Source organism: Kitasatospora sp. NPDC001540, from assembly GCF_042894345.1.
GTDB classification, from domain to species: domain Bacteria; phylum Actinomycetota; class Actinomycetes; order Streptomycetales; family Streptomycetaceae; genus Kitasatospora; species Kitasatospora phosalacinea_C.
Genome location: NZ_JBIAVO010000025.1, coordinates 1 through 110910, shown reverse-complemented (window position 1 = coordinate 110910; position 110910 = coordinate 1). Strand labels below are relative to the sequence as shown.

Sequence of the window (110910 nt, the reverse complement as noted above, 5' to 3'; positions counted from 1 at the left end):
GGGCGAGCGGCCGGGTTCGCGTGCGCGGTGGCTGGCGCGGATCGCCTTCGTGGGGCAGGACGCGCCGGTGCACCGGGCGTTGACGGTCGGGGAGCACCTGGTGCTCGGCCGCCGGACGAACCGCCGCTGGGACGACGGGTGGGCCCGGCGGCGGGTGGCCGACCTGGGGCTGGACCCGGGGCAGCGGGCGGGGCGCCTCTCCGGCGGGCAGCGGGCGCAGCTCGCGCTGACCCTGGCGCTGGCGAAGCGGCCGGACCTGCTGGTGCTGGACGAGCCGGTGGCGGCGCTGGACCCGCTGGCCCGGCGCGAGTTCCTGGACCAGTTGGCGGCGGCCCGGGCCGAGCACGGCCCGAGCGTGCTGCTGTCCTCGCACCTGATCGGCGACCTGGCCCGGGACTGCGACCACCTGATCGTGCTGGGCCGCGGCCGGGTGCGGGCCGCCGGTCCGCTGGCCGAGCTGCTGACCGGCCCGGACGGGCGGGTCCGCGACCTGGAGGAGGTCGTCCTGGAGCACCTCCAGCAGGAGCGCGACGAGCGGGCGGAGGGGCGGTCGTGAGCTGGTTGACCTGGCGCCAGTACCGGGCGCAGGCGTGGTGCGCGCTGGCCCTGCTGGCGGTTGTCGCGGTGCTGTACGGCGTGACCGGGCCCCGGCTGGCGGGCCGGTACGACGCGAGCGGCCTGCCGGACTGCGCGCGGACGGGGGCGGGCTGCGAGCGGGCGCAGGCGGCGTTCGCGGCGGCGGTGGGCGCGGACGGCCTGCTGACCGGGCTGTTCTACCTGGGGCTGGTGCTGCTGCTGGCACTGCCCGCCGGGGTCGGGATGTTCGCGGGGGTGCCGCTGGTGGCCCGCGACCTGGAGTCGGGGGCGTTCCGGCTGACGTGGACGCAGGGGGTGTCCCGGACGCGCTGGCTGCTGGTGCGCCTGGCGCTGGTCGGTTCGGCGGTGGCGGTGCTGGCGGGGCTGCTGTCGCTGGCGGTGTCCTGGTGGGCGGCGCCGCTGGACCGGGCCGAGGCGCTGCCGGGTGCCGGTGACGCGGGGCTGCCGGGGCGGTTCGGGCCGCTGGTGTTCGCGGCGCGCGGCGCGGCCCCGGTGGGCTGGGCGCTGTTCGGGTTCGCGGCGGGGGTGGCAGCGGGGCTGCTGCTGCGCCGTCAGATGGCGGCGACGGCGGTGGTGCTGGGGGTGCTGGCGGCGGCGCAGGTGCTGGTGCCGCTGCTGGCGCGCCCGCACCTGGCGGCGCCGGTCCGGGCGGAGGCCCCGCTGGTGCTGGAGGAGGGGCGGGGCGTGGTCCGGATCGACGGCGACCGGCTGTACGCGTCGACGCCGGTGTCGCTGCCGGGGGCGTGGGTGCTGTCGGTGGAGTCGGTGGACCCGGCCGGGCGGACCTTCACCGGGCCGGTGCCGGGGGTGTGCCGCCCGGAGGCGGGGTCGATCGGGCGGTGCCTGGAGACGATCAACGGGCTGGGACTGACGCAGCGCGTCGAGTACCAGCCGGCCCGCCGCTACTGGCCGTTCCAGTGGGCCGAGGCGGGGGCGCTGGCGCTGCTGTCGGGTGCGCTGGCGGCGGGCTCGGCGGTGCGGCTGCGGCGCGGCGTCACGGCCTGACGGCGCCCGGCCCGGTGGCTCAGCGCCCGCTCCAGCCGAACCAGGTGAAGTGGTTGAGCGGCCAGACGACGGCGGTGGTCGGTCCGACCAGGTCGGAGACGGGGACGGCCCCGCCGTCCGGTCCGTCGCGGTGGTAGCGGGAGTCGGCGGAGTCGCTGCGGTGGTCGCCCTCGACCCAGACGTGGTCGGCGGGGACGGTGACCGGGCCGAAGTCGATGCCCGCGCAGGAGTCGTCGCCGGGGTGCAGGTAGGGCTCGGCGACGGCCCGGCCGTCGACGGTGAGGGTGCTGCCCTGGCAGGCGACGGTCTGGCCGCCGGTGGCGATGACCCGCTTGACCAGGTAGTCGTCCCCGGGCGGCAGCAGGCCGACGGTGCTGAGGCCGGAGTGGACGGCGCGGGTGAGGACGTTGCCGCTGTCGGGGGCGGGCGGCAGCCAGCCGCCCGGGTCCTTGAACACCACGGGCTCGCCGGGCTCGGGCGTCCAACCGGTGAGGGTGGCGAACTTGTTGACGGCGACCCGGTCGCCGACCTGCAGGGTGTTCTCCATCGAGCCGGACGGGATGGAGAACATCTGGAACAGGCAGGTCTTGATCAGCACGGCGACGACCAGGCCGATCGCGATCATCACGGGCAGTTCCACGTACCAGGGCCGCCGCCTGCGCGGACGCTGCTCCTGGCTGGGTTCCTCGGCCACCGCCACCGACACCGACACCGCCTCCTTGGCAAGGACTGCACGCTAACCCGTGCCGGGGGCAGCGCGAAATCGGGTTCTTACCCGGAGCAGACAACCCCGGTGGGCGGGCCCTCAGGCCTCCTTGGCGATGGCCTCGTGGTGGCGGATGACTTCGGCGATGATGAAGTTGAGGAACTTCTCGGCGAAGACCGGGTCGAGGTTGGCGCTGAGGGCGAGTGCGCGCAGGCGGTCGATCTGGCGGCGCTCGCGGGCCGGGTCGGCGGGGGGCAGCTGGTGCTCGGCCTTGAGGCGGCCCACCTGCTGGGTGGCCTTGAAGCGCTCGGCGAGCATGTGCACGACGGCGGCGTCGATGTTGTCGATGGACTCGCGCAGGCGGGTCAGCTCGGCCAGCACGGCGTCGTCGATCCCCGCCGGGGAGGGGGTGGGCTGGTCCGTCATGTGGGGTGGCTCCGATGCGGGATTACGGGTGGTCGCTCGGGCGTGGCGAACGGCCAATCTAACAGGGCGGGCAGGCCGCGTTCGCCCTGATGACCGGCCTGTTCCGGCATGTGGGACGGCCGGTGGGACGGGTGCCGGAACGGCCGGCGGGCCGGGTGCGGACGGCGTGCGGGCAGGTGTCCGGACGGGCGCCCGGGGCGGAGTCCGGCGCTCCGCGCGGCGTTCGCCCACCGGGGTGCGGTGCGGGCCGTAGGCTGGGCGGGCCGCGGCCGGAAGTCCGGCCGCCGGTACAGCAGTTCGTCCGCTGTCCGTTCTCATGTGGAGGTACCTGATCGTGGCGACGACCCGCACCGCGCACACCGAGTGGGAGGGCAACCTGCTCGACGGCAAGGGCCTGGTGACCCTCGACTCCTCGGGCGTCGGCGAGTTCCCGGTGTCCTGGCCCTCCCGGGCCGAGGCCGCGAACGGCAGGACCAGCCCGGAGGAGCTGATCGCGGCCGCGCACTCGTCCTGCTTCTCGATGGCGCTCTCGCACGGCCTGACCGGCGCCGGCACCCCGCCCACCAAGCTGGAGACCAAGGCGGACGTGACCTTCCAGCCGGGCACCGGCATCACCGGCATCCACCTGACCGTGGTCGGCACCGTCCCGGGCCTGGACGAGGCGGGCTTCGTGAAGGCCGCCGAGGACGCGAAGGCGAACTGCCCGGTCAGCCAGGCGCTGTCCGGCACCACCATCACGCTCTCCGCCAGCCTGGCCTGACGACCCGTCCGGCCTGACGACCCGCCCGGCCGTCAACTTCCCGCCCGTCCGGTCCTCCGGCCGTCAACTCCCCGACCGCTCACGCTCCGTCACGGCGCGTGAGCGGCGGCGCACTCCCCCGGCGCCCGCCCTCCCGGCGGCCGCCGGGGGCTTCGCGGTGGGTGCCCGACTTCCGGGACGCGGTGTCCGGTTCCGGTCGGCTTCGCACAGAACGTAACGGGCATTTCGGGATCTTCCTCACCAATCACTCTGGCGGCGGTCGCGGACAGTTACACCGGCGGCCTATGATCGGCGGGCGTGGCCCGAGGCCGCCGTCCGTTCCCCTGCCACCGGCCGGGGCCGCCGGGCGGGCGCGGGCCGCCTGGCCGGTCGCCGCCCGCACGGAGCCTCCGGCGCGACCAGTGGCAGCAGCGGACGGGAGCGTGCCGTGCCGGGCCGGAACGTCGGGGCCGACGCACACCATCGGGGTGGGTGGTCCGAAACGCCGCGCCCGGGAGCCGGAACCGACCGGTCCGCTCCGTGCGCCGCCTGCGGCGTCCCGCCGGACACCGAGGCCGAGCGGCTGGCCGCCGCCCTGCGGGCCAGCGAGTCGCGGTTCCGGGCCGCGTTCTCCGACGCCGGGATCGGCATGGCGCTGATCGACCGCGACGACCTGGTGATCGAGGGCAACCCGGTGTTCGCCGCGATGCTGGGCCGCGAGGTGGCCGAGCTCCCGGGCATGCACATCCACCAGATCATCGACCCGGAGGAGCCGTCCCGCAGCCGCTACCGCGCGCTGGTGCGCGGCGAGCGCGACCGGATGCGGGCCGAGAAGCGGCTCAAGCACCGCGGCGGCCGGGAGGTCTGGGGCCGGGTCACCGTCTCGCTGATCCGCGACGGCGCGGGCGAGCCGTACTACACGCTGGTCATGGTCGAGGACGTCACCGAGCGGCGGCAGCTCGGCGACCGGCTCGCCTACCAGGCGCTGCACGACCCGCTGACCCGGCTGCCGAACCGGACGCTGTTCTACGAGCGGCTGGAGGCCGCGTTCAAGCCGGACGGGTCGGACGGCCCGGCCGCGGCGGGCGGCGAGCGCCGGATCGGACTGTGCTACGTCGACCTGGACGGCTTCGCGGCCGTCAACGAGACGCTCGGCCACCACGTCGGCGACCAGCTGCTGGTGGCCGTCGCGGCCCGGCTGGAGCACGGGTTCGCCCGGGAGGGGCGGCAGTTGGTGGCCCGGCTGGGCGGCGACGAGTTCGCCGTGCTGGTGACCGGCAGCACCGGGCCCCAGCAGCTGACCAGGCTGGCCGCCGCCCTGATGGCCGCCCTGGAGCAGCCCTTCGAGGTGGCCGGGCACCGGCTGACCGTCACCGCCTCGGTCGGCGTGGTGGAGCGCCCGGTGCGCGGCTCCACCCCCACCGACCTGGTCCGCGACGCCGACTCCACGCTGTACTGGTCGAAGTCCGACGGCCGCGCCCGCTGGACGCTGTACGACCGCGACCGGGGCGCCGACCAGCTGACCCGGCACGAGCTGGCCACCGCGCTGCGCCCGGCCGTGGAGCGCGGCGAGTTCACCGTCGAGTACCAGCCGCTGGTGGGCCTGGCCGACGGCGCGGTGCGCGGCGCGGAGGCGCTGGTGCGCTGGAACCATCCCCGGTACGGGCTGCTGCCGCCGGGCCGGTTCATCCCGCTCGCCGAGGAGTCCGGGGCGATCGTGCCGCTGGGCAAATGGGTGCTGGAGGAGTCCTGCCGCCAGGCCCGGCAGTGGCTGGATGGGTTCCCGGAGCAGCCGGTGCTGGTGAGCGTCAACCTGGCACCCCGCCAGATCTGGGACTCCGACGTGGTCGCCGACGTCGCCGAGGTGCTGGAGCGCACCGGGCTGCCCGCCCGGCTGCTCCAGCTGGAGATCACCGAGAGCGCACTGCTGGGGCCCAGCGGCCGCCCGCTGCAGGCCCTGCAGGCGCTCGCCGACACGGGCGTGCGGATCGCCATCGACGACTTCGGCACCGGCTACTCCAACCTCGCCTACCTGTCCCGGCTGCCGGTGCACGCGCTCAAGCTGGACGCCACCTTCATCGAGGCGTTCCGCGAGTCCGCGCCCGGCGCGGACGGCCGGCGGCGGGCCGCCGACGAGCAGATCGTCGGCGCGATGGTGCAGTTGGCGCACGCCCTGGGCCTGACCGTCACCGCCGAGGGCATCGAGAACGCCGCCCAGGCCGAGCGGCTGCGCCAGACCGGCTGCGACACCGCGCAGGGCTGGTACTACGCCCGCCCTGGCGGTCCCGAGCTGATCGCCGGGATACTGCGTGACCGACCGCGGCGGTAGCGGCGCGGATTTCCGGTGCGGAGGGGCGGGGCGATGGAACGCGTGGACGCGGTGCTCGACGGGGCGCGCGTGGTGTCCGGGACGCCGATGTCGGGGGGCCTGTACAACGCGGCCCGGCTGCTCGAACTGACCGACGGGCGGCGCCTGGTGCTCAAGTGCGCGCCGCCGCCCGGCACGCCCGGGCTGGCGCACGAGCGCGGGCTGCTGGGCACCGAGCGGCTGTTCCACGCGCTGGCCGCGGACGCCGGGCTGGCCGTCCCGCAGGTGCTGCACCACGACCCGGACGGGGACGCCGACACCCGCGAGTGGCTGCTGCTCAGCTACGTGGAGGGCACCACCTGGGACAGCCTGCGCGAGCGGCTCTCCGCCGCCGACCGGGCCGGGCTGCGCCGCACCCTGGGCGCCTGGGCCGCCGGGGTGGCCCGGGCCACCGGGGAGCGCTACGGCTACCCGCAGCCCGGGCCGGGCCTGTCCGCCGACAGCTGGCCGGCCGCGTTCGCCGCGATGTTCGGCGCGCTGCTCGCCGACGCCGACCGCTACGGCGTCGAACTGCCCGCCCCCGTCGAGGAGTTGCTGGCCCTGCCGGAGCGCTTCGGCCCGGCCCTGGCCGAGGTCCGCCGCCCCGCCCTGGTGCACTTCGACGCCTGGGAGGGCAACCTGCTGCTCACCCCCGGCGCGGGCGGCGGCTGGGAGCTGACCGGCGTGATCGACGGCGAGCGGGCGTTCTTCGGCGACCCCCTGGCCGAACTGGTCGGCCTGGACCCGCTGGGCGCCGCCGAGCTGGACGACGACTTCCTCGCCGGCTACCACTCGGTCGACCCGGCCTTCGCGGTGGACGACGCCGGGCGGGCCCGGCTCGCGCTGTACCGGATCTACCTGGCACTGATCATGCGCGTCGAAGCCGTGCCCCGGGCGTACACCGGCGACTTCGCGGACTGGGTGCGGAGCTGGTCCGCGGAGCGGGTGACCGAGCAGTTGGCGGTGCTGGCGGCCCTCAGCCGGTGAGCCCGTATGCCTCGGCGATCATCCCGTAGGACGCCAGCCGGTTCTCGTGCCCGTGGATGTGCGAGGTGACCATCAGCTCGTCCGCCCCGGTGCGCCGCCGCAGCGCCTCCAGGCCCTCGGCGACCTCCGCCGGGGTGCCGAGCACCACGTTCGCCAGCCAGGAGTCGAGGAAGTCCTCCTCGGCGGGGGTGTAGGGGTGCGCGGCGGCCTCCTCCGGCGTCGGGATCGGCCCCGGCCGGCCCTGCCGCAGCCGCAGCATGCCCAGGCCCGCCGACCGGGCCAGCCACAGCGCCCGCTCCCGGCTCTCCGCGGCGACCGCGCTGACCCCGATCAGGGCGTACGGCTCCTCCAGCACCTCGGACGGGGTGAAGCCCTCCCGGTACAGGTCGAGGGCGGGGACGGTGTTGGCCGCGCTGAAGTGGTGCGCGAAGGCGAACGGGTGGCCGAGGCGGGCGGCGAGCTGGGCGCTGAACCCGGAGGAGCCGAGCAGCCACAGCGGCGGGCGGGAGGCCGAGCGCGGCACCGCCTCCAGCCGGGCGTACGGGTGGCCGGGCGGGAAGTCGCCGTCCAGGAAGTGCCGCAGTTCGGCGAGCTGGCGCGGGAAGTCCTCCGCGCCGTCGGCCAGGCCGCGGCGCAGCGCCCGGGCGGTGGCCTGGTCGGTGCCGGGGGCGCGGCCGAGGCCGAGGTCGATCCGGCCGGGGTGCAGGGCCTCCAGCAGGCCGAACTGCTCGGCGATCGCCAGCGGGGCGTGGTTGGGCAGCATCACGCCGCCGGAGCCCAGGCGCAGCGTGCTGGTGTGCGCGCCGAGGTGGGCGAGCAGGACGGCGGGGACCGAGGAGGCGACGCCGGGCATGCCGTGGTGCTCGGCGACCCAGAAGCGGTGGTAGCCCCAGCCCTCGGCGGCCCGGGCCAGTTCGGTGGTCGCGGCGAGCGCCTCGCCCGCGGTGTGGCCGGAGCCGACGGTGGCGAGGTCCAGGATGGACAGCGGGGCGGGGGCGCGGCCCGCGGCCCGGCCGCGGATCCGGTCGGCGGTGGGGGCCGGGGCGGGTCCGGCGGCGCTCTCGGGGGCGGTCGGCTCCGGTGCGGTGCTCATGCGGTGCGTCCTCCTGGTGCCCCGGCCGGGTGCCCGGGCGTTCGTCGGAGCACAACCCGCCCGCCGCCCGGCCTGTTCCCGCCCGCGGGGGCGCCCGGTGGCCGCGGTGCGCCGTCCCGGTGCGCCGCGACGCGCCAGGTCGGTGCGCCGCGACGCGCCGGGGCGGCGCTGACGGCCCGCCAACAGGCCACGCTGCGTGGCGACTTCACGCCACAGCGAGAAGTCGCCAGGTCCGGGGCTCGAAGCGGGCTGCCGGATGGGGCAGGCTGGTACCGGCGCGGAACACGTACCGGCTCCGCGCACCAGCGACAGATCGGCGGGCTGGACCAGCGCCGTTCGATCCTCACGAGCCCCCGGAGCGGCACCCCGCCCCGGGGGCTCTCGCGTGCCCGGGCGCGTGTGCGGTATGCCACACGGGGGTGCTTCATGCCATGAAATTTGCCCGCGCTAGCGTTGTCCCCCGTTGCAGCTGCTCCCCCCGGGCGTGCTGGAGGGAGAGAGACCGTGGACCTGAACGCCTTCGTCGGACCGGCCTGGTACTGCGCACTGGCACTGGTCGCCGTCCTCGGCGACGCCTTCCTGCCGTTCCTGCCCAGCGGAACGCTGGTGATCCTGGCCGTGCTGAAGACCGGGCAGGTCGGCGGCTCGCCGCTGCTGCTGGGCGCCGGGGTGGCCGTCGCGTCCTTCCTGGGCGACCTGCTGCTGCTCAACCTGGCCCGGCGCGGCGCCCCCGCGGTGCACCGGGGGCTGGCCCGCCGGCCGCGGCTGGCGGAGAGCGTGGAGCGGGTGCAGCGGGCGCTGACCGGCCGCACCACCAGCCGGGCCGCCGCGGCGATCGTGATCATCGCGCGCTTCGTCCCGGCCGGGCGGACGGTGCTGGACGTGGCGGTCGGCCACTCCACCGCCCACCGGCCGTGGACCTTCCTGCGCTGGTCGGCGGTGGCCGGGGTGGTGTGGGCGGCGTACATCGTCACCCTGGGCTGGCTCAACCAGCACTGGTTCGACACCGCGTGGCTGAGCTTCGCGATCTCCTGCCTGGCCGCGACCGTGATCAGTTCGGCCGTGGTGCAGCTCGTCCGGCGGCGGCGCCGCCTGGCGGTGCTGGTCGAGGGCGAGCCGTCGGCCGCCCTGCCCGCGACCTCGGCGTTCCCTGTCTCAGGACGGTAATAAGGCGGTCGGCCCGGGAGCCGGACGAAGCTTTGCCGCGTGATGACCCGATGAGGGTGGGCGGCGTTGGACCGGCCATCCCGGCCATGCCATCCTTGGGTGGCGTTACCGTCAAATTGTCCGATTTTGCCAGAAGTTGACCCCGGAGCCGCGTGTCGGCCTCCGGTTTTCTTCTGCACGGGCCCATGGGGCAGGGGAGACGATCATGAGCACCATCTCGCGCAGGACAGTGCTGACCGCCACGGCGGCCACGGCGGCCCTCGGGGCCGTCTCCGCCTGCTCCAGCGGCGGCGGTGCCACCACCACCCGCCCCGGCTCCGACGGCGGCCCCGCGACCGGCACCCCCGGGGCGAGCCAGTCCCCGGTCAAGGGCACCCCGATCGGCGACGGCTCCACCGCCGACACCGGCGCCCAGCCCCACCAGCCCACCGCAGAGAAGCTCAAGCCCGGCGAGGCCCCGCCCCAGTTCGTGGTCTTCTCCTGGGACGGCGCGGGCGCCACCGACGACGGCCAGTTCGCCCGCTTCCTCAAGATCGCCGAGGAGCACCGGGCGAGCATGACCTTCTTCCTCTCCGGCATCTACACCCTGCCGAAGGAGAAGTCCTCCCTCTACCACCCGCCGCAGCACCCGGTCGGCGCCTCGGACATCCCCTTCCTGTCCGACAACGCGGTGCGCAACACCGTCAAGCTGATCAGTCAGGCCTGGCTGGCCGGCCACGAGATCGGCACCCACTTCAACGGGCACTTCTGCTCCTCCCGCGCCGACCACAACGGCGTCAACAAGTGGAGCCCGGAGGACTGGGAGAGCGAGATCCAGCAGGCGGTGTCCTTCGTCACCCAGTGGCGCACCAACACCGGCTTCACCGACGTCGACCCGCTCCCCTTCGACTACAGGAAGGAGCTGATCGGCGGCCGCACCCCCTGCCTGGAGGGCCAGAAGGCGCTGCTGCCGACCGCCGCCAAGCTCGGCTGGAAGTACGACGCCAGCTCGCCCGGCGGCCTGCAGATGTGGCCGCAGAAGGTCCAGGACGGCAAGATCTGGGACTTCCCGCTGCAGGGCATCCCGTTCCCCGGCCACAACTTCCAGGTGCTGTCGATGGACTACAACATCCTGGCCAACCAGTCCGGCGGCTCCACCAAGGGCGACCCGGGCAAGTACGGCCAGTGGCGCGACCAGGCCCGCGACGCGTACCTGGCGGGCTTCAACCGGGCCTACACCACCAACCGGGCGCCGTTCTTCGTCGGCAACCACTTCGAGCAGTGGAACGGCGGCATCTACATGGACGCCGTCGAGGAGACCATCAAGCAGATCGCCGACAAGCCGGACGTCCGCCTGGTCTCCTTCAAGCAGCTGGTGGCCTGGCTGGAGGCCCAGGACCAGTCCACCCTGCGCAAGCTGCGCACCCTCAACGTCGGCCAGGCCCCGGCGGGCGGCTGGCAGGCGTTCCTGGGCGGCTAACGCACGCGCAGGAGCTCCGCCGCCAGGTGCTCGGACCAGATGATCGAGTAGTGGTTGGTGTCCGGCACCAGCGCGGCGGGGACGGTGACCCGCGCCGCCGCCAGCCGCTCGGGGTCGTAGAGGGCCCGGGGCTCGTCCAGCAGGCCGCGCTGCGCGTAGAGCAGCCGGGCGGGGACGGTCAGCCGGTGGACCGCCCCGGCGGCCTCCGGGTCGAGCAGGACCTGGGCGCCGTCGGTGGTGATCGCCTCGTGGACGCAGGAGGAGACCAGCGCGGGGGCCTCGCCGACCAGGTCGCGCTGGGTGTAGGCGTCGAGTTCGGCGGTCCACGGGTCGAACGCCGGGTGGGCCCGCCAGAACTCCCGGTACGCCTCGCGGCTGGCGAAGGTCATCGAGAGCCGGGCCAGCGCCGGGCCGAGGACGGCGGCGAGGGCGTCCCGCTCGTCGACGCCGGGCGGCAGCGGGAAGGTGACGGCGCCGTCGACCAGGGTCAGGTCGGCGACCAGGGCCGGGTGCCGGGTCGCGGTGAGGGCGCCCACCCAGGCGCCCATCGAGTGGCCGACCAGCCGGACCGGGCCCGCGTCCAGGGCGGTGACCAGTGCGGCGACGTCCTCGGCGTGCCGGGCCAGGCCCCACGGGCCGGGCAGGTCGCGGCTGGCGGCCCGGCCTCGCAGGTCGGGGGCGTACAGCGCGGCGCGGCCGTCGAGCAGCCGGGCCAGCCCGGCCCAGGCGAGGGCGTTCGCGGTGATGCCGTGCACGGCGACCAGCACGGGCGCGTCGGGCACGGTCGCGGGCCAGTGCAGGACGGCGAGGTCGCCGCCCTCGACGGGGACGGTCAGGGCTTCGGGCCGGGGGTCGGTCATGCGGCGCCTTCCGGGAGGGCGGCGGCGGGGGCCGCGGCGGTGGGGGTGCGGCCGGTGCGCAGCCGGGCGGGGAGTTCGGCGAGGCCGCCGGGCAGCAGGGAGACGACGGCGACGAAGAGGGTACCGAGCAGGAAGAGCGGCTGGGAGAGCGGGACCCGCAGGACGGCGGGGAGGTCGGCGACGGCGGCGGAGTTGGCGAGGTCGCCGAGGCGGTGCGCGGCCCAGGTGTAGAGGACGCCGCCGAGCAGCGGGCCCCAGCGGGTGCCGGAGCCGCCGAGGACGACCATCACCAGCAGGGCGAGCGTGGCGTCCGAGCTCGCGGCCTGCGGGGTGGCGCCGCCGGTGAGCAGCAGGTAGACCACGCCGCCCGCCCCGGCCAGCGCGCCGGAGACGGTGAAGGCGAGGAGCTTGAAGCCGTAGGGGCGCAGGCCCAGGACCTCGACCCGGCGCTCGTTCTCGCGGATGCCGGCCCAGACGCGGCCGGTGGGCGAGGAGGTGGTCCAGTGCACGACGGCGAGGGTCAGCACGAGGTAGGCCAGGGCGATCCAGTACAGGTTGGCGGTGTTCTGGATGCCGAGGAGCGCGTCGGGCAGGCGCGGGGCGGGGGCGGAGCGGCCCTCCTCGCCGCCGGTGTACCCGCCGGGGTTGCGCTGCACCAGGATCGCCCCGGCCTGGGCGAAGGCGAGGGTGACCATGGAGAAGCCGATGCCGGTCACCCGCAGCGCGACCGCGCCCAGGGCCAGCGCCAGGGCGACCGAGCAGGCGGTGCCGAACAGGGCGGCGGGCAGGAAGTCGAGGTCGAGCTCCAGCATGGCCAGGTCGGTGGCGTACAGGCCGGTGGCGAAGTACAGGGCGTGGCCGAAGGAGAGCAGTCCGGTGCGGCCCAGCAGCAGGTCGTAGCCGGTGGCGAGGCCGCCGTAGAGCAGGCACAGGGCGATCAGTTGCAGGCTGCCGGGGCTGCCGAGCGGGCCGTCGAGCAGGCCGGGCAGCGGCAGGGCGCTGTACGGCGCGGCGGCCAGGACCAGCAGCAGGGCCAGCGGCCACCAGCGCTTGAGGTGGGCGGTCACGCGAGTCTCCCGGTGAGTCCTCGGGGCTTGACGAGCAGCAGGACGGCGAGCAGGACGACCACCGAGAGGTCTCCGAGTCCGGCGGCCGTGTAGTAGTTGGCGAACTGCTGGACGAGTCCGACGCCGACCGAGGCGACCGCGGCGCCGGTGACCGAGCCCATGCCGCCCATCACGACCACCACGAAGGCGAAGATCAGCAGGCCGGTGCCCTGGGAGGGGTTGACCGAGCCGAAGTACAGCCCGGCCAGCGCCCCGCCGAGCGAGGCGGCGGCGCCGCCGATGGCGAAGACCAGGGTGAAGGCCCGGCGGACGTCGATGCCCAGCGCGGTGACCATCGCCCGGTCCTCGACCCCGGCCCGGACGATCAGGCCGTAGCGGGTGCGGGCCAGGAACAGCCGCAGGGCGACCAGGACGGCCAGTGCGGCGGCCATCAGCACGAAGCGGTTGACCGGGACGGTCGCCCCCAGCAGGCCGACGGTGCCGGACAGCGCGGCGGGCTGCGGGAAGGGGCGGGCGTCGGAGCCCCAGACGCCCATCAGCAGGGCGGGCAGGGCCAGCCCGACGCCGACGGTGGCCAGGATCTGGTCGCGGGGGCGGGCGTACAGCGGGCGGATCAGGGCGAGTTCGAGCAGCACCGAGGCCGCGGTGCCCACCACCGTGCCGAAGCCGACCGCGAGCCAGAAGCCCATGGCCCCGTCGGTGGCGCCCCACCAGGCCGCGTACGCGCCGATCGAGAGCAGCGCGCCGTGGGCGAAGTTGAGGACGTCCATCAGGCCGAAGATCAGTGACAGGCCGGAGGCGACCAGGAAGTACAGCGCCCCCAGCCCCAGTCCGGTGCAGGCGAGCAGGACGACGGTGCTCAACGTGAACTCCCCTCCGGGGAAACGGTCCTGGGCTGGTGGCTGCCGACGCCGAGCAGGCGGCGGGCGGCGTCCTCGTCGGCCAGCAGCGCGCGGGCGTCGCCCTGGTGGGCGGTGCGCCCGTCGGCGAGGACGGCGCAGCGCCCGGCGATCCGGCGCACCAGGGCGAGGTTCTGCTCGACCAGCAGGACGGGGACGGACTCGGCGGCCCGGGCCAGCACGTCGGCGACCTCGGTGACGATCTTCGGGGCCAGGCCCTTGGTCGGCTCGTCGGCGATGACCAGCCGGTTGTGGTTGAGCAGGGTGCGGGCGATGGCGACCATCTGCTGCTGCCCGCCCGAGAGCGTCCCGGCGGCCTGTTGGTGGCGCTGCTTCAGCTCGGGGAACAGCTCGAAGACCAGGTCGTAGGCGGGCTGCGGGTCGCGTTCGGCCAGGCGCAGGTTCTCCGCGACGCTCAGGTGCGCGAAGACGCCGCGGTCCTCGGGGGCGTAGCCGATGCCGCGCCGGACCACCCGGTGGGTGGGCAGGCCGGTGATGTCGGCGCCGTCGAAGGTGATCGTGCCGCTGCGCGGGACGAGGCCCATCACCGCCTTGACGGTGGTGGTCTTGCCCGCGCCGTTGCGCCCCAGCAGGGCGGTGACGCCGGTGGCGGCGACGTCCAGCTCCACCCCGTGCAGGATGTGCAGGCCGTCGATCACCACCCGCAGGTCACGGACCGTCAGCAGGCTCACAGCGCCTCCCCCAGGTAGGCCCCCTGCACGGTGGCGTCGGCCATCACCGCGTCCGGGGAGTCGAGTGCGAGCAGGGTGCCGTGGTGCATCACGGCGAGCCGGTCGGCCAGGCCGAGGAGGACGTCCATGTGGTGCTCGACCATCAGCACGGTGCGGCCCTGCTCCTGGTGGACCGAGCGGATCAGCTCCACCAGCGCGGGCACCTCCTCGGCGCTGACCCCGGCCATCGGCTCGTCCAGCAGGATCAGCCGCGGGTCGCCCACCAGCAGCACCGCCAGCTCCAGCTTCCGCTTGCCGCCGTGCGACAGCGAGGCGGCCGGGTCGTCGGCCCGGTCGGCCAGGCCGGTGCGCTCCAGCGTCTGCTCCACCTGCTGCCGGTAGCGGCCCGCGCGGCGCCAGATCCGGTACGAGGCGCCCGGCCCGGCCGCCGCCTGCGCGGCCAGCCGGACGTGCTCGGCGACGGTGAGGCCCGGCCACAGCGAGGAGGTCTGGAAGGTCCGGCCCAGGCCCCGCCGGGCCCGGGCGGGCACCGACAGCGCGGTGATGTCCGCCCCGTCCAGGTACAACGCGCCCTGCGAGGCGGGGTGGATGCCGGAGACCAGGTTGAACAGGGAGGTCTTGCCCGCCCCGTTCGGGCCGATGAACGCCACGAACTCGCCCTCGGCCACCTCGAAACTCACGTCCTGCACGATCGGGACGCCGCGCACGGACCAGCCGAGCCCGTCCAGCCGCAGGACCGGGGCGGAGCCGCCCATGCCGCTCAGCCCGCCATCTTCACGACCGGCGGGGCGACCTGCTCCGCGGTCAGGGTCTTCTCGGCGGTGGGCCTGGCCGCGGCGCCGGTGCCGACCAGCTTGACCTGGAACATCGGCTGCAGCAGCGCGTGGTCCTCGGCCCGGACGGTCAACCTGCCCTTGACGCCGTCGAAGCTCCAGCCCTCCAGCGCCTTCACCAGCGCGTCGGTGTCGGCGTCGGAGCCCTTGTTGGCCTCCAGCGCGTGCACCACCATCTGCGCGGCCGTGAAGCCGTCCGGGGTGAACAGGTCCGGCGTGGAACCGGCCTTGGTGACCGCCTCGGTCATCGCCAGTTCGGCGTCGGTGCCGCCCGCCGCGCCCGCGAAGTAGTGGTTCAGGAAGTCGATCTTCTCGGCGGCGGGGCCGAACAGCGGGTACGAGGCGGCCACGTCCAGGCCGGTGACCACCTTGGTCGCGGAGAACACGTCCTGCTGGGTGAGCGAGGTCCACAGCGCCGAGGCGGTGTCGCCCGCCCACGCCACGTACAGCAGGTCCGGCTTCGCGGCCTTCGCCTGGGTCGCGAACGGCGTCAGGTCGGTGGCCGACGGCGGCGCCAGCACCGCGTCCACGGTGGCGCCCTCCCCGCCCAGCACCTCCTTGACCGCGGCCACGTTGGCCTGCCCGAACGCGTTGTCCTGGGCCAGCACCGTGACCTTGCGGCCCTTGGCGTCGCCGATGAACGACGCCGCCGCCCTGGTGTCCTGGTAGGACTGGCGGCCCGAGCGGAAGGTGTACCTGTTCAGGCCGGTGACCTTGTCGGCCGCCGCCGGGCCGGAGATGAACAGCACCTTGTTCTGCGCCGCGATCGGCCCGACCTGCAGCGCCACCCCGGACGCGGTCGAGCCCGCCAGGATCCGCACGTTCTTGCCGATCAGGTCCTTGGCCGCGGAGACCGCCTTCGCCGGGTCCCCCGCGTCGTCCTGCTCGGTGACCTCCACCGGGTGCCCGTCCACCGCGCCGGTGCCCTTGGTGGCGTACGCCAGGCCCGCCTTGAAGCCCTCCAGGTACTGCTTGCCGTACGCGGCCAGCGGGCCGGTCCTCGAGTACACCAGGCCGACCTTCACCGGGCTCCTGTCGCCGGCGTCGGTGGAGCCCCCGGCGGTGCCCGCCTTCGCGCAGCCCGCGGCGAGCAGCACGCAGGCCGCCAGCGCGGCGAGCTTCCGGACGGGGCGTCTGGGGATAACGTCCGTGACTGACATGGTGGGGGCTCCTGACGTACCGGTGCTGGTGGGATGCCGGAACCGTAGGGGCGCGCCCCCGGGGACGACATGTGACGGGCCCACGCATCGGGCGCCCGCACTGTGTGCCCCACCGCCATGTCGCGGCGCCCGACCGCTCGGTGTGTGCGGCGGGCACATGGCCCGGGCGCGCCCCATGGCGGCGCCCGCCATGGAAAGCCGCGGGGCCCGCGGGAAGGGTGGTGCGGCAGTCAGCCCCTCCCCTCGGACAAAGGCGGCCCCCTTGGACAAGGTCCTGGACTCCCCGGCCCGTGCGGTCGCGGACATTCCCGACGGCGCTCTGCTCGCGGTCGGCGGTTTCGGCCTGTGCGGCATCCCGTCCACCCTGATCGGCGCCCTGGTCGACGCGGGCACCACCGGCCTGCGGGTGGTCTCCAACAACTGCGGCGTGGACGACGGGGGGCTGGGCCTGCTGCTGCGGGCCGGCCGGATCGCCCGGATGACCTCCAGCTACGTCGGCGAGAACAAGGAGTTCGCCCGCCAGTACCTCGGCGGCGAGCTGGAGGTCGAGCTCACCCCGCAGGGCACCCTGGCCGAGCGGCTGCGGGCGGGCGGCGCGGGCATCCCCGCCTTCTACACGCCCGCCGGGGTCGGGACGCAGGTCGAGGAGGGCGGGCTGCCCTGGCGCTACGCCCCCGGCGGCGGGGCCGTGGCGGTGGCCTCCCCGCCCAAGGAGGTCCGCGAGTTCGGCGGGCGCCGCCACCTGCTGGAGGAGGCGATCGTCGCGGACTTCGCCCTGGTGCGCGCCGCCGTCGCCGACCGGCACGGCAACTGCGCCTTCCACGCCGCCGCCCGCAACTTCAACCCGCTGTGCGCCGCCGCGGGGAGGGTCACCCTCGTCGAGGCGGACCGGATCGTCGAGGCGGGCGAGCTCCCGCCGGACGCCGTCCACCTGCCCGGCATCCACGTCGACCGGGTGGTGGCCGCCGACCCCGCCGACCGCCGGATCGAGCGGCGCACCGTCAGCCGTCCCGCCCTGGAGGAGTCCTGATGACCGCCGCCCTCGACCCCCGCGAGGCGCTCGCCGCGCGGGCCGCCCGCGAACTGCGCGACGGCCAGTACGTCAACCTCGGCATCGGCCTGCCCACCCTGGTCCCCGGCCACCTGCCGCCCGGCGTGCACGTCGTCCTGCACTCCGAGAACGGCATCCTGGGCACCGGCCCCTACCCCGCCGAGCAGGACGTCGACCCCGACCTGGTCAACGCGGGCAAGGAGACCGTCACCGTGCTGCCCGGCGCCGCGTTCTTCGACTCGGCGGCCTCCTTCGGCATGGTCCGCTCCGGCCGGATCGACGTCTCGGTGCTCGGCGCGATGCAGGTCTCCGCCCGCGGCGACCTGGCCAACTGGATGATCCCCGGCAGGACGGTCAAGGGCATGGGCGGCGCGATGGACCTCGTCCACGGCGCCCGCCGCCTGATCGTCGTCATGGAGCACACCGCCAAGGACGGCACCCCCAAGATCGTCGACGAGCTGACCCTGCCCGCCACCGGCCGGGCCGTCGTCCACCGGATCGTCACCGACCTGGCCACCCTGGACGTCACCCCCAAGGGCCTGCGCCTGGTCTCCCTCGCCGAGGGCGCCACCCTGGAGCGGGTGCGCGCCGCCACCGAACCCCCGGTGCTGGCCGACTGAACGCCGAGGGGCCCGGGAGCGGTGCGCCCCCGGGCCCCTCGGCCGTGCGGTCAGCCCTTGAGGTTCGGGATCCGCCAGTCGATCGGCTTCTGGCCGAAGCCCTCCAGCGCCGCGTTGATCTGCGAGAACGGCTCGCTGCCGAGGAAGAGCTTCGCGGACAGCGGCGAGGGGTGCGCGCCCTGCACCACCACGTGCCGCGAGGTGTCGATCAGCGGGAGCTTCTTCTTCGCGTAGCCGCCCCAGAGCACGAACACGCAGGGCTCCTCGCGGGCGCTGACCGCCTTGATCACCGCGTCGGTGAACTTCTCCCAGCCCTTGTTCTTGTGCGAGTTGGCCTCGTGCGCCCGCACCGTGAGCACCGCGTTGAGCAGCAGCACGCCCTGCTCGGCCCACGGCATCAGGTACCCGTTGTCGGGCGGCAGGAAGGCGCCGGTCTCCGGGTCCTTGAACAGGCCGAGGTCGGTGCTGAGCTCCTTGTAGATGTTGCGCAGCGACGGCGGGGTCCTCACGCCGGGCAGCACGGAGAAGCTCATGCCGTGCGCCTGGCCGTTGTCGTGGTACGGGTCCTGACCGAGGATCAGCACCTTGACGTCCTGGTACGGCGTCGCCTCCAGCGCCGCGAACTCCTGCCCGGCGGGCGGGAACACCTCGTGCTCGGCGCGCTCGGCGGCCAGGAACGCGTTCAGCTGCGCGTAGTAGGGCTTGCCGGTCTCCTCGGCGAGCACCGCCTGCCAGGACGCGGGCAGTTCCGGCGCGCCGCTCGTGGACGCCTCGGCCAGCTCCGTCACGTTGTACCTCCCACCGGCCGCGCCGCACGGCGACCGCTCTCGTTCGTACCTACCGTTGCGCGGACCCGTCCCCGGGCCCGCTGCGGTGAACGCTACACAGTCGCGCCGACAGTCCGCTCGGCCCGTCGCGCCGCGCGCACCCGCAGGGCCTCCCAGCCGTTCAGGCCGACCAGGACGGCCGCCAGCAGGGCCAGCACCGCCAGCGCGGGCAGCCGGTGCAGCGGGGTCAGCAGCAGCAGGGCCAGCAGGACCAGGACGACGGCCGCGGCGGCCAGCCGGGTCGGCGAGAGCAGGCCGAACATCATCCGGCGGGTGTAGGCGAAGGTCACCAGGTACAGCGCGCTGCCGCCGTACAGCAGCCCGAGGGTGCCGCCGCCGAGCGACTGCCCGGGCCGGGCCACCGTCTCGGCGAAGCCCACCGCGACGGTGATCACCCCGGCGATCAGCGCCAGGTGCCCGTACGAGAAGACCTGCCGCATCAGGTCGCGGCGCGAGGCGGCGGTCTCCATCGCGTGCCGCATCGCGTCGGAGGCGTACCCGAAGTACTGCCACCACAGCGCGCAGGAGATCACGAACGCCGTTGCCACCGAGGCGAGTTGGCCCGGGTGCAGCGGCGCGGCCGCCACCGGGGCGCCGATCCCGACGATCGACTCGCCGAGCGCCACCAGCAGGAACAGGCCGAAGCGCTCGGGCAGGTGGCCCGGGTGGTACTCGACCTTGGCCAGGTGGCGCCGGAACACCAGCGGAGCCGCCAGGTCGGTGACCGCGGCGACGGCCCACAGCAGTTCGCGCCCCGGCCCGTCGAGCAGCCCGCCGACCAGCAGCAGCGGTCCGGAGACGAACGCGGCCACCCCGTACGGGCCGAACCAGATCCGCCGGATCCGTCCGGCCAGCAGGGCCACCAGCACCAGCCGGGCCGCCCAGTACGCGGCGCCGAACAGCACCCCGCGGGAGCCGTACGCGCCGGGCAGCGCCAGCGCGGTGAACAGGCCGCAGAGGCCGACCGCGAAGATGCCGATCCGGTCGCGCGGGTTGTCCACGTCCCGGATGTTGGCCTGCACGGTGGTGCCGACCCAGCACCAGTACACCGGAACGAACGCGACCAGGGCGCGCCCGCAGCCCGCCCAGTCGTGGTGGTGGTGCAGCAGCGCCGACACCTGCGTCACCGCGAACACGAACACCAGGTCGAAGTAGAGCTCGGCCCAGGTGACGCGCTTCTCCTCCATCGCCAACTCCCCCGAACGGCACGCCCCTTGACGCCCCGCCCGGGCCGCCCCGGCGCCACTGCGGCACCGGCCGGGCGCGCGACCGGCCCAGGCTACCGGCCCCGCCCGCCCCGCGCCGCCCGGACGTGCGCGCAGGGTCCCTGCCCGGCCGTCCCCCCGGACCGCTATCTTTGCCCTGGCGCTCCGTGCACCCACCGCGGGAACGGACCCGCCGGGCCCCTGGGGAGCGGGCGCCGACCGTGGAAGCAGGGAGGGGCGCGCAGTCCGCGCCCACGGGGGAAGGGGAACCACCATGCTCGAGGCATCCACCGACGGCGGTGGCGGCGGCACGACCGCCGCCGCCGGCATCGTGGGCACCGCCGTCGGCGCCGCCGTGTTCGCGGCCACCCAGGCGCTGGCCAGTCAGGTCGGCGCGGGCGCGGTCAAGGTCGAGATCGAGAGCCTGCAGACCTTCAAGTCCCGGGTGGACGGCATCCTCAGCACGCTCAACAGCTCGCCCGCCGCCCAGGGCACGATCTCCCAGCAGCAGTTGACGCCCGGCCAGCTCGGCCAGAACTTCGGCCAGGCCGGCGACCTGATGAGCGCCTACAGCACCGTGCACGCCAACCTGGAGCAGCTCTCCCGGACGCTGTCCCTCCAGATCGAGGCGATGAGCGCCAGCATCGACATGGCCGCCCGCGGCTACGACAACGCCGACGCCGAACAGCAGCAGCAGTTCCACTCGATCCTCAACCAGGCGGGCGCCCAGGCGAACCGCCCGCCGGCCGGCGGGTACGGGGCCTCCGGCGGGTACGGCGCCGGAGGCGCCCAGGCCCCGCAGGCCCCGCTCACCGGCACCCAGCAGGGCTCGTACTGACCGCTGGTCGGACCGTCCACACCTCAGGGGGAAGAAACGCGATGGAACTCGAAGAGAAGAGGCTGGTCCGCCTCCAGCCGGGCGAGATCGGCCACGCCAGCCACGAGGAACTGCTGGCCATGGTGCAGGACGCGAACCCGTTCGCGGTGTCCTCCGTCGGGCAGCAACTGTCCGACGCCGCCGCGCAGTTGGACCAGATCAGCGAGGAGCTGCACGCCCACATCAGCGGCCTCGACTGGGAGGGCACCGCGGCCGACAGCTTCAAGGCCTGGGGCGGCCAGGTCTCCCGCTCCACCATGGACCTGGCCTCGTACTCGCGCACCGCGGGCACCTACATGACCTCCGCGGCCGACACCCTCAGCACCGTCAAGTACGGCCTGCCGCCGGTCCCGCACGAGGACATCGAGACGGTGCGCCGCTACCGGGCCCAGGACAACACCGCCGCGACCGTCGGCGGCGCCGTGGTCGGCAGCGTCCTGATGCCGGGCGTCGGCACCGTCGTGGGCGGCTTCGTCGGCAGCAAGGTCGCCGGGATGTTCGACTCCGACTGGGTCAGCGAGGACCAGGCCCGCGCCGCGTCCGACCGCATCTTCGAGGCGCACCAGGAGGCCATCGCGCAGATGGAGCGCCTCAGCCAGTCGTACGAGCACGCCACCACGCAGCTCAACTCGGCTCAGGTGCCGGTGTTCCCGGCTCCGCCGGGAGGATGGCAGAGCGACGAACTGCAGGACGTGCCGATCGGCGGCGGTGGCGGCACCGGTGGCGGTGGCGGGTACACCGGCGGTGGTGGCGGTGGCGGGTACACCGGCGGGGGCGGCGGCACCGGCGGCGGAGGTGGTGGCGGCGGTTCGACGTACCGGCCGCCGTCCTGGTCGCCGCCGACCACCGGTCCGGTGCCGACCCCGACGCCGACCCCGGGTCCGCACCCGACCCCGCCCTGGACCTCGCCGCCGACCACCGGCCCGGTGCCCACGCCCCCGCCGCTGCAGATCGCCCACACCGACCCGCCGGTCGTCACCCCGCCCCTCGGCGGCGGTGGCGGTGGCGGCGGGTACACCGGTGGCGGTGGCGGCCTGGGCGGCTCGGGTGGCGGCGGCTACGGCGGTGGCGGCTACGTGGGCGGCGGCGGGATCCCCGGCGGCCTGGGCGGCGTCGGCGGGAGCACCCTCGGCGGCGGGGCCGGCGGCGGTGGCCGCACCGGCAGCGGCGGCTCGGCCGGCACCTCCGGAACGGGCGCCCGTCCCGGCGGCGGCACCTCCTCCGCCTCCGCGGGCGCTGCGGGCGCCGCGGGCCAGAGCGGCCGCGCGGGCGCGGGCGGCGCGGGCGGCGGCATGCACGGCGGCGGCGGCGGCGCGGGCGGTGCACGCGGCGGTGCGGGCGGCTCGCGCGGCAGCGGGATGGTCAGCCGCGCGGGCGGCACCGTCGGCGGCAGCCGCGGCGCGGGCGGGCGCGGCGAGTTCACCCCGGGCGGCACCGGTCTGCGCGGCCGGGCCGAGCGGGGCGCGGACGGCCGGGCCGGGGGCGCGTTCGGCGGCGGCCAGGGCGGCGGCAGCGCCAACCGCAAGGGCAAGGCCCAGGGCAACCGCCCGGACTACCTGACCGAGGACGAGAACACCTGGACGTCCGGGATGGGCCCGGTCAACCCGAACGTGATCGAGTAGCGACCGGTTTCGACGGCCCGGTCGCGGGGGCTGCGGCTCCCGCGACCGGGCCGAACCGTGCGGCGGGGCGCTCCCGGTGCACACGACGGAGCACGAGGGAGAGTGTGATGCGGCGAACGGACAGGGCAGGACGGGGGCGGCGGTTCGCCGCAGCGGCGGCGGTCGGCGCCGTCCTGTGGGGGTGGTCGGCCGGTCCCGCGTCGGCGGCGGACTCGATCCGCGCCCAGGAGTGGCACCTGGACGCCATGCACGCCGACGAGATGTGGCGGACCAGCACCGGCAAGGGCGTCGTCGTGGCCGTGATCGACACCGGCGTGCAGGGCGACGCCCCCGACCTGGCCGGCCAGCTCGTCCCGGGCACCGACCTCAGCGGCCTGTCCGGCGGGGTGCTCTCCGACCCGGTGGGTCACGGCACCCACATGGCCAGCGACATCGCCGGTACCGGGAAGGGCCTGAACGGCCAGGGCGCGTACGGTCTGGCCCCCGGCGCGAAGATCCTCCCCGTCAAGCTCAACGACACGGCCGGCGGCACCGTCCAGAACGACGACCGGTACGTGGACCAGCTGTCCCAGGGGATCGGCTACGCGGCCGACCACGGCGCCAAGGTCATCAACATCTCCGGCGGCATCGGCGGACTCAGCGCCGCCAACCGCAGCAAGCTCCAGGCCGCCGTCGACCACGCCAACTCCCGCGGCGCGCTCGTGGTCGCCGCCACCGGCAACGAGGGCGACGCCGGGAAGCCCGTCGACTATCCGGCCGCCCTGCCCGGCGTTGTCGGCGTGGCCGGCGCCGACCGCGACGGGAAGGCGTGGGCGAAGTCCCAGACCGGTCCGCAGGTGGCGCTGGCCGCCCCGGCCGTGGAGATCTACGGCGCGTGCACCGGCGCGTCCGGCTACTGCAAGGGTGACGGCACCTCCGACTCCGCCGCCTTCGTCTCCGCCTCCGCCGCGCTGATCTGGTCCGCGCACCCCGACTGGACCGCGAACCAGGTGCTGCGGGTGCTGATCAACACCGCGAGCGGCCAGGGCCAGCGCAGCGACTTCCTCGGCTACGGCGTCATCCGCCCCCGGATCGCCCTGACCACCCCCGGCGACCCGGGCCCGGCGGACGTCAGCCCGCTGCCCGCCGCGGCCGGCAGCGGCGGCGGGGCCGCCTCGCCCGCGCCGTCGAACGGTGCGGGGGCCCGGCCGAGCGGGGCCGCGAGCGGCGGCGCCGGGGCGCCCCCGGCGGCGTCCGCGGCGCCCTCTGCGGCGCCGGTGGCCGAGGGGAAGGGGTCGTCCGGGTCGGGCAAGCTCCCGCTGATCGTCGGCGGCGCCGTGGCGGGCGTCCTGGTGCTGGTGCTCGTGGTGGTGCTGGTCGTCCGGCGCAACCGCTCCGCGGGCTCCGGCCCCGGCCCGCTGCCGCCCGTCGCGCCCTACGGCGCCCCGCCGCAGCAGCCGTACGGCCAGCAGCCGCCCGCCGCACCGCCCGTCGCGCCCGGGTACGGCCAGCAGCCGCCCGCACCGCAGCCCTACGGCGCCCCGCCCGCGCCCCCGGCGTACGGGCAGCAGCAGCCCGCGCCGCCCGCCTACGGGCAGCAGCCGCCCTCGGGCGGGAACCCGTACGCGGGCTGACGGCGGGCCGGTGCGGACGGCGGGCGGCGCGGGGTGTCCCGGGCCGCCCGCCGTCGGCGTCCGCGGGACGTCGGCGGCTGTCCACGGGCGCGGACGCCCCTGTGGCCGACCGGCCCGGACGACTAGGCTGATCGGCGTTGGGGCAGCCTGTGGCGCCCGACCGGCCAGCGGTGTCCGGTCGGAGCGATCACGCAGATCGTTCGACCTGTGCAAGACCAAGGAGACACCCACGTGGCAGACCGCAAGCCCATCGAGACCTGGCTGACCGACATGGACGGAGTCCTCATCCACGAGGGCGTGCCGATCCCAGGGGCCGATGCCTTCATCAAGCGGCTGCGTGACTCCGGGAAGCCCTTCCTGGTGCTCACCAACAACTCGATCTACACCCAGCGCGACCTGCACGCCCGCCTCTCCCGGATGGGCCTGGACGTGCCCGCCGAGCACATCTGGACGTCCGCGCTGGCGACCGCGAAGTTCCTGGACGACCAGCGCCCGGGCGGCACCGCGTACGTGATCGGCGAGGCCGGTCTGACCACCGCGATGCACGACATCGGCTACGTGCTGACCGACTCCGCCCCGGACTTCGTCGTGCTGGGCGAGACCCGCACGTACTCCTTCGAGGCGATGACCAAGGCCGTCCGCCTGATCAACGACGGCGCCCGGTTCATCGCCACCAACCCGGACGAGACCGGCCCGTCCGCCGAGGGCGCGCTGCCCGCGACCGGTGCGGTGGCCGCGCTGATCACCAAGGCGACCGGCGTGGAGCCGTACTTCGTCGGCAAGCCGAACCCGCTGATGATGCGCGCGGGCCTGAACGCGATCGGCGCGCACTCGGAGAACAGCGCGATGATCGGCGACCGGATGGACACCGACATCGTCTCCGGCATGGAGGCGGGCATGTCGACCTTCCTGGTGCTGACCGGTCTGACCCAGGCGTCCGAGGTCGACCGCTTCCCGTACCGGCCGACCCAGGTGGTCAACTCGATCGCCGACCTGGTCGAACTGGTCTGACCCCGCTCCCCGCAGGCCCCCGGCGCGCACCGCGCCGGGGGCCTGCGTCATGCCAGGTCGCGGGCGTCCGTGCCGGGCAGCCAGTCGCGGTCGGGGCGGTACTCCAGCCAGCGGCGGTCGCGGCCGCGGTCGGCGAAGGCCCGCAGCAGGGCGGGGACAGCGGGGTGCGGGCGTTCGCGGTGCCAGACCAGCGACCAGGCGTACAGCGGGACGGGGTCGACGAGCGGGCGGACGGCCAGCCCGGGCGGGACGGCGAGCGGGAGTTCGGCGGGCAGCAGGGTGCAGCCGTCGGGGACGGCGCGGACCCGGTCGAGCAGGTGGGCCAGGCCGAGGTTGGCCTCGCCGGGCAGCAGCGGGACGCCGAAGCGCTCGCCGAACCGGGCCAGGTAGTCCAGCCGGGCGGGGTCGGCGGGCAGCACCAGCCGCAGCGCGGCCAGGTCGGCGGGGCGCAGCCGCTCGGCGCGGGCCAGCGGGTGGTCGGCGGGGAGCACCGCGTCGAGCGGCTCCAGTCGGACCAGGCGGTGCGTCAACTCCCGTTCGACGCCCGGCTGGTGGCGGCCGAAACCGGCGGCGCCCTCGCCCCGGGCGAGGGTGGCGGCGACGGCGGCGAAGTCCCGGGCCGGGCCGACCTCGACGCTCAGCCCGGGTGACGCGGCGAGCGCTTCGCGCACGGTGCGCAGCGGCTCGTACAGGTGGCCCCAGACGTCCAGCCGGGCGGGTGCGGCCTGCTGCCGGACGGCGGCGACGGCGGCCTGCCCGGCGGCCAGGGCGGCCCGCGCCGGGGCCAGCAACTGTCGTCCCGCTTCGGTCAGTTGCACGGATGCGGGGCCGCGTTCCAGCAGCCGGACGCCCAACTCCCGCTCCAGGGCGGCGATCCGCTTCGAGGCGGCCTGCTGGGTGATCGCCAACCGCTCGGCGGCGCGCCCGAAGTGGCGCTGCTCGGCCACGGTGACGAAGGCACGCAACTGCCGCAGGTCGGGGTCGTCCATCGGGCCATCATCGCCGACAACCGCCGGTTGTCGTGCGGCCGTTCCGGTTGTTGGACCCCCTCCCGGCCCGGGCCGTTGACTGGGTGCGTCACCGAACGACCGGTACGAGCAGAGGAGTCACCGATGAAGGCCCTGGTCCCGGCCCGCGGCACGGTCGAGTTCGCCGAGGTCCCGCAGCCCGAACCGCGCCCCGACGAGGCGCTGGTGAAGGTCGACGCGTTCTCGGTGAACCGCGGCGAGACCTTCCTGCTGGAGGATCCGCCACCCGGCTGGCGGCCCGGCAAGGACGTCGCCGGGCTGGTCGTGCAGGCCGCCGCGGACGGCACCGGTCCGGCGGTCGGGCAGCGGGTGGTGGCGCACCCGCCGGGCGCGGGCTGGGCCGAGTACGCGGCGGTGCGCACGGACGCGCTGGCGGTGCTGCCCGAGCGGCTGGACGCGCCCACCGCCGCCGCGCTGCCGCTGGCGGGCCTGACCGCGCTGCGGCTGCTGCGCCGGGCGGGCGCGGTGACCGGGCGGCGGCTGCTGCTGACCGGTGCCTCCGGCGGCGTCGGCCACTACCTGACCGAGCTGGCCGTCGCCGCCGGGGCACGGCTGACGGCCGTCACCGCGAACGCCGAACGCGGCGAGCGGCTGCGGGAGCTGGGCGCCGAGGTGGTGCACGCGGTGGCGGACGCGCCCGGCCCGTACGACCTGGTGCTGGAGTCCACCGGTGGCGCCGAACTCCCGCTGGCGCTGGGCCGGTTGGCGCCGCGCGGTCGGCTGATCTGGTTCGGCCAGGCCTCCCGCGAGCCGGTCCGGCTGGACTTCTTCGCCCTGCTGCACGGCCCGGTCTCGGCCACCGTCGAGCACTTCAGCTACGCGGACGTCGACCACCCGGACGGCCCGGACCTGCAGACCCTGGTCCGGCTGACCGCCGAGGGCCGGCTGCACCCCGAGCTCGGCCTGGTCGACGACTGGCGGCGCACCGCCGACGCGGTCGCCGCCCTGCGCGGTCGGCGCGTCCGCGGCAACACCGTCCTGACCCTCGACTGACCTTTCCCAGAAGGAGATCCGCCATGAGCACCGACCCCCGCACCGTCGTCGCCGACTACGTGGCCGCCGTGGCCCGCGGCGACGCGGACGCCATCCACCAGGCCTTCACCGAGGACGTCGTCTGGACCTACCCGGGCGACCTGCCGCTGAGCGGCGAGTGGCGCGGCCGGGAGGCCGTCGTCAAGGGCTTCCTCGGCTCGATCGGCGGCCTGGTCGCCCCGGGCACCGCCATCGAGGTCGCCCTGGTCGACGAGCCGGTCGTGCAGGGCGACCGGGTGGTCGCCGAGTGGACCTCGCGCTGCACCACCGTGCGCGGCGCGCTCTACGAGAACCGCAACCTGGGCGTCTTCACCGTCCGCGACGGCCGGATCGCCGCCGTCCGCGAGTACACCGACACCCACCGCGCGGCGACCGTCCTGTTCGCGAACGGCGAGTGACCGTCCGGCCCCGGGCCGTCGCCCGCGGTCCGGGGCGCCTCAACGCGGCCTTAAGCCGCCCGTAACTACCCTGACGTACCGTCAGATCGGCCCCTCGGGCTGGCTAGCGTCCCGGTCACACCCTCTCCGCACGACGCAAGGGAGCCCCCGATGGCCTCCGTCCGCCGCACCACCGCCGCCCGGTGGGCCGCCTGGGCCGCCGCCGCGCTGCTGGCCGCCGCCGCCCTGCTCGGCACCCCGGCCGCCCGGGCCGCCGACCCGGGCCCGGGTCCCGCTCCCGCCCTCTCCGCCTCCGTCTCCGCGTCGCCCTCGCTCTCGCCCAGCCCCTCCCCCACCCACCGGCAGCTCGCCCGGACCGGCGGCGACCGGACGGCCGACGGGGCCCTGCTGTCCCTGGGGTCGGTGCTGCTGCTGACCGGCGCGGCGTTCGCGGCGCTGTGTCGGCGCCGCCCCCGCAACGGCCGCTGATCCCACCGTCCGGGGGGCCGGGGTGGTTGAGTTGAGGGCATGAGCAGCACGCCCCCCGCCCCGTTCCGCGTCGGCCTGATCGGCTACGGCCTGGCAGGTTCCGCCTTCCACGCCCCGCTGATCGCCACCACTCCCGGCCTGCAGTTGGACGCGGTGGTCACCGCCAACCCCGACCGCCGCGCCCAGTTGCACCGCGACCACCCGGGCGTCCGCGCCCTCGACACCCCCGAGCAGCTGTTCGAGGACGCCGACCGGTTCGACCTGGTGGTGATCGCCTCCCCCAACCGCACCCACGTCCCGCTGGCCCGCACCGCCCTGCTGGCGGGCCTGGCCACCGTGGTCGACAAGCCGCTCGCCGCGACCAGCGCCGAGGCCCGCGACCTGTGCGAGTTCGCCGAGAAGTCGGGTCTGCTGCTGTCGGTGTTCCAGAACCGCCGCTGGGACGGCGACTTCCTGACCGCCCGCCGCCTGGTCGAGGAGGGCCGGCTCGGCCGGGTGCACCGCTTCGAGTCCCGGTTCGAGCGCTTCCGCCCCAAGCCCAAGCCGGGCTGGCGCGAGCTCGCCGACCCGGCCGAGGTCGGCGGCACCCTGTACGACCTGGGCAGCCACCTGGTCGACCAGGCGCTGACCCTGTTCGGCCCGGTCGAGACGGTGTACGCGGAGATCGACGTGCGCCGCGACGGCGCGGTGGTCGACGACGACGCCTTCCTCGCCCTCACCCACACCGGCGGCGTCCGCTCCCAGCTGTGGACCAGCGCCCTCGCCCCGCTCGCCGGGCCGCGCCTGCGGGTCCTCGGCGACAGCGCGGGCTACGTCAAGTTCGGCACGGACCCGCAGGAGGCCGCCCTCCGGGCCGGGCGCCGCCCCGGCGGGGCGGACGGCCGCTGGGGCGACGACGACCCCGCCGCGTACGGGCTGCTCGGCAGCGACGGCGACGCCGAGCCCGTCACCACCGACCCCGGCGACTACCCGGCCTACTACGCGGGCATCGCCGCCTCGCTCGCCGACCGCACCCCGCCCCCCGTCGACCCGCGCGACGCGGTCGCCACCCTCGCCGTCCTGGAGGCCGCCCGCGCCTCCGCGGCGACGGCCTCCGTGGTCCGCCTCCCCTGACCCGCCGCCGGGGCGGGCCACCGCCGTCCCGCCCCGGCGCCCGGACGGGAACTCCCCTCCCCTGCCCCGCCGTTGACGTGCCCGCCCCTCAGGCGGTGGGCCAGGCCGCCAGGTAGGCGTCGATCTCGCCGGTCAGCCGGCGCTTGCCCGCCGCGTCCAGGAAGGACGCCTCGACGGCGTTGCGGGCGAGCGCCGCGATCCCGGCCTCGTCCAGGCCGAGCAGCTTCGCGGCGACGGCGTACTCGGTGTTCAGGTCGGTGCCGAACATCGGCGGGTCGTCGCTGTTGACGGTGACGACCAGCCCGGCGTCGACCATCTGCCGGATCGGGTGGTCCTCGATCCGCTCGACCACCCGGGTCGCCAGGTTGGAGGTCGGGCAGACCTCCAACGGGATCCGGTGCTCGCCGAGGTGGTCGACCAGGGCCGGGTCCTTGACCGACTGGGTGCCGTGCCCGATCCGCTCCGCGCCCAGCACCCGGATCGCGTCCCACACCGTCTCGGGGCCGGTCGACTCGCCCGCGTGCGGCACGCTGTGCAGCCCGGCCGCCCGGGCCCGGTCGAAGTACGGCTTGAACTGCGGCCGCGGCACGCCGATCTCGGGGCCGCCGAGCCCGAAGGAGACCAGCCCGTCGGGCGCCAGGTCGAGGGCGAGCCGGGCGGTCTCCTCGGCGGAGGCGAGCCCGGCCTCGCCGGGGATGTCGAAGCACCAGCGCAGCACGATGCCGAGGTCCTTCTCGGCGGACAGCCGGGCGTCCTCGATCGCCTCCATGAAGGCGACGTCGGGGATGCCGCGGCTGACCGACGAGTACGGGGTGACGGTCAGCTCGGCGTAGCGGATGTTCTGCCGGGCCATGTCCTGCGCGACGCCGTACGTCAGCGCGCGGACGTCCTCGGCGTCCCGGATCAGGTCGACGACGCTCAGGTACACCTCGATGAAGTGCGCGAAGTCGGTGAAGGTGAAGTACTCGGCGAGCGCCTGCGGGTCCACCGGGACCTTGCTGCGCCCGGCGTGCCGCGCCGCCAGCTCGGCCACCACCCGCGGCGAGGCCGAACCCACGTGGTGCACGTGCAGTTCCGCCTTCGGCATTCCGGCGATGAACGCCTCGATCCCCTGGACACCCTCGGCCACGGCACGCTCCCGTCTACTCTCACCCGGACCCGGACAGACCTCGCATGCTAGCCTGCGGGCCGCCGCCGGGCCGTCACCACTTGGCGGCCAGCTTCGCCATCGCCGCGCGCGCGTCGTCCTTGCCGGAGGCGGCGTTGAAGTTCGGGTCGATGTCCATGTACACCTTCACCACGACGGTGCCCTTGCGCGCCATGAGGTAGATGAAGTCCCGCGGCTTGGTCCGGCCCTGATCGGTGGTGTAGACGGCCTTGCCCTCCTCGGCGTACACCTCGTCGGCCCCGGGCACCGCGGGCGCCGTGCCCGCGTGCACGCCGCTGTACTGGGTGCCGGGCCCGCCGCTCCCGTCGGTGTCCTGGTAGTTCGGGCAGCGCTTGTCGTTGTCCCGGATCTCCTGGATCTCCCGGTGCGCCTCGTCGGCGGCGGTGAACTGGTCGGCTTCCGTGTTCGCGTAGGTCGCGTCGCTCTCGTGGTCCTGCCGTACGGGGCGCGAGGTCGTGGCGAGCAGGCCCTTGACCTGGTTCCCGTCCGGCGCGAACACGCAGGACTGGCTCATCGCGTAGTTGTTCCGGCTGGTGTCGTCGTCGCCGTCGCTGACGCTGTAGTTGTCCCACTCGTCCACGGTCAGCGCCAGCTTGTCCGTCCTGGCCTGCGCCGCCTTGTCCCCGGCGGCCGGGGCGCTGCTCGGCTTGCCGCTGCTCGTCGGCCTGGCCTTGGCCTTGCCGGTCGCGCTCGCGCTCGCGCTCGGCGCGGCCGCCGCGGGCGACGAGGCGCCGGCGGCCGCCTGGTCGGAGGACCCGTCGTCGTTGCAGGCGGTCAGCACCAGCGCGGTGGCCGCCAGGGCCGCGACCCGCAGCCCGAGCTTTCGCGTACGCACCGTCATGTCCGTCAACTCCCCCATGCAGAACAGGCGCTCGACCCCCCTGGCCGCGCCGATCGGTCGCTCACCCTAGCCCACGGCACCGAGCGGTCGGACACGCACCGCCCGCCCGGGCGGCGGGCCGGGCCGGTGCGCCGTCAGCCGCCGAGGGCGGTGCTGACGGTGTGGATGAGCAGTCCGGCCAGGGCGCCGACCACGGTGCCGTTGATCCGGATGAACTGCAGGTCACGGCCCACGTTGGCCTCGATCTTGCGGGAGGCGTCGGCGGCGTCCCACCCGGCCACGGTCTCGGAGATCAGCGAGGTGATCTCCTCCCGGTAGGTGGAGACCACGTACTCGGCGGCGTCCAGCAGCCAGCCGTCAGTTTTTGCCTGAAGTTTGCCGTCGGTGGCGAGTCGGCGACCGAGCGTGCGCAGCGCCCCGGTGAGGCGGCGGCGTAGCTCGCTGTCCTCGTCCTCGGCGGCGTTCAGGACGAGGGTGCGGACGGCCGCCCAGGAGGAGGCGATCAGCTCCTGCACCTCGGGGCGGGCCAGCAGGTCGGCCTTGGCGCGTTCGACCCGGGCGATGGTCGCGGGGTCGTGCTGGAGCTCCTGGGCGAAGTCGGCGAGGAAGTTGTCGAGGGCGCCGCGGGCGGGGTGGACCGGGTCGTCGCGGACGTCGCCGACGAAGCGCAGCAGCTCCTTGTAGACGCGCTCGCCGACCTGCTGGTCGAGGAACTTGGGCGTCCAGCCGGGGGTCTTGGCGGTGACCCGGGCGACCACCTCGCCGTGGTGCTCGACCAGCCAGTCGTGGGCGCGCACCGCGACCAGGTCGACCAGGCCCTTGTGCCCGCCGTCGGCGACGACCTTGCCCAGCAGCCGTCCGGCGGGTTCGGCGACCGAGGTGGCGGCGGCCCGCCGGGTGACCGCCTCGGCCACCACGGCCTGCACGTCGTCGTCGCGGAGCACCGCGAGCAGTCCGCGCAGCGCGGCGGCGGCCTCCCGGGTGACGCGTTCGGCGCTGCCGGGCGCGGACAGCCACTCGCCGAGTCGCCGGGCCGCGCCGATCTTGCCGAGCCGGGCCCGGACGACCGGCGCGGAGAGGAAGTTGTCGCCGACAAAGTCGCCGAGCGAGCGGCCGAAGGCGTCCTTCTTGGTCGGGATGATCGCGGTGTGCGGGATCGGCAGCCCGAACGGGCGGCGGAACAGCGCGGTGACGGCGAACCAGTCGGCGAGCGCGCCGACCATGCCGGCCTCGGCGGCGGCCGCGACGTACCCGGCCCAGGCGCCCGCGCCGGACGCCTCGGCCCAGGTGGCGAGCGCGAACACCAGCGTGGCCAGGCCGAGCAGGCCGGTCGCGATGGTCTTCATCCGCCGTACGCCGCGCCGCTTCTCCTCGTCGGCAGCGGTGAACCTGACTCCGGGGGCCGTCTCGTCCGCGCTCACCCCGCCAGCCTGGCACACGGACCGCGCGAAACGGCCGCCACCCCGCGAAATCCGCGCCCCCCGTGCCTCGCCCCGCGACTGCCGCGACCCCTCAGCCGCCCCCGCCCAGCACGATCCGCCGCACGCCCGCCCAGCGGGCCGGGTCGGTGACCCGGCGGCCGTCGAGCAGCACCCGGACGCCGGGGAAGTCGACCGCGCCGAGGTCCCGGTACTCGGGGTGGTCGGCCTGGACGACCAGCGCGGCGGCGGGCTTGCCCTCGTCCGGCGGCAGGCCGAGCGCGGCCAGTTCCTCCGGCTCGTACAGCGGGTCGCTGACGCCGACCTCGGCCCCGGCCGCCCGCAGCGCCGCGACCAGCGGGAAGACGCCGGAGTACGCGCTCTCCTTGACCCCGCCCCGGTAGGACGCGCCGAGCACGGTCACGGCGACGCCCTCCAGCGGGCCGAGCGCGCCCTCCAGCAGGCCGACCGCGTACGCCGGGACCTGCTCGTTGGCCTCGCGGGCGGTGCGCACCACGGTGGCGCCGGGGTCGTTCCACAGGTACAGCCGGGGGTAGACCGGGATGCAGTGGCCGCCGACCGCGATGCCGGGGCGGTGCAGGTGGCTGTAGGGCTGCGAGTTGCAGGCGTCGATGACCTCGGCGAGGTCGACGCCGACCCGGTCCGCGTACCGGGCGAACTGGTTGACCAGCGCGATGTTGACGTCCCGGTAGGTGGTCTCGGCGAGCTTGGCGAACTCGGCGGCCTCGGCGCTGGACAGCGCCCAGACGCCGTTGCCGCGCGGCAGGTCGGGGCGCGGGTCGAAGTCGAGGACGGCCCGGTAGAAGTCGACGCCGCGCCGGGTGGAGTCCTCGTCGACGCCGCCGACCAGCTTGGGGTAGCGCCGCAGGTCGGCGAAGACCCGCCCGGTGCGGACGCGTTCGGGGCTGAACACCAGCGCGAAGTCCCGCCCGGCGGCCAGGCCGGAGCCCGCCTCCAGCCGCCGGGCGAAGCGGCCGCGGACGGTGCCGACCGGCAGGGTGGTCTCGTAGCTGACCAGGGTGCCGGGGCGCAGTCCGGCGGCGACGGCGTCGGTGGCGGCGTCCAGCAGCGCGAAGTCGGGGCTGCCGTCGGGGTCGGTGACGAGCGGGACGACGATCACCACGGCGTCGGCCCCGGCGGTCGCGGCGGTGGTGTCGGTGGTGGCGCGCAGCCGTCCGGCGGCGACGGCCCCGGCGAGGCGTTCGGCGAGGTGGGCCTCGCGCGGGAAGGGCGGCCGTCCGGCGGTGACGGCGGCGACCACGGCGGGGGCGACGTCGGCGCCGGTGACCCGGTGGCCCTTGGCGGCGTACTGGACGGCCAGCGGCAGGCCGATCTTGCCGAGGCCCACCACGCAGACGTCCAGGGCGTCCTGCTGTTCGAGGGTGCTCACCGGGCCGCCCCCCGCAGCGCCGCGGCCAGGCCGTCCCGCCGGGCCCGGCGCAGCGCGCGCTTGGCGGCCCACCGGGCGCGGCGCAGCGGGGCGGGGACGAGGCGACGCCAACCGTCCGGGCCGGGGGCCGGGCCGAGCTCGAACAGGGCGTCGGGCAGGCCGTGGCGCCGGTCGCGGAACATCGGGTAGTGGGCGTAGAGCTTGGAGCCGCGGCGGACGGGGGCGGCTTCGCCGTGGTCCCGCTCCCAGGCGATCAGGTCGCACAGGGCGTGCAGCTCGCCGCGCCGGGCGAGGGCCAGGCGCAGCCGGGCGGGGACGGGCAGGGTGCGGAACACGGCGGGCGAGCAGTGCCGTTCGGTGAACCGGCCGATCTCCTGGACGATCCGCCGCTGCATGGCGGGCGGCTCGTCCAGGAAGGGCGCCTGGAGCAGCTGCGGGACGTCCCAGCTGAAGTAGCGGGCGCGGACGGCGTCCCGGGCGGGGCCGGGCAGGGTGGACCGGTCGAGCACCTCGTGGGCGGCGGTGAAGCCGCGCAGCCGGTCCATCGGCCCGGCCCGGTGGGTGACGTTGGAGCGGTCCCGGCGCAGCACCAGGTGGTAGTAGTCGTAGTCGGCGAGGACGGAGACCTTGCGGGCGTGCAGCAGCGCGCCGAGGGTGAAGGGCTGGTCGGAGTGGATGACCAGGTCCTCGCGGCGGCGCAGCCCGTGCCGGACGACCAGGTCGCGGCGGAACAGCTTGGTGTCGCCGAGCGCCCAGGCGAGCGCGGAGTCGGTGAAGCCGACGCGTTCGGCGGTCCGGTCGAAGATGCCCTGCGGGACGATCCGGCCGTGCTCGCCGACCTGCTTGGGGATCAGCACGTCGGACTCCCAGCGGTCGGCGGCCTCGACCATCCGCTCCAGCGCCTCGGGGCCGAGCCAGTCGTCGGCCCCGAGGTACAGCAGGTAGCGGCCGCGGGCGAGTTCGGTGCCGCGGTTGGTGGGCCGGGCGGGGCCGCCGGACGCGGGCTGCCGCTCGGTGCAGAACAGGCCGGGGTGGGCGGCGGCGTAGCGGGCGAGCTCCTCGGTGCTGCCGTCGGTGGAGCCGTCGTCGACGGCGACGACCTCCATCCGCCGCGGTCCGATGCTCTGGCCCACCAGCGAGTCCAGGCAGGCGGTCAGGTAGGGCATGGTGTCGTGGACGGCGATCACCACGCTGACGTCCGGTCCTTGCTCGGTCACGAGGTGTCAACTCCCGTACCGGCCGTCTGGTCACCTCCGCCACTCGAACGAGTGAGGGCGGGCCGCCCGGGGCACGGGCGGCGGCTCAGGGCGCGGGCACGGCGGCGGCGGGGCCGCCCGCGTAGATCCGGGCGATCACGTCCTCGATGGCGGGCTCCCGCACCGACAGGTCGACCAGGGGGTAGCGCTCGGCGACGGCGGCGACGATCGGCGCGGCGCTCTGCCGGGCCGGGAAGGCCAGCCACTGGCGGGGGCCCTCGGTGCGGGCGACCCGGACGCCGGGCAGGTCGATCGGCGGGCGCGCCTCGGCGAGGTCGACGACCAGGGTGCGTTCGCTGCCGCCGATCTCGTGCAGCCGCTCCAGCGGGCCGTCCAGGACGAGGCGGCCGTGGTCGATCACCATGACCCGGCCGCACAGCTGCTCGATGTCGGTGAGGTCGTGGGTGGTGAGCAGCACGGTGGTGCGGCGCTCCCGGTTGGTCTCGCGGAGGAACGCGCGGACCTTGGCCTTGCTGACGGTGTCGAGCCCGATGGTGGGCTCGTCCAGGTACAGCACGCTGGGGTCGTGCAGCAGGGCGGCGGCCAGGTCGCCGCGCATCCGCTGGCCGAGCGAGAGCTGGCGCACGGGGGTGTCCAACAGCGCGGCCAGGTCGAGGAGTTCGACGCAGCGGTCGAGGTTGGCCCGGTACCTGGCGTCGGGGATCCGGTAGATCCGCCGGGCCAGTTCGTAGCTGTCGCGCAGCGGCAGGTCCCACCACAGGGTGGTGCGCTGGCCGAACACCACGCCGATCCGGCGGGCGAGTTCGGCCCGCCGGGCGGCCGGGTCGACCCCGGCCACCCGCAGCCGTCCGCCGCTGGGCACCAGGATGCCGGTGAGCATCTTGACGGTGGTGGACTTCCCGGCGCCGTTGGGCCCGATGTAGCCGACGCACTCGCCCTCCGCGACGGTGAAGCTCAGCCCGTCGACGGCCCGCACCTCGCGCTTCGCACGGCGCCAACGCCCTTCCCTGGTCCGGACGGTGAAGCTCCGCCGGACGTCCTCGACCTCGATCACGGCCATGGTTCCCCTTCCCTCAGCTTCCGGTGGAGCGGTAGGCGCGCAGCCCGGCCCGCCAGGCGAGTCCGGCGGCCAGCACGCACAGCGCGGCGGCCAGCGGCGAGGCGAACCGGAAGGCGGCGGGCAGCCCGAGCGGATCGGTGCGGCCCAGTACGTGCAGCGCGGGCAGCCAGTTGACGAACGCCAGCGGCACGCCGAAGACCGTCCCGGCGACGAGCTCCTTGGCGAACACGGTCGGCGGGTACTGCAGGACGGTCGCGCCGCCGTAGGTGACGGCGTTCTGCAGTTCGGCGGCCTCGCCCCACCAGAACTGCACGCAGGAGCAGCCGACGAACAGCGCGCAGAAGATGACGGTGCCGCACAGCAGCAGGGCGGGCACCATCAGCACCCGGTCCCAGGTCCAGTGCACGTCCAGGGCGGTGAGCGACCAGCCGAGCACCGCGAAGGCCTGGAGCAGCCGGCCGAGGCGGCGCAGCGAGAAGCGTTCGGCGGCGAGCTGGGCCAGGGCGGGGGCGGGCCGGATCAGCATGGTGTCCAGGCTGCCGGAGCGCACCCGCTCCCCCAGCCCGCCGACCGATCCGACCAGGACGTTGGCGGCGCCCAGCGCGATCGAGGAGGTGGCGTACAGGAAGCCGGTCTCGGCGAGCGTCCACCCGGCCAGCTGCCGGGTGTGGGCGAACATCAGCAGCAGCACCGCGAAGTCGAGGAAGGTGATGAGCGTGTTGGCGGCCAACGAGAGCGCGAACGAGGCCCGGTAGGCCATCGTGGAGCGGATCCACATCCCGGTGATCAGCCACCAGGAGCGCACCGCCCAGCCCGCGCGCGCCGCCGCTCCGCGGCCGGGTCCGGCCGGTTCAGCCACCCTGGATCACCACCCGGCGCACCGCGAGCGCCTGTCCGACCCGGCCGAGCGCCAGCAGGGCGGCGCCCCAGGCCAGTTGGAACCCGTACAGGCCGAGCAGGGCGGTGCCGGTGCGGCGCCGCAGCAGCACGTCGGTGGGCAGCTGCACCATCGCCGAGAAGGGCAGCGCCCGGGCCAGTTCGCCCAGCGCGCCGGGGAAGAGGGCCAGCGGGAGGAGCATTCCGGAGAAGAACATCGACACCACGGTCATCACGGCCCGCACCCCCTCGGACTCGTGCAGCCAGAAGCCGGTGAGCGTGGCCAGGAAGCGCAGCCCGAAGCTGACCAGCACCGCCAGCGCCACCGAGAGCAGGAACTCGGCCCACACCAGCGGGTCGTCCGGCAGCACCAGGTCGAACAGCGCCGCGCCCGCCAGCATCGGCAGCGCGCCCCTGGTCAGCAGCTGGTACCCGGCCCGGCCCAGGTCGGTGGCCAGCCACCAGCCCTGGAAGTCCACCGGCCGGTACAGGTCGACGGCGATGTCCCCGCTGCGGAAGCGCGCCTGCAGGTCGTCCTGGAAGCCGCCGCCCCACACCGCGACGGTCACCAGCAGCCCCTGGCTGATCCAGATGTACGTGACCGCCTGCGCGGCGTCGTAGCCGCCGAGGCCCGGTCTGGCCCGCCACAGGGCGAGCATGGTGGAGGCCAGGATCACCCCGAACACGGTGTTGGTGACCGACCCGGCCACCGTCGCGGCCCGGTAGGTCGAGTACCGCCGGAAGGCCCTGCGGGCGACCGATAAGTAGACCCCGTCGAACATACTTGTCCCCTTGTCGACAATCACCCGCACGCGGACGCGACCCACCAAGCTATGCCCGCCCCCCGGCCGCCCGCATCCGGTTTTCGACGACGCCCGCGGCACGGCGGAGAGCGCCCGCGGCACGACAGAGGGCGCCCGCGGCACGGCGGAGGGCGCCCGCGGCGTGAACCAGCCCCGCCGCGGGCGCCCTCCGCTCCTCCTCCGGGTGCTACAGGTACAGCCCCGTCGAGCCCTCCAGGTCGCCGAACCGGCCCGCCGCCACCGCGTGCAGGTCGCGTTCGCGCAGCAGCACGTAGGTGGCGCCGCGGACCTCGACCTCCAGCTTGTCCTCCGGGTCGTACAGCACCCGGTCGCCCGGCTCGACCGAGCGGACGCTCTGGCCGACGGCCACCGCCTCGGCCCACGCGCAGCGCCGCGACAGCTCGGCGGTGGCCGGGATCAGGATGCCGCCGGTGGAGCGCCGCTCGCCCTCGCCGGTCTCGGTCCGCACCAGCACCCGGTCGTGCAGCATCCGGATCGGCAGCTTCTCCCCGAGCCGGTCGTGCCGCCCGTGCGGGGCGTCCTCACCGGCTGCGGCCGTGTTCTGGGTGTCGTTCTCGCTCACGCCCCGACCGTACCGGACCGGCACGCGGCGGCGGGGCCCCGGGCAGGTGCCCGCGGCCCCGCCGCCGTGCGCCGTCAGCCCTTGCGCCGCCGCCGCGCCGAGGCGATCAGCAGCACCACGCCGACGCCGACCAGCGCGGCCGGCACGACCCGCTCGGTCCGCAGCCGGCCCTCCTCGTCCACGAACTTCGCCCTGACCTGCTCGACGGCCCCGCTCGCGGCGACGTACGCCTGCCCGGCCTTCTGCTCGACCGAGGCGCGGACCTTGGCCTTGGCCTGGGCGGCGACGGTGGCCGGGTGGACGCGCATGGCGAGCTCGTCGAGGGTCGCGGCGAGCCGGTCCCTGGTCCCGGCGATGTCCGCCTCGATCTGGGCCGTCGTGCGCGGTGCCGACGTGTCCTTGCTCGCTGCCACTGGGGCCACCCCATCTCTGTTACCGCTAGGTACTTCTTCTCCACCGACAGTCTGTCAGCTCACCGCCGCACGCGCGCAGCGCCACCCACCAACGGGGGTAGGTTGGCCCGCAGCACGACCACCCGTCCCCTCCCGAGGAGAGCCCCGATCGTGAGCGAGCGCCTGCAGCCCGGCGACACCGCCCCCGCCTTCACCCTGTCCGACGCCGACGGCCGGCAGGTGTCGCTGGCCGACCACCTCGGCCGCAAGGTGATCGTCTACTTCTACCCGGCGGCGCTGACCCCCGGCTGCACCAAGCAGGCGTGCGACTTCACCGACAACCTGGAGGTGTTCGCGGGCGCGGGCTACGACGTGATCGGCATCTCGCCGGACAAGCCGGAGAAGCTCGGGAAGTTCCGCGAGACCGAGAACCTGAGGGTGACCCTGCTGTCCGACCCGGAGCACCGGGTGCTGGAGGCGTACGGCGCGTACGGCGAGAAGGTGAACTACGGCCGCACCTACCAGGGCGTGATCCGCTCGACGGTCGTGGTGGACGAGCGGGGCACGGTGGAGCGGGCGCTCTACAACGTCCGGGCCACCGGTCACGTCGCCAAGCTGCTGAAGGACCTGAAGGTCGGCCAGTAGGCGCCGGGAGCGCGAAGGAGCGGTGGCGGCCGACCCCCCGACCGGGTCGACCGCCACCGCCGTTCATGGGCCCGGGACCGGCCTCAGCAGGCCCCGAGGTCCGTCCAGACGCCCCAGGCGCCGCTCAGCGAGGGGTCCTCGCCCGCGGTCCACCACTTGTTCTGGTAGTAGTGGCCCTTCCAGGACACCTTGGTGGTGGTGGCGTACGTGGTGCTCGCGCTCCAGCTCGGGGCGCCCGTGCAGGCACCGGCGGTGACCGACGCGGACGGCGAGGCCGACTGCGAGGCGGAGGCCGAGGCCGACGGGGACGCCGACCGGGAGGGGGAGGCCGAGACGCTGGCCGAGGCCGACGGCGACGCGGACTGCGAGGCCGAGGCGGAGGCGGAGGCCGACGCGGACGGCGAGGCGGTGCCCGCGGTGGTGCCGCGGGTGTAGTCGCCGGTGATGCCGTACAGCGTGCCGCCGACGTTCACCGTCCAGTTGGCGGGGGTGGAGACCGGCAGGTAGTAGACGAAGGCGACGTCCACCGAGGCACCGGGCGCCAGCGTCTGCCAGGTCGGCAGCTTCAGCGAGACCCGGTTGTAGGTGCCCTTCAGACCTCCGACGTTGCTGCCGGTGTGGTCGGCCCGGATCACCTTGGAGCCGAAGCCGGACTGGTCGGCGGCGTTGGCGGGCGCGGAGACCGAGTAGTCGAACTGGAACTCGGTGCCGCCCGGCAGGGTGACCGTCGAGTTGTTGACGATGTGGATCTTCGGGTTGATCGGGTAGTTGTTGTCGCCCAGCGCGAAGTCGGTGAAGGAGACGTCGATCGGCAGGGTCTGCTGCGGCAGCGCGATGGTGGAGCGGGTCGCGCCGTACGCCGGGGCCGACTTGAACTTGTCGTACAGCAGCGAGGTCAGGGTGCTGCCCTGGACGTACTCGCCCTTGCCGCCGTTGGCGGTGGCGTCCCACTTGTAGTCGCCGGCCAGCTCCCAGATCATCGCGCCGCCGACGCCCTGGTTGACCACGTAGTCGGCCTTGGCGCCGATCGACTGGTCGTCCTCGGTCGACAGGAAGACCTTCTTGTCCGCGTTCCACAGCCACGGCGCGACCAGCGCCGAGCTGTAGTTGCGGGCGTAGCTGCCCTTGAGCGCGGTGTCGCTGACGCCGTACTTGGACAGGTAGTCCGGCAGGACGCCCGCTTCCAGGTTCTTGGCGTGCCACATCGGGTTGGAGCCGGCGGGCGACTCCTTGCCGTTGTCGTCCAGGTCGTGCCAGATGTTGTCGATGCCGACGGCGCCGTCACCACAGGTGGTCAGGCCGGAGCCGGCCGGACAGGTGGTGGTGGAGGAGGTGCCCCACAGGCCGTTGGTGCCGCCCTGGACGTTCTGGAAGCCGCGGGTGTAGTACGGCACGCCGAGGTTGATCCGGCCGGCCGGCATCGCGCCGCGGAAGTAGTGCACGGCCCAGTCGGTGTTCAGGTAGCCGATGCCGCCGTACTGCGAGGTGCCGTACACGTTGGCGGCCGCCAGCTCGGCGTCCTTGCCGTCGTCGTACAGCGCGGCGTTCGGGCCGACGTACTTGTTCCAGGCGCCGTGCAGGTCGTACGACATGATGTTGACGTAGTCCAGGTACTGGGTGACCTGGAAGGTCTCCATGCCGCGCAGCAGGTAGCCCGAGGAGGGGGCGGCGACCGACAGCAGGTAGTACTTGCCGTCGGCGGCGGAGGCCCGGTCGAGCTTCTCGCGCACGGTCTTCAGCAGCGCGGCGTAACCCTTCATCAGGGAGGCGCGCTTGGCGTTGGAGAGGGAGTAGTCGAGCGGGTTGCCCGCGTCCTTCATCGAGGTCGGGTACTCGTAGTCGAGGTCGACGCCGTTGAAGCCGTACTTCTTGATGAAGGCGACGGCCGAGTCCGCGAAGGTGTTGATGCCGGCCTGGTTGACCGACCCGTCCGCGTTGACGGTCATCGAGTAGAAGCCGCCGGAGTTGACCCGCTTGCCCGAGTCGTCGAAGTAGCCGCCGGTCTCGGCCCAACCGCCCACCGAGACCATGGTCTTGACGTTCGGGTACTGCTTCTTGAACTTGCTGAGCAGGTTGAAGTGGCCCTTGTACGAGTACGCCGGGTCCATCTCCGCGCCCGCCACGCCGGGGAAGGTCATCCCGGTGGAGGCGTTGTTCGGGCCGTCCGTGCCGACCGACAGCGTGTTGTCGGACGCCACGTGCGCGAACGCGTAGTTGAGGTGGGTGACCTTGTCCCAGGGGATGTTGTTCACCAGGTAGGCGGGCGTGCCGTCCTTGCCGGTGCGCCAGCTGGTGAAGTAGCCGATGACGCGCCGCTGGTGGTCGGCGCCCATCTGCTCGCGGCCGCTGGTGTCGTAGACGTTGCAGTACGGGACGTCGACGCCGGGCGTGGTGTACATGCCGTCGGGGCGGCACGCCTGGTTGTCGACGGCGGCGGCGGACGGGGCCACGCCGAGCGTGCTCATCAGCAGGCCCGCCAGCCCCGCGGCCGCGGCGGCGCCGAACGCCACCTTGCGGCCCTTGAGGTGGCGGCCCGCAGCGGTGGGACGCTGCTCCGCCTTGTTTCGGATCAACACTCGGTCCTCCTGGAGAGAGTGTCGGGCGCCCGGCCGTGGGAAGCCGCGCGCCTGTGGGGGAAGTTCCGCCGAACCTAAAAGGTCTGGACCACCCGCGTCAACAGGTCTGTACCAACTTGATATGAAGGGCCGAACCGTCCGCACCCGGACGATCCGGCCCTCCCTAGGGCGAGTTGACGCTACTTCATGCTTCCGGTCATCGCGTTGACGAGGGTTCCGGACGGGTCGTCGGCCTCCAGCGAGTAGGCGAAGATCCCGCCGAGGCCCTTGGCGGTGGCGTACGAGCCGCGCGCCGCGATCGCCTGCGGGGTGTCACCGGTCCACAGGTTGGTGCCGTCGTAGATCCACGAGCTCTGCGTGGTCGGGTCCCAGTGCACCGGGGAACCGGTGCTCTTGCCCGCCGCCACCAGCTCCTTCCAGAACGCCACGCCCGCGGTCTGGCTGGTGCCCTGCGCCGCCGCCGGGCCGGTCGCGCTCTGGTACAGGCCGTAGTTCGACCCGGCCGGCACGCCGGTCCACCCGCGGAAGTAGAACGGCACGCCCAGCACCAGCTTCTTCGCCGGGAAGCCGCCCTTGATCCCGTACGCCGGGGCGCCGTTCAGGTAGGCGTTGACCGCGTTGTCCACGGTGTACTTCTGGGTGCCCGGGGCGACCGGGTTGCTCGGGTCGTTCGGGCTGTCGTACAGCGGGTCCTGCAGGTTGGTCGGGCCGGTCGCGTCCCAGGCGCCGTGCATGTCGTAGGACATCACGTTGCCGTAGTCCAGGTACTTGCCGATCTGGTCGGTCTGCAGCAGCGCGATCTTGTCCTGGCCGGACGGCAGCGCCGCGGTCAGCAGGTACTTCTTGCCGACGGTCTGCCCGTACGCGTCCAGCTGGTTGCGGAACTCGGCCAGCAGCGCGGTGAAGTTGGCGGTGTCGGCGGCCGAGTAGTGGTTGCCGGTGTGGCCGCCCGCGGAGGCCGGGTACTCCCAGTCGATGTCGATGCCGTCGAAGATGCCCATCGCCGCGGCGGTGCCGCCGGTGGCGTCGCCCTGGATCGAGGGCAGGTTGCCCTTGATGAACATGTCGATGCAGGAGGAGACCAGCTTCTTGCGCGAGGCGTCGGTGGCCGCCGCGTCGGAGAAGTACTTGGAGTACGTCCAGCCGCCCAGCGACATGGTGATCTTCATGTTCGGGTACTTCGCCTTGAGCTCGCGCAGCTGGTTGAAGTTGCCCTTCAGCGGCTGGGTCCAGGCGTCGGTGGTACCGTCCACCGCGATGTCCGCGGTGTAGCCCTTCTGGTAGTCCGCGAACGCGTCGCCCGCGCCGTCACCGGCGCTCGGGTTGTTGTCGTTGGTGTCCGCGGCCTTGATGGTCTCGAAGCAGCTCAGCGTGGACGGGTTGATGTTGGCGAACGCGTAGGTCATCGTGTTCAGCCCGCCCGCCGCGCCGGTGGCGGCCATCGTCGACGGGTAGTACTTGTTCCCGTAGATGCCCCACTGCGCGAAGTACGCCGACTTCAGCGCCCCGCCCGGGGCCGCCCCGGTGGTCACGGTCACCGGCGCGGTGAACCCGCTGCTGTGGCCGTCCTTGTCGTAGCCCTGCACGGTGAAGCTGTACGAGGTGTTCGGCAGCAGCGAGGAGACGGTCACCGTGGTGCCCATCGAGGTCGCGGTCTGGTTCGTGGTGCCGCCGGTGAAGATCCGGTAGACCGCGCTGTTGCCGTTCTGCGCGTTGTCGGTCGAGGCGTTCCACTTCAGCGTCACCGAGGTGCCCGACACGCTCGCGGTCAGCCCGGTCGGCGTGGTCACCACCCCGTCCCCGCCCGGCGTCCCGCTCTGCGAGGCGCTCGCCGAGGGCGAGGTGGACGAGGACGGACTGGCCGACGCGCTCGCCGAGGCACTCGCACTGGCGCTCGCGCTCCCGCTCGGGCTCGAACTCCCGCTCGCCGAGGGGCTGCTGGAGCCCGACCCGCCCGGGCCGGTCAGGACCAGGTCGTCCGCGTAGTAGGTGCCCTGGCCGTACCAGCCGTGGGTGTAGACCGTCACCGAGGTGGTCGAGGCGCCGGTGGTGAAGGTGGTGCTGCGGCTGGCCCAGTCGGCGCTGGAGCCCCAGGCGCTGGTGTCGGTGGTGCCCGTCCCGGTGACGCCCAGGTAGGCGTAGTTGCCCTTCAGCCAGCCGCTCAGGCTGTACGTGGTGTTCGGGCTGACCGCGACGGTCTGCGAGCACTGGGCGGTGTCCGAGGCGGAGGCCGCCGCCTGCAGCGCCCTGGTGCCGCCGTGCGGGGCGGTGGAGGTGATCGAGCCGAGCCCGGCCGAGCAGTTCCAGCCGCTCAGCGTGCCGCTCTCGAAGTCGCCGTTGGCGAGCAGGTTGACGGTGGCGGCCGAGGAGGCGCCGCCGATCGCGGTGACCAGTCCGGCGGCACCGGCCACCAGAGCGGTCGCGGTCGCCAGCGCGGTGCCGGCCTTCAGCGGACGCCGCCCGGTGCGGGCGGCGGAGCGCGCGGCTGTGGCGCGTTCGGGCATGGGTCGCTCCAATGCTCGCGCCCGGGGTGGGGGGCCGGGCGCCGTGGGGGAGGAAGACGTGCCCGGGCCCGGCCGTTGCGCACCGCCCGGGACCCGGTTTTCCGCGGATCGGCGCGAACGTACGTGGTCTGGACCACACCGGTCAATAGGTCTGTACCAATTCTTGAACAAGCCAGGACACCCCGAACCGCCGCCCGAAAGGGTGGTGCACGCCCGTGCAACGGGCCAGTAGCATGGCGGAAGTCACGCATCGGCGGTCTTGGCGGAATTGGCAGACGCCCGGGTTTTAGGTGCCCGTGAGAGAGATCTCGTGAGGGTTCGAGTCCCTCAGGCCGCACCGGCGTTCAGGACGCGAAGAGGCCCGCCCCGGCTCCCCGGGGCGGGCCTCTTCGCGCATGCGTGGCTTCCTCAGCCGAGCAGTTCGGCGACGACCGGCGCGAGCGAGCGGAACGCCTGCCCGCGGTGGCTGATCGCGTTCTTCTCCTCGGCGCTCAGTTCGGCGCACGTGCGGCTCTCGCCGAGCGGCTGCAGGACGGGGTCGTAGCCGAAGCCGTTCGTCCCGGCCGGCTCGGTGCGCAGGGTGCCGTGCAGGCGGCCCTCGACCACCCGCTCGGTGCCGTCCGGCAGGGCGAGCGCGGCGGCGCAGGCGAAGGAGGCGGCCCGGTGCTCGGGGGCGATGTCGCCGAGCTGGGCCAGCAGCAGGTCCAGGTTGGCCTTGTCGTCGCCGTGCCGCCCGGCCCAGCGCGCGGAGAAGATCCCGGGCGCCCCGCCCAGCACGTCCACGCACAGCCCGGAGTCGTCCGCGACGGCCGGCAGCCCGGTCGCCCGCGCCAGCGCGTGCGCCTTAAGCAGCGCGTTCTCGGCGAAGGTGACCCCGGTCTCCGGCACGTCGGGCACCTCGGGGAAGGCGTCCGCGCCGACCAGTTCGACGTCCAGTCCGGCCGCGCCGAGGATGTCGCGCAGCTCGGCGACCTTGTGCTGGTTGCGGGTGGCGAGAACGAGTCGCTTGGTCATGGGCCCCAGCCTAGTGCCGCCGGTGCCGCGCCGGGCCTCAGCCGGTGCACACCTTGCTGACCCGCCCCGCCGCGCTGACCAGCGGCCCGAGATCGGGGGCCTGGTTGGCGTCGACGGCCTTCTGCACGTTGTCGACCTGGTTCTGCAGGTCGGTGACCGCCTTGGAGAGGTCCGCGTCGCCGGAGTTGCGCCCGAGCTTGTCCAGGTCGCCCTTGAGGTTCTGCAGCGCCTGCCCGGTGGCGTTCGGGTCCTGGTCGACGTTGTTGACCGCCTCGCCGAGCTGGGTGACGTGCGTGCTGATCTGCACCGCGGTGTTGGCGCAGCTGAGCGCCTTCTCCGCGGCGGAGCAGCTGACCGCGCTCAGCGGCAGCACCAGGGCCAGGGCGGCGACGGCGAGCGCGGTGGTGCGGTTGATGCTCAGCGGCTGCTGCATCGGCGAGTCCTCCAGGAGGGTGAGCGGGCTCACCCCGAACGTTAAGGCCCGGCCCGCGCGCCTGTACAGCACCCGTCGGCCCGTCCACCCTCCCTGACGGCCGTTCAGCCCACCGCGGTTCCCTACAGCTCCAGGGCCTTGCGCTGGATCTCGTCGAGCTCGGCGCAGCCCAGGCTGCCCAGGTCGAGCAGCTGGTCGAGCAGTGCGCGGTCGAAGGGGGCGCCCTCGGCGGTGCCCTGGACCTCCACGAAACGGCCGTCGGAGGTGCAGACGACGTTCATGTCGGTCTCGGCCCGGACGTCCTCCTCGTAGCGGAGGTCGAGCATCGGCACGCCGTCGATGATGCCGACGCTGACCGCGCTCACGCCGCCGGTGATCGGCTGGCCCTTGGCCCGCAGCAGCTTCTTCTCGCGCGCCCAGGAGACCGCGTCGACCAGGGCCACGTACGCGCCGGTGATCGCCGCGGTGCGGGTGCCGCCGTCGGCCTGGAGGACGTCGCAGTCCAGCACGATGGTGTTCTCGGCGAGCGCCCGGTGGTCGATCACGGCGCGCAGCGAGCGGCCGATCAGCCGGCTGATCTCGTGGGTGCGGCCGCCGATCTTGCCGCGGACGGACTCGCGGTCGCCGCGGGTGTTGGTGGCCCGGGGCAGCATGGCGTACTCGGCGGTGACCCAGCCCTCGCCGCTGCCCTTGCGCCAGCGCGGGACGCCCTCGGTGACGCTGGCGGTGCACAGCACCTTGGTGTCGCCGTAGGAGACCAGGACGGAGCCTTCGGCGTGCTTGCTCCAGTTCCGTTCGATGGTGACGGGGCGGAGCTGGTCGGGGGTGCGGCCGTCGATGCGAGACATGCCCCCGAGCGTATCGGGTCCCCGTCCGGCCCCCGGCGGGGGCGCACGCGCGACGGCCCGCCGGCCGGTGGTCTCCGGCGGGCGGGCCGTGCGGGTGGAGCGGCCTGCGGGGGGCTCAGCTCACATCATGTCCTCGATCTCGGCGGCGATCGGGTCGGCGTCGGTACCGATGACGACCTGGATGGCCGTGCCCATCTTCACCACACCGTGGGCGCCGGCCGCCTTGAGCGCGGCCTCGTCGACCTTGGAGGCGTCGAGGACCTCGGTGCGCAGCCGGGTGATGCAGCCCTCGACCTCGTCGATGTTCTCGATTCCGCCGAGACCGGCGACGATCTTCTCAGCCTTGCTGGCCATGGTCTTTCTCCCTCTGTCTCGGCGCTTCGGCGGTCGGTCGCCGGGTGCCGTACTGCGTGTGCGGTGGTGCCGGCCGGAGGTGACCCGGAATCAGTTTGCCGCGTCTTCCGACGGCGCGACCAGCATCACCCGGTTTCGACCGATATGCCACGTTAGTCCACTTTCGGGCTATCTCCGCGCGCGGCCGCCTCCGCGGCCGCCGGAGGATGGCGATCATCGGGCTCTCGAACCCGCGGACCGCCACTGCCTTGAAAATGGTCTACACCAATCCTAGGTGTACTCGGGACAACGCAGGACGGTCCGCCGGTGTTCCTGGCCCCACGCACGGATGATCCCCCCGGGGAACGGGAACGGCAGCGGAGGGCCGACGATGAGTTCACCAGGCGCCACGGCGCACCAGTCCACGTGGTGGCACACCTTCTACGGCGGCCTGCAGAAGATGGGCCGCAGCCTCCAGCTGCCGGTCGCCGTCCTGCCCGCCGCGGGCCTGCTGACCCGACTCGGCCAGGACGACATCTTCGGCAAGGACGGCCTCGGCTGGGACAAGGTCGCCAGGGCGATCGGCGCGGCCGGCGGCGCACTGCTCAACCCCGCGCTCGGCCTGCCGCTGCTGTTCTGCATCGGCGTGGCGATCGGCATGGCCAAGAAGGCGGACGGCTCGACGGCTCTCGCCGCGGTGGCCGGCTTCCTGGTCTACTACGCCGTCCTGCACGCGTTCCCGAAGGACTGCCCGGCCGGCTCGACGCTGGACGCCACGATCTGCGTGAACTACACGGACAAGACCGTGGTGGAGGCCGCCTACCAGAACCCCGGCGTGCTCGGCGGCATCCTGATGGGCCTCTTCTCGGCCTGGCTGTGGGTGCGCTACCACCGGGTCAGGCTGGTCGACTGGCTCGGCTTCTTCAACGGCCGCCGCCTGGTCCCGATGATCACCGCCCTGGTCGGCCTGCTGTTCGGCTCGCTGATGGTGTGGATCTGGCAGCCGATCGGCTCCGGACTGGAGGACTTCTCCAAGTGGCTCTCCGACCTGGGCGCCGCCGGCTCCGGCATCTTCGGCGTCGCCAACCGCGCCCTGCTGCTGATCGGCATGCACCAGCTGCTGAACACCTTCGTCTGGTTCCAGTTCGGCTCCTACACCAACCCGGAGACCGGCAAGTCCGGCACCGGTGACATCGGCCGTTTCCTGGCGGGCGACCCCTCGGCCGGCCAGTTCCTCTCCGGCTTCTTCCCGATCATGATGTTCGCGCTGCCCGCCGCCGCGATGGCCATCGCCGCCTGCGCCAAGCCGCACCGCCGCAAGGAGATCTACGGCCTGATGTTCTCGGTCGCGCTGACCTCTTTCGTCACCGGCGTCACCGAGCCGATCGAGTACTCCTTCGCCTACGTGGCACCGCTGCTGTACGGCATCCACGCACTGCTCACCGGCGTCTCGATGGCGGTCACCTGGGGGCTCGGCGTCCACGACGGCTTCAGCTTCTCGGCCGGATTGATCGACTACCTGCTCAACTGGAACCTGGCCACGAAACCGTGGCTGATCATCCCGATCGGCCTGTGCTTCGCGGTGGCCTACTACGTGGTCTTCCGGTTCGTCATCGTCAAGTTCGACCTCAAGACCCCGGGCCGCGAGGACGACGACGAGGTCGAGGACGTGACCAAGGCCTGACCCCAGGTCGGCGAGCGCGGCACCCCCGGCGGGAAGCATTCCCGCCGGGGGCGCGCTTTTGTTTCCGGTCGATCCAAAAGGAGTGGGATCCCGGTCAATTGATCCGTCGTCAACCCGGCCCAGGTTTCGATTCCGCAGCGCTTGTCCCCCGCGAACCTTAAGAGGGTTCCGGAGCCCGTTCGGCCCGTGCTAGAAAGCTGAACGAGGCCTTAAGTGGTCTAGACCAGAATCGCGCTGCCGTGAGGAACCACCGCTATGAGTACGACCGCGCAGAACTCCCGGCCCGCGGCGGCACCCGGCGGACGGGAGCTGCGCTCCCGGGTCTTCGCGTCCCTCCAGAAGATCGGCCGCAGCCTCCAGCTCCCGATCGCCGTGCTGCCCGCCGCGGGCATCCTGCTGCGGCTCGGCAAGGAGGACGTCTTCGGCGACCAGGGCCTGGGCTGGACCAGGGTCGCCGAGGTGTTCTCCGCCTCCGGCCACGCCGTCTTCGACTGGATGCCGCTGCTGTTCTGCGTCGGCATCGCCATCGGCTACGCCAGGAAGGCCGACGGCTCCACCGCGCTCGCCGCCCTGGTCGGCTTCCTCACCTACCACCAGGTCCTGACCGCCTTCCCGAAGACCGGCTACCAGGAGCTGCCCGGCCGGGACGTCGCGGCCACCTACCAGGACCCGGGGGTGCTCGGCGGCGTGGTGGTCGGCCTGCTCTCCGCGGTCCTGTGGCAGCGGCTGCACCGCACCCGGCTGGTCGACTGGCTCGGCTTCTTCAACGGGCGGCGGCTGGTCCCGATCGTGATGGCCTTCGTCGGCACCGCCCTCGGCGTCTTCTTCGGCCTGTGCTGGGGCCCGATCGGCAGCGTGGTCGACCGCTTCAGCAGTTGGACGATCGGCCTCGGCGCGCTCGGCTCCGGCCTGTTCGGGCTGATCAACCGGGCCCTGCTGCCGTTCGGCCTGCACCAGTTCGCCAACACCTTCTTCTGGCAGCAGGCCGGGACGTACCGGGTCGGCGGCCAGGAGTTCCACGGCGACCAGACCCGGTTCTTCCAGCACGACCTCGCGGCCGGCCAGTTCATGTCCGGCTTCTTCCCGATCATGATGTTCGGCCTGCCCGCCGCCGCCCTCGCCATCGCCCACTGCGCGCGCCCGGAGCGCCGCCGCGCCGTCCTGGGCATGATGTTCTCGCTCGCCCTGACCTCCTTCGCCACCGGCATCACCGAGCCGATCGAGTTCGCCTTCCTGTTCATCGCCCCCGTCCTGTACGCCCTGCACGCCGTGCTCACCGGCCTGTCCATGGCCGTCACCTGGGCGCTGGGCGTGCACCACGGCTTCACCTTCTCCGCGGGCGTCATCGACTACGTCCTGAACTGGAACCTGGCCACGAAACCCTGGCTGATCATCCCGATCGGGCTGTGCTTCGCGGCGGTCTACTACACGCTCTTCCGCTTCGTCATCGTCAGGTTCGACCTCAGGACCCCGGGTCGCGAGGAGGACGACGGCTTCGAGGACGGGTAGGCCGGGCAGGGCCTAGATCCAGCCCAGCCGGGCCGCGTGCACGCCCGCCTGGAAGCGCGACTGGGCGCCCAGCGCCGTGGTCAGGTCGGCGACCAGGCGGCGCACCGTGCGGTCGGAGATCTCCAGCTTGCGGCCGATCGCCTGGTCGGTGAGCCCGGCCGCGAGCAGCCGCAGCACCTCGCGGTGGCGGTCGTCGGGGGTGGTGCGGCCGAGCAGCTCCGGCGGGATCCAGCTGGCCGCCCAGAAGTGCTCGAACAGTTCGCGGACCACGCCGACCACCGCCGGATCGCGGACCACCACCGCCGCGCTGCCCGGCGGCTCCCCCGGCGCGGGCAGCACCGCCAGGCCCGCGTCGACCACGATCAGCCACAGCGGCAGGGTGTGCGCGACCCGGATGTGCGCACCGGCGGCGGTCAGCGCCTGGACGTGGGCCAGCACCGCGCCCTGGTGCAGCGCGGCGGCGGGGTAGATGGTGCGCAGGGTGACCCCGTGGGCCAGCGCGATCCGCTCGCGGGCGAGCTTCCCGGCCAGGCCGCTCTCGGACTGGTCCTGGCCGGGGCGCAGCGAGAGCGCCTCGGTGCGGGCGGCGCGGGCGGCGTCCTCCAGCAGGGCGGCGACCCGGTCGGCGCCGCGGACGAGTTCGTGGGCGGTGCCGGTCTGCAGCGGCAGGTAGCGGGCGTGCAGGTGCTCGACCCGCTCGCGGGTGCGGCGGGCCTCGCCGAGCAGTTCGGTGAAGCGGCGGTCGGAGTCGGCGAGCAGGCGGCGCACGGCGGTGTCGATCGAGACGGCGGTGACCCCGCTGCCGGTGGCGGAGGTCTGCCGGAGCAGGCCGAGGCCGCGCAGTTCGCCCAGTGCCTGCTCGAACTCCCCTTCCGCGCAGCCGAGTTCCTCGCGCAGGGAGTCCAGCGGCAGGCCGGGGTCGGCGAGCAGGCGGGCGTACAGGGCGGTGCTGGTCTCCACCCTCCGGGAGCCTAGGGCCGCGGCCGGGGGACGGACCGTGGTTTTCAGCATGCGAGACGGCGGACGGGGGGCCGGGGCGGGTAGCGGCGGCGGGTGCCCGGCATCCGAGACGGGCGCTCCGGTGGCGGCCATGGCCTGATCCGGCGCGGCCGGGGGCCTTCGCCGAGCGGCCGGGGGTCTCCAGGATGGGCGGCATGGCGATTCCCGAGTCTTCCGTGATCTGGTTCGACGGCGCGCTGGTGCCCTGGCAGGAGGCCCGCGTCCACGTGCTGACGCACGCGCTGCACTACGGCACCGGGGTGCTGGAGGGCACCCGGGTGTTCGAGACCGCGGACGGGCCCGCGGTGTTCCGGCTGGACGAGCACCTGGCCCGGCTGGAGCGCAGCGCCCGGATGCTGCGCATCGAACTCCCGTACAGCCAGGAGGAGTTGGCGGAAGCGACGGTGGCGCTGGTGGCGGCCAACGGCCACCGCTCGTGCTACCTGCGGCACCTGGCGTTCCTGGGCTACGGCTCGATGGGGCTGGACATGCGCCACTCCCCCACCAGCGTGTCGATCGCCTCCTGGGAGTGGCCGGCCTACCTGGAGGCGGGGCGCGGGCTGCGGCTGATGACCAGCAGTTGGCGGCGCACCGACCCCAACTCCGTCCCCCCGGCGGCGAAGGCCACCGGCCCGTACCTCAACTCGGCGCTGGCCCGGCGGGAGGCGACCGACGCGGGCTTCGACGAGGCGCTGCTGCTGGCGCCGGACGGCACGGTCAGCGAGTGCAGTTCGGAGAACGTGTTCGCGGTCCGCGGCGGCGTGCTGCGCACCACCCCGGCCAGCGCGGGCGCCCTGGAGGGCATCACCCAGGACACCCTGCTGACGCTGGCCCGGGAGCTGGGCGTGGAGGTCCGGGTGGAGAGCCTGCTGCGGTCGGACCTGTACGCGGCCGACGAGCTGTTCATCTCCGGGACGGCGGCCGGGGTGGTCCCGGTGGCCTCCCTGGACAACCGGGAACTACCGTCCGCCGAGGGCGAGTTGACCAAGAAGCTGGCCGAGGCCTACCGGGCCGCGGTCAGTGGCGCGGACGCCCGCCACCGGCACTGGCTGACGCCGGTTCACAGCTCGTAGACGGCCCCGGCCCGGGCGAGTTCGACCGGCCCGGCGAAGGCCGCGGCGGCGTCCGCGCGGTTGCGCTCGGCGTCGGTCCACGGCGGGATGTGGGTGAGGACCAGCCGGGCGGCCCCGGCCCCGGTGGCGTGCTCCCCGGCCTGGGTGCCGTTGAGATGGATGGAGTCGAAGGTCTCCTTGCCGTCCGTGTAGGCCGCCTCGCACAGGAACAGGTCGGTGCCGCGGGCGAGTTCGACCAACGCGGGGCAGACGCCGGTGTCCCCGGAGTAGACCAGGCTGCGGCCGCCCGCCTCGATCCGGAAGCCGTACGCCTCGCAGTCCAGGTGGTTGACCCGGGCGGCGGTGACGGTGAACGGGCCGAGCTCCAGCCGGGCGCCGTCGCTGAGGTCGCGGAAGTCGAAGACCTCGGTCATGCCGGGCTTCTCCGGCATGTCGTAGGCCCGGGCCAGGCGCTCGGCGGTGCCGCCGGGCCCGTGCACGGGCAGCGGGTCGGGGCAGCCCTCGACCCGGTAGTTGCGGGCCACCCAGTAGGCGCACAGGTCGACGCAGTGGTCGGCGTGCAGGTGGCTGATCAGGACGGCGTCCACCTCGTACAGACCGGTGTACTTCTGCAGCGCGCCGAGCGCGCCGTTGCCGAGGTCGAGGACCAGGCGGTAGCCGTCGTGCTCCACCAGGTAGCTGGAGCACGGGGAGTCCACGGACGGGAAGCTCCCCGAGCACCCCACCACGGTCAGTTTCATGCCGAGCCCTTCCCGCCCCGTCGGGCCATCGTCCGCGGCCGTCCGCACCGCCGGGCGGGCGGGGCGGGGTTCTTCGACTCCGTCGGTGCTTTGACTGTCGAGGGTAAGGGCCGGGCGGCACTTTGCCCCCTCTCCCGTGCCGGGCTGTGGGCGGAATCACCAGGACGGGGCGGGGGCGTTCGAACGCGCTACGAACGGCGGCCGGGGCGGGTCAGCGCCCAGGCGCGGATGGTCTCCGGGTACCAGCGGGGGTGGCCCGCGGCGTCCACCAGGTCGGGTTCGGGCAGCAGCCCGTGGCGCTTGTAGTTGCGCACGGTCTCGGTCTGCACGTTGATGTGCAGGCCGATCTCGACGTAGGACCAGAGCTCTCGGCCGGGCATCGCGCCCACCTCCAGGACGGCGAACCAGTGGTGCGCCGCCAGCCTGGCGGGACGGTCCGCGGCGGCCGGGGCGCGACCGGCGCGGTGGCGGTTCCGTGACGAACCGGTCACCCGGAACGGACAAATACCGCACTGTCACAGCGGAACGACGATCGGACGAGCGGACGGCGCGGCCCCGGGAAGGGGTGCCGCGCCGTGGGTGCCGCCGTGCTGCCGCCGCCCGCTCAGGCCCAGAGCTGGCCCTGCAGCGCCTCGACCGCCGCCTCGGTGGTCTCGGCGGTGTAGATGCCGGTGGACAGGTACTTCCAGCCGCCGTCGGCGACCACGAACACCACGTCCGCCCGCTCCCCGGCCTTGGCGGCCTTGCGGGCCACGCCGATCGCGGCGTGCGCGACCGCGCCGGTGGAGACGCCCGCGAAGATGCCCTCCAGCTGCAGCAGTTCGCGGGTGCGGGTGACGGCGTCGGCCGAGCCGACCGAGAAGCGGGTGGTGAGCACCTCGGCGTCGTACAGCTCGGGGACGAAGCCCTCGTCCAGGTTGCGCAGGCCGTAGACCAGGTCGTCGTAGCGGGGCTCGGCGGCCACGATCTGCACGCCCGGGACCTTCTCGCGCAGGTAGCGGCCGATGCCCATCAGGGTGCCGGTGGTGCCCAGGCCCGCCACGAAGTGGGTGACGGTGGGCAGGTCGGCGAGGATCTCCGGGCCGGTGGTGGCGTAGTGCGCGCCGGCGTTGTCCGGGTTGCCGTACTGGTAGAGCATCACCCAGTCGGGGTGCTCGGCGGCGATCTCCTTGGCGATCCGGACCGCGGTGTTGGAGCCGCCCGCGGCGGGCGAGGGGATGATCTCCGCGCCCCACATCCGGAGCAGCTCGCGGCGCTCCTCGCTGGTGTTCTCCGGCATCACGCAGACCATCCGGTAGCCCTTGAGCTTGGCCGCCATGGCGAGCGAGATGCCGGTGTTGCCGCTGGTGGGCTCCAGGACGGTGCAGCCGGGGGTGAGCCGCCCCTCCGCCTCGGCGCGCTCGATCATGCGCAGCGCCGGGCGGTCCTTGATCGAGCCGGTCGGGTTGCGGTCCTCCAGCTTGGCCCAGAGCGTGACCCGGCCGTCCTCGTTCCCGGGGACGCCGGCCGAGAGCCTCGGCAACCGCACCAGGGGCGTGTTGCCGATGGCCTCGATCGGGCTGTCGTAGCGCATTACTTCATACCGCCGGCCACGGCCGGGAGGATGGTGACGCTGTCGCCGTCGGAGAGGGCGGTGGAGACGCCGTCCAGGAAGCGGACGTCCTCGTCGTTCAGGTAGACGTTGACGAAGCGGCGCAGCTCGCCGCCGTCCAGCAGCCGGGCGGCGATGCCGGGGTGGCGGGAGTCGAGGTCGGTGAAGAGCTCCCCGAGGTCGGCGCCGTTGCCGTCGACGGCCTTGGCGCCGTCGGTGTAGGTACGGAGGATGGTCGGGATGCGGACCTCGATGGCCATGGCTGCGCTCCTGTGGAGTGGGTTCGGGCTGCCGGGCCGGGCGGGGCGCGGCAGGGGGAAGGGCCCCGGGGCGGCGGGGCGGGAGGTCTGGTGCGGCGGGCGGCTCTGCCGGTCGGCGGTCAGCGCGCGGCGGTGCCGGGACAGATCGCGCTGGCGAGCCGGCACAGGTCGACGTGCAGGCGCGCCACGAGGCGGATGCCTGGGGCCTGATTGCTCACATCGACGGAACGCATGGACTCATCGTATAGATTCCCGACCCCGCTTTGACATGCGTGTCTCGGCATCCGGTCCACGGCGTTCCGAGGCATGAGAAAACGGGCCGATCCGCCGCGCGGGACGCAGGTCGGACCGGCCCGTCGCCGGGCGGGCTGGGGTCAGGCGGCGTAGGCCTCGACCACCTCGACGTCTTCCTCCGTGATCACACCGTCCACGATGCGGAACGAGCGGAACTGGTAGGGGTCCTCCTCGCCGGTGCCCTCGGCGGTGGAGACCAGCACGTAGTGGGCGAACGGCTCGGAGGCGTAGCTCACGTCGGTGCGGGAGGGGTAGGCCTCGGTGGCGGTGTGCGAGTGGTAGATCACCACCGGCTCCTCGTCACGGTCGTCCATCTCGCGGTAGAGCTTCAGCAGGTCGCCGGAGTCGAACTCGTAGAAGGTGGGCGAGCGGGCCGCGTTGAGCATCGGGACGAACCGCTCGGGACGCCCGGTGCCGGCCGGTCCGGCGATCACGCCGCACGCTTCGTCCGGGTGGTCGGCGCGGGCGTGGGCGACGATCCGGTCGCGCAGTTCTCGGGTGATGGTCAGCATGCGGCCAGGATAGCGAGGCGTCAGCGGCCGTCCTCGGGGCGGCTGTCGACGGGTGCGAGGGCCGGGTCGCGGCGGCGCAGCACCGCGTAGCCGACCACCAGGAACAGCGCCCAGGCGGGGAAGACGTACAGCGAGATCCGGGTGTCGGGGTCGACGCCGATCAGGACGGCGACCAGGGCGAGGAAGGCCAGCGCGAGGACGCGGCTCCAGTTGCCGCCGGGGGCGCGGAAGCTGGGGGCGGGCAGCCGCCCGGACGTCCAGGCGGCGCGGTAGCGGATCTGGCTGGCCAGGATGGCGCCCCAGGTCCACAGGCCGCAGACGGTGGCGACCGAGGTGATGTACTGGAAGGCCCGTTCCGGGACGCAGTAGTTGAGCACCACGCCGACGCCCATCAGCAGGCAGGAGACGGTGATCGCGGCGGCGGGGGTGCGGCGGGCGTTGAGCCGGGTGAGCCGCCCGGGGGCCTGTCCGCGCAGGGCCAGGTCGCGCAGCATCCGGCCCGTGGAGTACATCCCGGAGTTGCAGGAGGAGAGCGCGGCGGTGAGCACCACGAAGTTGACGATCCCGGCCGCCGCCGGGATGCCGACCTTGCCGAACGCGGCGACGAAGGGGCTGACGCCGGGCTGGAACTCGCTCCACGGCACCAGCGACAGGATGACCACCAGCGCGCCGAGGTAGAACAGCGCGATCCGCAGCGGCAGGGTGTTGATGGCCCGCGGCAGGGTCTTCTCCGGGTCCTCGCTCTCCCCGGCGGTGACGCCGACCAGCTCCACGCCCACGTAGGCGAACATGACGATCTGCAGGGTCATCACGGTGGCGCCGACGCCCTTGGGGAAGAAGCCGCCGTCCTGCCACAGGTTGGTGATCGAGGCGGTGTCCCCGGCGTCCGAGAAGCCGAGGGTGAGCACGCCGACACCGATCAGGATCATCCCGAGGATCGCGGTGACCTTGACCATGGAGAACCAGAACTCGATCTCGCCGAACAGCTTCACCGAGATCAGGTTGGCCGCGTACAGCAGCACCAGGAAGACCAGCGCGGTGGTCCACTGCGGGATGCCGGGCGCCCAGAAGCGGACGTAGACGGCGGCGGCGGTGGTCTCGGCCATGCCGGTGACCACCCAGAACAGCCAGTACGTCCAGCCGGTGACGAACCCGGCGAACGGGCCGAGGAACTCGCGGGCGTACTCGGCGAAGCTGCCGGACACCGGGCGGTAGGTGAGCAGTTCGCCGAGCGCCCGCATGATCACGAAGATCACCACGCCGGCCACCGCGTAGCTGAGGATCAGACTGGGGCCGGCCTTGGAGATGGCGGTGCCCGCGCCGAGGAACAGGCCGGTGCCGATCGCGCCGCCGATCGCGATCATCTGGATCTGCCGGCTACCCAGACCGCGCTGGTAGCCCTCCTCCTCGGGGACGGGCTCGACCGTCCCGTCCGTCACCTGCTGCGTCATCCGCCACCTCGCCTCCCGGTCCGCGCCGGCCGGTCGGCCGACGGGCCCCGTCTTCCCGGGGAGGCAGCAGTGAACCACGCGAAGGGCCCGGAACGCCTCATATCTGAGCGTCACCTGAGGAATCGGACAATACGAGGGAAACGGCTGGTCGGACCGGGTCAGCCCGCCATCGCCTCCAGCAGGCTCTCCTGCATCGCACCCAGCCACAGGTAGGCCATCACCAGCGGCTTGCGCGGGTCGGAGTCGGGCAGCCGGTACAGGCCCTCCTCGTCCTCCTCGGTGACCTCCAGCCGGCTGCCCAGGGCCAGCCGCAGGTCGTTCAGCGCGCCCAGCCAGTGCGGGAAGTCGCCGGGCCCCACCTCGAGCACCCCGCCCTCCCCGCCCAGCCCGTCCAGCTCGCGGACCACCAGCAGCGCGTCCTCGCGCTTGCGGGCCCGCAGGTCCAGCTCGGTGTAGCGGCGGAACTCGGACGCCATCTCGGCCGTCCGCGGGTCCTCCGGGGCGCCCGGCCCGCCGTACGCGTCGGGGAACAGCCGCAGCAGCGCCGGGTCCTCGGGGGCCTCGCTCGGGCCCTCGGCGAACAGCGCGGCCAGCGGGTCGTCGCTCCCCCCGCCGGGCGGCGGCCCGATCAGCTCCAGCATCTGCACTTCCAGCGAGCGCAGGATGGACGCCTCGAACTCGTCCAGCGCGATCGCCGCGCCGCCGTCGCCCGCACTCTCGAACAAACCGGCCATGTGTCTGGAATCAGTCCCTCGTGGATGGTGGGTGACGGTCCGTCAGTCGTGCTGCAGGGTGGCCCACAGGCCGTAGCCGTGCATCGCCTGCACGTCGCGCTCCATCTCCTCGCGGGTGCCACTGGAGACCACGGCCCGACCCTTCTGGTGCACGTCCATCATCAGCCGGTGCGCCTTGTCCTTCGGGTAGCCGAAGTAGCTCTGGAACACGTACTGGACGTAACTCATCAGGTTGACCGGGTCGTTGTGGACGATGGTCACCCACGGCGTGTCCGGCTCCGTGACCGGAACCCCCTCCACCTCGGGGCGCTCGATCTCCACCGGCGCGACACTCACAGTCCGTCTCTCCTCGTCGACCTCGGCTTCCCCCCGTCCCATGCTTCCATCCGAGGGACGCAGGAGCGAATCAGGGTGCCCGGCGCGGCACGACCCGGGACCCCGCGAGAGAAATCGTCAAACTGACGCTAAGTGGTAGTAGCATCATTCCCATGGACGCCATCACCGCGCACCGCAGCTCCGCGCTGCTCACCGACCGCTACGAGCTCACCATGCTGCAGGCCGCGCTGCGCAGCGGCGCCGCCCACCGCCGCTCGGTCTTCGAGGTCTTCACCCGCCGCCTGCCCGACGGCCGCCGCTACGGCGTGCTGGCCGGGACCGGCCGGGTGCTGGACGCCATCGAGGACTTCCGCTTCACCGCGCCGCAACTCGACTGGCTGGCCGACCAGCAGGTGGTGGACGACGACACCCTGCGCTTCCTCGCCGACTACCGCTTCACCGGCAGCGTGCACGGCTACCCCGAGGGCGAGGCGTACTTCCCCGGCTCGCCGCTGCTCACCGTCGAGGGCAGCTTCGCCGAGGCGGTGATCCTGGAGACGGTGATCCTGTCGATCCTCAACCACGACTCGGCGATCGCCGCCGCCGCCTCCCGGATGACCGCCGCCGCGGGCGGGCGCCCGGTGATCGAGATGGGCGCCCGGCGGACCCACGAGCGGTCCGCGGTGGCCGCCGCCCGGGCCGCCTACCTGGCGGGCTTCGCCGCCACCTCCGACCTGGAGGCCGGGTTCGCCCACGGCATCCCCACCACCGGCACCGCCGCGCACGCCTTCACCCTGCTGCACGACAGCGAGCGGGACGCCTTCACCGCGCAGGTCGACTCGATGGGCCGCGGCACCACCCTGCTGGTGGACACCTACGACCTCGCCGAGGCCGTCCGCACCGCCGTCGAGGTGGCCGGCCCGCAGCTGGGCGCCGTCCGGATCGACTCCGGCGACCTGACCCTGCTCGCCCACCGGGTGCGCCGCCAGCTCGACGAGCTCGGCGCCACCGACACCAGGATCATCGTCACCTCCGACCTGGACGAGTACGCCATCGCCGCGCTCGCCGCCGCCCCGGTCGACGGCTACGGCGTCGGCACCAGCCTGGTCACCGGCAGCGGCCACCCGACCTGCGCGATGGTCTACAAGCTGGTCGCCCGCGAGTCGGCGCCCGGCGGCGAGCTCGTCCCGGTCGCCAAGCGCTCGGCCGGCGGCAAGACCAGCGTCGGCGGCCGCAAGTGGGCCGCCCGCCGCCCCGACCGGGACGGCGTCGCCGAGGCCGAGGTGGTCGGCACCGGCCCCGTCCCCGCCGAGCTGGAGCCGCACCTGCTGCACGTCCCGCTGATCACCGACGGCGAGGTGGTCGGCCGCGAACCGCTGGACGCCGCCCGCGAGCGCCACCGCCGGGCCCTCGCCGCCCTGCCGCTGTCGGCCACCCAACTCTCCCGCGGCGAGCCGGTGATCACCACCGAGCGGTACGCCGGCTGAGCCCGCCCCGGGCCGGAGCCCCGGCCCGGCTCCGCCCGCCGGACTTCCGCGCCCGCCCGGCACTGCCTAGAGTGCCAACCGCCGTACCGTCCGGGCCCGCCCGGGCTCCCCGACACCACCGCGGCCGGGACCCCGGTCCCGGCCCGCACCCATCCGAACGAGCCCACGAGAGAAGAGCCAGCCATGCACCGGGCCCTGATCGTCGTCGACGTGCAGAACGACTTCTGCGAGGGCGGCAGCCTTCCCGTCGCCGGCGGGGCCGAGGTCGCGGCCGCGATCACCGACCTGATCGCCGAATCCGCCCCCGGCTACGCCCACATCGTCGCCACCCGCGACCACCACATCGACCCCGGACCGCACTTCGCCGCCGAGCCCGACTACGTCCACTCCTGGCCCGCGCACTGCGTGGCCGGCACCGAGGGCGTGGGCTTCCACCCCAACTTCGCCCCCTCGGTGACCTCCGGCGCGGTCGAGGCGGTCTTCTCCAAGGGCGCGCACGCCGCCGCCTACAGCGGCTTCGAGGGCTTCGACGAGCACGGCGGCACCCTCACCGACTGGCTGAACGAGCGCGGCGTCACCGACGTCGACGTGGTCGGCATCGCCACCGACCACTGCGTCCGCGCCACCGCCCTGGACGCCGCCCGCGAGGGCTTCGCCACCCGCGTCCTGCTCGACCTCACGGCCGGCGTCGCTCCCGCCACCACCGCCACCGCGCTGGACGAACTGCGCGCCGCGGGCGTGGAGTTGACCGGAACGCCGATCGTCCGCAGCTGACGCCCGGCCAATTCGCCCTGCATCACCGGTCGGTGACCACCAGCTCCACCACGTCCTCCCCGCCGATCCCGTACGCCTCGGCCAACTCGCCGCCGAACGCCTCCCGTTCGGCGGCGAGCCGGGTGGAGGAGACGTACACCACCCGCACGCCCAGGTACTCCATCCGGTGCTGGCCGCCGCGCACCCAGGCCGCCTCGCCCTCGCTGACGCAGCGCAGCCCGGAGTCGACCTCCACCGCCACCGCCGCCTCCGGCCAGTACAGGTCCGGCACCGCGACGTAGGTGCCGCCGCGCATCCGCAGCTCCGGGCCGCACAGCGGCACCGGCAGGCCCAGCTCCACCGCGAGCCCGACCAGCTCGCCGAACGCGGCCTCCCGGCGCGCCGCCAGCAGCTCGTCCACCGCCGCCCGCACCCGGGGCTCCGCGAGCAGCCGCGCCTCGGCCAGCTCGGCCAGCAGTTGCTCCGCCGTGCAGCCGCCCCCGCGGCCGCCGGCCAGCGCCTCGCGCAGCAGCGCCCGCAGCAGGCCCGGACCGATCCGGCCGGACTCGAACGCGCCCCGCTCGCTCCACTCGCGGATCGCGTCCGCCACCGCCAGGGCCACCGGGGCGACCGCCAGCCCGTGCACCGACCTGGCCTCCAGCTCCCGCCCGGTGCGCCGGATCCGCACCTGCCCGGCGTCCCGCAGGCGGCGCTGCCGGGGCACCAGCACCTCCACCCCGAGCACGGCCGGCAGCCGCGGCACCGACACGAACCCGTACAGCGCCAGCGCAGCCGCCCCGGTGATCACCGCCCCCTCGCGGGCACCGTCCCCGGCCGGACCGTTCTGCGCCGCGTACAGCAGCGCGGCCCACATCCGCTGCTCGGGCGTCGGCGCGCCCTCCTGCAGCAGGTAGACCCGCGGCAGCAGCCGCTGCCAGGGCCCGCCGCTGCGGCAGTGCTCGCTCACCATGCGGGCGGGCACGCCGCGGGCGCGGAGCTGGCTGGCGGTCACCACGTTCTGCTGGCGCCGGGCGAGTTCTTCGAGGGACGCGGGCTGTTGCGGAATCCGGTAGCTCATGCCCTCCACGTTCCCCCGCACCGCTGACACCCGGCACCCGACCTGACGACCTGTTACGCAACCGTCGTCAAACCGGGACTGCTCCGCACTAAAGTCCCCATACCCTCACCCATTCGGCGTATCGGACGTTCACTCCGGTGCCGTAATAGATCGGACTTGTTTTCTAGTATCCGATTTTCATCGGATCGACACAGCATTGCGATCCCCTCGAGTCCGCAGTGCCGACCTGGGCGATCTGACCGCACGTGAACGATTCCACACCCAACGTCACCGACCCCGGCGTCGTCCACCGCCTCGAATTGCCTACCATCGGGCACATGCCCCGCGACGAGACATCAGCCCAGCGCGCCGCCCGACTACGCCTCGGCCGCCTGCCCGGCTACGTCCGCCAACCGGATCCCGCCCGGCGCGGCGGGGAGGACGGACGTACGTACAAGAAGGGCTGGGAAGTGCGTTTCACGGCGCGCAGCGAAGCGGAGATAACCGAGATCCGCGAACTCGTGGCCGCCGCCGGCTTCGCCCCCGCCCGGCCCTTCTTCAAGGGCCACCAGCTCATCCAGCCGGTCTACGGCATCGCCGCGGTGCAGGCGTACCTGGCCGCCCGCGAGAGCCTCGAAGCCACCGAGGCGACCACCGGCGCCGACACCCGCACCGACCCGCGCACCGCCGGCATCCCCGAGCAGACCCGCCGCGAACCCGACAGCGTCGCGGCTGCCGTCCGGGCGGCCGAGAGCGCGGCGGCCCGGGCGGCGGCGGAGGCCCGGGCGGCGGCGGAGGCGGGCCGGACCGAACGGGCCGGACGGGCCGGACGGGCCGACCGAACGGGGCAGGCGGCGCGCGAGCGCTGAGCACGGGCACCGAGCGGCGCACACGGGGAGCGGGTACGGGGGCCCGCACCGCGAAGCGCTGGACGGCCCGCCGACGGCCCGGGCGCGCCGGAGCCGCCCCACGAGGCCCCTCCGGCCCCGGGAGAGCCGCAGAAGCCCGCCCAGGGGCCCACCGGCCCCGTCGGCGGGCTTTCTGACGCGGCGTCAGTTCGCCGGACGCCCCTCCGTCGCGGTCAGGTCGCCCCGGCCGGAGCGTGGTCGATGTGCACGGTCGCGGCGAGCAGCCGGGGGACGGCCCGGATCAGGGCCCGTTCGGCGGCCTCCGCGACCTGGTGGCCGGCCACCACCGTCAGCGTGCCGTCGACCACCACGTCCGCCTCGGCCCGCAGCGCGTGGCCGATCCAGCGCATCCGCACCGCGCCGACCCCGCGCACCCCGTCCACCGCCGCGAGTTCGCGTTCCGCGGCGTCCAGCAGGGCCGGGTCGACGGCGTCCATCAGCCGTCGGCCCACCTCGCGCACCGTGCCGCGCAGCACGCCCAGGATCGCCACCGTGATCAGCAGCCCCACCACCGGGTCCGCGTACCGCCAGCCCAGCGCGCTGCCCCCGGCGCCGAGCAGCACCGCCAGCGAGGTCAGCCCGTCGGTGCGGGCGTGCAGGCCGTCCGCGACCAGGGCCGCGGAGCCGATCCGGCGGCCGGTGGCGATCCGGTAGCGGGCCACCCACTCGTTGCCGACGCACCCCGCGAGGGCCGCGGCGGCCACCGCCCACAGGTGCCCCACCGGCTGCGGGTCCAGCAGCCGCCGCGCCGCCGTCCACCCCGCCACCAGCGAGGACGCCGCCACCGCCAGCACCACCGCGACGCCCGCCAGGTCCTCGGCGCGCCCGTACCCGTACGTGTAGCTGCGGTTCGCCGCCCGCCGCCCCAGCAGGAACGCCACGGCCAGCGGGACGGCGGTCAGCGCGTCCGCGACGTTGTGCACGGTGTCGCCGAGCAGCGCCACCGAGCCCGACAGCGCCGCGATCACCGCCTGCGCGGCGGCCGTCGCGCCCAGCACCAGCAGCGAGACCCAGAGCGTGCGCAGGCCCTCGGCCGAGGACTCCATCGCCGCGTCGACCCGGTCGGCGGCGTCGTGCGAGTGCGGGCGCACCAGGTGCGCCAGGCGGTGCCGCAGGCCCGGACGGCCGTGGCCGTGGCCGTGGTGGCCGTGATCGTGGTGGCCGTGGCCGTGGTGGCCGTGATCGTGGTGGCCGTGGCCGTGGTGGCCGTGATCGTGATCGTGGCCGTCGTCCGATGTGTGATGGTGGTCATGCCCGTGACGCGGGATTCGCCCGTGAAGGTGAGTCCCGTCGCTGCTCCAGCGTTCACCCATGGGGCTTACAGTGGCACACCGGCTCCCCTGCAGCCACTGTCGATGTACCACCCCTGACCAGGTGCGATGCTCTCGCAGCTGCGCCCGGCGGGCGGCATTTGCTGACGCTCCGTCACACAACGGCCCGAATCCGCTCCGGCTCCGGGCATCTCAGCAGACTTGTCACCCACAGCACCCGCCCGAGGGCCTAGAGTGAGCGCTGACGCTCCCCGTCCGGCCCAGATCGAGAGGCAGCTGATGTGACTGACCGTCATGTCCCGGCCGCAGACTCGGCATTCGCTGATCGGTCCGCCGAACTTCCGTACGTGTCCGTCGAGTTCGCCGCCTTCTGCGAGCTCCACGAGCCCAGGTACCAGAGCTACGCCCGGGTCTGGTTCCCGGAACCGGGCGCCGCCCACCGGGTGGTCCGGCTCGCCCTGCACGCGATCGCCTCGGTGTGGCCGACCGTCCTGGAGAGCCCGAACCCGACCGCCGAGGCCTGGCAGATCCTCCGCGACACCGTCACCGAGCAGTACGGGATCGCCGAACCCAGCGGCCTGCGCCCCGACGTGGACGGCGACGAGGACCTGGCGATCCTGCACTACGTGGTCGGCCTGGCCACGCCCGAGATCGCGGACGTGGTGGGCGGCGACACCGCCAGCATCACCAGCCAGCTCCGCCAGACCCACCGCAGGCGCGCCACCGACTGGTGACCCCGCAGCCCCGCTCCCCCGCCCCCGGCAGGCGCGCGGCGCGAGGTTCGCGCCCCCGGGTCGCCTCGGCCGCCGACGGTGCGCTCCGGGTGCGGAACGCGGCCACCGGGCCGCTCGCCGCCCCTCCCCCGCCCGGACCGGTCGCACCCGAAGGGCCGGTGATCGAGATCACCCCCGGCGCCCTACCCCCGCACACCCGGCAGGCGAAGGATGAGGGCGGCCGATCACCGTCGGCCCGACCGCCCAGAACGGAGACCCGAATGCCGCTCGCCCACGCCGCCGCCATGTTCCGCCACCAGGCGGACTCCTGCGCCGAGTTGGGCTCACCGCTGTCCGCCGCCCTGCTGCGCCGGGCCGCCGAGGACCTCGCCGCGGGCGGACCGTGCGCGGAGGCGATCGCCGGGCACGAGGACGCCCCCGGCCCGGACGCCGTCGCCCTGCGCCTGCTCGGCGCCGTCCACGCCCTGGTGCTGTCCGACCTGGCTCCCGACCTCGCCGCGCACTACCCCAGCGTCGGCGGACACTTCGACCCCGCCGACCCGGACGCCCCCTGGCCCGCCTTCCGCGCCGCCGTCGCCGCCCACCTGCCGTTCGTCCGCGAGTGGCTCACCCGCCCGCCGCAGACCAACGAGGTCGGCCGGGCCAACCTGCTGCTCACCGGCCTCGCCTGGGCCCAGCAGCAGCGAGCCGCCCCGCCCCTCCCGGTGCGGCTGCACGAACTCGGCTCCAGCGCGGGCCTCAACCTCCTCGCCGACCGGTTCCGCTGCACCTCCCCGGGCTTCTCGTACGGCCCGCCGGACTCCCCCGTCGTCCTCGCCGACGCCTGGCAGGGCGAGCCGCCCGCCTGGCTGCCCGGCGCCCCGCTCCAACGGGTGACGGAGCGCCGCGGCTGCGACCCCGCCCCGATCGACCCGCGCTCCGCCGACGGCGCCCTGGCCCTGCGCGCCTACCTGTGGGCGGACCAACTCCCGCGCGTGCAGCGGCTGAACGGCGCCCTCGCCCTCGCCGCCGAGACCCCCGCCCCGGTCGAACGGCTCGGCGCGGCCGCCTTCCTGCGCGACGTGGAGACCGCCGAGGGCGCGCTCACCGTGGTCTGGCACTCGATCATGCGGCAGTACGTCCCAGCCGAGGAATGGCGTTCCGTGGAGGACGAGTTGGCCCGGCTCGCGGCCGCCTCGACCCCCGCCGCCCCGTTCCTCCACCTCGCCTTCGAACCCCGCCGGGTCGGCACCGCCCACCGCTTCCTGCTCACCGCCCGACTCGGCACCGGTCCGCAGCAGACGCTCGCCGAGGCCAAGCCGCACGGCCTGCCCGCCCGCACCCTGGAGCAGGACGACCCCGCCCTCCTGCCCATCCTTTGACCTGTCGTCAACCCACCTGGTACGGAAGCCCGGTGACGTCGTAGCGGTGGTGCACCGGGTCGTGGATCAGGTAGCGGGCGAAGGACTCCACGGTGAACCGGGCACCGTCGCTGCGGTCCCCGGTGCGCTGCCGGTCGGCCACCGCCACCGACTCGAAGGAACGCGCCAACTGCTCCCCCGCCGCCGCCAGTTCGACGGCGACCACGGCCGGGTCCTGCTCGTGGTAGCGCTCCTCGACGGCGGTGGCGTCCTGGTCCCAGTTCGCGAACAGCGGGCCGTCCTCGTCCAGCATCAACCGCAGCCGCACGTCGAACAGCCGGAACACGTCCCGGACGTGGCAGGCGTACTCGAGCGGCGACCACACCCCCGGCTCCGGCCGCTCGCGCAGCGCCGCCCCGTCGCCGCCCAGCAGGGCGACCCAGAACTCCGCGTTCGCACGCACCATGTCCGGCACCGCTTCGAAGGCGACCGCAGGGGTGTCCAGGCCGCAGTCGGCACAGGGACGCTCGAGGACCCAGGTCCAGTCCTTGGTGTCAGGAGTGATCATGGCCCCAGCATGGCCGACCCCGTACCCGCCCCACCAGCAGCGAGAACGCCAGCCGCCGTCGACATCCCGCCACCCCGCCCCTCACTCCCCCAGCGCGGCGGCCAACCGCCCGGCCAACTCGTCCATCCGCTCCACCGGCACCGCCCGCTCCCCCGCCCCCAGCAACCCGAACACCCGCGGCCCCCGCCACTCCACCGGCCACTCCTCCCCCCGCGGCACCACGTGGAAGTGCACGTGCGCGAACCCCTCCGCCTCCCCGAACTGCGCTACGTACGCCTTCCGGCACCCCGTCACCACCGCCAACGCCCGCGCCAACCGCACCTGCCACACCCCCAGCGAAGCCGCCTCGGCGTCACTCAGCTCCGCCATCGACTCCAGGTGCCGCCGGGGCAGCAGCACCAGCCACCCCGGCAACGCACAATCCACCGCGTGCACCACCCGCCAGTGCTCGTCCACCGCGATCCGCTGGTACGCCGGCAACCGCTCGAACTCGCCCTCCCGGGCGCACGCGTAACACTCCCCACCCGTCATCCCCCCACCCTACGGCCGCCCTCAGCCCTGCCCCACCCCGTTCACCGCACACACCGAGGACGTCGGCACCAACCCCGGCAACAACCCGTCCAACAACCGCGAACACACCTCCCGCTGCCGCTCGTCCTGCACCCCCTCGGCCACCGCCACCCCCGACACCCCCACCACACCCGCCACCACCACGACCAACCCCGCCACCGCACACTTCCACCGCACCACAGCAACCACCTCCGGGCATCGGACGACCACACTTCCGCCATCTCCTACCCCACCACCCCCGCCCCGCCCGAACACCCTCCCCCATCCGCAGCGTGTCCCTCACACCAACGGCCCCCCGCAGAGCAACCGGGCCCCCGCCCGGCCACCCCACGAGGGGCCGTCCACCACCAAACCTCAGCCCTGGTACGGATTCCCCCCAGCCGGCGGCTGCTGCACCGGATACCCCGGCTGCCCACCCTGCTGCTGCGGCGGGTACCCCGGCTGCTGCCCCTGCGGATACCCGTACCCCGCCACCTGCTGCGGCTGCTGATACCCATACCCGGGCGCCCCGGGCCCACCCGGCCCACCGGGACCACCCGGGCCACCACCGCCGTTGCCGTTCTTGGAGCGACGCACCAGAACGACGATCACCACGGCCACGATCACGGCGATGACGCCGCCACCGATCGCGATCAGCATCCCGGTGTTGCCCTTGCTGTCCGAGTCACCACTCGCCTGCGGAGCGGCCGAGCTACCGCCGTTCGACGGCGTCTTGGCCCCACCCGTCGCAGGCTTCGAGGCCCCTGCGGACGGCGCGCCCGAAGGCCCGTCGATGTTGGTCCAGTCCGGCTCCGCCCGGTTGAGCAGCGGGTTCTCCTTCGGCCCGTTGTCCACCGCGGGATTCGCGGCCAGTGCGCCCGACGGAGACACAATGCCGTACCCGTACTTGTCGTTGGGGAACGGGCCCTGATCCTTCTGCTGGTAAGCACTACTGGTCATCCTATTGATGACCTGGCCCGCAGAGAGGCTTGGATACTTCGAGCGAACGAGCGCAGCAATCGCCGAGACAAAAGATGAAGAATCAGAGGTCCCGGAGGGGTTACCATACCCCCCGCCGGGAGCAGCATGGTGGATTTTATCGCCCGGAGCAGCCAACGTAATCTGCGGACCCGTGGAAGAATTCTTCCAGATGCCTCCAGTTTCCGTGACGGCCGAAACCGCTACCACCCCAGGAAATCCTGCGGGATAGGAGACCACAGGGATGCCATCATTACCAGCTCCGGCAACAAGGACAATGTCCTTCTGGATCGCATAATTAATCGCATCCCTATATTCCCCCTGCTTCTCCCCGGGTCCCGCAAAGGACATATTGATCACTTTTGCATTATGATCAGCCGCATACCGGATCGCCTTGGCAAGGCTGTGATAGTCCACCCCCTTCCCCGTTCCGATACTCAGCCCGGCGTCAATGTCAATCTTTATCGGAAGGATTTTCGCCTTGGGCGCAAGACCCATCACACCTGCACCGTCACCGTGCCCATGCGCGGCAATGTTGGAAGCCATGCCGGTTCCATGCCCCTGGCTGTCAGTGCGTCCATCGCCACCTGAATTGGTGAGGTCAAGGCCAGGAAGTACCTGTCCAGACAAGTCCGGGTGACTGGCATCGACGCCGGTATCAATAACTGCGACGATCACTCCCTCGCCCTGGCTGATAGGCCAGACCTTGGTGGCCATGTCGTAGTTCTTCAACACCCACTGCTGATCGCGGTCCTGGTCCGCAGCAGCAGGCCCGGCACTCACGCCCCACAACAGGGCTCCCGCAGCAAGCGCGGCCAGACCGCGCACGGATCGGCTGGTCGTCAAGCCTCGTCACCCCTCGTTGAGCGGCCGCCCCGCAGACCCTCGGATCTGCAGGGCGGCCAGGTCATGTCCGACTGTTCTACTGACCGAACGTCACTCGACCACGTTCGGGTTGGCCCTCTCGCCGGAGGCCCAGGTCTCCTCGTCCTCCACCAGGTAGTCCGGGCGGTCCGATGTGCCCTTCTTGGCCCGCTTGCTGCCCTGCCCATGACCGGCCATGCCGCCGTGCCCGGCCGCACCGCCCTGGCCCGCGCCACCGGCCTGACCGGCGCCACCTGCGGCCCCCTGGCCGAAGCGGCTCCGGCCGATACCGGAACCACCCTGCGAGAAGGACCGCCCACCGGCACCGCCCTGCGCGGCTTCGCCGACGACACCGCCGGCCTTGCCGGTCAGACCGCCACCGGAACGCCCCTTGAGGCCTCCGCCACCGGCACCACCCGCACCGGCACCACCGCCCATACCGCCGCCCATGCCACCAGCGCGGCCGGCGGCACCACCGGACGCAGCGCTGCCCGTACCGGAACCGCCGCCGTTCAGACCACCGGCGCCGAACGTCCCGGCCTTGGAAACGCTGTTGCCGCTGAACCCGGCACGGCTACCGCCAAGACCGGTGCCGCCCACCAGGGTTCCCCCACCCTGGCCGATCAGGCCGCCGGTAGTGCCGCCACCGCCCAGCCCGCCGCCGCTGCCACCAGCAACCGGCCCGTGCACGCCGCCAGTGGTGCCACCGACCGTTGTAGTACCGCCACGGACGCCGCCCTGGATACCGTCGATCCCGGTGCCCGGCCCCTTCGGCTGGGGAAGCGCGTTGGCCGTCCCGCCAGAGATACCCGCATCGGTCGGACGCACCACAGTGGGCTGGATCTTCGGAGTTTGAGGCGCTCGAGTGCTCGACGTACCTTTGAGTGAAGTCTGCGAACCCGAGGAACCAGTCGTTCGACTGCTTCCTTGGAAGGTTCCTGCGCTGATCCCAGCGATTGCCGCAATGAATCCCGCAGCGCCATCGCTCGGCGGCGTCAGTTGCTTCGCTGCATTGGGATCGTCATCAACACCCCTAATTCTCCCCAGAGAAGTACTGGCGACGTTGTACTTGGCCGCCAACACCTGCATCACACCGACAGCCTCTTGCTTGCGCGTCTCGGCGATGCTGTGCTGAGTGTCCTCATTGTCGACTCCGACCGATTCCTTGGCAACGTCGCTGACGCTATCGCCGACCTTGTCCCAGAACCCGGGTTCCTCGGGCATGTCGGCCTTGGCCTGGTCGATCGACGACGACAACTCCTGCAGCACAGTGGCGGTGTAGTGCGTGGTCTCGGCCACTACGCCAACATTTTTTGCCAGCTCAGTCATGTGTTGGTGGAAAGCATCACTGGTGCTCCCCTGCCAGGTACTGGTGGCGTCAACGGTGGCAGTCGTCAGCGCTGCCTGAATTCGGGTCAACGTCTCGTGCGCCCGCCGCCAGGGATCGGCTGCCGCCATGACAGCGCCGGAGTCCAGCGAATGCACCATGGAGATCAACTCACCGTGGCTGTGGGCCGAGAAGTCGGTGTACGCGCCGCCGTCGCCGCCTTGGTCCAGCGTCCTCACTGTGCAGTCCCCCGTCCTTCGTCCGTTGCCTCGGCCTTCCTCAACGTCACCACTGCGGCCTCGCCGTGGTCGTCGGCTGACTCTGCGGTGCGGTGGCAGTTGTCTGCTGCGCGTTCAACTCGGACTGGCTCCAGGTGGTAGCCCACCCGTCTTGTGCCAGCGTCATACGCTGGCTGGTGTCCTGCTCGTGTTGCTCGTAGTTCGCCGCGGTGTGATCTGCGTTCTGCTGCGCCACATCGATAGTTTCCTGGATCTGGTCCAGAAGGGTGCTCAGCCGAGCACGCACCATGTTGTACGACGCACTCAACTCCTGTGCCTCACTGAAGCTCCCGAAAGCCCCCGAGCCGACACCACTCGCCCCGTACACCGTGGACTTGCCCGCACCGCTCTCGAACTCGCTCAGCAGCCCGCGCACCTGGGCAGCGAACGCCCGCAGGTTGTCGACCTCCACCTGGAAGCCGTTGCCGCTCGTAGTCATGTGTCTCGTACCTCCCCCGTACCTGCTGCCCCGCGCGACTCCTGCTCGACCGCCTGGGGCCTGTAAGAAAGTTGGCTCCAATCTCTATGTCTAACACATGGAACGGACTGTCAACATGCCCCCTGGTGGGTGCGGGTGGGATCAGGGGGCGGGAGCCGTGGCGGCGAGGGCCTGGCGGCAGAGGGCGTCGGCGCGGCGGGTGGTTTCGGGGAGGCGGTAGGAGGGGGTGAGGGCGAGGGTGACGGCGGTGGCTTCGTCGAGGCCGATGCGGTGGCCGATGGAGAGGAAGACGGGTTTGACGCCCTGCCGGGTGCGCAGGGCGCGGCCGACGGGGGTGGGGCCGTCGAGGAGGGGGGACCAGGCGCCGCGGTGGTCGGCGGGGGGCTGGTGGGTGAAGGTGAAGGGGTTCTTGGCGATGCCGAGGGTGGGGAGGCCGGTGTGGACGCCGAGGTGGCTGGCGAGGCCGAGGCGGCGGGGGTGGGCGAGGCCGTAGCCGTCGCAGACGACGAGGTCGGGGGTGCGGGTGAGGCGGGACAGGGCGTCGAGGACGGCGGGGAGTTCGCGGAAGGCGAGGAGGCCGGGGAGGTAGGGGAAGGCGACCCGGCCGACGGCGGTGGCCTGTTCGACGACGTCGAGGGTGGCGTAGTCGAGCAGGACGGCCGCGGCGGCGACGACGTCGCGCTCGTCGTCGTAGGCGACGTCGACCCCGGCGATCAACGTGCCGGGGCGGCGCGGGGGTTCGGGACCCTCGGGGACGACCAGGGGACGCAGGCGTTCCTGTTCGGCACGGGCGGCCTCGGCCGTGGTGGGCCAGTCGGCGGGGACGGTCATGGCGGCTCCCGATGGTCAGGGACAGGAACAGGAACGGGAAGGAACAGGCGGAGGACGGTGGTGCCCGTGGCGCTCCGCGACTGTCCGTACGCACGCACGTTAGCGGGCGGTCGCACGCGCCGGGTGCGGCAGTGCGACCGCCGGGAGTGAGTCCGTGCGCCCCCCGTGCCCCGGAGTAGGGCAACTCCCGGCGGTTAGGCTGTACTTACCGTTCTGCACCGCTGCCTGCTCCCCGCTCCCCCGTTCCCTGCTCCCCGTTCCCCGCTCCCTGTTCCCCGTTCCGCGCGAAGGGTCGACCGCCATGCCGCGCCCCGTTGTTCCGTCCCGTGCCGTTGCCGCGTCCCGGGCTTCCGCGTTGGTGTCCGGAAGTCGTTTCAGTGTCGTGCAGTTGGTCGTCGGCACGCTGGTCGCGGCGGTCGCCGCGGTGGCGCTGCTGGCCGTGTCCGGGGAGTCGGGGGTGTGGCGGATCGCGGTGCTGGTCGGCTTCGCCGTCGCGCTCGGCACGCTGTCCGCCGTCCTGCTGTCCCCCGTAGCGGCCCGCCGCCTGCCGCCGCGGGCGGTCACCACCGCACCGCGGGAGAGGGCGCACCCCGCACCGCCCGCCGTCCGGGAGCGGGTGTACGCGCACCAGGGGCGCTGAGGCCGGGCGCCCGCCGACGCGAAGACACGCGAAGACTCCCGGGCCCGCGGCAGGTCAACGGCTGCCGCGCGCCCGGGGCCCAGGGGGGTGGAGGAGGGGTCAGGCGGTGGAGACCACCACGGTCTTGGCCGCCTTGTCGTGGATGCACTGGCGGTAGGGCTTGTCGAAGACGCCGAACAGGCCGTCGACGATCCACCAGAGGCCGCCGCAGCAGATCAGCGCGGGGAAGATGAAGACCGCGGCGCGGGTCCACGCGGCGGAGGGGGTGGGGGAAGAGCCGTCGGCGAGCATGGCGACCCGGACCTTCATCAGCTTCTTGCCGAGGGTCTGCCCGTCCCGACTGAGCATCAGGCCGTCATACACCAGGTAGATCGCGCCGCCGAGCCAGAAGGAGCCGGCCCAGCCGTTCCGCTCGTTGAAGTGGAGGAACGGGAGCAGCACCACGATGGCGATCACCTGCACCAACAGGTAGTCGACCAGCCGGGCGAGGATCCGCGCCCCCCAGCCGCCGAGCGGGGGCATCCCGGGGACGGGGCCGGGCCCGGGCGCACCGTAGGGCGAGTCGTACGGGTCACCGGGACCGACCGGACCGCCGGGGCCGCCCGGGCCGCCGTCGGGACCGCCCGGACCCCCGGGCGGGGGCCCGTAGCCGGGGGGCGGGGTGTCGTAGGGGGAGCCCGAACCGGCCGGGGCGCCGTACTGGCCGCCGTAGCCGGGCGGGGTGTCGTACGGACTGCCCGGCGACGGGGGCTGCTTGTCGAAGGAAGGCCGTCCGCCCTCCTCCGGCTCGGTTCCGGAGGGGTCGCTGGTGCTCATGGCACGAGTAGAACACCGCGAATACTACGATGTTGGGATATTTGATCCGTTTCCGTCCGTTTCGCCGCCGCACCCCAAGCCCCACGCCCAGGCCGCGCCGCTGCCGGGACCGTCCCGGACGTCAGCCCCGCTCCGCCCGCACCGCCCTGGTCCGCGCCGCCCGGTCGTGCCAGCCGCGCCGGGCCGGACGGTCCAGCAGCGCGGCGAGCGGGCCGAGCAGGACGGCGGTGCCCAGCCCGCGCACCAGCCAGCGCAGCAGCGAGCGGCCGAAGCCGGGCGCGCCCGTCCCGCCCGCGGCGACCACCCTGACCCGGGCCAGCCGCTTGCCGAAGGTCTGGCCGGTCCGGGCGATCGGCAGCACCTGGTACAGCAGTCCGAACACCAGCAGCACCCCGAGCAGTACGCCCACCCGGCCCAGCACCGTCCCGTCCAGCAGCCACACCTGGCGCTGACGCCCCGTCATGCTGGCGGCCAGCGCGGCCTGGTCGATCTTCTCCTGGACGTGCGCCCGCACCGTCCCGGCCAGCGGCACCGCGACGGCCGCGCCGACCACCGCCGTGACCGCACCGTCCACCAGCCACGCGAGCGCCCGCGCCCCCACTCCCGCGGGTACGGGCGCCGGGGCCCCGGTGCGCCGCTTCTTGGCGGCGGCAGCGGCACCGCCCGCAGCCGCCGGAACGGCCCCCGCGGCGGCGCCGGGTTCCCCGTCCCGGCGCGACGGGCGGATCCGCTCGCTGGTGACGTGCGCCGTCCGCGGCTCCCGCCCGGGCCGCTCCGTCTCGACCGAGGCCGGAACCGGGGCCGTGGCCGGAACCGGAGCCGGAGCCGAGACCTGCTCCGGTACGGAGGCGCCACCGGCACCACCGCCGGGCTCCGGGTCGACGCCCCAGGACACCCAGCGCGGCGCCCCGCCCGTCTCCATCAGTCCGCGCTGCGCCCGCGGGTCGGCCCGCCACCCCGAACCGGAGTCGGCCGACCGCGGCTCCGGCAACGGCTCGGCCGACGGCTGCCCGGGCTCCACCGACTGCACCGACGGCGCCGACTCCACCGGCTCCGCGGACGGCACCGGTTCGAACAGCGCCCCGGGCGGGGCCGTCAGCCCCACCGAACCGTCGCCGCCGACCCCCTCCCCGGCAGCGGCCCCGTGCCAGGGCGTCCCCCCGAGCGGCTGCGCGGCCCGTGGCACCGCCACCACGCCGACGACGGGCTCCGGCTCCTCGACGGCGACCGCGGGCCCGGCCAGTTCCAGCGGCCGGGCGGCGGCCTCCACCTCCCGGGCCGGCCGCCCGCCCCGCCCGTCCCCGGCACCGTCCCGGCCGCCGTCCCGCCCCCTCCGCGGCGCGACGACGGCGCCGACCGGTACGCCCGCTCCCCCGCTGCGCAGGTGCAGCGCGGCCGCGGTGGCCCAGGACTCGGCCGCGACCGGTTGCAGCCCGCTCCCGGCGACCGCCCAGGGGGCCGCCTCCACGGGGCGCAGCGGCTCCATCTCGCTGCGGGGCCGGACCTCCAGCGCCCCGGGCCCGGAGCCCGCAACCCCGCCCGTCGCCGAGTCGGCCACCACCCCGCCCGCTCCCGCCTCGGGACGGCCCCCCTCGGGACGGCCCACCTCGGGACGGCCCACCTCGGGACGGCCCACCTCGGAACGACCCTCCCCAGGGCGCCCCTCCTCAGGACGCCCCGCCCCAGGGTCGACCGGCATGGTGAAGACCGCCTGTGCCCCGGTCTCGTCCAGGTAGATCGGCCCGGTCTCGACCACCGACCCCGCCGACCCCGCAGACGCCCCCGCCCCGGGCCCGGCCGCCGTCGCCGGGTTCGCGGGGGCGGGGCCGGGCGGGAGGTCGTACGGGGGTGCGGTGAGGTAGCGGGCGACGAAGCGCGGCGGGTCGAGCGGTTCGCCGGGGCCGGGGGCGGGGCGGCTGGTGCCGGGGACCCAGGCGTGGCCGGCCCAGTAGCGGATGAAGCCGGGCACCGAGGGGTCGGGGTAGTAGCCGGGGGCTCCGGCGTCCCCGGCCAGGGTCGCGCCGAGCATCGAGCCTGCGGTGGAGGGCCGGTCCGTCATGGCGTCGCGTCTTCCTTCGTACCGGCACCGCGGCGTGCGGGTGTGCGGACGTGCATGGGGGGAGCCGCGGGCGGAGAGTCGCCGGGCAGTCACAAAGGGTAGTACCTCGAACGACCTCGTCCCCCGGGTTCACCGGAACTCGTGAAACGAACGGAGACACGTGGTACGGCAGGTGCGCCCGGGACGGCCGGGACCGTTCCGGGGCGGTGGCGGAGCAGCGGTCGGGCGGCTCCGGGTTCCGGTGTTCCCGTCCGGAACAACCGGGGCGGGGCGGAAAAGGTTCTGCCGGGTGCGGCCGGAAAAAAGTTCGCGGGAACTCGCGCAACCCGTGTAAGAGTCCGCGGCGAGCGCGCTCTCGACCGGTGCGGGGCCGAAGTGCGGCCCGCGTGGCGGAGAGGGTGAGGACGATGGCCGGACAGTCGACCGGAGTGGTGGAGCAGGAGCTGGAGCTGGAGCTGGTGCTGTCGCCGGAGCGCAGCGTCCCGGTGGCGGCCCGGTTGTCGTACGGGAGCCACGACCCGTTCGCGGTGTACGTGACCTTCCACCTGGACAGCGGGACGCCGGTGACCTGGGTGTTCGCCCGCGAGCTGCTGGTGGAGGGGACGTTCCGGCCGTGTGGTCAGGGCGACGTGCGGATCTGGCCGACCCGGTCGGGGCGGCGCAGCGTGCTGTGCATGGCGCTGAGCTCGCCCGCGGGGGACGCGCTGCTGGAGGCGCCGCTGCCGACGGTGGCGGCCTGGCTGGAGCGGGCGCACCGGCTGGTGCCGCCGGGGGCGGAGCTGGAGGCGATGGACCTGGACGGTTCGCTGGCGGAGCTGCTGGCGTGAGGGGGCGCGCACGGCCCTCCCGCGCGCGGGTGCGGGCGCAGGCCGGCCCGACCCGCCCGCCCGGCCGTCCGCCGGAACGCCCGCCCTCGGGGCGCCCGGGCCGACCGGAGGGAACGGGCCGCTCCGGAGAAGGAGCGGGTCGGCCCCGAGGAACGCAGCAACCGGTTCAGCGGGCCGCGGGGGCCTTCTGGCTGTCGGGGCTGCCGGGGCGGCCGAACCCGTCCGAGTCGGCGCGCGGGGCGGGGACGCGGACCAGCGGGGCGCCGCCCGCGAGCCGCCGGGAGCGGACCCGGAGCGCGGCGACGGCGAGGAAGCACAGGCCCATCAGCGGGTAGACGCCCGCCGGGAACTGCTTGAGGATCGACAGGTGGAGGTCGAGGTCGCCCTTGTGCGGGACGGCCCACATCGCGAAGGACAGGAAGCCGGCCAGCGTCAGGCCGAAGATGGCCCGCCAGCGCAGGTGCCGGACGGTGGTGGGGCGGGAGCGCTCGTGCGCGGCCTCGGCGGCGAGCAGGACGAGCACGGGCACGCACCACACCCAGTGGTGGGTCCAGCTGATCGGGGAGACCAGCACCGCCGTGACCAGCGCGGTGCACACGCTCCAGGCGTCGGCGCGCGGCGACCAGCGGGCGCTGCGGTGCGTCCAGACGGCGACGGAGAGCCCGGCGACGGCGACCAGCGCGCCGAGCACGGTGGCGACGGCGCCGGGGTTCTCGATCTGCAGGTACCGGGCGACCAGGCCGCGCAGCGACTGGTTGTCGACGATGACGGTGCTGCCGACCCGGCTGGAGTCGAACATGTACTTCGTCCAGAAGCCGCGGGTGGCGTCCGGGAGGACGAGCGCGCCGATCAGGAAGGTGCCGACGAAGGTGGCGCCGGCCACGAACGCGGCGCGGACCCGGCCGGTGATCAGCAGGTAGACGGCGAACAGGCCGGGGGTGAGCTTGATCCCGGCGGCGAGGCCGATGGCGACGCCCTTGCTGCGGACGGCGTCGGGGCGGGTGAGGTCCCAGAGGATCAGGCAGGCCAGCGCGAGGTTGATCTGGCCGTAGCGCAGGGTGGTGAAGACCGGCTCCAGCCAGACCCCCAGTCCGGTGACCAGCAGGACGCCGATCGGACGCAGGTCGCGGCGCGGCCAGCCGACCAGTTTGAAGGAGAGGTGGGCGAGGGTGGCGAGCAGCAGCAGGTTCCCGGCGGTGACGGCGAGGCGCAGGAACGGGACGCCGAACCAGGTGGTCGGCACGAACAGCATCGCGGCGAACGGCGGGTAGGTCGCGGGCAGGTTCCACCGGGTGACCCGCAGCGCGTACAGGTCGTGGCCGTCGGCGACGGCGGCGCCCTCGGCCCGGTAGACCATCATGTCGACCATCGAGGTGTGGACGAAGTGCCGCACGACCGCGTAGACCAGCAGGGAGAGCAGCGAGAGCGCGGCGGCGGCCAGCAGCGGGCGCCGGGGGGCGGCGCGCAGGGCCGCGGTGACGGCCCCGGCCTGTCGGACGGGGGCGGTGAGGACGCGCTGCCAGGCCCGGGCGGGCGGGCGGGCGGGGTCGCCCGGGTGCGTGCCCCGTTCCGTTTGCACCGTGGTCACTGTGTTGCTCCGTCCGCCGTCGACCTGCGCTGGGCCAGCAGCCGACACTACCCGAACGGTCGGCGGGCGCCACCGGTCGCGGTCGCCCCGGGCTCCCCTCCTGGGGCTGCCGCCCGACCGCTGGGGAGAGCGGCCGGACGGGCGGGCCCGGCCCGGGGCGACCGCGGGTTCGGGTCGGCCGACGGGAACGGCGCAGGCCGCGGCCGATCGGTCGGCGGTCGGCGGTGCGGTTCCCGGCGGCGGTGCCGGTGCGGCCGGTGGTGCGGCGGGCCGCGCGGTGGCGTTGGTCACGCGCGGCCCCGCACCGTCCGGTCCGGGCCGACCCGGCCCGTTCGCGCACCGGTTCCGGGGTCGCGGACCCCGGTGCTGGCTGACGCTATCCGGGCCGGCGGGCCCGTCCGCCCGCGCCCGGGCGGGATGAGGCAGCGTTGAACACGGCCTAGGACGTATTTAAGGGAGGGGGGAGAGGAGTGACACCGAGCTGTCGCCCCCGCGGTAACAGCTCCTGTGTCGGCACGGATCGCCCCGGCCCCCGGCCCTCGCTCCCCGGCCCTCAGTCCTTGCGGATCAGTCGGCCGGTGCGGCGGCGCTGCTGCCGCGGCAGTTCCACTTCGGTGCGGGTGTTGATCCGCAGCGAGATCTCGGCGCCGCCGAGGACGGCGGAGCGGCCGAGGGTGACGTCGCCGCCGGTGCCCCGGGCGAGCTTGCGGGCGATGTCCAGGCCGAGGCCGGTGGAGCCCTCGCCGCCGTGCCCGGCGCCGCGGCGGATGGTCGGGGCCGGGTCGGCGAAGCCCGGTCCGCCGTCGCCGACCAGGACGGTCACCGCGTCCTCGCCGATCAGCAGGTCGACGGAGAAGGGGGTGCCGACGGCGGTGTGCCGGAAGACGTTGCCGAGCAGCGCGTCGACCGCGGCGGCCAGGTCGCCGCGCTGCACCGGGACGGGCGCGGGCGCCTCGTCCCCGGCCAGCCGCCAGGGACGCCCCTCGTCCTCGGCGAGCGCGGACCAGAAGCCGACCCGGTCCCGGACCACCTCGACGGCGTCGCAGCCCAGGGCCACCGCCGGGGCGTCCTCGGGCTGGCGGCGGGCGGAGCGGATGATCTGGTCGACCTCGCGCTCCAGTTGGGCGACGGCGTGCCGGGTGGCGTCGGCGGCGTCGCCCCCGCCGAGCGCCGCGGCGTTGAGCCGGAGCACGGTGAGCGGGGTGCGCAGCCGGTGCGACAGGTCGGCGGCGAGCTCGCGTTCGGCGGCGAGCAGGTGGACGACCCGGTCGGCCATGGCGTTGAACGCGTAGGCGGCCTCCCGGAGCTCCTCGGGCGCGCCCGCCGCCTCGCGTCCCTCGACCGGGACCCGGACGGAGAGGTTGCCGGAGCCGAGCGAGCGGGCGGCGGTGGCGAGGCGGCGGGCGGAGCGGATGATCCGGGTGCCCATCCGGTCGGCGACCGCGACGGACACCGCGACCAGGGCGAGCGCGACGCCGGAGAGCACCAGCCAGGCGGTGCCGACGCCGCGCGTCAGGTCGGAGTTCGGGACGAACACCTCGACCATGGCGATGCCGCCGCCGTCCACGGCGACCGGCTGCAGCAGCGCGTACCCGCCGTCGACCCGGACGGTCCCGGCCCGGACGGTGCGGGTCCAGCCCTGGTTGGCGCTGCCGGGCAGCTGGTCGTTCTCGGTGCGGGCGGTGCCGACCGTGACGCCGCCGGGCAGGTGGACGGCCAGCCGCTCGCGGGCCCCGGCGTCGGTGGAGGCCATCGCCCGGGAGACGGCGTCCTGGTCGGTGGTGATGGCGAGGGCCGGTCCGAGCGCGGAGGCCTGCCGCTCGGCGGCGGTGAAGGCCCGGTCGCGGGCGGTCTGCTGGACCATCAGGCCGAGCGGGATGAGGAAGGCGAGCGCGACCATGACGGTGCCGGCGATGGCGGCCTTGACCATCGCCCAGCGCAGCGAGCGGAGGACGCGCTTCACGTCGTGCACCCCGCCGGTCCGGAGGGTGCCTCCAACCGGACGCCGACGCCGCGCACGGTGTGCAGGTAGCGCGGCCTGGAGGCGGTCTCGCCGAGCTTGCGGCGCAGCCAGGACAGGTGGACGTCGATGGTCTGGTCGCCGCCGTAGGTCTGCCGCCACACCTCGGCCAGGATCTCCTTGCGCGGGACGACCACGCCCGGGCGGGCGGCGAGGAAGGCCAGCAGGTCGAACTCGCGGCGGGTGAGGTCCAGCCGCTGTCCGTCGAGCAGGGCCTCGCGGCGCTGCGGGTCGATGGCGAGGCCGCCGACCCGGAGGATCTGGGGTGCCGCCAGGGCGCCGCCGCCCAGTCTGCGCAGGACGGCGGCCATCCGGGCCGTGAGGTGTTCTCCGGAGAACGGTTTCACCAGGTAGTCGTCGGCGCCGTCGTTCAGCAGCCGGACGATCTCCGCCTCGTCGTCCCGCGCGGTCGAGATGATCACCGGGACGTTGGTCAGCCCGCGGATCATCTTGAGCGCCTCGCTGCCGTCCAGATCCGGCAGGCCCAGGTCGAGGACCACCAGGTCGCAGCCGACCTGGGCGACTTCGCGCAGGGCCTCCAGGGCGGTGCCGACGGAGCGCACGGCGTGGCCGGTGTCGGCCAGATGGCGGATCAGGGCGGAACGCACAAAGGGGTCGTCCTCGACCACAAGCACTGTTGCCATGGGCCTGCACGGTACGGCATGGCGGCCAAGTGGTCTGTACCTCGGGGGGTTCGGCGCCCCCGGGAGCGGGCAGGCCCTTGAGCTTCCCTGAAGGCTCGGCCCCCTTTTTCCGCAAGGTTCCTGCGGATGACCCGGCCCACTGACCCGCCCGTGACCTTCGTACGGCAGGATGGGCCCGCGATGCGGAGCGGACTGGTTCAACTGGGCGCCTGGACGGCAGCCACCGGAGCGGCGGTGGCGTTGTCCTGGCTCGGCGTGCACGCGGTGCTCGTCGACACGGTGTTCGAGCAACCGGTGGCGGTCCAACTGCCCTCGGTGGCTTCCACGAGACCGGCGGAGACGACTCCGCCCGCGGCCTCCCCCTACGATCCGCCGCCGTCCGCGGCGGCCCCGTCCCCGTCCCCGACGCCGGACCCGGGCCCGACGCCGGGGGCGACCACGGCCTCGCGACCGACCGCGGCGGCCCGCAAGAGCTCCGGCCCGCCCAGCACGGTGCACAGCTACCCGGTGCTGGGCGGCCGGGTGGCGCTCGACCAGCGGCCCACCGAGGCCCGACTGGTGTCGGCGGTGCCGGAGCCGGGCTGGTCGATGCAGGTCTGGCACGGCGAGCAGTGGCTGCGGGTCGACTTCTCCAAGGACGACCGGGTCTCCTCGGTCTCGGTGAGCTGGAACGGCACCGAGCCCGTGGTGCAGACGTACGTCATCGGCAACTGACCCTCACCTGGAGCCGCCCCGTGCCCCCGCAGCCCGACGCCATCGACGCGCTGGACGGAAAGCTGATCCGGCTGCTCGCCGAGGAGCCGCGGATCGGCGTGCTGGAGTGCTCGCGCCGCCTGCAGGTGGCGCGCGGCACGGTGCAGGCCCGGCTGGACCGGCTGCAGGCGCGCGGGGTGATCGGCGGGTTCGGCCCGCAGGTGGACCCGGCGGCGCTGGGCTACCCGGTGACGGCGTTCGCCACCCTGGAGATCTCGCAGGGGCAGGGCGCGGACGTCCGGGCGCACCTGGCGGCGGTGCCGGAGGTGCTGGAGCTGCACACCATCACCGGCCACGGGGACATGCTGGTGCGGATCGTGGCCCGGTCGAACGCGGACCTGCAGCGGGTGATCGACCGGGTGGTGGGGTTCGACGGGATCGTCCGGGCGTCCACCGCGATCGCGCTGGAGAACCCGGTGCCGTACCGGGTGCTGCCGCTGGTGGAGCAGGCGGCGGGCGGCGGCGGGGCGGCCTGACCCCCCGTAACCTCGCCCGTTCCAGGGCGAGCCTCCCCTTGCCCGCGGTTTTTTGGCATATGCCTTTTGCTCGTGCACGCAAAGATCGCAGCCATGAGCATATGGACCGCACTCCCTGAGTGCCCACCGGCCGTCCCGACGTCAGCACCGCCGCACCGCAGGGCCGTTCGCCCACGAGGGGCCGAGCGATGAGCCGGGTCACCGAGCCGCAGACCACCCTGATCGTCTCGGCGCAACGGGCCCTGCGGCTGCTGGAGGCCGCCGCCCGGTACCCCTCGGGCGCCACCGCCAAGCAGCTCGCCCGGGACACCGGACTGGCCCTGGGCACCACCTACCACCTTCTGCGCACCCTGGTGCACGACCGCTACCTGGAGCGTTTCGAGGGCCTGTACCGCACCGGCCCCGCGGTCTCCGGCCTGAGCCGGGCGGAGAGCCCGGCGGCCGGCCGCTCCCGGCTCGACGGGCTGCTCGGCCGGATCGCCCACCAGCTGTCCGCGGCCGTGCACTTCGCCCGCTACAAGGACGGCGAGGTCGACCTGCTCGCCGCCGCGGCCGCCCCCGGCGCCCCCACCGTCGACCCGCGGCACTTCCGGGCCGGGGCGCACGCCCACGCGGCCGGCAAGACGCTGCTGGCCCTGATGTCCGCCGAGGAACGGCGCTCCCACCTGACCCGCTACCCGATGATCCCGTTCACCCCGTACACCCTGCGCGAACCCGCCCACCTGCCGCTGCTGCCCCGGCACGGACCGCAGCGGGCCGCACCGATCACCCAGTACCAGGAGTACGCGCTGGGCACGGCCGGGGCGGCGGTCCCGATCGTGCTGGGCAGCGGGCTCGCCGCGGTCGCGGTGTCGCTGCCGATGTCCCAGGCCCACCGGTTACCGGAGATCGCCGCCCGACTGCGCACCCGGGTCGGTGACGACCTGGTGACGGCCGCGTTCGGGTTGTAGGGCCGGACGCACTCTCCCGGGGGAGGACCACGGACGAGGGCCGGGCGCACGGGGGTGCGACGCCCGGTCCGCTCAGCAGTGCGGGACGGCGCCGCCGCCGTTCAGCGCCTGGAGCGCGGCGACCGAGTCGGCCAGGGTGTCCACCGGGATCAACTGCAGGCCCTCGGGGGTGTTGACCTTGCCCTGCGCGCACTCGCTGCGCGGCAGCAGGAACACCGTGGCGCCCGCCTCGCGCGCCGCCTGGGTCTTCAGCGGGATGCCGCCGACCTGGCCGACCTGCCCGTCCGCGTCGATCGTGCCGGTGCCCGCCACGTTCCGCCCGCCGGTCAGCTCGCCGCCCCTGCCGTCCCCGGCGATCTTGTCGATGATGCCCAGCGCGAGCATCTGGCCGCCGCTCGGGCCGCCGATGTCGCCGAGGTCGACCTGCACCTTGACCTGGTCCGGCGAGAGGTGCAGGTAGTTCAGCGCGGCCAGGGTCGCGCTGTCCTGGGACTGCGTCATCTGCTGCAGCGTCACCTGGTTGGCCTTCTCCGGGTCGCTCTGCGGGAAGACCTCCTCGGTCGGCACCACCGCGCGCTTCGGGTCGCCCCAGGACGCCAGCGCGTCCCACAGGCTGTTGCGCTGCTCCGGCGGCGTCGCGTCGACGGTGACCACCCGCAGCTGCCCGCTGGTCTGCCGCACCGGCGTCCCGCTGATCGTCAGCACCTGGGCGCCCTTGTACGCGCCCAGGGCGTCGGCGGTGGCGCCGGGCGACTCCAGGGTGTAGGGCAGCGGCACGAACGCGGCCACCGCGAACAGCGCGAGCACCGGCAGCGCGCACAGCCCGAGGGCGCGGGCGCGCCGGGAGGTCAGGACCGAGGACGGGTTCTGGGTAGCCACCCCCGCATCCAAACACACCGCGGCACCCGCCACGGACGGCCGCGCGGATCGTCCGGTGCGACCGGGCTCAGCGCAGCGCGTCGGCGACCTCGGTGGCCGCCTCGATCACCCGCGGGCCGACCCGCTCCGGGACGAGGCCGTTGAGCATCACCACGCCGACGCTGCCCTCGATGCCGCTGAGGCCGATCAGCGCGGCGGCCGCGCCGCTGGCCCCGGACTGCTCCTCGGCCCGGGTGATCACGCAGCCCTGCTCGGGGCGGCGCTGGCCGGGGAAGCTGCGGGCCTCCAGGATGGCCCGGCCGGCCGCGCTCTCGGAGAGCGGGTGGCGCAGGCCGGTGCGGTAGGCGACGTGGAAGTCCGTCCAGGTCGGTTCGACCACGGCGACGGCCAGCGCCTCGTTGCCGTCGACCAGGGTGAGGTGGGCGGTGGCGCCCAGGTCCTCGGCGAGCGAGCGCAGCGCGGGCAGCGCGGCCTCGCGCAGCAGCGGGTGGACGCGGTGGGCGAGCCGGAGCACGCCGAGGCCGACCCGGGCCCGGCCGCCGATGTCCCGCCGGACCAGGCCGTGCTGTTCCAGGGTGGCGAGCAGGCGGTAGACCACCGTGCGGTTGACGGCCAGCCGGGCGGCCAGCTCGGTCACCGTGAGCCCGCGCTCGGAGTCGGCGAGCAGTTTCAGTACCCGGACACCTCTGTCCAGCGTCTGGGAAGTCTCAGCAGTCACGGGGCGCCAGGTCCTTTCCGCGGCAAGTCCGACCCTACGACACAACTGCCGCGGGCCGCACCGGAATTGGTCGCGCGCAGGAAGGGTGTCCGGCGCGGGAGTCCGGCCTCGGCGACATCGACAGGGCGCAGGCTCCGCGGCACTCGTCCGGGCCGACGGGTGGGGCCCGGGTGAGTGTGGGGAGACGCTAATGAACGGAGGAGGTCCCGTGGAAGTGGTTGTCCAAAATTCGGGCAGTATCGATGGAAAGTCGTGATGAAAAATCGGATAAGGCGCGCATAACTCGCGCCGCAAGCGCTCAAGCGTCCGATATCTGGGCGCGGCCCCGCCCGGCCGGTCCGCGCCGCCCTCCCGTCAGCCCTGGTTGGCCCACTCGCGGATCCGGGCGATCCGCGCCTTCAGCTGGTTGGCGGTGGCCTGCGCGGTGAGCGGGCCGCCGCACTGGCGGCGCAGTTCGTTGTGGATGCTGCCGTGCGGCTGGTCGGTGCGGTGGTGCCAGGCGGCGACCAGCGCGTTGAGCTCCTTGCGCAGTTCGCGCAGCTCCTGGTGGGTGACCACCGGGCGCTCCTCGGCGGGGAGTTCCAGCAGGTCGGCCTCCTCGGCGGGCTTGGCCTTGGAGCGCTGGATCTGCCGGTGCTGGCGCTTCTGCAGCAGCATCTGCACCTGGTCGGGTTCGAGCAGGCCCGGGATGCCGAGGTAGTCCTCCTCCTCCTCGCTGCCGGGGTGCGCCTGCATGCCGAACTCCATGGCGTTGTACAGCACCCGGTCGAAGACCGCGTCGCTGCCCAGCGCCTCGTAGGAGAACTCCTCGGTGCCGGTGTCCGCCCCGTCGTTGGCCTTCTCGGCCTCGGCGAGCAGCCGGTCCTCCTCGTCGAAGAGGCCCTCGCCCTCCTTCTTCGGCCGGTCCAGGACGTGGTCGCGCTGCAGCTCCATCTCGTTGGCGAAGCCGAGCAGCATCGGGATGGTCGGCAGGAACACCGAGGCGGTCTCGCCGCGCTTGCGGGCGCGCACGAAGCGGCCGACGGCCTGGGCGAAGAACAGCGGGGTGGAGATCGAGGTGGCGTACACGCCCACGCACAGCCGGGGCACGTCGACGCCCTCGGAGACCATCCGGACGGCCACCATCCAGCGCGAGGTGCCCTCGGCGTAGTCGGAGATCCGTTGGGAGGCCTCGGCCTCGTCGGAGAGCACCAGGGTGACCTTCTCGCCGGTGATCTCGCGCAGCAGCTTGGCGTACGCGCGGGCCACCGTCTGGTCGGTGGCGATCACCAGGCCGCCCGCGTCCGGGATGCCCTTGCGGACCTCGGTCAGCCGTCGGTCGGCGGCCTGCAGCACGGCCGGGATCCACTCGCCCTGCGGGGAGAGCGCGGTGCGCCAGGCCTGGGCGATCAGGTCCTTGGTCATCGGCTCGCCGAGCCGGGCCTCCAGCTCGTCGCCGGCCTTGGTGCGCCAGCGCATGTTGCCGGAGTAGCTGAGGAAGATCACCGGGCGGACCACGTGGTCGGCCAGCGCGTGCCCGTAGCCGTAGGTGTAGTCGGCGACCGACTTGCGGATGCCGTCGCTCCCGGCCTCGTACTGGACGAACGGGATCGGGTTGGTGTCGGAGCGGAACGGGGTGCCGGTGAGGGCGAGTCGGCGGGTGGCCGGTTCGAACGCCTCGAAGCAGGCCTCGCCCCAGGACTTGGAGTCGCCGGCGTGGTGGATCTCGTCCATGATCACCAGCGTCTTGCGGGCCTCGGTCCGGTTGCGGTGCAGCATCGGGTTGACCCCGACGCCCGCGTAGGTGATCACGATGCCCTGGTAGTCCTTGGACAGCGGGCCCGAGGAGTACGCCGGGTCGAGCCGGATCCCTATCCGGGCGGCGGCCTCGGCCCACTGCTTCTTCAGGTGCTCGGTGGGCGCGACCACGGTGACCTGCTGCACCAGGTGGTTGTGCAGCAGGTAGGACGCCAGGGTCAGGGCGAAGGTGGTCTTTCCGGCGCCCGGGGTGGCGACCGCCAGGAAGTCCCGGGGCTGCTTCTCGATGTACAGGTCCAGCGCTCCCTGCTGCCAGGCCCGGAGACTGGCGGCGGTGCCCCAGGGGGCGCGGCCCGGGAAGGCCGGGGAGAGGTGCGCGGCGGCGGAGGTGCCGCTCGGGCGGGGGTGGGTGCCGTCTGCGTGCGAGAACAGCGGGGCCATCGAGGAGGAGGCGGCGGTAGTCACGGTCTCCGAACGGGGTCGTCGCAGGTCAGGGCCCGTACGAGGCCCTTCCCCCGCAGTCGGCGGGCGGTCGTGGAACCCGCCCAGCCTAGCTCCTCCCGGAGCCCGGACGGCCGCCGCGGCACGCGCCCGTGACGTCCGCCCCACCCAATTCGTACGACTGTCACCACACCTTCACGCGGTACGGGCGGCCGTTCGGGGTGATCGCCACCGGCGCCGGGTGCGGGTGCGCCCGGCGGCCGGAGAAACCGGTGCCGGTGGAGCCGCCGGGCGGCCGGACGGCGTTCCGGCCGCCGTCGCGGACGGCGGCCCCGCCTGCGGGCGGCGGCCGACGCGGCGTCCAGCCGTTCACCGGGCAGCCGGAGGTGGTGCGCAGCACGATCCGGGCGGTGAAGCGGTCGTCCTTCCCGCCGGTGACCCGGTGGCGCACCTCGTAGGCCGCCTCGGCCGGGTCGGCGCGGCCCGGGTCGCCGAACGGGACCGGCACCAGGGCGCCCAGCAGGGCCGCCGCACCGCCCGCCAGGACGGCCAGCCGCCGGTTGACCCGGCGCAGCAGCTCCAGGCGGCCCCGGCAGTCGGCGCAGCCGTCCAGGTGCCGCTGCACCCGGCGCCCGACCCGGCCGCGGGCCGCCCGGCGAGCGCCGCCCAGTGCCCGGCGCAACCGGGGTCGCGCGGGGCGCCGGGGTAGGCCCGCAGGTAGGCCAGCCGCAGGCCCTCGCGGGCCCGGTGCAGCAGCACGGCGGCGGCGCCGCGGCCCACGCCGAGCCGGTCGCCGACCTCGCCCGGCGGCAGGCCCTCCACCTCGGAGAGCCACAGCGCCCGCGCCCAGCGCGCGGGCAGTTGGGCGAGCAGCCCGCGCATCCGGTCGGTCTCGGCCACCCGGGGCGCCGGGTCGGCGGCCTCCTCCCCCGCGGCCCGCCCGGGCAGCTCCCCGGCGGCCCTCTCGCGCACGGGCGCGGCCGCCAGGTGCCGGACGGTGGCGGCCAGGTAGGCCCGCGGGTCCTCGATCCGGTGCCCGTCGGCGAGCCGCCGCCACACCCGCAGGTGCGCCTCGGCGACCAGGTCCTCGGCCCGCCAGCGGTCGCCGCCGGTCAGGCTCCCGGCGTACCGCAGCAGGCCGGGGTGGTGGCGCCGGTACAGCTCGGCGTACGCGGCGAGCGGGGTCCGCCCGGCCGTCCGCACTCGTTCCTCGATGGTCTCGGCCCTCCCCCGGGTCGCCGCGCGGACGAGGTGTGGGGCCCCGCACGGCTCCCGCGATCCTGCCCGGGCGCCCCCGCCGCTGCCCAGGGAATGCCCATGCCACCGGCCCGGAATGACCGGGTTGGTCCGTCCGGGTGTGACGCGGATCACTCGAAGCGGGCTCGGAACCGGTGTAATCGCACCTGCCGCTCCCGACTCTTCATCATCAGGAGGCGACACCGGTCGCATCCGCACCGTCCGTACCGCCCGCACCTCCCGGAGGAACCACCGTGTTCTCAGCGCCCGCGCCGGTCGAGCAGACCACGCACGCCCGGCTGATCGTCAGCACCCACCGCTCCGCGCTGCTTCGGGTCACCCTGCGGTACCGCGCCGACGACCCGCTGGCGGTCCGGATGGTCTTCCCCGCCGAGTACGCGCTGGACGCCGCCGCCCCGGCCGACCCGGCCCCGGCGGACGGGGTGGAGTGGGTGTTCGCCCGCCAACTGCTCGCCTCCGGGCTGGACCTGCCCAGCGGCGAGGGCGACGTGCACATCCGCCCCGGACTCGGCCAGCGCACCGTGGTCGAGCTGCGCTCCCCCGACGGCGTCGCCCTGCTCCAGTTCGACCGCACCGAGCTGCGCCGCTTCCTGTGGCACAGCTACCTGGTGGTGCCCGAGGGACAGGAGCTGCGCCACCTGGACTGCGACCGGGCGCTGGCCCAGCTGCTGTCCTGACCGGCCGCCGTCCCGGCCGGGCGCCCTCACGCCCCGCCAGGACGGCGGCCGCTCAGGCCTTCTGGGTGCGCACCAGGTGCGCGTACACCACCACGTTCCCGTCGTAGCCGCCCTCCCGGCTGAAGCCGCCGCCGCAGGTGATCAGCCGCAGCTGGGCGTCCGGCGTGGCCGCGTACACCTTGCGGTCCGGGAAGTCGCTCTTCGGGTAGACCTCCACGCCGTCGACCTGGAACCAGGCGCCGGAGCCGTCCGTCCGGGCGACCTCCAGCTGGTCGCCCTTGCGCAGCGTGCCCAGCCGGTAGAACACCGCCGGGCCGTGCGCGTTGTCGACGTGCCCGGCCAGCACCGCCGCGCCGCTGGAGCCGGGCGCGGCCCCGTCCCGGTACCAGCCGGCCAGGTTGCGGTCCTCCTCCGGGGGCGGCTGCAGCCGCCCCTCGCCGTCCAGCCCGAGCCGGGCCACCGGCGCGTCCACCCCGAGCACCGGGATCCGGACCCGCACCGGCGGCGAGGGCGGCAGCGCGGGGACGGCCGGGCCGACCGGGGTGCCGTCGTACGCCTGCGCGGCGGCCGGTGCGGGCGGCAGGGTGCCGGCCAGCCCGCCGTGCAGCAGCCAGGCCCCCGCGACCACGGCCCCGGCGGCCGCCACCGCGCCCTTCCACGTCCGCTCGCCCACCGCACCCTCCGCCCGCCGACACCACGACCCGCCCAGTTCACCCGCCGCCCGGGGCCGCGGCACCCCGTGCGTTCTGTCCGGGTGACGCGCCGAGCGACGCGCCGGGGGGCGGGCCGCCCGCCGCGCGGCCACGCCGTAGCCGGGGCCGGGTCAGGAAGCCCTCCGCCAGCGCGTTGGCCAGCCCGATCGCGGGCAGCTCGGAGGCCTTCTCGTACAGCACGTAGCGCGGCTCCCACCCCGGCCGGTAGCGGGCGTTCGCCCGGTACAGCGACTCCAACTGCCACCAGCGGGACAGGAACCGCAGCACCCCGCGCCACAGCCGCAGCACCGGCCCGGCGCCCAGCCGCGGCTCGAAGGCCTCGCGGAACATCGCGAAGTTCAGCGAGACCCGCACCGCCCCGAACTCGGCGGCCCGGCCGAGCACCGCGGCCACGGTGTACTCGACCAGCCCGTTGTCGGACTCCCGGTCACGGCGCATCAAGTCGAGCGACAGCCCGTCCGCGCCCCACGGGACGAAGGACAGCAGGGCAGCCGTCCGCCCGGCCCCGTCGCGGCACTCGGCGAGCAGGCAGTCGCCGTCCGCCGGGTCGCCGAGCCGGCCCAGCGCCATCGAGAAGCCGCGCTCGGTGCGGCCGTGCCGCCAGGCGTCGGCCAGCCGGACCAGGTCGGCGAACTCCCCGGGCGGGACGTCGCGGTGACGGCGCAGCAGCACCGTGTAGCCCGCCCGCTCCACCCGGCGGCAGGTCTGCCGCAGGCCGCGCACCTCCCGGCCCTCCAGGGTGAAGCCCGCCGCGTCGACCACCGCCTCGTCGCCCAGGTGCAGCGCGCGCAGCCCGGCCGTCCGGGCGTACGCCGTGCCGCCGCGCTCCCCGGCGCCGGTGACGGCGGGGACCCAGGCGTGCGCGCGGGCCAGCCGGTGCCACTCCTCGATCGCCTGCGGCCAGGCCTCCGGGTCGCCGACCGGGTCGCCGGAGGCCAGCGCCACGCCGTTCACCACCCGGTAGGCGACGGCGGCCTTGCCGCTGGGCGAGAAGCACACCGACTTGTCGCGCCGCAGCACGAAGTAGCCCAGCGAGTCGCGTCCGCCGTGCCGGGCCAGCAGGACGCGCAGCGCCCGTTCGTCCTCGGGGCCCTGCCGGTCGGTGCCGTGCGGGGAGCGCAGCAGGATCCGCAGGGTGAGCAGCAGCAGGGCGGTGCCGAGCAGGTTGAGGCCGAGGTCGAGCCAGCCCGGCACGTCCACGCCGTCGACCTCGACCGTGCCCGAGACGGTGGCCAGCCGCAGCACCGCGTACCGGGCGGCCTCGCCCCAGCCGGGCGCCCCGCCGGTGTGCCGGAGCCGGACGGCGAGGGCCCCGGCGCCGGTCAGCAGCGCCCCGCCGAACAGCAGCACGGCCGCGGCCAGCGGCGGGTTGCCGCGCCCGCCGCGGACCCGGAACACCGGGCGGGCGGCCAGCAGGGCCAGCAGCAGCGCCAGGGTCAGGGCGGCCGAGACCCAGTTGAACGGGTGCGCGCGGTACTCGGGGAAGGCCAGCGCCAGGACGTACAGGGCGGCGTGCAGCGCGGTGAGCGCCAGCGCGGCGATCCAGGCGGCCCGCTTGCGGCGGCGCAGCATGACGGCGAGCAGTCCGGTCAGCAGCGCGGTGGTGAAGCCGGAGGTGACCAGCACCGGGGTGAAGTACTCGCCCCGGTCGGCGCGTTCGACCTGGGCCCGGAACGGGGCGACCACCGCGCCGAGCAGGTTCAGCAGGGTGGCGATCCGCAGGTACCACTGCGCGAGCGCGGCGCAGCGCAGCCGCCAGGGCGCGGGCGGCCGCTCGGGCCGCGGCTCGACGGGCGCGGCGGGGGCGGGCGCGGGCTCCGGTGCGGGTCCGGGTTCGGGTTCCGGGTCGGCGTCGGGGGCGCCGGCCACCAGGTCGTACGCGGCGGTCTTGACCGCGACCAGGCGGCGGTGGAACCGCTCCTCGCGGCGCTCGGCGCGGGTCAGCCGGCGGGGGCGGGAGCGGTAGCGCCAGCGGGCCCACGGGCTGGCCGGGCGGGCCAGCCGGACGGCGCCGACCAGGGCGAGCGGCCAGAGCATGATGCCCAGCAGCCCCGTCCAGGTCTTGCCCTTGAGCAGGCTGACCACGACCAGTGCCAGCAACACGGCCGCCCCGGCCAGGGTCGGCCCGTCCGGGTTCCGGACGAAGCCGCCGAGCGGGAGCTCGCCGATCAGCAGCAGCCCGATCACGGCGACGGCGAACACCACGGCGTCCACCGAGGCGCGGCCCTGGGTGGACCAGTAGACGTCCTTGAGGTGCAGGACCAGCGCGAACTCGTCCAGCACCAGGCCCGCGCCGACGCCGAACCCGAAGCCCAGCAGGTTCCACCAGGCGCCGCCGTCCCCGCGCAGCGCGAACCCGGCCACCCCGCACAGCAGCAGCAGGGCCTGGCCGAACACCACGTGGTGGATGTGCAGCCCGCCCGGGGTCACGTTGCCGGGCCACCAGCGGACCCGGGCCCGGATCATCCGGGTGCTGAGCCGGATGAACAGGAACGACAGCACCAGGCCGAGCAGCAGCAGGAACAGCGGCTCCCGCCCGGTGTCGACGATCCGGTCCCGGTAGGCGTCGATCAGCGGCTGCCACATCGGCGGGTGCGACCTCCATGTCGGCGGGGCGGGCGTGCCGTGCCATCTGACGCCAAGTCAACTCCCCGGCGGCGCCGCCGCCCCGGTCCGGTGCTCCGAACAGGTGAGCGCTCCGGCGTGGCGTCCCCCGGTCATCCGTACCCGGGCCGTGCTTACCGGCGCGACGGGCGGACGCGTGCCATGCTGAGGCCGACTCCCCGGACGACGCATCTCTCCATTCCATCTGATGGACGGTTCATCCGGCCGGTGACTTCCCCTGACTCCCTGGTGAACGGATGTGAGACATGGACGCCCTCTCCCGCCGGACCCTGCTGGCCGCCGGTGCGGCGACCGCCGCCACCCTCGCCGCGGGCTGCGCGAGCACCTCCGGGAGCGGGGGCGCCGCCCCGCCCGCGCAGGCCGACGGCCTCGCCGCGAACGGCAGCCCCAGCGCCGTCCCCAAGCCGCCCGCCACCCTGATCGGCGACGGCTCCACCTCCGACACCGGCCCGCAGCCCAACCAGCCCCAGGCCGTCCCACTGGAGGCCGGGCAGCGGCCCCCGCAGTTCGTGGTCTTCTCCTGGGACGGCGCGGGCGAGCTCGACAACCAGCTGTTCAGCCGGTTCCGCAAGCTCGCCAAGGACCACGACGCCACCATGACGTTCTTCCTCAGCGGCATCTACACCCTGCCCGAGTCGAAGAAGTCGCTCTACCACCCGCCGCAGCACCCGGTCGGCGCCTCGGACATCGGCTACCTCAGCGACCAGCACATCCGCGCCACCATCGAGCAGGTCAGCGCCGCCTGGCTGGAGGGCCACGAGATCGGCACCCACTTCAACGGCCACTTCTGCGGCGCCAACGGCGGCGGACGGTGGTCGCCCGAGGACTGGGACAGCGAGATCCAGCAGGCCATGGACTTCGTCATGAACTGGCGCACCAACACCGGCAACACCGACCTGCCCGCGCTCCCCTTCGACTACCGCAAGGAGCTCATCGGCGGCCGCACCCCCTGCCTGGAGGGCCAGCGCGGCCTGCTCCCCACCGCCGTCAAGCGCGGCTGGAAGTACGACAGCTCGGGCCCCGGCGGGCTGCAGGTGTGGCCGCAGAAGTTCGCCGGCGGCGCGCTGTGGGACATGCCGCTGCAGTCCATCCCGTTCCCCGGGCACAGCTTCCAGGTGCTCTCGATGGACTACAACATCATGTACAACCAGTCCGGCGACAACACCAAGGGCGACCCGGGCAAGCAGGCGTTCTGGCAGAACCAGGCCCGCGACGCGTACCTGGCCGGGTTCGAGCGCGCCTACAACGGCAACCGGGCACCGTTCATCATCGGCAACCACTTCGAGCAGTGGAACGGCGGCATCTACATGAACGCCGTCGAGGAGACCATCAAGCAGATCGCCGACAAGCCCGAGGTCCGGATGGTCTCCTTCCGGCAGCTCGTCGAGTGGCTGGAGGCCCAGGACCCGGCGGTCCTCAAGAAGCTCCAGGCCCTCGCCCCCGGCCAGGCCCCGGCGGGTGGCTGGAACGCCTACCTCGGCGGCACCGGCGGCAGCCCGGCGGGCGGGGCGGCGTCCCCGTCCGTCCCGGCGGTCGCGGGCGGCAAGTAGCCGCCGCTCCCCTCCCGTTCCCCCCTCGTACCCGGCCGGAGCCGTTCGTCAGGCTCCGGCCTTCGCCGTCGCCCGGCCCGACAGCAGCGCGCCGAACAGCGCGACCACCGGCATGGTCAGGAACACCGCGGCGAACGCCCCCGCGGGGAGGGCCGCCCCGCCGTCCGCGCCGTGGGCCGCCGCACCGACCGCACCGCCGCCCAGGGCCGCGAACAGGACGCCCGCCAGGCCGGTCAGCAGCACGTTGCCCAGGGCGTCGCTGAGCTGCAGGGCCGCCGAGTTCCCACCGGTCTCCTCCGGCTTGGACAGCTTCATCATCAGCACGCTGATGCTGGCGATCGCCAGGCCCATCCCGGCGCCGCCGATCCCCCAGAACACCGCGGTCACCCACACCGGCACCGCCGGGAACAGCACCAGCGCCGCCCCGCCGACCGCCACCGCCGTCGACACGAACCCGATCCGGATCAGCGCCCCGCGGTGCCGCTCCGCGCCCGGCCGCCCCTGCAGCCAGGAGCCGAACGCCCAGGACAGCCCGCCCGGCGCCAGCGTCAGGCCCGCCATCGTCACCGACAGCCCGCGCTGGGTCTGCATCATCAGCGGGATGAACAGCTCGGACGCGAAGAACGCGCCCGCCGCGATCCCGCGCAGCAGGATCACCGTCGGCAGCCCGCGCACCGCCCGCAGCGTGCCGCGCGGCAGCAGCCGCAGCGCCGCCGGGCCCAGCAGCGCCGCCCCCGCCACCGCGGGCAGCGGCGCCCAGCCGTCCAGCCGCTGGCCCGCGTACTGCAGCAGCGCCGCGCCGAGCGCGACCATCGCCGCGTCCCGGGTGCGCCGCCAGTCGTACGCGCCGGTCCGCAGCGGCGGCTGAGGCCCCTCCGAAGGACGCAGCTCCGAGCGGCGCAGCGCCGGGCCCATCACCGCGAGCGGGAGCAGCACCAGCACCGGCACGGCGAGGAACACCCAGCGCCAGCCGAGGTGCTGGGTGACCGCGCCGGAGATCACCGGGCCGAGGATCGAGGGCAGCACCCAGGCCGCCGAGAACGCCGCGAACACCGAGGGCCGCAGCCGCTCCGGGAACGCCCGGCCGACCACCACGTACAGCGCGACGATCACCAGGCCGCCGCCCAGGCCCTGCACCGCCCGGCCCGCGACGAACATCCACATGTTCACCGCCGTGCCGGCCGTCACCAGGCCCGCCGCGAACACCGCGATGCCGCTGAACAGCGGGGCGAGCGGGCCGCTGCGGTCGCACCACTGGCCGGAGACCACCATCGCCAGCAGCGTGGTGGTGAAGTACGCGGAGAACGCGAAGGCGTACAGGCCGATCCCGTCGAGCTGCTGGGCGGCCGTCGGCATCGCGGTGTTCACCGCCGTCGCCTCGAAGGCCAGCAGCAGCACCACCGACACGATGCCCAGGGTGAGCGCCCGCCAGGGGCCGCTGAGCACCCCGCCGGTGCCGTCGTCGCTGCCGGTGCCGTCGGGGAGGGGGTGCGCGGGTGCCGCCGTTTCGGCCGGGGAAGTGCTGGTCACTGAGACATGGTAAGTGCCATATCCGCATTTCGATCCTGACCTGCAGGCGGATCGTGACCTCCTCCCCCGGCCCTAGGACCCGCTCCGAGGGCTAGTGGAGCACCTTGAGCCCGACCACCCCGGACAGGATCAGTACCAGGCAGGTGATCCGGGCCGCGCTCACCGCGTCCCCCATCGCCGCCATGCCGTACAGCGCGGTGCCCACCGCGCCGATGCCCACCCACACCGCGTACCCCGTCCCCAGCGGGATCGACCGCATCGCGTACGCCAGCCCGCCCATCGACAGCGCCAGCGCCACTGCGAACACCACGCTCGGCACCAGCCGCGAGAACCCCTTGGACGCCTCCAGCGCCACCGCCCACACGGTCTCCAGCACCCCGGCAACGATCAGAACCACCCAGGCCATGACGACGGACTCCTCCGCAGTAGTCGAAACACCTACCGCGCCGTCTTGTCGTGCCGGGTACGACGCACCTCGTCCGGGGCCGCCGCGAACGGCCGCCTCTCCTTCGACGGTAGCACGACGCCGACACACGGAATTCACGGTCGAATATTGACGCGGACCCGGCGGCGCCCGCTATAGTGAATTCACCGGAACGAATCCGGCGCAGTCCGTACCCCGCGACAGGAGATGGCGATGAACAGGAAGACGGTGGCCCCCGCGGCGCCCCGCACCTGTGCCCCCTGCCCCGGCTGCGCGTGTTCCTGTCGTTGCAGCTGTTGCGCCTGAGTCGCAACCATCCCCAGCCGCAGGCCCGTTGACGCCTGCCTGCCGACTCCCGTCGGCTCGCTCCACTCCACGACCATGTGCCCGAGTGGTTCAGGGAACCGTCTGCAAAACGGTTTACGCGGGTTCGATTCCCGTCATGGTCTCCGCCCGGAATTCACCGGTCGCCCCTTTCTCCCGGAACGGGCCGCCCGGTGAATTCTGCTGCCCTTTTCCTTTTCCACGGGAATTCCTGTACTCCTTTCCCGCCAGGAACGGCGACGGGCGCCGACCGCGGTCCCCAGGACCGCCGCCGACGCCCGCCCGGGCCCGACCGTGCGCCCGACTACTCGATGACGCCGGGGTTGGCCTCGCCACCGCGCCAGGTGTCCTCGTCCTCGACCAGGTAGTCGGGACGGTGCCCCTGGCCCTTCTTCTTGCTGCCGCCGCTGCCCGAGCCGCCGTGCATCCCGGACGCGCCCGCCTGCCCGGCCCGCCCCTTCCCGATGCCCGACCCGCCCTCGGTGAACGCCCGTCCACCGGCACCGGCCGCCTTGGCCCCGCCGATCGTGCCACCGGCCTTGCGCACCAGACCGCTGCCGCCGCTCTTGCCCCCGGCACCGCCCCGCGCACCACCGGCACCACCACCGTGCATGCCGCCCATCCCACCGGCACCCGCGGCCCCGCGACCACCCGCGGCCCCGCCGGCCCCGGCACCCGCGGCCCCGGCGCCACCGGCAACCCCCCGGCCCGCCGACCCCGCAGCACCCGAACCACCAGCCGTCCGGCCACCACCGGCCCCCGTGGTCCCCGCCAGCCCACCGCCGGACACCCGGCCGCCGCCGAGACCACCACCACCGGTCGCGTAACCGCCCCCACCGACCCCCGGCAGGAACCCGCCACCACCGATCCCACCACCACCGCCGGCACCACCACCGCCGACACCACCCCCCGGCAACGTCCCCACCCCACCGGGCAGCTCGGCCCCGGGCGTGAACGGCACCCCCACCGAAGGCGGCAGGTTGACCCCGTCGATCCACGTCCCCGGACTCGTCGGCGACGTCGGGTGCCCGGGCGCGGGCAGCGTCGACACCGGGGGGATCCCGGGCGTCGTCGGGTGCCCGGGCGAGGTCGGATCCGGGATCCCGGGCAGGCCGGGCGACACCTGCTTGGGCGGGGTGGTCTGCTGCGGCGGCTCCTTGGGCGGCAGCATCGTGGGCGGCTTGACGACCGGCGGGAGGTTCCCGCCACCATCCGGCGGCGGCGGGTACGGCCTACGCGTTCCGCCCTCGCCTCCTTCGACCGGCCCATCGACCGGCGGCGGAGGCATCTCATCGACGGCGGCCTCGTAGTACGGCGCCAGGTACTCCATCGTTCCGATCGCGTACTGGTGCTGGATCTCCGTGGCCGAAAGCTCGTCGTAGTTCTTGTTGACGGCGTCGAACCGGTTCATGCCGCTCGCCAGGTCAGCCTTGAACTGGGCGTCCGACCGGTCGCCCAAATCGCCGAGGAACTTCATCCCGCTCTCGAAATGGCTCGGGACGGTGATCTGGCTCATCTGGTCCTTGGTCGCCTGCAAGGCGCTCGCGGCCATCTGCATCGCCGACGAAGTCCTGGCCGCGTGGTCCGCCGTGTTGACCAGGCTCTCCTGGATCTGCGCAGCCTTGGCGGAGAAGCCGTCGGCCGCCGCGCCTTCCCAGTTCGCCCTCGCGTGCTCGACGGCCCGCTGCAGGTCGTCTGCCGCGGCCCTGAGATCCGCGCTCGCCGTACCCCAGTGCTCGGCGACCGCGGCAAGGGTGTCGGGCCGCGAGTTCGAGACCATGGCCTTGAGCGGGATGAGCGCCTGCTGATCGAAGTTGTACTTCCCCGTTGCCATCTGATCAGCCCAACCTCTGCTGGAATTGCGCCATGTTGGCCGCTCCGTCCGTTTCCAGGCCCCGGTACGCCTCGTTCACGGTCTGGGTCTTGTCCCCGAACTCGTTGATCAGGTTGTTCAAATTGTTGATGTTGTAGGTGAGCCAGTCCTGCATCCGCTGGTGCGCCGTGTGCAGGTTCGCCGCTTGGGCGAAGTTGGAACCGAAGTCCGACTCGGAGGCAACGGTGCCGTACCTGCTTCTGTCAGAAGTCTGGGCCATGTTCTGCTGAATCGTCCGCAGCCGTTTCACGACTGCTTCCAACTCGTCGGTGTTGACCCGGTATCCGTCCGCCATGCGATTCTCTCCTCCCCCTGGAGGGTTTCAGTTCTTCCCCGTGCGCATGCTCAACCAACAGACAGCAGAGCCGAGTTGGCTGCAACGTTCAATGTTATCGCCTGCGGGCGGCAGACCCCCATAGACCGTCAGCGCGGAGGTTGACCGCCGCCATGGCCATAGGGATTCTGCTGCGGGGGGTACCCGGGCGGCGCAACCTGGCCTCCGTACTGCTGCGGAGGCGCCGGCTGCCCCTGGGAGCCGTACTGCGGCGGGGCCTGCGGCCAGCCAGGAGCGGCACCGTACGGCGGCTGGACGGGCGGAGGCACGGAAGCCGCCCGACGACGGCGGGCAGTGGCCACCACGATCACGACGACGACCAGCAGCACGAGGATTCCGCCGACGGCCGCGACCAGGACCACGGCACCGCTGCCGGAGGACTTCACGGCGTCCTTGCCGGGCACCGGCTGGAGGGACGGAAGGGGACTGGCCGGGCCCGCTCCGCCACTACCGGCGGCTCCGGTCGTGGCCCCGGACGTGGTGGCCGGCGCCGGGGTCGCGGCGAATGCGCCGGTGAGCGGGCCCTGCGACGGGCCCGCGGGGACGTCCTTGGTCAGGGCGTCGTACAGCGACAGAATCCCGTAGCCGTAGTGTGGGTCGGGCAGCTTCGCCCCCTGCAGCGAGGTCGGTAGCTGCACCGTCTTGACCAGCCGGTTCGCCACCTGTCCCGCGGTCAGCTGCGGATACTTCGCCCGGATGAGGGCGGCTGCACCAGAGACGTACGCGGTCGCTTCCGACGTGCCGTCACCGATGCAGTACTTCCCGTCCGCGCAGGCGATGACGATGTCCACGCCGGGAGCGGCGATCCGCACCTCGGCTCCGGAGTTCGCCCGGGGCCAGATCGCGCCGTTCTTGTCCACCGCGGTCACGGCGAGCACGCCGGGCTCGTTGCCCGGGCTGTCCACGGTCTTGAGCGACTCGTTGCCGGCCGCCCCCACGATGAGCACGTCGTGCTCCGCCGCGTACGCGACCGCTTCCGTCAACGCGGACCGGGAACCTGCCTGCGCGCTGGTTCCCAGGGAGAGGTTGATGACCTTGGCACCGTGGTCGACCGCCCACTTGATGCCCTCGGGAACGGCGCTGGTACCGTCCTGCTTCCCCTTGTAGACGGGGAGGATCTTCGCGCCCGGCGCCAGGCCGACCACACCGTCCCCGTTGCCGTGGCCGTGCGCCGCGATGATTCCTGCCATCGAAGTGCCGTGGTCGTCCGTGGGTTTCGTGTTGAGCCCCCGGCCGCCCGGGTCGTAACCGGGCAGCACCGACCCCGCGAGGTCCGGGTGCGAGGCATCGACACCGGAGTCGATCACTGCGACGGTCACGCCGTCGCCCTTGCTGACCGACCACACCTTGTCCAGGTCGAAGTACGCGTTCGTCCACTGCGCGTCCCGCACCTGGTCCGCCGACGCCGTCGGTGCGGCGCTGAACAGCAGGGCCCCGGTCAGTGTCGTCGCGCCGAGCACGCGCAAGGCTTTGGTCAGCGTCATCAGTACCCCGTCAGTCGATCGACAGCCCGTTCGTTCTCGCAGCGCCCCCGGAACGTGGGACGGTCCGATCGTATCGTCCGCCCTTCGCTCGAGCACCGGGCTGTCGTGACAGGCACACCACATTTCACCTGATCATGACCTACTGCCAACTGCCGCCCTGGTGCGGTTGCTGATGCGGCGTCTGCTGATACGGGTACCCAGGCGGTGCCACCGGTGGCGGTCCGTACGGCAGCTGCTGCTGGCCGGGTGGCACGGGGTACGGGAACGGCGGGGCGGGCGGGGCGGGCGGGGCCGGATGGCGGCGGCGGCCGCGGGAGACGGTGACGGCGATGACGGTCACGACGAGCAGGAGGAGGACGCCGCCGCCGACGGCCGCGAGGAGGAGGACGGGGGTGGCGCTGCCGGAGGCGGGCCTGGTGGTGGCGGCCGGGGGTGTCGGCGGGGCCGCGTTCGCGGGGGTGTCGGCGGTGGCGCCCAGCGGGCCCTGGGCGGGGCCGGGCGGGATGTCGGCGGTCAGGGCGTCGTACGGGGAGAGGATTCCGTAGCCGTAGTGGGGGTCGGGAAGTTGGGATCCCTGCAGGGTCGCCGGGGTCTTCGCTGTGCGGATCAGGCGGTTGGCGACCTGGCCCGCCGTCAGGTTCGGGTACTTCGCCCGGACCAGTGCCGCCGTGGCGGAGGTGAAGGCGGTGGAGTCCGAGGTCCCGTCCCCGATGCAGTACTGGTTGCCCTTGCAGGAACCGGCGGAGACGACTCCCACTCCGGGGGCCGTCAGCATCATCTGCGGGCCGTAGTTGGACTTCGGCCAGATCGCGCCCGTCCTGTCGGTCGCTCCCACCGCGAGTACGCCGGGTTCGTTCGCCGGGCTGGCGACCTTGCCCCGGCCGTCGTTGCCGGCGCCCGCGACGATCAGTACGTCGTGCTGGACGGCGTAGGCGACCGCCTCGGTCAGCGCCGAGTTCCCCTTCGGCTCGCCGACGCCGGCCTGCGAGAGGTTGATGACCTTGGCTCCGTGGTCGACCGCCCACTTGATGTCCTCCGGGATCGCGTCGCCGCCGGCGGCGGTCTCCCGGTAGAGCGGAAGGACCTTCGCACCGGGCGCGAGGCCGAGGACGCCCGCCCCGTTCCCGTGCCCGTGCCCGACGATGAGGCCGGCCATGTTCGTGCCGTGGGGATCCGACGGCCGCTTGTCCTGCCCGGCCCCGCTCGGGTCGTAGCCGGGCAGCACCGAACCCGTGAGGTCGGGGTGCGAGGCGTCCACGCCGGTGTCGATCACCGCGACGATCACGCCGTCGCCCTTGCTGACCGACCACACCCGGTCCAGCCCGAAGTACGCGTTCGTCCACTGCGCGTCCCGCACCTGGTCCGCCGACGCCGTCGGTGCGGCGCCGAACAGCAGGAGCAGCAGGAGCGGCAGGAGCAGCCCGGCCAGGGCGCTCAGCGCGGCCCGTGCGGTCGCCGCCGCCCTCGGTGTCCGCGTTCCCGGCGTTCGCGTCCCCGGCGTTCGCGTGTCCCGGTCGACCGTCATGGGTGTCCCCCCGTTCGGTGTCCCGCCCCTCCCCCGGGGCGTGGGTGGGGGGATCGTATCGTCCACGCACCGGTGCGGAGGGAAAAGGCCGGTGGGGGTGGTGGAGGGCTGTGCTATGAATGGCGCGTCGTTCATCCAGGGGGATCTTGTGACGTACCCGCCGCAGTCCGGCGTGTCCGGTGCGGGGCAGCCGGTGCCGCCCTACCAGCAGTCGCCGTACCAGCAGCAGCCGCCGTACCCACAGGGTCCGTCCGGGCCGGTGTTCCCGCAGCAGTTCCCGCCGCACTTCCCGCAGCAGCAGCAGCCGTTCCCGCCGTACGGGGCCCCGCAGCCGGTGCGGCGGGGCGGGGCGGGGCGGAAGTTGGCGTGCGCGGGGGTGGTGCTGGTGGTGGCGCTGGGAGTGGTGGCGGCGGGTGGGGCGGTGCTGTTGCACGTGGCGCGGCAGCGGGCGCCGGTGCAGCCGCCGTTGTCGTCGTCGGGGGGCGGCAAGGCGTGGGAGAAGGTGACGGAGGGGCTGACGGCGGCGTTGGCGGCGAAGGACGAGGAGGCGTTCGTCAAGCCGTTCGCGGCCGGGGCGACGAAGGAGAAGCAGCGGCTGGTGTTCCGCAACCTGGTCAAGATCCCGTGGGAGACGGCGCGTTGGGAGCCGGGCCTGACGTTGGACGGCCAGTTGACGGTGGACTTCGTGCACCAGGTGAAGGGAGTGGACAACTTCCCGATCACCGAGCAGTACGGGTGGAAGGTGCTGTCCGCCGAGTCGGGGTCGGACTCGGACGCGATGGCGGGCCCGCCGCCGGGGGTGGACGAGGTGGTCACCGAGGTCGGCGGGGTGAAGGACAACCGGGGCAAGGAGACCGGCTTCGGCTACTACCCGGCCCCGTGGGACGCGTACGACGAGTTGGCGGTGCAGGTCCGCGACCACCTGGTGGTGATGTCGGACAAGGGACAGACCGCCGAGCTGAACCGGGACGTGGACGTCCTGGCGCGGGCGGCGGCGGACGACCTGGCGGCCTGGCAGAAGTACGGTCCGGCGCCGACCGGCGAGCGGAAGGCGGCGAGCGGGTTCTTCGTGGTGCTGGAGAAGAACCGGGACGTCTACAACAAGCTGTACCGGGGCGACGGGAAGCCGGACGACAGCCTGGAGGCGGGCGTCAACATGCCGATGCAGGCCGCGCCGAGGCCGAAGACGGGCGACGGCGAACTGCTGATCGGCGGCAGCCGGATCGTGATGGACACCACCGGCAGCCGCTTCACCGGCGACCAGTGGCGGGATGGCGTGACGGACATCGGCCGGCACGAGATGGCGCACGCGATCGTCGCCCCGCTGCTCACCACCTCGGGCGGCTTCGACGGGGCGGACGGCCCGCGCGACTGGGTCTCCGAGGGCTTCGCGGAGTACATGGCGCTGCGCGGCAAGGACTCGCTGGCCCGCGACGAGCTGAACGCGTACCTGAAGGAGGTCCCCTTCGACGGCCGACTGCCGGGCAACGGCGACGAGTTCTACGCCGCCGACGCCGACCGCCGGACGGCGAACTACACGCTGTCCGGCGACGCGCTGCGGTTCATGGCGTCGAAGTACGGCGACGCCAAGGTGTTCGCGTTCGTGGCCGCGCAGTACGAGCGGCCGAAGGAGTACGAGCAGCAGATCGTCGTGGCGACCGGCCAGCCCCTGGCGCAGTTCCAGACGGCCTGGGCGATGCACGTCCGTACGGCCGTGCCCGCCAAGCGCTGACGGGCCCGGCCGCGCGGCCCGTCAGGCCGGCACGATGGCGTCCTCCGGCGGGATCGGCAGCCGCCCGACCGGCAGCCCGGTGGCGGCGCGGACGGCGGCCGCGACCGCGGCGGGGGCGACCACGGCGGGCACGGCGCTGACCGCCTTGGCGCCGAAGGGGGCGACCACGTCGCGCTCCTCCAGCAGGGCGGCGATCCGGACGTCGGGGGTGTCCAGCGCGGTGGGGAGCCGGTAGCCGGTGAGCGAGGCGTTGACGGGGACGCCGCCCTCGGTGCGCAGGTTCTCCAGCAGGGCGAGCCCGACGCCCTGGGCGACGGCGCCCTCGATCCGGTCCTCGATCTGCCGGGGGTTCAGGGCCCGGCCGACCTCCTGCGCGACCGTGACGTCGACGACCCGGACGGCGCCGAGCTCGATGTCCACGTCGACGACGGCGCGCATCGCGCAGAACGCGATGGAGACGAAGGCGTCGCCCTGCCCGGTCTCCGGGTCGAGCGGTTCGGTGGGGTGCGGGCGGCACTGGGCGGTGGCCCAGAGCTCGCGGCCCTCCAGCGCCTCGCTGACCGGCATGCCGAGCACCCCGTCGTACGAGGTGATCTTCCCGTCGTTGATGGTGAGCAGTTCGACGGACATCCCGAAGTCGGCGGCGATCGGCTGCAGCATCTGGTGGCGGACCATCAGCGCGGCCCGCTCGACGGCGCCGCCGGAGACCCAGGTGTGGCGGCTGCGGGCGGACGGGCCGGCCGCGGACTGGTCGGAGTCGACGGGCGCGATGTAGACCTCGCTGACGCCGAGCACGCTCTGCACGATCTGCCGGGCCAGGGTGGCGAAGCCCTGCCCGGAGTCGACGGCGGCGCAGATGACGGTGGCGTGGTCGCCGGAGACCCGGACGGTCGCGGTGGCGACCTCGTCCTCGCCCTCGGCGCCGAGCATGTGCACCATGCCCACCGCGTAGCCGATGCCGCGCCGCACCGCGGCGGGGTCGCCCGCGCCGCCGGGGCCGCCGGGCAGCAGCCAGTCGGCCTCGGGGTCGTCGAGCGGGAGGGCGGGCAGCGGGGTGGTGTCGAGGGCGTCGAGCAGGGCCTTGACCGGGGCGGGGCAGGTGACGGCCTGGCCGGTGGGCAGCGGGTCGCCGGTGGTCATGGCGTTGCGGCGGCGGATCTCCACCGGGTCGATGCCCAGCTGCTTGGCGAGCTGGTCGAGCTGCGACTCGTACGCGAAGCAGGTCTGCAGGGCGCCCTCGCCGCGCATCCGGCCGGCCGGCGGGTTGTTGGTGCGCACCGCCCAGGCGTCGACGAAGACGTTGGGGCAGGTGTAGGGGCCGACCGAGAAGGCGACGGCGGAGGCCAGCGCCTCGGCGGAGACGTCGGCGTAGGCGCCGCCGTCGAGCAGGATCTGCGCCTCGACCTTGACCAGCCGGCCCTCGGCGTCGGCGTGGTGGCGGTAGCGCAGCAGGGCGGGGTGGCGGGTGGTGTGGGCCTGGAAGGACTCGGCCCGGGTGAGGGTCATCTTGACCGGGCGGCCGGTGCGCAGCGCGAGCAGCGCGAGGGTGACCTGGAAGGAGAGGTCCTCGCGGTCGGTGGTGGCGCCGGGCACGCCGGTGACGACGAGCCGGACCCGGTCGGGGTCGATGCCGAGGCGGGCGGCGGTGCGGTCGCGGTCGCCGTGCGGGTCGGTGGAGGACAGGTGCAGTTCGACGCCGCCGTCGGGGCGGGGCACGGCGAGGCCGGCCTCGGCGCCGATCGGGGCCGGGTCCTGGCGGCCGACCTGGTAGAGGCCCTCGACGACGATCGCGCCGACCGCGTCGGGGTCGCCGGTGCGCAGCGGCAGGTGTCGCAGCAGGTTGCCGTCGGGGTGCAGCGGGGGGGCGTGGAAGGCGGCCTCGGGGTCGGTGACGGGCTCCAGCGGCTCGTACTCGACGAGGATCGCGGCGGCGGCGAGCCGGGCGGTGTCGGGGTGGTCGGCGGCGACGGCGGCGACGGGTTCGCCGTGGTGCCGCACGACGCCCGCGGCCAGCACCGGGCGGTCGGCGGTGACCGGCCCGGCGGGGGCGCCGTCGGGGGTGCCGTCGGGGCCCGCGGGCAGGTCGGCGGCGGTGACCACGGCGTGCACGCCGGGGATGGCGAGGGCGGGGGCGGTGTCGACCGAGACGATGCGGGCGTGCGGGTGCGGGGAGCGCAGCACGGCGCCCCAGAGCAGCCCCTCGGCCCACAGGTCGGCGGCGTACGGGTAGATGCCGAGGGCCTTGGGCAGGGCGTCGGTGCGCAGCGGGGAGGTGCCGAGGCCGGTGGTGCCCGTCCCGGGGTCCGCGGGGGCGGGCGCCGGGAGCTCGGTGGCGGAGGTCATGCGTTCTCGTCCTCGGGGAGGCGGATGCCGTGGGCGGGAGTGGCGTCGTGGCCGGGGTACTGGGTGCCGTAGCCGTCGGTGGCGTAGACGGTGCCGTCGTAGGGGCCCGCGTCCCGGTACGTGACGGTGCCGAACGGGTCGGTGGTCTGGGCGCCGAGGGGCTCGCCGGGGGCGTGCTGCCAGTCGGCCGGGACGGGGGTGCCGTGCGGCGGGGTGGGCGGGTAGGCGTAGCCGCCGGTGCGCGGGGTCTCGCCCTGCGGCTGGGCGGGGATCAGCTGGTCGGCCTCGTGCCAGAGCTCGGAGTCGGCGTACAGCGGGAGTTCGGCGCCGTGGTCGGGCTGCGGCGGGGCCGCGGCGGGGGGTTCGGCGGCCGGGCCCGCGGCGGCGGCCTGTTCGGCGGCGTCGAGTTCGGCTTCGAGGGCGGCCTCGCGGGCGTCGGCGACGGCCTGGACGGCGGCGAGCGCGCCGCGGTAGCCGGTGCAGCGGCACAGGTTGCCGCACAGCGCCTGGCGGGCCTCCACCTCGCCGGGGCGGTGGTTGCGCTGCAGCAGGTCGTGCACGGCCATCGCGAGGCCGGGGGTGCAGTAGCCGCACTGGACGGCGCCGGAGTCGGCGAGCGCCTGCTGGACGTCGCTGGCGCCGCCCGCGCCGGAGAGGCCCTCGACGGTGCCGATCTCGCTGTCGGCGGCGAGCGCGGCGGGCACCAGGCAGCCGTTGACCAGCTGCCCGTCGACCTGCACCGAGCAGGCCCCGCACTCGCCCTGCTGGCAGCCGTCCTTGGCGCCGGCCAGGCCGAGCCGCTCGCGCAGCACGTAGAGCAGGCTCTCGCCGATCCAGGCGTCGGTGACGGGCCGTTCGACGCCGTTGACGCGCAGCGTGTACGAGGCGGTGGGGCGCACGTCGCCGGTGAGCGCCCCGGGGTGGTTCAGCAGTTCGTCCGTCACTTGAGCGCCCTTCCCAGTGCCCTGCGGGCCAGCACCGCCACGGTACGCCGCAGCCGGGCCGCGGCAGCGCCCGCCCCCTCTCCGTGTGCCCCGCCCTCGGGCACGCACGCCCCGGCCACGTACTCGCCGAAGGCGGCGAGCGCGGCGGGGTCGATCAGGACCGCGCCCTCGGCGCCGCGGGCCTCCCAGTCGATGCACCCGGCCACCCAGCTCTCGGCCTCCAGCGGCCGCAGCGGGACGGGGGCGACGGCGCCGACGGCGCAGCGCACGCCGCGCCGGGCGGGGTCGAGGACGAGGGCGACGGAGGCGGTGGCGCGGGCCGGGCCGCTGCGGTCGGTGGACTTCAGGAACACCTGGGGGGCGTGCAGCAGCGGGACCCGCACCCAGGTGAGGAGTTCACCGGGCCGCAGCGGGTCGAGGCCGGTGAGCAGGTGGCTGATCGGCACGTCGCGGACGCCGCCGGCCCGGGCGAGGGTGGCGGTGGCTTCGAGGGCGGCGAGCACCGGGAGGGTGTCGCCGGCCGGGGCGGCGGTGGCGATGTTGCCGCCGAGGGTGCCGACGTTGCGCACCTGCGGGGGCCCGGCGGTGCGGGCGGCGTCGGCGAGGGCGGGGATGAGCGCGGCGAAGTCGGGGCGGTCCATCCGGGCGTGGGTGAGCCCGGCGCCGAGGACGGCGGTGCCGCCGTCCTCGTAGCGCCAGCCGCGCAGTTCGGTGATCCGGCCGAGTCCGATCAGCGCGGCGGGCCGCAGCCGCCCCGCGTTGACGGCCTCCATCAGGTCGGTGGCACCCGCCACCGGCACCGCCCCCGGGGTGACGGCCAGCGCTTCGACCGCCTCGTCGACCGAGGCCGGCAACATGATCGTCCGGTTCACCAGGTTCCCACCGTGCTCCATTTGCAGTGCGGCCTGCCGCCCGTAGGGTACGGGCGATCGGTGCGGGTTGGGCAACTCTGGCACACAAAGACCGCTGATCACTTCCCGGGTCGCGGACAGGTCCGAACAACTCGGGACAACTCCGGACGCGACCACGATCAGGTCGTGACCGAGGTGATCGGTTGTTCACCTGGTCATGACGTTCGGGCCCCGCCCGGAGTTCCCCCGTGCTGACGCTCCGTCACGGAGCGGCGACCCCGCCGGACGGGCCGGGCGGGCCGTCCAGCGGGCGGCCGACGACGCCGGGCCTGCGCTGCCAGGGGCGCGGGCCCTCCGGGCGGCGGTACTCGATGCCGAGGGCGTCCAGCCGCGGGTAGTGGGCGGCCATCCGGCGCTCGAAGTCCGCCCAGTCGCGGGCGGCCGGGTCGCGCGGCAGGTCGGACCAGGCGACCTCGGCGAACGCGGCCAGCCGCGGGAACGCCTTGTAGTCGACCTCCCGGCCGGTGGGCATGAACTCGGTCCAGATGTTCGCCTGGGCGCCGATGACGTGCGCGGCGGCGGCCGCGTCCAGCTGCGGCGGGACGGGCTCGAAGCGGTAGACGTCCTCCAGGGTGCGCACCCAGCCGACCGGCACCGGCTCGTCCTCGCCGTCGGCCTGCCGGTGGTCGAGGTAGACGTGCTGCTCGGGGCACATCACCACGTCGTGCCCGGCGCTCGCGGCGGCGATCCCGCCCTCGTAGCCGCGCCAGGACGACACCGCGGCGCCGGGGGCCAACCCCCCCTCCAGGATCTCGTCCCAGCCGATCAGGCGGCGGCCGCGCTCGGCCAGCCAGCGGTCGAAGTGCCGGATGACGTGGCTCTGCAGCTCGAACTCGTCCTTGAGGCCGAGTTCGGCGATCCGGGCCTGCGCGGCGTCGGAGCGCCTCCACTGGTCCTTGGGGCACTCGTCGCCGCCGAGGTGCACGAAGGTCGAGGGGAAGACCTCCAGCACCTCCTCCAGCACGTGCTCGTAGAAGCGCAGGGTGGCCTCGGAGGCGTTCAGGATGTTCTCGCTGACGCCCCAGTCGGTCCAGGTGCCGAGCGCGGCGGTGTCGACCACGTCGGTGTTGCCGAGCTCGGGGTACGCGGCGATGGCGGCCTGGTTGTGCCCGGGCAGGTCGATCTCGGGGACGACGGTGACGCCCCGGGCGGCCGCGTACGCGACGATCTCGCGCAGGTCGTCCTGGGTGTAGTAGCCGCCGTGCGGCTGGTCGTCGCGCCGCCCGCCCGCCCGGAAGCCGACCATCGAGCGCTCGCGCCAGCCGCCGACCTCGGTGAGCTTCGGGTAGCGCCGGATCTCGATCCGCCAGCCCTGGTCGTCGGTCAGGTGGAGGTGCAGGACGTTCAGCTTGTGCGCGGCGAGCTGGTCGACGAAGCGCAGCACCCCGGCCTTGGGCATGAAGTGCCGGGCGACGTCGAGCATGGCGCCGCGCCAGCCGAACCGGGGCGCGTCGTGGACCTCCACCGCGGGCACCGTCCAACTCGCCCCGGGCAGCGGGGCGCTGCGGTACGCGGCGGGGCCCAGCAACTGGCGCAGGGTCTGCCCGGCGTGCGCCAGGCCCGCGGGGCTGCCGCCGGTGAGCCGAACGGCGGTGGCGTCGGCGCTCAGCCGGTACTCCTCGGCGCCGAGCCCCGGGTCGAGGGCCAGCCGCAGGTCGCCGTCCTCGCCCGCGGGGGCCGGGTCGAGGTCGAAGCCGGTGGCGGCGGAGAGCTCGGCGCGCAGCCGGCGGGCGGCGGCCCCGGTGCCGGGGGCGGCGGCGATCCGGGAACCGGCGTGCAGGACGAAGGGCGGGGCGTCGGTGCGGGGCTGGACGCGCAACGGGGCAGGGATGAGGTCCATGCGCCCCATCCTGCCCCGGACCGCCCCGACTGGCATAGACCAGTTGGGGAGGAAGCCCGCAGGTCGCCCCCGCGGTCAGTCCTTCTTGTCGTCCCCGCCGGGGTTGTTCAGCCCGTCGAAGATCTCCTTGCACATCGGGCAGACCGGGTACTTCTTCGGGTCCCGCCCGGGCACCCAGACCTTGCCGCACAGCGCCACCACGGGGGACCCGGAGAGCGCGCTCTCCATGATCTTGTCCTTCTGGACGTAGTGGGCGAAGCGCTCGTGGTCGCCGTCCCCGTGCGACGTCTGCGGGACGGGCTCGACCAGGGTGCCGGTGCCGAGACCGCGCTCGGGCTCAAGAGTGCTCATGGGTGCCAAGTCTATGGGGGCCACCCGGAACCGGGCCACCACGGACGGGAGCCCGGCTCAGTTCAGCAGCGGGTCGTCGGGATAGGTGGCGAGCATCGCCAGCGGGCCGCGCTGACGGCGCAGCACCTCCCGCCAGAGCCGGTCGGGCCGGGCGCAGGAGAGGTCCCCCGCCTCGCAGTCGACCAGGTGCCAGGCGCCCTCGGCGATCTCGTCCTCCAACTGCCCGGGCGACCAGCCCGAGTACCCGGCGAACACCCGCATCCCGCCGAGCACCCCGGCCAGCACCTCGGGCGGCGCCTCCAGGTCCACCAGGCCGATCGCGCCGTGCACCCGGCGCCAGCCGAGCGGCGCCTCGTGGTGCTCCTCGCCGGGGACGACGGCGACGGCCAGCGCGGAGTCCAGCGCGACCGGGCCGCCCTGGAAGAGCACCGGCGGGTCGCCCGCCAGCGGCGCCCAGCCGTCCAGCACCGCGGCCACGTCCACCGGGGTGGGCCGGTTGAGGACCACGCCCAGCGCCCCCTGGTCGTCGTGGTCGAGCAGCAGGACCACCGACCTGGCGAAGTTCGGGTCGGTCAGCACGGGCGTCGCCACGAGCAGTCGCCCGGTGAGCGAGGGGGCCGCTTCCATGTCTGACATCATGCCCCGTACCGGCCCGTCCGGGACACCCGACGACCCTGTGCGCGGGCCACTCGGACGGCCCAGTGACGGTGCTGTGGAGCCGCTCCTACAGCATGATCACCATTAGGGCACACGGGAACCAATCGCCCACCCCCTACCATCTAGGGGTGGCGAGGGGCCCTTCCCCCGACTCCGCAGCCGAAAACCTCCTGCGCACCCGGATTGCGAGAACGATGACCGACGACGTCCTGCTGGTCCACGGCGGAAACCCGCTCGAAGGCGAGATCCAGATCCGCGGCGCCAAGAACCTGGTCCCCAAGGCCATGGTCGCCGCACTGCTCGGCCAGGGCCCCAGCAGACTGCGCAACGTGCCGGACATCCGGGACGTCAAGGTCGTCCGCGGCCTGCTGCAGCTGCACGGGGTCACCGTCCGCACCGGCGACGAGGACGGCGAGCTGATCCTCGACCCGTCGCACGTGGAGGCCGCCAACGTCGCGGACATCGACGCGCACGCCGGCTCCTCGCGGATCCCGATCCTGTTCTGCGGCCCGCTGCTGCACCGCCTCGGCCACGCCTTCATCCCGGGCCTGGGCGGCTGCGACATCGGCGGCCGGCCGGTCGACTTCCACTTCGAGGTGCTGCGCCAGTTCGGCGCGACCATCGAGAAGCACCCGCAGGGCACCTACCTGGTGGCCGCCCAGCGACTGCGCGGCACGAAGATCGAGCTGCCCTACCCGTCGGTCGGCGCGACCGAGCAGGTGCTGCTGACCGCGGTGCTCGCCGAGGGCGTCACCGAGCTGCGCAACGCCGCGATCGAGCCGGAGATCGTCGACCTGATCTGCGTGCTGCAGAAGATGGGCGCGATCATCTCGCTGGGCACCGACCGCACCATCCTGGTCACCGGCGTGGACGAGCTCGACGGCTACACCCACCGGGCCCTGCCGGACCGCCTGGAGGCGGCCTCCTGGGCGTGCGCGGCGCTGGCCACCAAGGGCGACATCTACGTCCGGGGCGCCGAGCAGATCCCGATGATGACCTTCCTGAACACCTTCCGGAAGGTCGGCGGCGCCTACGAGATCGACGACGCGGGCATCCGGTTCTGGCACCCGGGCGGCGAGCTCAAGGCGATCGCCCTGGAGACCGACGTGCACCCGGGCTTCCAGACCGACTGGCAGCAGCCGCTGGTGGTCGCGCTGACCCAGGCCGCCGGCCTGTCCATCGTGCACGAGACGGTGTACGAGTCGCGGCTGGGCTTCACCGGGGCGCTGAACCAGATGGGCGCGCACATCCAGCTCTACAGCGAGTGCCTGGGCGGCACCCCGTGCCGGTTCGGGGCGCGCAACTTCAAGCACTCCGCGGTGGTCTCCGGCCCGTCCAAGCTGATGGGCGGCGAGCTGGTCATCCCCGACCTGCGCGGCGGCTTCTCGTACCTGATCGCGGCGCTGGCGGCCGAGGGCACCTCCACGGTGCACGGCATCGACCTGATCAACCGCGGCTACGAGAACTTCATGGACAAGCTGCGCGACCTGGGCGCGCACATCGAGCTGCCCTCGGCGACCGAGGTGGCCGAGGTCCAGCTGACCGCCTGAGCGCGGCCCGCGGAAAAGCCGGTGGCCGGGCGCCCCCCCGGGGGGGCGGCCCCCCGGGGGGGCAGCGGCGGGGGGGCACATGCCCGTCGCGGCGTCCGTCAGCTTAGAGCCGGCGCTCACCGTGACGCTGTAGACCACGGCGATCTGG

106 protein-coding genes, 2 tRNA genes and 1 riboswitch (1 of these 109 only partly in view) are annotated in these 110910 nt (G+C 74.0%); of the genes, 38 read left to right on the top strand and 70 right to left on the bottom strand.

What is annotated here, in order from left to right:
• Together ACFY00_RS26435 and ACFY00_RS26430 are read left to right on the top strand one after the other, a co-directional pair.
• On the top strand, window positions 1-556 hold the 3' portion of the coding sequence (locus ACFY00_RS26435) for an ATP-binding cassette domain-containing protein (protein ID WP_388034043.1). Its footprint begins 182 nt before the window's first position; 556 of the gene's 738 nt are visible here — the last part of the coding sequence; its start codon lies beyond the left edge, outside the window; the stop codon is at window positions 554-556.
• Window positions 553-1602: a transporter gene (locus ACFY00_RS26430; protein ID WP_388034042.1), complete on the top strand. Its 1050-nt coding sequence runs from the start codon at window positions 553-555 to the stop codon at window positions 1600-1602. Before ACFY00_RS26435 ends, ACFY00_RS26430 begins: the two co-directional genes overlap by 4 nt.
• Before the next feature lie 19 nt (window positions 1603-1621).
• On the opposite strand, the gene lepB is transcribed toward ACFY00_RS26430, so the two are convergent.
• Both lepB and ACFY00_RS26420 read right to left on the bottom strand, forming a co-directional pair.
• Entirely contained in the window at window positions 1622-2308 is a 687-nt protein-coding gene (lepB, locus tag ACFY00_RS26425) for a signal peptidase I (protein ID WP_388034041.1), read from the bottom strand.
• Between the two features lie 99 nt (window positions 2309-2407).
• Window positions 2408-2734, bottom strand: coding sequence for a chorismate mutase (locus tag ACFY00_RS26420; protein WP_033253849.1), 327 nt, complete (start codon window positions 2732-2734; stop codon window positions 2408-2410).
• Between the two features lie 334 nt (window positions 2735-3068).
• Between ACFY00_RS26420 and ACFY00_RS26415 the strand changes: the two genes are divergently transcribed.
• From ACFY00_RS26415 to ACFY00_RS26405, 3 genes are all read left to right on the top strand, one after another.
• Window positions 3069-3494: an OsmC family protein gene (locus ACFY00_RS26415; protein WP_388034040.1), complete on the top strand. Its 426-nt coding sequence runs from the start codon at window positions 3069-3071 to the stop codon at window positions 3492-3494.
• 628 nt (window positions 3495-4122) lie between these two features.
• Window positions 4123-5802 carry a putative bifunctional diguanylate cyclase/phosphodiesterase gene (locus tag ACFY00_RS26410; RefSeq protein ID WP_388034039.1) on the top strand — a complete coding sequence of 560 codons (1680 nt, stop codon included), beginning with the start codon at window positions 4123-4125 and terminating at the stop codon, window positions 5800-5802.
• Window positions 5803-5835: 33 nt separating this feature from the next.
• Window positions 5836-6807, top strand: a complete 972-nt coding sequence (locus ACFY00_RS26405; RefSeq protein WP_388034038.1) for a phosphotransferase family protein — start codon at window positions 5836-5838, stop codon at window positions 6805-6807.
• Here the strand turns inward: ACFY00_RS26405 and ACFY00_RS26400 are convergent.
• A complete protein-coding gene (locus ACFY00_RS26400) occupies window positions 6797-7900 on the bottom strand; it encodes an LLM class flavin-dependent oxidoreductase (protein WP_388034037.1) in 1104 nt (367 codons plus the stop codon). The two genes, ACFY00_RS26405 and ACFY00_RS26400, sit on opposite strands and share 11 nt — an antisense overlap.
• A gap of 504 nt (window positions 7901-8404) precedes the next feature.
• On the opposite strand from ACFY00_RS26400, the gene ACFY00_RS26395 reads away from it, so the two are divergent.
• Both ACFY00_RS26395 and ACFY00_RS26390 read left to right on the top strand, forming a co-directional pair.
• Window positions 8405-9067, top strand: coding sequence for a DedA family protein (locus tag ACFY00_RS26395; protein WP_388034036.1), 663 nt, complete (start codon window positions 8405-8407; stop codon window positions 9065-9067).
• Window positions 9068-9272: 205 nt separating this feature from the next.
• Window positions 9273-10526 (top strand): hypothetical protein, encoded by a 1254-nt coding sequence (locus ACFY00_RS26390; protein ID WP_388034035.1) that lies wholly within the window; start codon window positions 9273-9275, stop codon window positions 10524-10526.
• Here the strand turns inward: ACFY00_RS26390 and ACFY00_RS26385 are convergent.
• The 6 genes from ACFY00_RS26385 to ACFY00_RS26360 are packed head-to-tail and all read right to left on the bottom strand — an operon-like array spanning window position 10523 to window position 16037.
• A complete protein-coding gene (locus ACFY00_RS26385; protein ID WP_388034034.1) occupies window positions 10523-11386 on the bottom strand; it encodes an alpha/beta fold hydrolase in 864 nt (287 codons plus the stop codon). The genes ACFY00_RS26390 and ACFY00_RS26385 overlap by 4 nt on opposite strands.
• A complete protein-coding gene (locus ACFY00_RS26380) occupies window positions 11383-12453 on the bottom strand; it encodes a branched-chain amino acid ABC transporter permease (RefSeq protein WP_388034033.1) in 1071 nt (356 codons plus the stop codon). The genes ACFY00_RS26385 and ACFY00_RS26380 overlap by 4 nt, the downstream gene beginning before the upstream one ends.
• Entirely contained in the window at window positions 12450-13316 is an 867-nt protein-coding gene (locus ACFY00_RS26375) for a branched-chain amino acid ABC transporter permease (RefSeq protein WP_388034032.1), read from the bottom strand. Before ACFY00_RS26375 ends, ACFY00_RS26380 begins: the two co-directional genes overlap by 4 nt.
• Window positions 13313-14044 (bottom strand): ABC transporter ATP-binding protein, encoded by a 732-nt coding sequence (locus ACFY00_RS26370; protein ID WP_388034031.1) that lies wholly within the window; start codon window positions 14042-14044, stop codon window positions 13313-13315. Before ACFY00_RS26370 ends, ACFY00_RS26375 begins: the two co-directional genes overlap by 4 nt.
• Window positions 14041-14799, bottom strand: a complete 759-nt coding sequence (locus tag ACFY00_RS26365; protein ID WP_388034030.1) for an ABC transporter ATP-binding protein — start codon at window positions 14797-14799, stop codon at window positions 14041-14043. Before ACFY00_RS26365 ends, ACFY00_RS26370 begins: the two co-directional genes overlap by 4 nt.
• A 5-nt stretch (window positions 14800-14804) precedes the next feature.
• Complete coding sequence (locus tag ACFY00_RS26360; RefSeq protein WP_388034029.1) at window positions 14805-16037, bottom strand: substrate-binding domain-containing protein; 1233 nt, start codon at window positions 16035-16037, stop codon at window positions 14805-14807.
• A 262-nt stretch (window positions 16038-16299) separates the two neighbouring features.
• Between ACFY00_RS26360 and ACFY00_RS26355 the strand changes: the two genes are divergently transcribed.
• Window positions 16300-17067, top strand: a complete 768-nt coding sequence (locus tag ACFY00_RS26355) for a CoA transferase subunit A (RefSeq protein WP_388034028.1) — start codon at window positions 16300-16302, stop codon at window positions 17065-17067.
• Window positions 17067-17708, top strand: coding sequence for a 3-oxoacid CoA-transferase subunit B (locus tag ACFY00_RS26350; protein ID WP_388034027.1), 642 nt, complete (start codon window positions 17067-17069; stop codon window positions 17706-17708). Before ACFY00_RS26355 ends, ACFY00_RS26350 begins: the two co-directional genes overlap by 1 nt.
• Before the next feature lie 50 nt (window positions 17709-17758).
• Here the strand turns inward: ACFY00_RS26350 and ACFY00_RS26345 are convergent, their stop codons facing one another.
• Together ACFY00_RS26345 and ACFY00_RS26340 are read right to left on the bottom strand one after the other, a co-directional pair.
• Window positions 17759-18496, bottom strand: a complete 738-nt coding sequence (locus tag ACFY00_RS26345) for a uracil-DNA glycosylase (RefSeq protein ID WP_388034026.1) — start codon at window positions 18494-18496, stop codon at window positions 17759-17761.
• A gap of 92 nt (window positions 18497-18588) precedes the next feature.
• The gene (locus tag ACFY00_RS26340; protein WP_388034025.1) at window positions 18589-19722 is read right to left on the bottom strand and encodes a low temperature requirement protein A; all 1134 of its coding nucleotides are present in this window, start codon (window positions 19720-19722) and stop codon (window positions 18589-18591) included.
• Window positions 19723-20014: 292 nt separating this feature from the next.
• On the opposite strand from ACFY00_RS26340, the gene ACFY00_RS26335 reads away from it, so the two are divergent.
• The 4 genes from ACFY00_RS26335 to ACFY00_RS26320 all read left to right on the top strand — a co-directional run bounded on the left by ACFY00_RS26335 (window position 20015) and on the right by ACFY00_RS26320 (window position 24863).
• A complete protein-coding gene (locus ACFY00_RS26335) occupies window positions 20015-20578 on the top strand; it encodes a hypothetical protein (protein WP_388034024.1) in 564 nt (187 codons plus the stop codon).
• A gap of 41 nt (window positions 20579-20619) precedes the next feature.
• Complete coding sequence (locus ACFY00_RS26330) at window positions 20620-22239, top strand: WXG100 family type VII secretion target (RefSeq protein WP_388034023.1); 1620 nt, start codon at window positions 20620-20622, stop codon at window positions 22237-22239.
• A gap of 107 nt (window positions 22240-22346) precedes the next feature.
• A complete protein-coding gene (gene mycP, locus ACFY00_RS26325; protein WP_388034022.1) occupies window positions 22347-23852 on the top strand; it encodes a type VII secretion-associated serine protease mycosin in 1506 nt (501 codons plus the stop codon).
• A 231-nt stretch (window positions 23853-24083) separates the two neighbouring features.
• Window positions 24084-24863, top strand: a complete 780-nt coding sequence (locus ACFY00_RS26320) for an HAD-IIA family hydrolase (protein WP_388034021.1) — start codon at window positions 24084-24086, stop codon at window positions 24861-24863.
• Window positions 24864-24910: 47 nt separating this feature from the next.
• On the opposite strand, the gene ACFY00_RS26315 is transcribed toward ACFY00_RS26320, so the two are convergent.
• Entirely contained in the window at window positions 24911-25852 is a 942-nt protein-coding gene (locus ACFY00_RS26315; RefSeq protein ID WP_388034020.1) for a LysR family transcriptional regulator, read from the bottom strand.
• Between the two features lie 123 nt (window positions 25853-25975).
• Between ACFY00_RS26315 and ACFY00_RS26310 the strand changes: the two genes are divergently transcribed.
• The 4 genes from ACFY00_RS26310 (at window position 25976) to ACFY00_RS26295 (ending at window position 28902) form a co-directional block, all read left to right on the top strand.
• Window positions 25976-26884 carry a zinc-binding dehydrogenase gene (locus ACFY00_RS26310; protein ID WP_388034019.1) on the top strand — a complete coding sequence of 303 codons (909 nt, stop codon included), beginning with the start codon at window positions 25976-25978 and terminating at the stop codon, window positions 26882-26884.
• Window positions 26885-26907: 23 nt separating this feature from the next.
• Window positions 26908-27321: a nuclear transport factor 2 family protein gene (locus ACFY00_RS26305; protein ID WP_388034018.1), complete on the top strand. Its 414-nt coding sequence runs from the start codon at window positions 26908-26910 to the stop codon at window positions 27319-27321.
• A gap of 150 nt (window positions 27322-27471) precedes the next feature.
• A complete protein-coding gene (locus tag ACFY00_RS26300) occupies window positions 27472-27789 on the top strand; it encodes a hypothetical protein (RefSeq protein WP_388034017.1) in 318 nt (105 codons plus the stop codon).
• Between the two features lie 39 nt (window positions 27790-27828).
• Window positions 27829-28902 carry a Gfo/Idh/MocA family oxidoreductase gene (locus ACFY00_RS26295; RefSeq protein ID WP_388034016.1) on the top strand — a complete coding sequence of 358 codons (1074 nt, stop codon included), beginning with the start codon at window positions 27829-27831 and terminating at the stop codon, window positions 28900-28902.
• Window positions 28903-28990: 88 nt separating this feature from the next.
• Here the strand turns inward: ACFY00_RS26295 and ACFY00_RS26290 are convergent, their stop codons facing one another.
• The 10 genes from ACFY00_RS26290 to ACFY00_RS26245 all read right to left on the bottom strand — a co-directional run bounded on the left by ACFY00_RS26290 (window position 28991) and on the right by ACFY00_RS26245 (window position 38692).
• Complete coding sequence (locus ACFY00_RS26290) at window positions 28991-30031, bottom strand: adenosine deaminase (RefSeq protein ID WP_388034015.1); 1041 nt, start codon at window positions 30029-30031, stop codon at window positions 28991-28993.
• A 73-nt stretch (window positions 30032-30104) separates the two neighbouring features.
• Window positions 30105-30911, bottom strand: a complete 807-nt coding sequence (locus tag ACFY00_RS26285; protein WP_388034014.1) for a hypothetical protein — start codon at window positions 30909-30911, stop codon at window positions 30105-30107.
• A 134-nt stretch (window positions 30912-31045) separates the two neighbouring features.
• Complete coding sequence (locus tag ACFY00_RS26280; RefSeq protein ID WP_388034013.1) at window positions 31046-32332, bottom strand: DUF445 domain-containing protein; 1287 nt, start codon at window positions 32330-32332, stop codon at window positions 31046-31048.
• Between the two features lie 91 nt (window positions 32333-32423).
• Complete coding sequence (locus ACFY00_RS26275) at window positions 32424-33713, bottom strand: nucleotide sugar dehydrogenase (RefSeq protein ID WP_388034052.1); 1290 nt, start codon at window positions 33711-33713, stop codon at window positions 32424-32426.
• Between the two features lie 23 nt (window positions 33714-33736).
• Window positions 33737-34957, bottom strand: a complete 1221-nt coding sequence (locus tag ACFY00_RS26270; protein WP_388034012.1) for a glycosyltransferase family 2 protein — start codon at window positions 34955-34957, stop codon at window positions 33737-33739.
• An 85-nt stretch (window positions 34958-35042) separates the two neighbouring features.
• Window positions 35043-36017, bottom strand: a complete 975-nt coding sequence (locus ACFY00_RS26265; RefSeq protein ID WP_388034011.1) for an ATP-binding cassette domain-containing protein — start codon at window positions 36015-36017, stop codon at window positions 35043-35045.
• A 13-nt stretch (window positions 36018-36030) separates the two neighbouring features.
• A complete protein-coding gene (locus ACFY00_RS26260) occupies window positions 36031-36876 on the bottom strand; it encodes an ABC transporter permease (RefSeq protein ID WP_388034010.1) in 846 nt (281 codons plus the stop codon).
• Window positions 36869-37675 (bottom strand): ABC transporter permease, encoded by an 807-nt coding sequence (locus ACFY00_RS26255; RefSeq protein ID WP_388034009.1) that lies wholly within the window; start codon window positions 37673-37675, stop codon window positions 36869-36871. Before ACFY00_RS26255 ends, ACFY00_RS26260 begins: the two co-directional genes overlap by 8 nt.
• A gap of 208 nt (window positions 37676-37883) precedes the next feature.
• Window positions 37884-38186 carry a co-chaperone GroES gene (locus tag ACFY00_RS26250; RefSeq protein WP_051732111.1) on the bottom strand — a complete coding sequence of 101 codons (303 nt, stop codon included), beginning with the start codon at window positions 38184-38186 and terminating at the stop codon, window positions 37884-37886.
• A gap of 167 nt (window positions 38187-38353) precedes the next feature.
• The gene (locus ACFY00_RS26245; RefSeq protein WP_388034008.1) at window positions 38354-38692 is read right to left on the bottom strand and encodes a DUF3618 domain-containing protein; all 339 of its coding nucleotides are present in this window, start codon (window positions 38690-38692) and stop codon (window positions 38354-38356) included.
• 150 nt (window positions 38693-38842) lie between these two features.
• Between ACFY00_RS26245 and bcp the strand changes: the two genes are divergently transcribed.
• Window positions 38843-39316 carry a thioredoxin-dependent thiol peroxidase gene (gene bcp / locus ACFY00_RS26240; protein ID WP_388034007.1) on the top strand — a complete coding sequence of 158 codons (474 nt, stop codon included), beginning with the start codon at window positions 38843-38845 and terminating at the stop codon, window positions 39314-39316.
• Window positions 39317-39399: 83 nt separating this feature from the next.
• Here bcp and ACFY00_RS26235 read toward each other — a convergent pair whose 3' ends face one another.
• Together ACFY00_RS26235 and ACFY00_RS26230 are read right to left on the bottom strand one after the other, a co-directional pair.
• A complete protein-coding gene (locus ACFY00_RS26235; protein WP_388034051.1) occupies window positions 39400-41826 on the bottom strand; it encodes a chitinase C-terminal domain-containing protein in 2427 nt (808 codons plus the stop codon).
• 245 nt (window positions 41827-42071) lie between these two features.
• Window positions 42072-44396 (bottom strand): glycosyl hydrolase family 18 protein, encoded by a 2325-nt coding sequence (locus tag ACFY00_RS26230; protein WP_388034006.1) that lies wholly within the window; start codon window positions 44394-44396, stop codon window positions 42072-42074.
• 253 nt (window positions 44397-44649) lie between these two features.
• Here ACFY00_RS26230 and ACFY00_RS26225 point away from each other — a divergent pair.
• Window positions 44650-44733, top strand: a tRNA-Leu gene (locus ACFY00_RS26225).
• 71 nt (window positions 44734-44804) lie between these two features.
• On the opposite strand, the gene rdgB is transcribed toward ACFY00_RS26225, so the two are convergent.
• The 4 genes from rdgB to ACFY00_RS26205 all read right to left on the bottom strand — a co-directional run bounded on the left by rdgB (window position 44805) and on the right by ACFY00_RS26205 (window position 47045).
• On the bottom strand, window positions 44805-45410 hold the full coding sequence (rdgB, locus tag ACFY00_RS26220) for an RdgB/HAM1 family non-canonical purine NTP pyrophosphatase (RefSeq protein WP_285737466.1): 606 nt from the start codon (window positions 45408-45410) through the stop codon (window positions 44805-44807).
• A 37-nt stretch (window positions 45411-45447) separates the two neighbouring features.
• Window positions 45448-45876, bottom strand: coding sequence for a hypothetical protein (locus ACFY00_RS26215; RefSeq protein ID WP_388034005.1), 429 nt, complete (start codon window positions 45874-45876; stop codon window positions 45448-45450).
• 89 nt (window positions 45877-45965) lie between these two features.
• Window positions 45966-46691, bottom strand: a complete 726-nt coding sequence (gene rph, locus ACFY00_RS26210; protein ID WP_388034004.1) for a ribonuclease PH — start codon at window positions 46689-46691, stop codon at window positions 45966-45968.
• Window positions 46692-46811: 120 nt separating this feature from the next.
• Window positions 46812-47045, bottom strand: a complete 234-nt coding sequence (locus tag ACFY00_RS26205) for a glucose PTS transporter subunit EIIB (protein ID WP_388034003.1) — start codon at window positions 47043-47045, stop codon at window positions 46812-46814.
• A gap of 370 nt (window positions 47046-47415) precedes the next feature.
• On the opposite strand from ACFY00_RS26205, the gene ACFY00_RS26200 reads away from it, so the two are divergent.
• Window positions 47416-48708 carry a PTS transporter subunit EIIC gene (locus ACFY00_RS26200; protein WP_388034002.1) on the top strand — a complete coding sequence of 431 codons (1293 nt, stop codon included), beginning with the start codon at window positions 47416-47418 and terminating at the stop codon, window positions 48706-48708.
• 255 nt (window positions 48709-48963) lie between these two features.
• Window positions 48964-50217, top strand: coding sequence for a PTS transporter subunit EIIC (locus tag ACFY00_RS26195; RefSeq protein WP_388034001.1), 1254 nt, complete (start codon window positions 48964-48966; stop codon window positions 50215-50217).
• Between the two features lie 12 nt (window positions 50218-50229).
• Here ACFY00_RS26195 and ACFY00_RS26190 read toward each other — a convergent pair whose 3' ends face one another.
• Window positions 50230-51177: a LuxR C-terminal-related transcriptional regulator gene (locus ACFY00_RS26190; RefSeq protein WP_388034000.1), complete on the bottom strand. Its 948-nt coding sequence runs from the start codon at window positions 51175-51177 to the stop codon at window positions 50230-50232.
• Between the two features lie 194 nt (window positions 51178-51371).
• Between ACFY00_RS26190 and ACFY00_RS26185 the strand changes: the two genes are divergently transcribed.
• Window positions 51372-52289: a branched-chain amino acid transaminase gene (locus ACFY00_RS26185; protein WP_388033999.1), complete on the top strand. Its 918-nt coding sequence runs from the start codon at window positions 51372-51374 to the stop codon at window positions 52287-52289.
• Here ACFY00_RS26185 and ACFY00_RS26180 read toward each other — a convergent pair.
• From ACFY00_RS26180 to clpS, 9 genes are all read right to left on the bottom strand, one after another.
• Window positions 52277-53029: an MBL fold metallo-hydrolase gene (locus ACFY00_RS26180; RefSeq protein ID WP_388033998.1), complete on the bottom strand. Its 753-nt coding sequence runs from the start codon at window positions 53027-53029 to the stop codon at window positions 52277-52279. The genes ACFY00_RS26185 and ACFY00_RS26180 overlap by 13 nt on opposite strands.
• Window positions 53030-53217: 188 nt before the next feature.
• The gene (locus tag ACFY00_RS26175; protein ID WP_388034050.1) at window positions 53218-53409 is read right to left on the bottom strand and encodes a MarR family transcriptional regulator; all 192 of its coding nucleotides are present in this window, start codon (window positions 53407-53409) and stop codon (window positions 53218-53220) included.
• A gap of 224 nt (window positions 53410-53633) precedes the next feature.
• A complete protein-coding gene (locus ACFY00_RS26170) occupies window positions 53634-54602 on the bottom strand; it encodes a PLP-dependent cysteine synthase family protein (protein WP_388033997.1) in 969 nt (322 codons plus the stop codon).
• Window positions 54602-54880 (bottom strand): MoaD/ThiS family protein, encoded by a 279-nt coding sequence (locus tag ACFY00_RS26165; RefSeq protein ID WP_033253819.1) that lies wholly within the window; start codon window positions 54878-54880, stop codon window positions 54602-54604. The genes ACFY00_RS26170 and ACFY00_RS26165 overlap by 1 nt, the downstream gene beginning before the upstream one ends.
• A gap of 119 nt (window positions 54881-54999) precedes the next feature.
• Complete coding sequence (locus ACFY00_RS26160; RefSeq protein ID WP_324606789.1) at window positions 55000-55113, bottom strand: putative leader peptide; 114 nt, start codon at window positions 55111-55113, stop codon at window positions 55000-55002.
• Window positions 55114-55254: 141 nt separating this feature from the next.
• On the bottom strand, window positions 55255-55686 hold the full coding sequence (locus ACFY00_RS26155; protein WP_380324058.1) for a Mov34/MPN/PAD-1 family protein: 432 nt from the start codon (window positions 55684-55686) through the stop codon (window positions 55255-55257).
• 20 nt (window positions 55687-55706) lie between these two features.
• The gene (locus ACFY00_RS26150) at window positions 55707-57137 is read right to left on the bottom strand and encodes an amino acid permease (protein WP_388033996.1); all 1431 of its coding nucleotides are present in this window, start codon (window positions 57135-57137) and stop codon (window positions 55707-55709) included.
• Window positions 57138-57295: 158 nt separating this feature from the next.
• Entirely contained in the window at window positions 57296-57871 is a 576-nt protein-coding gene (locus ACFY00_RS26145) for a DUF2017 domain-containing protein (protein WP_388033995.1), read from the bottom strand.
• Between the two features lie 42 nt (window positions 57872-57913).
• Window positions 57914-58249 (bottom strand): ATP-dependent Clp protease adapter ClpS, encoded by a 336-nt coding sequence (gene clpS / locus ACFY00_RS26140; protein ID WP_388033994.1) that lies wholly within the window; start codon window positions 58247-58249, stop codon window positions 57914-57916.
• A gap of 110 nt (window positions 58250-58359) precedes the next feature.
• Here clpS and ACFY00_RS26135 point away from each other — a divergent pair, with 110 nt between their 5' ends.
• Both ACFY00_RS26135 and ACFY00_RS26130 read left to right on the top strand, forming a co-directional pair.
• Window positions 58360-59673, top strand: a complete 1314-nt coding sequence (locus ACFY00_RS26135) for a nicotinate phosphoribosyltransferase (RefSeq protein ID WP_388033993.1) — start codon at window positions 58360-58362, stop codon at window positions 59671-59673.
• Between the two features lie 183 nt (window positions 59674-59856).
• Window positions 59857-60447 (top strand): isochorismatase family protein, encoded by a 591-nt coding sequence (locus ACFY00_RS26130; RefSeq protein ID WP_388033992.1) that lies wholly within the window; start codon window positions 59857-59859, stop codon window positions 60445-60447.
• Between the two features lie 22 nt (window positions 60448-60469).
• On the opposite strand, the gene ACFY00_RS26125 is transcribed toward ACFY00_RS26130, so the two are convergent.
• Window positions 60470-61504 (bottom strand): type IV toxin-antitoxin system AbiEi family antitoxin domain-containing protein, encoded by a 1035-nt coding sequence (locus ACFY00_RS26125; protein WP_388033991.1) that lies wholly within the window; start codon window positions 61502-61504, stop codon window positions 60470-60472.
• A 317-nt stretch (window positions 61505-61821) separates the two neighbouring features.
• On the opposite strand from ACFY00_RS26125, the gene ACFY00_RS26120 reads away from it, so the two are divergent.
• Complete coding sequence (locus ACFY00_RS26120) at window positions 61822-62352, top strand: hypothetical protein (RefSeq protein ID WP_388033990.1); 531 nt, start codon at window positions 61822-61824, stop codon at window positions 62350-62352.
• 212 nt (window positions 62353-62564) lie between these two features.
• Here ACFY00_RS26120 and ACFY00_RS26115 read toward each other — a convergent pair whose 3' ends face one another.
• Window positions 62565-63482 (bottom strand): cation diffusion facilitator family transporter, encoded by a 918-nt coding sequence (locus ACFY00_RS26115; RefSeq protein WP_388033989.1) that lies wholly within the window; start codon window positions 63480-63482, stop codon window positions 62565-62567.
• 3 nt (window positions 63483-63485) lie between these two features.
• Between ACFY00_RS26115 and ACFY00_RS26110 the strand changes: the two genes are divergently transcribed.
• From ACFY00_RS26110 to ACFY00_RS26100, 3 genes are all read left to right on the top strand, one after another.
• Window positions 63486-63761 carry a hypothetical protein gene (locus tag ACFY00_RS26110; RefSeq protein WP_388033988.1) on the top strand — a complete coding sequence of 92 codons (276 nt, stop codon included), beginning with the start codon at window positions 63486-63488 and terminating at the stop codon, window positions 63759-63761.
• Between the two features lie 248 nt (window positions 63762-64009).
• Complete coding sequence (locus ACFY00_RS26105) at window positions 64010-64396, top strand: hypothetical protein (protein WP_388033987.1); 387 nt, start codon at window positions 64010-64012, stop codon at window positions 64394-64396.
• 260 nt (window positions 64397-64656) lie between these two features.
• The gene (locus tag ACFY00_RS26100; RefSeq protein ID WP_388033986.1) at window positions 64657-65757 is read left to right on the top strand and encodes a DUF2332 domain-containing protein; all 1101 of its coding nucleotides are present in this window, start codon (window positions 64657-64659) and stop codon (window positions 65755-65757) included.
• A 7-nt stretch (window positions 65758-65764) separates the two neighbouring features.
• Here ACFY00_RS26100 and ACFY00_RS26095 read toward each other — a convergent pair whose 3' ends face one another.
• The 6 genes from ACFY00_RS26095 to ACFY00_RS26070 all read right to left on the bottom strand — a co-directional run bounded on the left by ACFY00_RS26095 (window position 65765) and on the right by ACFY00_RS26070 (window position 71570).
• The gene (locus ACFY00_RS26095; protein WP_388033985.1) at window positions 65765-66304 is read right to left on the bottom strand and encodes a DinB family protein; all 540 of its coding nucleotides are present in this window, start codon (window positions 66302-66304) and stop codon (window positions 65765-65767) included.
• An 81-nt stretch (window positions 66305-66385) separates the two neighbouring features.
• Complete coding sequence (locus tag ACFY00_RS26090; RefSeq protein WP_388033984.1) at window positions 66386-66835, bottom strand: HIT family protein; 450 nt, start codon at window positions 66833-66835, stop codon at window positions 66386-66388.
• Between the two features lie 393 nt (window positions 66836-67228).
• Window positions 67229-68677: a type VII secretion-associated serine protease mycosin gene (mycP, locus tag ACFY00_RS26085; RefSeq protein WP_388033983.1), complete on the bottom strand. Its 1449-nt coding sequence runs from the start codon at window positions 68675-68677 to the stop codon at window positions 67229-67231.
• A 90-nt stretch (window positions 68678-68767) separates the two neighbouring features.
• Window positions 68768-70261 (bottom strand): WXG100 family type VII secretion target, encoded by a 1494-nt coding sequence (locus ACFY00_RS26080; RefSeq protein ID WP_388033982.1) that lies wholly within the window; start codon window positions 70259-70261, stop codon window positions 68768-68770.
• A 46-nt stretch (window positions 70262-70307) separates the two neighbouring features.
• Window positions 70308-70739, bottom strand: coding sequence for a hypothetical protein (locus ACFY00_RS26075; protein ID WP_388033981.1), 432 nt, complete (start codon window positions 70737-70739; stop codon window positions 70308-70310).
• 141 nt (window positions 70740-70880) lie between these two features.
• Window positions 70881-71570: an endonuclease V gene (locus ACFY00_RS26070; protein ID WP_388033980.1), complete on the bottom strand. Its 690-nt coding sequence runs from the start codon at window positions 71568-71570 to the stop codon at window positions 70881-70883.
• Window positions 71571-71952: 382 nt separating this feature from the next.
• Between ACFY00_RS26070 and ACFY00_RS26065 the strand changes: the two genes are divergently transcribed.
• Entirely contained in the window at window positions 71953-72210 is a 258-nt protein-coding gene (locus ACFY00_RS26065) for a hypothetical protein (RefSeq protein WP_388033979.1), read from the top strand.
• A 99-nt stretch (window positions 72211-72309) separates the two neighbouring features.
• Here ACFY00_RS26065 and ACFY00_RS26060 read toward each other — a convergent pair whose 3' ends face one another.
• Window positions 72310-73026, bottom strand: coding sequence for an RDD family protein (locus ACFY00_RS26060; RefSeq protein WP_388033978.1), 717 nt, complete (start codon window positions 73024-73026; stop codon window positions 72310-72312).
• A 121-nt stretch (window positions 73027-73147) separates the two neighbouring features.
• Complete coding sequence (locus tag ACFY00_RS26055) at window positions 73148-75085, bottom strand: RDD family protein (RefSeq protein WP_388033977.1); 1938 nt, start codon at window positions 75083-75085, stop codon at window positions 73148-73150.
• Between the two features lie 407 nt (window positions 75086-75492).
• Between ACFY00_RS26055 and ACFY00_RS26050 the strand changes: the two genes are divergently transcribed.
• Window positions 75493-75912 carry an SsgA family sporulation/cell division regulator gene (locus ACFY00_RS26050; RefSeq protein WP_285737436.1) on the top strand — a complete coding sequence of 140 codons (420 nt, stop codon included), beginning with the start codon at window positions 75493-75495 and terminating at the stop codon, window positions 75910-75912.
• Between the two features lie 166 nt (window positions 75913-76078).
• Here the strand turns inward: ACFY00_RS26050 and ACFY00_RS26045 are convergent, their stop codons facing one another.
• The 3 genes from ACFY00_RS26045 to ACFY00_RS26035 all read right to left on the bottom strand — a co-directional run bounded on the left by ACFY00_RS26045 (window position 76079) and on the right by ACFY00_RS26035 (window position 80164).
• Entirely contained in the window at window positions 76079-77500 is a 1422-nt protein-coding gene (locus ACFY00_RS26045) for a glycosyltransferase 87 family protein (RefSeq protein ID WP_388033976.1), read from the bottom strand.
• 553 nt (window positions 77501-78053) lie between these two features.
• Window positions 78054-79442: a histidine kinase dimerization/phospho-acceptor domain-containing protein gene (locus tag ACFY00_RS26040; RefSeq protein ID WP_388034049.1), complete on the bottom strand. Its 1389-nt coding sequence runs from the start codon at window positions 79440-79442 to the stop codon at window positions 78054-78056.
• Between the two features lie 17 nt (window positions 79443-79459).
• Window positions 79460-80164 carry a response regulator transcription factor gene (locus tag ACFY00_RS26035; protein WP_388033975.1) on the bottom strand — a complete coding sequence of 235 codons (705 nt, stop codon included), beginning with the start codon at window positions 80162-80164 and terminating at the stop codon, window positions 79460-79462.
• Between the two features lie 180 nt (window positions 80165-80344).
• Here ACFY00_RS26035 and ACFY00_RS26030 point away from each other — a divergent pair, with 180 nt between their 5' ends.
• The 3 genes from ACFY00_RS26030 to ACFY00_RS26020 all read left to right on the top strand — a co-directional run bounded on the left by ACFY00_RS26030 (window position 80345) and on the right by ACFY00_RS26020 (window position 82343).
• On the top strand, window positions 80345-80878 hold the full coding sequence (locus ACFY00_RS26030; protein WP_388033974.1) for a hypothetical protein: 534 nt from the start codon (window positions 80345-80347) through the stop codon (window positions 80876-80878).
• A gap of 20 nt (window positions 80879-80898) precedes the next feature.
• Entirely contained in the window at window positions 80899-81393 is a 495-nt protein-coding gene (locus ACFY00_RS26025) for an Lrp/AsnC family transcriptional regulator (protein ID WP_285737432.1), read from the top strand.
• Window positions 81394-81581: 188 nt separating this feature from the next.
• On the top strand, window positions 81582-82343 hold the full coding sequence (locus ACFY00_RS26020; RefSeq protein ID WP_388033973.1) for a helix-turn-helix domain-containing protein: 762 nt from the start codon (window positions 81582-81584) through the stop codon (window positions 82341-82343).
• Window positions 82344-82415: 72 nt separating this feature from the next.
• Here the strand turns inward: ACFY00_RS26020 and ACFY00_RS26015 are convergent, their stop codons facing one another.
• The 5 genes from ACFY00_RS26015 to ACFY00_RS25995 form a co-directional block, all read right to left on the bottom strand.
• Window positions 82416-83222 carry a hypothetical protein gene (locus ACFY00_RS26015; RefSeq protein WP_388033972.1) on the bottom strand — a complete coding sequence of 269 codons (807 nt, stop codon included), beginning with the start codon at window positions 83220-83222 and terminating at the stop codon, window positions 82416-82418.
• Between the two features lie 67 nt (window positions 83223-83289).
• Complete coding sequence (locus ACFY00_RS26010; protein ID WP_014135981.1) at window positions 83290-83940, bottom strand: IclR family transcriptional regulator; 651 nt, start codon at window positions 83938-83940, stop codon at window positions 83290-83292.
• Between the two features lie 354 nt (window positions 83941-84294).
• Window positions 84295-86118 carry a DEAD/DEAH box helicase gene (locus ACFY00_RS26005; protein ID WP_388034048.1) on the bottom strand — a complete coding sequence of 608 codons (1824 nt, stop codon included), beginning with the start codon at window positions 86116-86118 and terminating at the stop codon, window positions 84295-84297.
• Window positions 86119-86302: 184 nt separating this feature from the next.
• A complete protein-coding gene (locus ACFY00_RS26000) occupies window positions 86303-86518 on the bottom strand; it encodes a hypothetical protein (RefSeq protein ID WP_388033971.1) in 216 nt (71 codons plus the stop codon).
• Window positions 86488-87321 carry an RNA polymerase sigma factor gene (locus ACFY00_RS25995; RefSeq protein WP_388033970.1) on the bottom strand — a complete coding sequence of 278 codons (834 nt, stop codon included), beginning with the start codon at window positions 87319-87321 and terminating at the stop codon, window positions 86488-86490. Before ACFY00_RS25995 ends, ACFY00_RS26000 begins: the two co-directional genes overlap by 31 nt.
• Before the next feature lie 287 nt (window positions 87322-87608).
• On the opposite strand from ACFY00_RS25995, the gene ACFY00_RS25990 reads away from it, so the two are divergent.
• Window positions 87609-88052, top strand: coding sequence for an SsgA family sporulation/cell division regulator (locus ACFY00_RS25990; protein ID WP_388033969.1), 444 nt, complete (start codon window positions 87609-87611; stop codon window positions 88050-88052).
• Window positions 88053-88104: 52 nt separating this feature from the next.
• On the opposite strand, the gene ACFY00_RS25985 is transcribed toward ACFY00_RS25990, so the two are convergent.
• Entirely contained in the window at window positions 88105-88725 is a 621-nt protein-coding gene (locus tag ACFY00_RS25985) for a class F sortase (RefSeq protein ID WP_388033968.1), read from the bottom strand.
• Between the two features lie 37 nt (window positions 88726-88762).
• Entirely contained in the window at window positions 88763-91351 is a 2589-nt protein-coding gene (locus ACFY00_RS25980) for a phosphatidylglycerol lysyltransferase domain-containing protein (RefSeq protein ID WP_388033967.1), read from the bottom strand.
• 284 nt (window positions 91352-91635) lie between these two features.
• Here ACFY00_RS25980 and ACFY00_RS25975 point away from each other — a divergent pair, with 284 nt between their 5' ends.
• Window positions 91636-92940 carry a hypothetical protein gene (locus ACFY00_RS25975; RefSeq protein ID WP_388033966.1) on the top strand — a complete coding sequence of 435 codons (1305 nt, stop codon included), beginning with the start codon at window positions 91636-91638 and terminating at the stop codon, window positions 92938-92940.
• A 48-nt stretch (window positions 92941-92988) separates the two neighbouring features.
• Here ACFY00_RS25975 and ACFY00_RS25970 read toward each other — a convergent pair whose 3' ends face one another.
• A complete protein-coding gene (locus ACFY00_RS25970; protein WP_388033965.1) occupies window positions 92989-94470 on the bottom strand; it encodes an MFS transporter in 1482 nt (493 codons plus the stop codon).
• Window positions 94471-94561: 91 nt separating this feature from the next.
• Window positions 94562-94876, bottom strand: a complete 315-nt coding sequence (locus ACFY00_RS25965; RefSeq protein ID WP_285737423.1) for a multidrug efflux SMR transporter — start codon at window positions 94874-94876, stop codon at window positions 94562-94564.
• Between the two features lie 34 nt (window positions 94877-94910).
• A riboswitch (guanidine-III (ykkC-III) riboswitch) is annotated at window positions 94911-94973 on the bottom strand.
• Window positions 94974-95271: 298 nt separating this feature from the next.
• Here ACFY00_RS25965 and ACFY00_RS25960 point away from each other — a divergent pair.
• Window positions 95272-95343: transfer RNA gene (locus ACFY00_RS25960), tRNA-Cys, on the top strand.
• Window positions 95344-95522: 179 nt separating this feature from the next.
• Here the strand turns inward: ACFY00_RS25960 and ACFY00_RS25955 are convergent.
• The 4 genes from ACFY00_RS25955 to ACFY00_RS25940 form a co-directional block, all read right to left on the bottom strand.
• Complete coding sequence (locus ACFY00_RS25955; RefSeq protein WP_388033964.1) at window positions 95523-97052, bottom strand: PPE domain-containing protein; 1530 nt, start codon at window positions 97050-97052, stop codon at window positions 95523-95525.
• A gap of 4 nt (window positions 97053-97056) precedes the next feature.
• Window positions 97057-97386 carry a hypothetical protein gene (locus ACFY00_RS25950; RefSeq protein ID WP_388033963.1) on the bottom strand — a complete coding sequence of 110 codons (330 nt, stop codon included), beginning with the start codon at window positions 97384-97386 and terminating at the stop codon, window positions 97057-97059.
• A 128-nt stretch (window positions 97387-97514) separates the two neighbouring features.
• Window positions 97515-98909, bottom strand: coding sequence for a S8 family serine peptidase (locus ACFY00_RS25945; RefSeq protein ID WP_388033962.1), 1395 nt, complete (start codon window positions 98907-98909; stop codon window positions 97515-97517).
• 139 nt (window positions 98910-99048) lie between these two features.
• Window positions 99049-100434, bottom strand: a complete 1386-nt coding sequence (locus ACFY00_RS25940; RefSeq protein ID WP_388033961.1) for a S8 family serine peptidase — start codon at window positions 100432-100434, stop codon at window positions 99049-99051.
• A gap of 115 nt (window positions 100435-100549) precedes the next feature.
• Here ACFY00_RS25940 and ACFY00_RS25935 point away from each other — a divergent pair, with 115 nt between their 5' ends.
• Window positions 100550-102166 carry a hypothetical protein gene (locus ACFY00_RS25935; protein WP_388033960.1) on the top strand — a complete coding sequence of 539 codons (1617 nt, stop codon included), beginning with the start codon at window positions 100550-100552 and terminating at the stop codon, window positions 102164-102166.
• Between the two features lie 21 nt (window positions 102167-102187).
• On the opposite strand, the gene ACFY00_RS25930 is transcribed toward ACFY00_RS25935, so the two are convergent.
• The 6 genes from ACFY00_RS25930 to ACFY00_RS25905 form a co-directional block, all read right to left on the bottom strand.
• Window positions 102188-104509: a xanthine dehydrogenase family protein molybdopterin-binding subunit gene (locus tag ACFY00_RS25930; RefSeq protein ID WP_388033959.1), complete on the bottom strand. Its 2322-nt coding sequence runs from the start codon at window positions 104507-104509 to the stop codon at window positions 102188-102190.
• On the bottom strand, window positions 104506-105453 hold the full coding sequence (locus ACFY00_RS25925) for a (2Fe-2S)-binding protein (protein ID WP_388033958.1): 948 nt from the start codon (window positions 105451-105453) through the stop codon (window positions 104506-104508). The genes ACFY00_RS25930 and ACFY00_RS25925 overlap by 4 nt, the downstream gene beginning before the upstream one ends.
• Window positions 105450-106346, bottom strand: a complete 897-nt coding sequence (locus tag ACFY00_RS25920; RefSeq protein ID WP_388033957.1) for an FAD binding domain-containing protein — start codon at window positions 106344-106346, stop codon at window positions 105450-105452. Before ACFY00_RS25920 ends, ACFY00_RS25925 begins: the two co-directional genes overlap by 4 nt.
• 220 nt (window positions 106347-106566) lie before the next feature.
• A complete protein-coding gene (locus ACFY00_RS25915; RefSeq protein ID WP_388033956.1) occupies window positions 106567-108204 on the bottom strand; it encodes a beta-N-acetylhexosaminidase in 1638 nt (545 codons plus the stop codon).
• A gap of 75 nt (window positions 108205-108279) precedes the next feature.
• A complete protein-coding gene (locus ACFY00_RS25910; protein ID WP_030459614.1) occupies window positions 108280-108555 on the bottom strand; it encodes a DUF3039 domain-containing protein in 276 nt (91 codons plus the stop codon).
• A gap of 57 nt (window positions 108556-108612) precedes the next feature.
• A complete protein-coding gene (locus ACFY00_RS25905; protein WP_388033955.1) occupies window positions 108613-109191 on the bottom strand; it encodes a YqgE/AlgH family protein in 579 nt (192 codons plus the stop codon).
• Between the two features lie 215 nt (window positions 109192-109406).
• On the opposite strand from ACFY00_RS25905, the gene murA reads away from it, so the two are divergent.
• Entirely contained in the window at window positions 109407-110762 is a 1356-nt protein-coding gene (murA, locus tag ACFY00_RS25900) for a UDP-N-acetylglucosamine 1-carboxyvinyltransferase (protein ID WP_388033954.1), read from the top strand.
• Window positions 110763-110910 lie beyond the last annotated feature (148 nt).

Excerpts from the sequence above, each read along its gene's own strand:
- rdgB (WP_285737466.1), bottom strand. The coding sequence starts at position 45,410 with ATGACCAAGCGACTCGTTCTCGCCACCCGCAACCAGCACAAGGTCGCC.
- ACFY00_RS26125 (WP_388033991.1), bottom strand. The coding sequence starts at position 61,504 with ATGAGCTACCGGATTCCGCAACAGCCCGCGTCCCTCGAAGAACTCGCC.
- ACFY00_RS26090 (WP_388033984.1), bottom strand. The coding sequence starts at position 66,835 with ATGACGGGTGGGGAGTGTTACGCGTGCGCCCGGGAGGGCGAGTTCGAG.
- ACFY00_RS26285 (WP_388034014.1), bottom strand. The coding sequence starts at position 30,911 with ATGACGGTGCGTACGCGAAAGCTCGGGCTGCGGGTCGCGGCCCTGGCG.
- ACFY00_RS26180 (WP_388033998.1), bottom strand. The coding sequence starts at position 53,029 with ATGAAACTGACCGTGGTGGGGTGCTCGGGGAGCTTCCCGTCCGTGGAC.
- ACFY00_RS26060 (WP_388033978.1), bottom strand. The coding sequence starts at position 73,026 with ATGAGCACCAGCGACCCCTCCGGAACCGAGCCGGAGGAGGGCGGACGG.
- ACFY00_RS26095 (WP_388033985.1), bottom strand. The coding sequence starts at position 66,304 with ATGATCACTCCTGACACCAAGGACTGGACCTGGGTCCTCGAGCGTCCC.
- ACFY00_RS25965 (WP_285737423.1), bottom strand. The coding sequence starts at position 94,876 with ATGGCCTGGGTGGTTCTGATCGTTGCCGGGGTGCTGGAGACCGTGTGG.
- ACFY00_RS26130 (WP_388033992.1), top strand. The coding sequence starts at position 59,857 with ATGCACCGGGCCCTGATCGTCGTCGACGTGCAGAACGACTTCTGCGAG.
- ACFY00_RS26185 (WP_388033999.1), top strand. The coding sequence starts at position 51,372 with ATGGCGATTCCCGAGTCTTCCGTGATCTGGTTCGACGGCGCGCTGGTG.
- ACFY00_RS25905 (WP_388033955.1), bottom strand. The coding sequence starts at position 109,191 with ATGTCAGACATGGAAGCGGCCCCCTCGCTCACCGGGCGACTGCTCGTG.
- ACFY00_RS25950 (WP_388033963.1), bottom strand. The coding sequence starts at position 97,386 with ATGGCGGACGGATACCGGGTCAACACCGACGAGTTGGAAGCAGTCGTG.
- ACFY00_RS26310 (WP_388034019.1), top strand. The coding sequence starts at position 25,976 with ATGAAGGCCCTGGTCCCGGCCCGCGGCACGGTCGAGTTCGCCGAGGTC.
- ACFY00_RS26075 (WP_388033981.1), bottom strand. The coding sequence starts at position 70,739 with ATGACTACGAGCGGCAACGGCTTCCAGGTGGAGGTCGACAACCTGCGG.
- ACFY00_RS26160 (WP_324606789.1), bottom strand. The coding sequence starts at position 55,113 with ATGCGTTCCGTCGATGTGAGCAATCAGGCCCCAGGCATCCGCCTCGTG.
- ACFY00_RS26200 (WP_388034002.1), top strand. The coding sequence starts at position 47,416 with ATGAGTTCACCAGGCGCCACGGCGCACCAGTCCACGTGGTGGCACACC.
- ACFY00_RS26120 (WP_388033990.1), top strand. The coding sequence starts at position 61,822 with ATGCCCCGCGACGAGACATCAGCCCAGCGCGCCGCCCGACTACGCCTC.
- ACFY00_RS26030 (WP_388033974.1), top strand. The coding sequence starts at position 80,345 with ATGCGGAGCGGACTGGTTCAACTGGGCGCCTGGACGGCAGCCACCGGA.
- ACFY00_RS25910 (WP_030459614.1), bottom strand. The coding sequence starts at position 108,555 with ATGAGCACTCTTGAGCCCGAGCGCGGTCTCGGCACCGGCACCCTGGTC.
- ACFY00_RS25915 (WP_388033956.1), bottom strand. The coding sequence starts at position 108,204 with ATGGACCTCATCCCTGCCCCGTTGCGCGTCCAGCCCCGCACCGACGCC.
- ACFY00_RS26360 (WP_388034029.1), bottom strand. The coding sequence starts at position 16,037 with ATGTCAGTCACGGACGTTATCCCCAGACGCCCCGTCCGGAAGCTCGCC.
- rph (WP_388034004.1), bottom strand. The coding sequence starts at position 46,691 with ATGTCTCGCATCGACGGCCGCACCCCCGACCAGCTCCGCCCCGTCACC.
- ACFY00_RS25935 (WP_388033960.1), top strand. The coding sequence starts at position 100,550 with ATGAATGGCGCGTCGTTCATCCAGGGGGATCTTGTGACGTACCCGCCG.
- ACFY00_RS25945 (WP_388033962.1), bottom strand. The coding sequence starts at position 98,909 with ATGACGCTGACCAAAGCCTTGCGCGTGCTCGGCGCGACGACACTGACC.
- ACFY00_RS26315 (WP_388034020.1), bottom strand. The coding sequence starts at position 25,852 with ATGGACGACCCCGACCTGCGGCAGTTGCGTGCCTTCGTCACCGTGGCC.
- ACFY00_RS25955 (WP_388033964.1), bottom strand. The coding sequence starts at position 97,052 with ATGGCAACGGGGAAGTACAACTTCGATCAGCAGGCGCTCATCCCGCTC.
- ACFY00_RS26175 (WP_388034050.1), bottom strand. The coding sequence starts at position 53,409 with ATGCCCGGCCGAGAGCTCTGGTCCTACGTCGAGATCGGCCTGCACATC.
- murA (WP_388033954.1), top strand. The coding sequence starts at position 109,407 with ATGACCGACGACGTCCTGCTGGTCCACGGCGGAAACCCGCTCGAAGGC.
- ACFY00_RS26400 (WP_388034037.1), bottom strand. The coding sequence starts at position 7,900 with ATGAGCACCGCACCGGAGCCGACCGCCCCCGAGAGCGCCGCCGGACCC.
- ACFY00_RS26365 (WP_388034030.1), bottom strand. The coding sequence starts at position 14,799 with ATGGGCGGCTCCGCCCCGGTCCTGCGGCTGGACGGGCTCGGCTGGTCC.
- ACFY00_RS26420 (WP_033253849.1), bottom strand. The coding sequence starts at position 2,734 with ATGACGGACCAGCCCACCCCCTCCCCGGCGGGGATCGACGACGCCGTG.
- ACFY00_RS26335 (WP_388034024.1), top strand. The coding sequence starts at position 20,015 with ATGCTCGAGGCATCCACCGACGGCGGTGGCGGCGGCACGACCGCCGCC.
- ACFY00_RS26055 (WP_388033977.1), bottom strand. The coding sequence starts at position 75,085 with ATGACGGACCGGCCCTCCACCGCAGGCTCGATGCTCGGCGCGACCCTG.
- ACFY00_RS26265 (WP_388034011.1), bottom strand. The coding sequence starts at position 36,017 with ATGGCCGTGATCGAGGTCGAGGACGTCCGGCGGAGCTTCACCGTCCGG.
- ACFY00_RS26295 (WP_388034016.1), top strand. The coding sequence starts at position 27,829 with ATGAGCAGCACGCCCCCCGCCCCGTTCCGCGTCGGCCTGATCGGCTAC.
- ACFY00_RS26135 (WP_388033993.1), top strand. The coding sequence starts at position 58,360 with ATGGACGCCATCACCGCGCACCGCAGCTCCGCGCTGCTCACCGACCGC.
- ACFY00_RS26165 (WP_033253819.1), bottom strand. The coding sequence starts at position 54,880 with ATGGCCATCGAGGTCCGCATCCCGACCATCCTCCGTACCTACACCGAC.
- ACFY00_RS26340 (WP_388034025.1), bottom strand. The coding sequence starts at position 19,722 with ATGGAGGAGAAGCGCGTCACCTGGGCCGAGCTCTACTTCGACCTGGTG.
- clpS (WP_388033994.1), bottom strand. The coding sequence starts at position 58,249 with ATGGGACGGGGGGAAGCCGAGGTCGACGAGGAGAGACGGACTGTGAGT.
- ACFY00_RS26350 (WP_388034027.1), top strand. The coding sequence starts at position 17,067 with ATGACCGCCGCCCTCGACCCCCGCGAGGCGCTCGCCGCGCGGGCCGCC.
- ACFY00_RS26250 (WP_051732111.1), bottom strand. The coding sequence starts at position 38,186 with ATGCTGCACGACCGGGTGCTGGTGCGGACCGAGACCGGCGAGGGCGAG.
- ACFY00_RS25940 (WP_388033961.1), bottom strand. The coding sequence starts at position 100,434 with ATGACGGTCGACCGGGACACGCGAACGCCGGGGACGCGAACGCCGGGA.
- ACFY00_RS26145 (WP_388033995.1), bottom strand. The coding sequence starts at position 57,871 with ATGGCCGGTTTGTTCGAGAGTGCGGGCGACGGCGGCGCGGCGATCGCG.
- ACFY00_RS26020 (WP_388033973.1), top strand. The coding sequence starts at position 81,582 with ATGAGCCGGGTCACCGAGCCGCAGACCACCCTGATCGTCTCGGCGCAA.
- ACFY00_RS26230 (WP_388034006.1), bottom strand. The coding sequence starts at position 44,396 with ATGCCCGAACGCGCCACAGCCGCGCGCTCCGCCGCCCGCACCGGGCGG.
- ACFY00_RS26385 (WP_388034034.1), bottom strand. The coding sequence starts at position 11,386 with ATGACCGACCCCCGGCCCGAAGCCCTGACCGTCCCCGTCGAGGGCGGC.
- ACFY00_RS26150 (WP_388033996.1), bottom strand. The coding sequence starts at position 57,137 with ATGACGCAGCAGGTGACGGACGGGACGGTCGAGCCCGTCCCCGAGGAG.
- ACFY00_RS25930 (WP_388033959.1), bottom strand. The coding sequence starts at position 104,509 with ATGACCTCCGCCACCGAGCTCCCGGCGCCCGCCCCCGCGGACCCCGGG.
- ACFY00_RS26195 (WP_388034001.1), top strand. The coding sequence starts at position 48,964 with ATGAGTACGACCGCGCAGAACTCCCGGCCCGCGGCGGCACCCGGCGGA.
- ACFY00_RS26035 (WP_388033975.1), bottom strand. The coding sequence starts at position 80,164 with ATGGCAACAGTGCTTGTGGTCGAGGACGACCCCTTTGTGCGTTCCGCC.
- ACFY00_RS25920 (WP_388033957.1), bottom strand. The coding sequence starts at position 106,346 with ATGGAGCACGGTGGGAACCTGGTGAACCGGACGATCATGTTGCCGGCC.
- ACFY00_RS26330 (WP_388034023.1), top strand. The coding sequence starts at position 20,620 with ATGGAACTCGAAGAGAAGAGGCTGGTCCGCCTCCAGCCGGGCGAGATC.
- ACFY00_RS26300 (WP_388034017.1), top strand. The coding sequence starts at position 27,472 with ATGGCCTCCGTCCGCCGCACCACCGCCGCCCGGTGGGCCGCCTGGGCC.
- ACFY00_RS25980 (WP_388033967.1), bottom strand. The coding sequence starts at position 91,351 with ATGTGGCAGCCGCTGATCGACGCCTACCGGGACCGGATCGTCGACACC.
- ACFY00_RS26005 (WP_388034048.1), bottom strand. The coding sequence starts at position 86,118 with ATGGCCCCGCTGTTCTCGCACGCAGACGGCACCCACCCCCGCCCGAGC.
- ACFY00_RS26050 (WP_285737436.1), top strand. The coding sequence starts at position 75,493 with ATGGCCGGACAGTCGACCGGAGTGGTGGAGCAGGAGCTGGAGCTGGAG.
- ACFY00_RS26170 (WP_388033997.1), bottom strand. The coding sequence starts at position 54,602 with ATGCGCTACGACAGCCCGATCGAGGCCATCGGCAACACGCCCCTGGTG.
- ACFY00_RS26100 (WP_388033986.1), top strand. The coding sequence starts at position 64,657 with ATGCCGCTCGCCCACGCCGCCGCCATGTTCCGCCACCAGGCGGACTCC.
- mycP (WP_388034022.1), top strand. The coding sequence starts at position 22,347 with ATGCGGCGAACGGACAGGGCAGGACGGGGGCGGCGGTTCGCCGCAGCG.
- ACFY00_RS26410 (WP_388034039.1), top strand. The coding sequence starts at position 4,123 with ATGGCGCTGATCGACCGCGACGACCTGGTGATCGAGGGCAACCCGGTG.
- ACFY00_RS26070 (WP_388033980.1), bottom strand. The coding sequence starts at position 71,570 with ATGACCGTCCCCGCCGACTGGCCCACCACGGCCGAGGCCGCCCGTGCC.
- ACFY00_RS26305 (WP_388034018.1), top strand. The coding sequence starts at position 26,908 with ATGAGCACCGACCCCCGCACCGTCGTCGCCGACTACGTGGCCGCCGTG.
- ACFY00_RS26405 (WP_388034038.1), top strand. The coding sequence starts at position 5,836 with ATGGAACGCGTGGACGCGGTGCTCGACGGGGCGCGCGTGGTGTCCGGG.
- ACFY00_RS26390 (WP_388034035.1), top strand. The coding sequence starts at position 9,273 with ATGAGCACCATCTCGCGCAGGACAGTGCTGACCGCCACGGCGGCCACG.
- ACFY00_RS26205 (WP_388034003.1), bottom strand. The coding sequence starts at position 47,045 with ATGGCCAGCAAGGCTGAGAAGATCGTCGCCGGTCTCGGCGGAATCGAG.
- ACFY00_RS25975 (WP_388033966.1), top strand. The coding sequence starts at position 91,636 with ATGGACGCCCTCTCCCGCCGGACCCTGCTGGCCGCCGGTGCGGCGACC.
- ACFY00_RS26155 (WP_380324058.1), bottom strand. The coding sequence starts at position 55,686 with ATGCTGACCATCACCCGAGAACTGCGCGACCGGATCGTCGCCCACGCC.
- ACFY00_RS26255 (WP_388034009.1), bottom strand. The coding sequence starts at position 37,675 with ATGTTCGACGGGGTCTACTTATCGGTCGCCCGCAGGGCCTTCCGGCGG.